We start from the raw sequence: 115,343 nt of genomic DNA, 5'->3' as shown, positions 1-115,343 counted from the left end.
AATATCCCCTTTATTTTGTCCGCTACCATCCAGCTTATCAGCCAAGCGTGTGAATTCACCACCAAGCTCTCTGAGTTGCTGTAAGTTATTCTTGTCGCCGTTAAAAGCAAACTCTGACAACATATCAACGGCATTTTCTAGTAAGCCTATACGATGATCTGCCGAAGGACCTTGGTTATCAAAAACAAACATTTGTTTAAGTCCTGATTCTTCAGGAAGGTTAATAATGTCGGTTGATAATGTTTGGATCTCATCATTTATAACGAAGCTCAACTTGCCATTGTAATGGTGGCTGTCGTTAATACCTATCGGTAGCTCTGTGGCGATAATATCCGAAATAGTATGGCGCTCAAGTTGCTCTGGTGAGCGTTTAAATAACTTACCAGCGGCACTATTAACATAGCGAATACGACCTTCACTTTGTACACAGATAATTGCTTCACTGGTCGTGTCAAGAAGCCCTAGCAAGCGGCTTTGTGCTTCTATTAGGCTGATTTCTACTTGCTCTCGACGATAAATTTCTTGCTGTAAGCTTTGGTTCTTTTGCTTTTCATGTTCAGTCTTACTGGCTTGCAGGTAAGCTTGAATACGAGCAATTAACTCTTCTTTATTAAAAGGTTTAGTTAAGTAGTCATTAGCCCCACACTCAAAGCCTTTGATGCGGTCTTGAATTTGCCCTAATGCAGACAACATCATTATTGGTAATTCAAAAATCGAGTATTGCTTTCTTAATAGGGTGCAGACTTCGTAGCCACTCATCTCCGGCATCATAATATCGAGTAAGATCAGATCTGGACGTTGTTGTTGGACAATATCTAATGCCTGATGACCGCTCTCTGCTGTTTTTACTCGATAGCCAGCAAGTCGGAGAAAATTATTTAAAATCTGAAGGTTTACGGGTTCATCATCAACCACAAGAATAAGATCACCTTCAGGGTTTTCAGGTAAATTGGTGCTTTCACAACTTCTGGAATCTAATGCCGGTACTTGGAAGTGCTGAAGTATAGAGTCATTAGATATCGCATTGATCTGCTCTTTGGTTGCAAGGTTTAAGGTAAAGCTAAAGGTAGTGCCAATCATAGGCTGACTACTTACATATAAGCGCCCGCCCATTAATTCAATAAGTTGACGACTAATTGATAAACCTAGACCTGCGCCTTGTCGGTAGTTGGTCGAATTTGAGTTTGCTTGAATGAGGGGCTCAAAAATATGCTCTAGCTGCTCACTTGGAATACCTTGCCCCGTATCGACGACTTGTACACGTAATTGCTGTTCTAATACTGTGGCAGAGATAATGATCTTACCTTCAGATGTGTACTTAATCGCGTTACCGACAAGGTTATAAAGTACCTGTTCTAAACGTTGCTCATCGGCATCAACGAGTGGCAAATCTGCAGGAATTTGATTAATGATCCTTACCGGTTTGTTACCAAGCAAGTGACTAGAAAGCTCCAGTACTAATCTCACCGCGGCTGACAGATCAATCGCATGGCGATGGATATCTAAATCGCCATAACGCATTTTGTGATAATCCAGCAAATCATCGACAAGGTTAGTTAAACGTTGTCCACTATTGATGATCATTTCTAACTGACGACGTTGAGAATCTTTTACGGGTCCATTCGCTCCAGCAAGTAAAGATTCTGCAATGCCCACCATGCCATGAAGTGGGGTGCGTAATTCATGAGATGTGGTTGCAAGGAATTCATCTTTAAGTTTATCTGCTGTCTGTAGCTCATTGTTTTTCTGCTTGATAATCTTAAGGCTTTGTTCTAATTCGTCATTTTGAGTTTTAATTAAACCTATTTTTTCGCGAATAGAGCGCTGCATACGTGAAAAGCTTATCGCCAGGCGACCAATTTCATCACTACGTTCAGTGCCTTCGATGACTTGGTCTAAATCGCCACCAGAGGCTTTTTCTGCCGCCCAAGTTAACCGCAGTAAGGGGGCGGTAATTGAATTAGACAATAAGTGAGAGGCAAAGATCACCAAAATAATCGCGCTGATCATTGCCACACCAAATATTTTTTCTAATTCAGTAATACGAGCAAAGGCTTCTTTTTCTGGTAGTTCAACGACTAGTGCCCATTTATTGTTAAGGATATCGAGTGGTGAAAAGGCACTCAATACTGAAATGTTATCGTAGTTTTTAAAGCTACCCACGCCTGATTTGCCAGCCAGTGCTTCCCTGATACTTTCACTTTTTAACGTTGTGGGAACCCCTGTTTCTGCCGCGAAACGCAGTTTGTGATCTTGACCAATCAATAAAGTTTGAACGTAGTTCGCATTATTACCAAGGTCTTGAATAAGCTCAGAAATCGCTTTATTACTTAACTCCATAAAGACGTAACTGTGCAAATAGCCTTGCTGAATGATTGGGGCGGCGAACCATGCGGTTGTGTCGTCTGTGTTTGCAGATTGACTAAAATCGGTAAAAGTAACCGGTACTTGATCAGGTTTAGCCTGACTTTGTTTGGTTTTTGCAGTAATCGCTTCAAAGGTTTGTTTTAAAGCTGGCGATGCTAGGGCGTTGGTAAGTAAATTGACGCCAAACAACTGGTGATTGTGAACTGAGTAAACCACGTTGCCTGAACGATCAACTAACATGATATCTTTGAAGTCAGAGCGTTTTAAATACTCTTTATAAACAGCGTTGTAGCGCTTATACATCAAACGATAGCGCTCATGTCCTACATAAGTCGTTTTATTATGGGACTCATTTTTTTGGGTAAGGGTTTGCGAGAAATAATGAGCATGTCCTTGAGATGCAAGTTGCTGCTCTATGTCTCCGAGTTGATGGTAAGCACCGACTAAGCCATAAAAACGACCGCCACTGTTATTCGATAATTCAGAGCGAGCGAAACTCTTCACCTCAGATTCTTTCGCTGCGAAAAAGCTATAAAGCTGCTTTTGCTTATTATCACGTAAAGAAGCTAAGTGATTGATACTTTGTTCAGCAAGATCTTTGGTATGAGAGTTTAGAAAATATAGGGCAGATAAAACCAAAGGTGTGATGCTAAGCACAATAAAGGCCAACATTAGCGTATGTTGGAGACGTTTAAATCGTTTGGTATTCTGCATTCCGGTGCCTGAATAAAATGATTATCGTTCGATTTGGATTGAGGAACAGTGACTAACGTTAAATTATAAAACGTTTTAAAAGTAACGTTTTTGACAATTTTTCCGTTCGTTAGAAATCACTAAGTCCATATATATTAATATAATACTGCTTATACTGACTTATTTGAAGTGATCAAGTACAGCGATAATGAAGCGTGTTGTAAAACACAGAATTAACGGTTTTGACGGAGTTTTGATTATAAAAAAGGGACAACAATGTCCCTCTTTAGATAAATGTTCCGTTAAAATAAATTAACGGTTATTTAGTTGCGGCGTAAATATTAAATTTATTTGTTTTTGCCGTAATGTTGCACTCACCAAGGCTTGCTTCAATTAAAGGCGGATATTGTAAGAAGCTGTTGGCGACAATGACGAGCTGACCGTTATGGCTAAGGTATTGTGGTGCATCATTAATAAATAGCTCAGTTGCAGCATAAAATGTTTTTAACCCAGCATGGAACGGTGGGTTGCTGATCAAGAACTGGTAAGGGCCCGTTAACGCCTTATAAACATCGGTAGCGGTGAACTTACTCGCTTCAAGGTTATTGACCTTAAATGTTTCTTTTGCCGATTCAATGGCTAACGCACTGATATCACACAGCTCTAAATCAATAGTGGGGTATTTAGCTTTCATCACAGCGCCAATCACACCAGCACCACAGCCAAAATCTAATACTTTGCCGTGTAATTTAGGCAGATTGTTAAGCAGTAATTCTGAGCCTTTATCAAACTCCCCATGGCTAAATACGCCAGGTAAAGAGCGAACAGTAAGTTGTACGCCAGCAATATCGATAGGATAACTACGGAACCAATCTGATAAATTAAAGGCTTTTGGCGTGTTATCACAACGTCCCCAGTAAAAACTGCAGCGACGTGCCGAATCATATTTGTTCAGTGGGCCATATTCTGCAAAGAGTTTTTCTGCACTGCGAACCCCTGAGCGGTTTTCACCAACGATACAAATTTCAACGCCAGTACCGAACTTATTCAGTAGCATGGTTAACAAGTAATCAGCTTCTGCTTTTGCTTTAGGCCAGTAAAGCAGGATCATATCGATATCTAATGTTTCTGTTAATTCAGCACCGAAGTAACTACTTACATTATTAAAACGTTTGATATCTGAGTAGAAGCCATAGTTTGTGGTAAATACCGATACCGTTTGAGCGGTTTGACATAGCTCTGATGCGAAGGTATCACTTAATTCGCCAGCGATAAGGACTTTACGGTTTTCAAAAAACTCAGATTGACGAGCAACAACCTGGCTCGCGGCGCAATAAGACATGTAACTGGCCTCAATGTAGACATCATAAATTTGGGAGCGAATTGTTCCATAATTATGTGCCGTTGAAAAGAAATCAGCAGTAGAGAGGAAGATTGAATAGAAGAAAAATGCCGCCCTAGAATAGAGGCGGCATTGTAATGATAGGTTAGTGAGAATCTTGTTGTTCTAAGAAGTCTTTAAATTCAACTTCATACATTTTAAATAACACGAGTGTTACACCAAAAATGATGGGACCGTAAATCATACCGATCAAACCAAATAATTGGATCCCCCCAATGATTGAGAAGAAGATCAGTAGGGTATTCATGCTTGAACTGCCTTGCATCAGCAATGGACGGACAACATTATCGATTGAACCTACGACAAGCACTCCCCAGCCCGCTAAGAATAATGCCCATTCCCATTGACCGACTAACAGTAAGTATAGAGATGCAGGTAGCCAGATAAGTGCGGTACCTACGACTGGGATTAATGAAGCAAAAGCCATCATTGAGCCCCAGAACAGCCCTGGGAATCCGCATAGCCACATTGCAAAACCACCGGCTAAGCCTTGCGCGACAGCGGTTAGGAATGATCCAAGTACGGCAGATTTTGCGACTTGTTCAACTTCTTCCATAATTGCATCTTCTTGACTGCGAGACAGTGGGATCACATGGCGGATCGCGGCAATCATCTTGTCGTTATCACGTAGCAGGAAGAATAGGACAAATAGCATCATCATAAAGTTTACTAATATGCTAGTGGCGTCTCCAAGAATACGTGCACTAATGTTGATTGCTTGAGAGCCGACTTGAGATGCTGTGGTTGCAATTTTCTGAATGATGACCTGAGGATCAAAATCATGGAACGGTGAGTATTTATCTATATAGAACAGTACTTTTTGAGCGTAAGGGTGAGCAAATAGTTCTTTCGGACCGCCGGATGTGATCCATTGATAACTTTCTTTAGAAACGGTTGTACCTTGATGAACAATGGATGAAAACACCACAAGCAGCGGGATCACAATAATGACGGTAAGCACAAAGCAAGATAACATTGCAGCAGTATTTGCACGGGTTGGCATTAACGCTAATAAACGTTTATGTAGTGGTGCAAAGAGTAATGAAATAATAAAGGCGAGAACAATCGGCCCTAAATAAGGTTCAATGAGTTTGTAACTGGCAAATGCAGCAACAAATAAAGCAATAATAAGGAGCCAATGGCGTGGCTCGATTTTAAATGGCTGTGACACGGTATGTTTCCTTTAATTAATAAGCGTCTTCATTACTGCTGTTATTGATAAAGATTATCATTATAATCATTGTCGCTATAACTTATCGATTATACCCTTTATCGCGGAGATGGCTTATGGGATGTTGTAATTGTGGCTGTGATGACAAAAAAAAGCGCAGACCACCGATTGCACTAATTATTTTAGTCATCATGGTACTGCTTGCGTTATATTTTTGGCAATAACCTTAGCCTTGAGCGGTGGCTATAGTTAAATACAATTTCTGTGTTTTAGATACTAAAATAATGTCATAAAAAAAGGTCACTCATTGTGACCTTTTTTATTTTTATTTATTTCAGCTTTCTGAATTATTCAGGGCTGTTTTCATGAGCAAGCGTTGCAAAAGCAAAATCAGCCGCTTCAAGTGTTGCATCAATGATTTGATCTGTGTGTGCTAGTGAGGTGAAGCATGCTTCATATGCAGACGGTGCAAGATATACCCCTTTTTCTAGCATTAAATTAAAGAAACGCTTGAAACGCTCGACATCGCACTTGGTTACATCTTCGTAGCACGTTACAGTTTCTTGCTCAGTAAAGAAGAAGCCAAACATCGCACCTACTTGATTAATGGCCAGTGGAACACCATGCTTATCTGCTAATGCTTTAAAGCCATCAGCAAGACGTTTAGTGGTATGAGCAAGGCGTTTTTCATTACCGTCTTCAGTTAACACGCTTAAACAGGCATGGCCTGCTGCCATTGCAACAGGGTTGCCTGATAGCGTACCCGCTTGGTAGACAGGACCTGTTGGTGCAACAAATTCCATCACTTCACGACGGCCACCGAATGCGCCGACTGGCATACCGCCGCCGATGATTTTACCTAGTGTTGTAAGGTCTGGTTTAATGTTGTAATAGCCTTGAGCACCACCTTCTGATACGCGGAAGCCTGTCATTACTTCATCTAGAATTAATAGCGCGCCAAATTCATCACAGATGTCGCGTAGCCCTTCAAGGAAGCCAGGTACAGGTGGAATGCAGTTCATGTTACCCGCAACAGGCTCAACGATAATACAAGCAATCTCTTCTGGGTGAGCTGCAAACGCTTCACGGACAGAATCTAGATCGTTATAGGTTGCTGTTAGGGTATGTTTTGCAAAATCTGCAGGTACACCTGGTGAGCTTGGTTGACCTAGGGTTAATGCGCCAGAGCCTGCTTTAACGAGTAGACAATCGGCGTGACCGTGGTAACAACCTTCAAATTTTAAGATCTTATCGCGACCAGTAAACCCGCGTGCCAGACGAATAGCGCTCATGGTTGCTTCAGTACCTGAGCTTACCATGCGTACCATTTCCATCGATGGTACTAGTTTTGATACCAGATCAGCCATGGTGATTTCCATTGCCGTTGGCGCACCAAAACTTAAACCTTGTTGCGCTGCATCGATCACCGCATCACGAATCGCTGCATGGTTATGGCCTAAGATCATTGGACCCCAAGAGCCAACGAAATCGATGTATGCATTACCATCAGCATCAAAAATATAAGCGCCATCGGCACGCTCAATAAAGAGTGGTGTGCCACCAACACCAGCGAACGCTCTCACTGGAGAGTTAACACCACCTGGAATTTTTTGTTTTGCTTTGGCAAATAAATCAGCCGATTTGCTCGTTTTGCTCATTATGAGGTCCTATATAAAATAATCAGGCGTAGATCCAATCCAGATCGTTTTCTGTCCTAGAGATTGTAGGCCAGAGAAGTGTGTAGATTGTTATTAGTCCATTGTACCTAAAAGGATGCAATTTAGGGAGGGCGATTTATGGTGGTTATTTGCGTGTATTGAACAATTAATTACAGCAATACTGCAGTATAAGTCACAGTTGCAAAGCTATTTTTCAACATTAGCAGTATAATAAACGCCCATCTTAGATTACTCTTCTAAAATCAATAGTTTCATTTATCCTCCCTGCATCCTATATGCAATCTTTTGACAATACGGCCGAAAAATGACTGATAAAACGCACGGGATCCACATGCCTCCTCATCTTCAACCTCGCGTTTTTGTAAGGCAACTGCTTACTCGTGATAAAACGCCAGTCTCTGTTCTATTTTTATCAGCTCTTGTCGGCATTTTAGCGGGCTTAGTCGGAACCTTGTTTGAAATTGGTGTCAACTGGGTAACGGATCAGCGTACAGAGTGGTTACGTGATGAAATAACCAGTGTACTTCCTTTGTGGCTCGCAGCATTTATTGTCAGTGCTTTTCTTGCCTTTGTTGGTTATTACCTTGTTAGTCGTTTTGCCCCTGAAGCTGGTGGTTCTGGTATTCCTGAAATTGAAGGTGCGATGGAAGAAATGCGTCCTGTTCGCTGGTGGCGCGTGATCCCAGTTAAATTTTTCGGTGGTTTAGGTGCGTTAGGCTCGGGTATGGTACTGGGTCGTGAAGGTCCTACGGTACAAATGGGCGGTAATATTGGACGAATGATCTCTGATATTTTCCGTTTAAAAGATAAAGAAGGTCGACACTCTTTACTTGCAGCAGGTGCCGCTGGTGGTTTAGCAGCAGCATTTAATGCCCCGATGGCGGGGATCATGTTTGTACTTGAAGAGATGCGTCCGCAGTTTCGTTACAGTTTAATTTCGGTGAAATGCGTAATGATCTCTGCGGTGATGTCAAATATCGTATTTCGTCTTTTACGTGGCCAAGAAGCGGTTATATCTATGCCGCAATATGATGCTCCTGCACTGAAATCATTATGGTTATTCTTAGTGTTAGGGATGCTATTTGGTGGTTTCGGTGTCCTATTTAATCGGATGATTATTTTTGCGTTAGATAGTTTTGTTAAAATTCACCGTAATGAGCGTAAGCGTTACCTTATCACTGGTGCTTTAATTGGTGGCTGCTTCGGTTTACTTCTATTGTATTTCCCAGAATTAACCGGTGGCGGTATTTTCCTTATCCCTCACGCGACTAACGGTGATTACGGCCTTGGTATGTTAATGCTGTTGTTCTTTGCTCGTATTGCAACAACATTACTGTGTTTTGGCTCCGGTGCACCGGGCGGTATTTTTGCCCCAATGTTGGCGTTAGGGACATTGTTTGGCACTTTCTATGGCATGATCACACAAGGCATTTATCCTGATTTAGGCATTGATCCAGGACTATTTGCAATCGCTGGTATGGGGGCGCTTTTTGCTGCAACGGTGCGCGCACCAATTACGGGGATTTTGCTGGTTATTGAAATGACCAACAACTATCACCTTATTTTACCATTGATTGTTACCACTCTCGGTGCGACTATGCTTGCTCAGATGTTAGGCGGACAACCGATTTATTCGCAGTTGCTACACCGAACAATTAAAAAAGAGCGTTTACGCCATGATTCTCCAACAAGTGAGCCTAATACTTGAACAACATAGTCAGGTATTGGATAATCAGCGTAATTAACGGAAGTGTGTGAGAGGTTTTGTAATGAGCGATGCTAATTTGCCGCTAACTTTTTCTGATGTTGCAGCGAATAAAGTAAAAACACTGATCGCTGAAGAAGAAAACCCGAATCTAAAGCTACGTGTTTACATCACTGGTGGTGGTTGTAGTGGCTTTCAATATGGTTTTACTTTTGATGAAAAAGTAAATGATGGTGATATGACCATTGAAAATGGCGGTGTAACGCTAGTGGTTGATCCTATGAGTCTCCAGTACCTAATGGGTGGTACAGTTGACTACACTGAAGGTCTAGAAGGTTCGCGTTTCTTTGTTAACAACCCAAATGCAACAACGACTTGTGGTTGTGGCGCATCATTTAGTGTTTAAAATGTTAACTCGATAATCATTGAGTTAAATAAAAGCCGACAAATATTGATTGTCGGCTTTTTTGTATATAAACAATGGCTTAGTTTAATAATATGTCATTATTAACGACCAGTTTGCCCAATTGCTGAATATGATCAAGTTGTTGTTTAGCTTGCTTTTTAAACGTTACTTGCTCGTTGCCTGATAATGAATTGGCTTGCGGTAAATCTACCGTACGAGGGTTTTTATGCTGACCATTAACCAAGAATTCATAGTGTAGGTGTGGGCCTGTGACGCGACCAGTACCGCCTAAAGTACCGACAGTATCTCCCTGTTTTACTCGTTGCCCTTTTTTGACCATACGCTTAGTTAAATGCAGGTATTTGGTGACATATTTAGCGCTATGTTTGATAAAAACGTAGTTACCATTGTATTTGTTATACGCTGATTCTAATACAACCCCATCACCTGCCGCCCAAATAGGTGTGCCAACAGGAGCAACATAATCAGTGCCTCGGTGCGGCTTTACTTTTCCTGTAACGGGGTGGAGACGACGCGGATTAAAATTTGAACTTACATAGCGGAAGTTGACAGGAGAGCGCAAGAACGCTTTACGCATGGCTAGCCCGTCTTTATCGTAATATTTACCGTCGTTATTGCGAACTGCGGTAAAAGTTTGCCCCATATTGGTAAAGGTTGCGGCTAAAATCTCACCGCGATCGACTGGATAACCATCTAAATAGTGCTGTTCAAATAACACTTCAAATTTATCACCCGCTCTAATATCGAGAGCAAAATCAATATCCCAACCAAATAGCGCGGCAATTTCCATGATCTGATTGGCCGTTAATCCTGCTTTATCTGCGGCACTCCAAAAACTGGTTTTAATGGTGGCATGAGAGAAATTGATATGCGTTTCAATTTCCTTTTTATCCATCTCACTGCTAAAGGTGCTGCCATCGTGGCGCACAATCAAGGTTTCTAAATGATTACGAGGTTGGCGAAGCTCAACTAATTTTCCTTCTTTATTAAAGCCAAATTGAAGGATATTACCTGGACGAAGTCTTTCCAATTGTTTGGTATTGGCATCGGTATTGATAAGGGAATGTAGTATTTTTCCATCTAAGCCGATGTTATCAAAAGCGATAGCTAAACTTTCACCACTTTCAATAACGTGCTTTTTCCATATAAGCTCATCTGTTTTATCTTTACCTGAAAGAGGTGTCGCTGAAGCGGTTGCAATATCAATAGGGTAAGGTTTGCCAATTTTAAATTTACGCTCAACATGAGAAGCGGTTTCTTGCTGGGAACTCGGTATCATTGCAAGCCCCAGCATAGCTATGCTGATCAATATGATAAAAAAGAGGTTCTTCCGTGGAAATCGAGGTGATGAAGTTCCTTTCATACTAAATTTTTCACATATATTCCGAAAAAATAAACGGCCTTCAGTCTAACTGGTTTCAAAAAAGCCTGCTATTCAAGTAAGATAGTCGGCTTATTATTTTTGCCAATTTTGTGGGAGCGAACAAGAATGGCCAGCATTGAACAAGCACTTATTGAGATAAAACGTGGGGTTGAAGAACTTATCCCAGAAGCAGAGCTAATAGCAAAGCTAAAAGAAAACCGTCCATTACGTATAAAATTAGGTGCTGATCCTACGGCGCCAGACATCCATCTTGGACACACGGTTATTCTCAATAAGTTGCGTACTTTTCAGGAATTAGGCCATGAAGTCACTTTCTTGATTGGTGATTTTACTGGTATGGTCGGTGATCCTACCGGTAAGAACACGACACGTCCGCCACTAACGCGTGAAGATGTATTACGCAATGCGGAAACATATAAAGAGCAGGTATTTAAGATCCTTGATCCTGCCAAAACCACGATTGCGTTTAACTCGACATGGTTATCAGAGTTAGGTGCAGAAGGAATGATCCGTTTAGCGTCTAATCAAACCGTTGCTCGTATGCTAGAGCGTGACGATTTTAAAAAGCGTTACGGCGAGAATCGTCCAATCGCGATCCATGAATTTATGTATCCATTACTTCAAGGTTACGATTCAGTCGCAATGGAAACAGATGTAGAACTAGGCGGTACTGATCAGAAGTTCAACTTGCTAATGGGTCGTGAGTTACAGAAATCGCATGGTCAAAAACCACAGGTTGTACTGACGATGCCATTGCTGGTGGGTTTAGATGGCGTGAAGAAAATGTCTAAATCTGCGCATAACTACATTGGTGTTGCCGATGCGCCAAGCGATATGTTTGGTAAGATCATGTCTATCTCTGACGATCTGATGTGGAGCTACTTTGAATTGCTTTCATTCCGTCCAATGGATGAAATTGCTCAGTTTAAAGCCGATGTTGATGCCGGTAAAAACCCACGTGATGTGAAGTTCTTACTAGCAAAAGAGATCATTGCACGTTTCCATTCAGAAGAAGCGGCAGAAGCGGCATTGCAAGAATTCATCAGTCGTTTCCAAAAAGGTAACCTACCTGATGAAATGCCTGAGTTTGAATTCGAAGCCGGTCTTCCTATTGCGAATTTATTAAAAGAAGCAGCACTGGTTAACTCAACGTCTGATGCAATGCGTATGATCCGTCAAGGCGCTGTGAAGCAAGATGGTGAGAAAGTAGAAGACACGAAACTGGTACTGGCTGCTGGCAATTATGTTTTCCAAGTCGGTAAACGTAAATTTGCTCGTGTGATGATTAAATAATCACATTGCTCTCGCAGCGTTATTCAAATATGAAAGGATGCATTTGCGTCCTTTTTTTATATCTGTCAAATAGTCTTAATTAATAATAACTTGGCTTTAAATCTTAATGTTTAATGGTTTATGAAAGCTTACTTTCTAGCTTTGATCATTATGCCGACGACGAGAGACAAGCTACTATAAAAGATTACTCTTCATTTTTATATCGACTGGCTATGGAATCGATTCAACATATTATTACTGATCTCACCCCGCTGCTGCAGCAATACGGGTACTATATTTTAGCATTGGCAATTGCTGTTGAAGGTATGGGGATCCCAGCGCCTGGTCAGTCGTTATTGATCGTCGCGAGTTTATTGGCATCGTCAGGTAAAATGTCGTTACCTATGGTGCTATCTGTTGCTTGGGCAAGTAGCTTTATTGGTAACAGTATTGGCTACTTTATTGGACGCCAATTTGGTCATATCTTAACGAAGAAAGAATGGATTAAACCGCGAACGCTGACCAAGTTACATCAGTTTATTGACCGCTATGGCATGCTAGGGCTTGTGATCAGTCGTTTTGTTGAAGGCATTAAACAGTTCATGTGCATTGGCTGTGGTATTGCGCAAATGCCAGTGCAACTTTTCTTATTAGGTAACTTCTTAGCGGTCACGATCTGGCTATTGGTATTTGGCGTGGCTCCTGCTTATTTACATGACGAATTAGGGCCTATTTTAGCCTTCTATCATAAATATCAGATGCAATGTTGGTCTGTCGTCGTTGTACTTGCTGGTATACTTGGATGGTGGCTTATCCGTCGATTCAAACGCCGTAAAACCTCGATTGAAGAGTAAGATAGCCTTGTTTGTTTCGGATTAAAAAACCGCCAGTGTTGGCGGTTTTTTTGTTAATTACGCAGTGCAAAAATAGGCAGAGACAGGTTCCACTTAATGGCTGCGAGTCTTATGGTGAGTGTGGTAAAGATACCGATCACTGCAGCAACAGAAGGCAGTACGCCTAAAGATAAGCCTATGGTGTGTACCATACCACCTAGAATACAGGCTGTTGCATAAACCTCTGTACGTAATACCATTGGTATTTCTCGTCCGAGTACATCTCGGATCACGCCGCCACCACAGCCTGTTATCACACCCATGATCACAGCGACCATTGGCGATGCGCCATAACGTAATGATTTTTCGACACCGATAGCCACAAAGACTGCTAATCCAATCGCATCAGCGACAGGAAGAAAATACCATGGCATCCGTTTAGGGCGTTGAGTTGCGAGCATCGTGATAATACAGGTAATAAAAATCACCCATAAGTAATTGGTATCTTTGATCCAAAACACAGGGGTAGCACCTAATGCCATATCACGAATAGTGCCGCCACCAATAGCTGTTACGCTAGCTAGCACGACAACGCCAAAAGGATCCATGCGTAATCGTCCTGCCATGAGTACTCCCGAGGCTGCAAAGATTGCAGTACCAAACATATCGAGAATATAGATGAGCATGTTTATCCCTATTTAATAGAAAAGGGGGAAAGTAGGCAGGCGATTGTACTGCCTAAATGGCTAGGTACAACTATAAAATCCATCTTTAGTGAGGTTATTCACAGCAAAGGTGAGGTGTTTCTTGCATTATCCAGTCGTTGACACACTTGCTTTACGGCTTTAAGAGTGCGAAGCGTGGGGCGGTTTAACCAATCGCTATTGAGTTGATAAAGCTGATGATTATCAACCGCAGGGAGTTTACCTTGCCACTTTAACCATGGGCTATTTTCTTTTGACGTTGCATGACGTGAACCGAAAATGACGCTGGGTTGGCGAACAACAACTTGCTCTTGATTGACTTGTGGGTATGCCGCGGTGCTGGTGGCAAAAATATTTTCTCCACCGCAAATATCAAAGACAGGACTCGGCCAGTTGCCATCTGAAATCGTCAACATAGGGCTATCACTTAATTGATAAAAGTAACGTACTGGAGGCGCGTGTTGATAGCGTGCTTTAATTTTGGCGAGTTGTGTTCTAAATGTTGCAGCTGCATTAATCGATTGACTTGGATCATCAGCAAATTTACCTAGTTTGATAATCGTATCTGCAATATCGGTTAATTGCGTTGGATTTGAATAAAAGATATTAATCCCAAGTTGTTGTAAGCGAGCCATTTCACGACTAGGGTTCCCTCCTTTCCACGCCAAAATTAAATCAGGCTTTAAAGTAAGAATTCGTTCCATTTTAATGCCGCGATAATTGGCAACACGTTCTAATTTTTTCGCCTGATCTGGGTAGTCACTGTAATCACTGGCGGCAATTAGTTTATCCCCCAAACCCGCACTATAAGCCAGCTCTGTCATGTGTGGCGATAAGCTAATAATGCGTTGAACAGACTGTGATTGTTCTGCAAAGGTTGAGGTGAATGGGAATAGAACCGCAATGAGAAGTAGGAAGCGCATTAAGCTAGTCCGTGAAAAGTAATCAGTAAGCCGCTTTCGATAATGATCCAACACCATAAACGACTTGTCATTAATTGCTGAATTTGTGCAAGGTGTAACGATGCGGGGGCAATTTTCCCTCCGATACGCGGTCGTTCCATTTTCACTTGGTTGTACATCGCGGGGCCGCCAAGGGATAAAGACAGTTTGTGTCCGGTTGCGGCTAATAACCAACCCGGCCCTGGTAGCGGCCAATTTTCACCTTGCTGCATTAAACCATGAAAAGCATTTTTGGCATTTTGGCCAAGGGTAATTAATAGCGCAAACAGGCGAAGCGGCACAATATCTAAAATAAGTGCGATGCGAATCGCAGGTAAACCAAAAAAGCGGAACTGTTCACGGCTTGGTGACCAAGATCGCGCAAGGCTAATCGCTAAACGATACATAATCGCCGCAATACCACCACCAATGGCATACCAGAATAAGACGCCAATGACATTACGGCCGTAACCAAGTAATAGGGTTTCAGCACCCGCTTTACCTAGTCCAAGTAATGATAAATTTTCAGTATTACGATTAACGTGATCGGCTAATAACTCACGGCATCTGCCTTTGTGTTCAAGGTTATAGGCTTGGTTAAATTGTTTGCCTAATTTAGCCGATGTTTGCCAGTCTATTGCCATCCACAATAGGGTCATTTGGAAAATCGTTTGATACCAAACCAGTTGGCTAAAAGCGAACAATAAGATCAGTACCGTGCCTGACATTAAAAACCAAGCAAGTGAGCCTGCGAGAATACGTTGAGAGGGATTTTCTTTCGGGTGATTAACACGCTCTGCAATGAGCAGTGCGAGACGTTGCCAAATAACAATGGGGTGAAGCGGGTAAGGAATGGGTAAAACCCAATGCAATAATAACGCTCCCCACAAAGCGAGTAGGGAGCTATTAGTTGTGAGTAACGCAACAAGTGATTCCATCATCCGTGACAGCTATTCTCGTTTTAGGCTAGATGCGAAGCAAGGCCACTTAAATTAGTTACTACAATGAGGTTACTTAAGTAACTCAACCATTTTCTCAACCATGATTGATGAGCTTTTTGCTGCAAGTGGCAGGAACTCATCAAAGCTCATTGGCGATTCTTTATCTGCAACATCAGAAATGGCACGAACCACAACAAAGGGGACTTTGAATTGGTGACAAGCTTGAGCAATAGCCGCAGCTTCCATTTCAACAGCAACGACTGATGGGAAGTGAGTGCGAATGAAGTTTTGTTTTTCAGCGCTACATACAAATGCATCGCCAGTACAGATCAGACCGCGAACAGCGTGTGGCTTTTTAGGTAAAGCAGATAGTGCTTGCTCTGCTACATCCATCAGTTTTTCGTCAGAGAGGAAAGCGGCTGGCTGCTGTGCCATTTGACCGATCTCATAACCAAATGCTGTCACGTCTGCGTCGTGGTAGCGAACTTCCGTTGAGATCACAACATCACCAACATTAAGGCTTGATTCAAAACCGCCAGCAGAGCCTGTATTGATCACAACATCAGGTTGGAACGTTTCAAGTAATACGGCTGTGCCTACTGCTGCTGCAACTTTACCAATACCAGATTGTAACAAGACAACATCCGCACCATTTAGCGTACCTGTGTAGAGAGTACAACCTGCTTTGTTGTGTGTTTCGCAGTTTTCTAGTTGTGCTTTTAGGATCGCAACTTCTTGCTCCATTGCGCCAATAATGCCGATTTTCATTGATTCGTTCTCTTGTTGTTCAAGCGGTGCACCGAGGGTGCTGTTGTGTTGATTAGTGTACCATGAGCGATAGAATTTATACCAAAAGTTATCGAGCGCTAATTTTTGAACAATAAAAAAAAGCGGAAGGTTGCCCATCCGCTTTAGTTTGTTTAATTAACGTCTTTAGACGTTGAGATAATCCAGTATGCCATCAGCGGCTTTACGGCCTTCATCAATGGCGGTTACCACTAAATCTGAACCACGAACCGCATCACCACCGGCAAAGATTTTCGGGTTTGTGGTTTGATAGGCAAAGTGTGCATCGAATGAGGTTTTGATCCGTCCCCATTGATCCAGTTCAACATCATATGGTGTCAGCCATGGCATCGCATGAGGTTGGAAACCAAACGCCATGATCACAGCATCGGCACCTAATACGTGCTCACTACCTGAGACTGGCTCAGGGCGACGACGTCCAGCGCTGTCTGGTTCACCTAGCGCTGTTTTCACAACTTTAACGCCAGTTACTTTGCCTGAATCATCCACTTCAATACCTAATGGCTGAAGGTTAAACATAAAGTTTACGCCTTCCTCGCGGGCATTTTTCACCTCACGTTTTGAACCCGGCATATTGGCTTCATCACGACGATAAGCACACACCACATCTTTTGCACCTTGGCGGATAGAAGTACGGACACAGTCCATCGCGGTATCACCACCACCGAGTACGACCACGCGTTGATCTTTCATATCTAAGAATGTCGATGGACTTTCTAGTTCCATTACCTTATAGGTATTAGAAATCAAAAATGGCAATGCGTCATAGACGCCTGTTGCGTCTTCATTTTCCAATCCTGCACGCATGTTTTTATACGTGCCGACACCTAAGAACACCGCATCGTAGTCAGCCAGTAGCGATTCCATCGTGACGTCTTTACCGATTTCAGTATTGAGCTGAAACTCAACCCCCATTTCAGTAAAGATTTTACGACGGTTAACCATTACATCTTTTTCAAGCTTGAATGATGGGATACCAAAGGTCAGCAAGCCACCAATTTCAGGGTAGCGGTCAAATACCACGGGTTTTACGCCGTTACGCACAAGAATATCAGCACAAGATAATCCGGCAGGGCCTGCACCGATGATCGCAACTTTTTTATCTGTCCACTCGACCCCTGACATGTCAGGTTTCCAGCCCATCTCAAAGGCTTTATCGGTAATGTATTTTTCAACATTACCAATTGTCACCGCACCAAAGTCTTCGTTTAAGGTACAAGAACCTTCACATAGCCTGTCTTGAGGACAAACACGGCCACATACTTCCGGTAAGGTATTCGTCTGGTGAGATAGCTCAACGGCTTCAATAATACGTCCCTCATTAGCCAGTTTTAGCCATTGAGGAATGTAGTTATGAACAGGACATTTCCATTCACAATAAGGGTTACCACAATCTAAACAACGATCCGCCTGCGCACCTGCCTGCTGTTTGGTAAACGGTTCGTAGATTTCAACGAACTCGATTTTACGTACATTTAGCGGTTTCTTTGGTGGGTCGATACGTTCGACGTCAATAAATTGGTAAACATTCTGGCTCATTCGGTTTCCCTCCCTTATTGCGCCTGAAGACGTAGTTCAGAAGCTGAACGACTTTGGTGACCCAGCAGGGTATTAATGTCTGCTGACTTAGGCTTCGCAAGATAGAATTTCGGGATCCATTGATCAAAGTTCGCCAAAATTTCTTGTGCTCGACTTGAACCTGTTTCTTGTAAGTGACGGTCGATTAAACCACGTAAATGTTCTTGGTGGATCTGTAGCTCGTCAAGAGGTAATGCTTCAACTAGCTCTGGATTCACGCGTCCTGCGAAATCGCCATCTTCATCAAGAATATAAGCAAAACCGCCCGTCATACCTGCGCCAAAGTTAACGCCTGTTTTACCTAAAATAGCTACGATACCGCCAGTCATATATTCACATGCGTTATCACCAGCACCTTCTACAACGGTAATGGTGCCAGAGTTACGCACAGCAAAACGCTCACCCGCTTTACCTGCAGCAAATAACTTACCGCCCGTTGCGCCATACAAACAAGTATTACCAATGATGGTCGCTTCACTTGATTTAAATGCAGAACCTTGTGGTGGACGAATAGTAATAATACCGCCCGTCATGCCTTTACCCACATAGTCGTTTGCATCACCTGTTAATTTCAGGTTTAGACCGCCTGCATTCCACACCCCGAAAGACTGACCCGCAGTACCGGTTAAGTGCAGTGTTACTGGACTTGCTGACATACCTTGGTTGCCATAACGCTGGGCGATTTCACCAGATAGACGTGCGCCAATAGAGCGGTCGGTGTTACAGATATCAAAGTAGAAATCACCACCGCTACGACTTTCAATCGCAGGTAAGATTTGATCGACTAAAGTCTGGCTTAGCTCTGCGTTATCAAATGGTGTGTTAGGCTCGCTGCAGTAGAGTGTTTTACCTTCTTTTGGTGTTGGAGCAACCAAAATTGGGCTTAAATCAAGCTTGGCTTGTTTTGCTGTAAAGCCTTCCAATGTTTCAAGAAGATCGGTACGACCAATTAGGTCTGTGAGCTTTTCTACGCCTAATTGCGCTAATAGTTCACGTACTTCTTGGCCAACACCGATGAAGTAATTCATAACTTGTTCAGGCAAGCCTTTAAAGAAGTCACGACGCAGTTTTTCATCTTGGGTAGCGACACCTGTCGCACAGTTATTAAGGTGACAAATACGCAGGTATTTACAACCTAGAGCAACCATTGGTGCGGTACCAAAACCGAAGCTTTCCGCACCTAAAATGGCTGCTTTTACAACATCAAGGCCGGTTTTCAAACCACCATCGACTTGCAGACGGATTTTGTGACGTAAGCCATTACTCACAAGTGCTTGCTGAGTTTCAGCAAGACCAAGCTCCCATGGGCTACCGGCATATTTCACCGATGTTAGTGGACTTGCACCGGTCCCGCCGTCATAACCTGAAATGGTGATCAAATCAGCATAGGCTTTAGCCACACCCGTTGCGATGGTGCCAACCCCAGGCTCAGATACCAGTTTGACCGATACCATGGCACTTGGGTTAACTTGTTTTAAATCGAAGATCAGCTGAGCTAAATCTTCAATCGAATAAATATCATGGTGAGGTGGTGGTGAGATCAGGGTAACACCCGGTACCGCATAACGCAGTTTCGCGATTTCGGTTGTCACTTTATGGCCGGGTAGTTGACCACCTTCCCCAGGTTTCGCTCCTTGTGCTACTTTGATCTGAATAACATCCGCATTCACAAGGTAGTGTGGAGTCACGCCAAATCGACCTGAAGCCACCTGTTTAATCCGTGAGTTACGTTCGTTACCAAAACGACGAGGATCTTCACCGCCTTCACCGGAGTTTGAACAACCGCCTAAACGGTTCATTGCGATAGCTAATGCTTCGTGCGCTTCTGGGCTTAATGCACCAATCGACATTGCGGCTGAGTCAAAACGCTTATAAAGCTCAGTCGCAGCTTCAACCTGTTCAACCGGAATCGATGTTGTGCCATCTTTTAGCTTAAACAAGTCACGAATAGCAGCGACAGGGCGCTCATTCACTTCTTTAGCAAAGGCTAAGTAATCTTGATAATCGCCTGATTTCACCGCTTTTTGTAGTGTGCCGACAACATCAGGGTTATAAGCATGGAATTCACCACCGTGAACGTATTTCAGTAAACCTCCATGTTCAATCGGTTTACGTTTCAACCATGCTTTACGCGATAAGTTAAAGAGATCTTGTTGGAAGTCACTAAAGTCAGCGCCTGCAATACGGCTCGAAACACCTTTAAAGCAAAGCTCAACGACTTCATCACTTAAACCGACAGCTTCAAATAGCATTGAGCAGCGGTATGAAGCAATGGTCGAGATCCCCATCTTCGACATGATCTTAAATAGACCTTTATTCATGCCGTTTTGGTAATTACTCATCACTTCACGGTAAGACTTATTAATTGCCCCCGCATCGATCAACTTACCTAGTGATTCATAAGCAAGGTAAGGGTAGATAGCGGTAGCACCAAAGCCGAGAAGGACGGCAAATTGGTGAGGATCGCGAGCGGTTGCTGTTTCAACCACGATGTTAGTGTCACAACGTAGGTTATTATCAACCAAACGTTTTTGCACCGCACCCACAGCCATTGCAGCAGGAATTGGCAATTTATCTTTATTGATCCCGCGATCTGATAAAACAACCAGTACAGCACCATCTTTTACGACACGTTCAGCTTCATCGCATAGATCTATTAGTGCTTGTTTGAGATCTTTTTCATTTGGATTGTAGTTAATATCAATAATGCTGTTGGCATAATATTGATCATCTAACTCAAGTAATTGAACAAGATCAGAATACACTAACACTGGCGATCCAAACGCCACACGTTGTGCATGGCTATCGGTTTCACAGAACACGTTAATTTCGCGACCAATACAGGTAGCGAGTGACATGACATGCTTTTCACGCAGTGGATCGATAGGTGGGTTAGTGACCTGTGCAAACATTTGACGGAAGTAATCGGTGATCGGTCGTTCTTTTGATGACAATACCGCCATTGGCGCATCATCACCCATCGAGCCAGTGGCTTCTTGGCCATTTTCACCTACAACACGCAGTACCTGATCTAACTCTTCACTGCTTACCCCAAATTGCTTGTGATAAACCGACAGTTCGTCATCAGTGAGCGATCGGCAACCTACTTGCTCATCCCCTAATTGTTCAAAGGGGGTTAAGCGTTTAACGTGACTATCCATCCATGCTTTATAAGGATGGCGTCCCATTAGCTCGTTATCGATATCTGATGAATGCCAAATTTTGCCAAACTTTGTATCAATAACTAATAATTCACCGGGACCAACACGCCCTTTTTCAGCGACCTCATCTGGGGTGTAATCCCAAATGCCGACTTCAGACGCTAGGGTGATCAATTTATCTTTGGTGATCACATAACGGGCTGGACGAAGGCCGTTTCGGTCAAGGTTACAAGCAGCATAACGTCCATCAGACATTACGATACCAGCAGGGCCATCCCATGGTTCCATGTGCATCGAGTTAAAATCGTAAAAAGCACGCAGTGCTGGATCCATATCAGGGTGGTTTTGCCAAGCTGGTGGAACAAGCATGCGCATGGCACGGAATAGATCCATACCACCAGATAAAAATAGCTCTAGCATGTTATCAAGGCTAGAGGAATCAGAGCCTGTTTCGTTAACAAATGGTGCAGCTGTTTTTAAATCTGGCAGCAATGGGGAGCTAAATTTATAGCCTCGTGCTCGTGCCCATTGGCGGTTACCTGTGATGGTATTGATTTCACCATTATGGGCTAGATAGCGGAAAGGCTGAGCCAACGGCCAGCGTGGCTGAGTATTGGTTGAGAAACGCTGGTGGAATAGACAAATCGACGATTCTAATCGAATGTCACCTAAATCTAAGTAGAATTTAGGTAGATCCGATGGCATGAATAAGCCTTTGTAGACAATCACTTGAGTTGAAAGGCTACAAATGTAGAAATCACTATCTTCGGTAATACGCTTTTCAATGCGACGACGAGCAATGTAGAGGCGGCGATCAATATCGCGAGGCTTCCAACCTGCAGGGGCATTGATAAAGACTTGCTCAATATTAGGTAGGGATTCTTGAGCAATAGGCCCGAGAACGGCAGGATTTACAGGCACTTCACGCCAACCTACTACCGATAATGTTTCTGTTGCCAGCTCTTCATTAATAATAGTTCGAGCTTGCTCGGCAAGTACCGGATCTTGGCTTAAGAAAATTTGTCCCACGGCAAATTCACGGGATAGGTTCCAGCCTTTTTCATCAGCAATAATACGGTAGAAATTATCTGGTTTTTTAATCAATAGACCACAGCCATCACCTGTTTTACCGTCAGCGGCGATACCACCACGGTGAGTCATGCGATCTAGTGCGGATATAGCGGTACGAACAAGTTTGTGGCTGGTTTGGCCTTCGATATGGGCAATCAGACCAAACCCACAGTTATCTTTTTCCAGTGATGGGTTATACAGTGACATTGCAACTCTCCCTTGCACCTGTTTGTCATAAACAGGTTTACTGCATCAATATGATAATCATCCTGATCATCAGTATGCTTCCTGCGATTCATCAAAGTACCCATAATTTACAAAAAGGTCAAATAGACATAACAACTAGCGCTAAATATTATGATGTATCTTAAAATAGTAATAACATCTTAAAGTTCAATTAAATATAGTGAGTAGCAAGTGTTTATCCTGATTGGAAGGGCGTAATTAAAGTCTTAATATTAATAATTAAGTATAGGTTTTCAGGGATGTGTGGGGAAATGTTGAGGCTAACATTGAATATTGAGAGTTATAACAGTAAAAAAGCCAGCTCATTTGAGCTGGCTTTGCATTAAATATTAACTTTACGTAGAAGTTAAGAAAGCATTAATGAATCAGCTTTTGCTTCAAGGTTTGTATTACCCATAAGGTAAGCGTCAACTGCACGAGCAGACTCTCGACCTTCGTTAATACAACGTACAACCAATGATTGGCCTGTACGCATATCACCTGCTGCAAATACACCTGCTTGGTTAGTTGCGAAATCTTCAGTTGCAACATTACCACGCTCATCTAATGCGATATCAAGTTGAGCAAGAACGCCTGTTGGTTCTGGGTGTAAGAAGCCCATCGCTAAGAAAGCAAGATCACAGGCAATCACACGCTCTGAACCTTCAACTTCATCAAACCCTGGGCGCTCGCCTGGTTTTGCTTCTTGCCAAACAATATCAGCAATACGTAAGCCTTTCACATTACCGTTATCGTCAGAGATAAACTCTTTGGTTAAGATGTTCCAGTAACGATCACAACCTTCTTCATGTGACGTTGATGTTTTCATGATCATTGGGTATGACGGCCATGGCTGATTAGCTGGACGCTTTTCAGGTGGAACAGGCATGATCTCAACTTGAGTAATACTTGCAGCGCCGTGACGGTTTGATGTACCCACACAGTCAGAACCTGTATCACCGCCACCAATAACCACAACATGTTTACCTTTGGCGTGGATTTCTTCGGTTTTTAAATCCATATCGTTGGCACGACGGTTATTTTGCGCAAGAAATTCCATCGCAAAATGTACGCCATTTAGTTCACGACCTGGGATTGGCAGGTTACGAGGAACGGTTGAGCCGCCTGTAAGTAATACGACATCAAAGTCTTGGCGTAATTGCTTAGCATTGATATCGACACCAATGTGCGCATTAACTTCAAATTTAACGCCAGCTTCTGCCATTAGGTTGATCTTACGATCTATGATATCCATACCTAGCTTAAAGTCAGGAATACCAAAGCGAAGTAGACCACCGACTTTTTCATCACGCTCAAACACTGTCACGGTGTGACCTGCGCTGTTTAGCTGCTCTGCTGCTGATAAGCCCGCAGGGCCTGAACCGATAATTGCAATGGTTTTACCGGTTCGAGAACGTGGTGTTTTAGGCTTGGCATAACCTTCACGATAAGCTGTTTCAACAATCGTTTTCTCGATATTACAAATCGTGATGGGATCTTGGTTGATACCTAACACACAGCCACTTTCACAAGGGGCAGGACACACACGACCAGTAAATTCTGGGAAATTATTCGTTGAACTTAGGATGTTCCACGCTTCTTCCCAGCTATCGCGGTAAACCGCATCATTAAATTCAGGAATAATATTCCCAATTGGACAAGAGTTATGGCAGAACGGTACACCACAATCCATGCAGCGTGATGACTGTTCATTGATCTTGTCACCAAATTCATCGTTTAAAACGAATTCTTTGTTATCTTGAATACGAACACTCGGGTCCAATTTTTTTGGCAATTCACGGCCAAATTCTAAAAATCCAGTTGGCTTACCCATTGATTGCCTCCAACGCTTCCTTGTCTTGAGCTTCAGCTTTACGCTTTAGTAATACGGCTTTGTAATCCCTTGGCATAACTTTCACCATCTTCTTCAAGTTAGCTTCGAAGTTAGATAGGAAAAGCTCTGCAACCGTACTACCAGTCAATGCTACGTGCTTCGTTAGCATATTTAGTAATAATTCTTGGTCTTCTTTTTCGATTGGATCTAAATCGACTAACTCTGGGTTTAATTTGGTTTCAAAGTCATCGAACTGATCCCAAACATAAGCAACACCACCACTCATACCAGCAGCAAAGTTACGACCTGTTTGACCCAGGATAACGGCAACACCACCTGTCATGTACTCACAACCGTGGTCACCGACACCTTCAACCACAACTTGTGCGCCTGAGTTACGAACACAGAAACGCTCGCCAGCAAGACCGCGAATGTAAGATTCACCAGAGGTTGCGCCGTAGAAACAAACGTTACCCACAACGATGTTATCTTCAGCAACGATGTCAGATTTCGCATCAGGGTAAAGTACTAGCGTACCGCCTGATAGGCCTTTACCCCAGTAATCGTTCGCATCGCCTTCAACTTCAAATTTCACGCCTTTAGCAAGGAATGCCCCGAAGCTTTGACCTGCTGAACCAAAGAACTTCACGTTCATCGGCTGTGGTAAGCCGCTGTCTTTGTATACTTTCGAAATCTCATTCGACAGCATAGTACCTGCACTTCGATCGGTATTGATGATAGGCAACTCAGCGTTGACTGCTTTACCTTCCGTCAGTGCTGGCTGTGCAAGTTCAATCAATTGACGGTCTAGTACGTTATCCAAACCATGATCTTGGGGACGTTGGTTGTAAATACCATCTTCAGCACGTGGCTTTTCAACGTAAAGTACAGGGCTAAGATCGAGGTTTTTGTATTTCCAGTGACTGACATTATCACGGACTTTCAGCTTGTGAGATTGCCCTACCATTTCTTCAATAGCGCGGAAGCCAAGCTCTGCCATTACTTCACGTAAACCTTCAGCCATGTATTGGAAGAAAGTCACAACGTCTTCTACGCGACCATCAAAGCGTTCACGTAATGTTTTGTTCTGTGTTGCGATACCAACAGGACAAGTATTCTTGTGACACTTACGCATCATGATACAGCCTTCAACAACCAGTGCAGCTGTTGCTACGCCCCATTCTTCAGCACCCAGAAGAGTGGCGATAGCAAGGTCACGAGGTGTTTTCATCTGACCATCAGACTGAACAACGATACGGTTACGTAAACCATTCTTCAGTAGCGTCTGGTGCGTTTCTGCCAGACCTAATTCCCACGGTAGACCTGTGTGGCGAATAGATGACATTGGTGATGCGCCTGTACCGCCATCAAAACCTGCAATAAGAACAACATCGGCTTTGGCTTTAGCAACGCCTGATGCAATCGTACCTACACCTGCTTCTGATACCAGTTTAACGTTGACACGACCTGCGCGGTTAGCATTTTTCAAATCGTAGATCAGCTGGGCTAAATCTTCGATTGAGTAAATATCATGGTGAGGCGGTGGAGAAATTAAGCCAACCCCTGGTGTTGAGTGGCGTGTTGCGCCAATCCAGTCATCGACTTTATCACCTGGAAGCTGACCACCTTCACCGGGTTTCGCACCTTGAGCCATTTTGATTTGCAGCTCATCAGCGTTAGTTAGGTAGTAAGAGGTGACACCAAAACGACCTGATGCCACCTGCTTGATAGCAGAACGTTCCCAATCACCGTTATCTTTCTTCTCAAAGCGAATTGGATCTTCACCACCTTCACCTGAGTTAGATTTTGCACCGATGCGGTTCATCGCAACAGCCAGTGTTGAGTGCGCTTCGTAAGAAATCGAACCAAAGCTCATTGCACCTGTCGCAAAGCGCTTGAGGATATTCTCAATTGGCTCAACTTCCTCAAGTGGGATAGAGCCTGCTGGGTTTTTGATGAAATCAAGTTGGCTACGCAGTGTTGCAGCGTTATCACCTTGATCATCAACCGCTTTCGCGTATTGCTTAAATTGCGCGTAATCTTTTTCACGGGTTGATTGTTGCAGTAGTGAAATGGTTTCAGGGTTGAACAAGTGTTTCTCACCACGTTGCTTCCACTGATATACACCACCTACATCGAGTACCTGTACTGGGATTTCACGAGTAGGGTAACCAACACGATGACGGACTAAGACTTCTTGCGCGATATCATCAATCGTTAGACCTTGAATACGCGTTACAGTACCGGTGAAGTACTTATCAACCACAGATTTACTGATACCAAGCGCTTCAAAAATTTGTGCGCCGTGGTATGACTGTAGCGTTGAAATACCCATCTTCGAGAAGATCTTCAATAGACCACCGTTAACCCCTTTACGGTAGTTATCAAATAAGGTGTCTGTTGGTACTTCTGGATCAAGCTTACGCTTACGTTGAAGATCTACTAGCGTTTCAGTCACAAGATATGGGTTAACTGCATTAGCACCGTAACCAATTAGGGTTGCGAAGTGGTGTGTTTCGCGAGCATCGCCAGTTTCAACCACGATGTCACATTTCGCGCGAAGACCTTTACGGATCAGGTGGTGGTGAACCGCGCCAACAGCCAGCATTGCAGGAATAGCCGCATGGTTAGAATTAACCGCACGGTCAGTTAGAATAATGATTGAATAACCATCAACGACTGCATCTTCTGAATACTGACAAATACGTTTAAGTGCACGCTCTAGTTTGCCATCTTCGCCACTTGCATTAAATACAATATCCAATGTTTTCGATTGTAGATGTTCATTATCAATCTCACGGATTTTCTCAAGTTCAGCATTAGAAAGAACAGGGGATTCAAGTTCAACTTTTTGGCAATGCGCCGGTGTTTCAGCTAGCAGGTTTTGATCCTTACCGAGGTAAGTATTCAATGACATAACCATACGCTCACGAATTGGATCGATTGGCGGGTTAGTCACCTGTGCAAATAGCTGTTTAAAGTAGTTTGATAAGTGCTGGGATTGATGAGAAAGCACGGCTAGCGGCCAGTCTGCACCCATAGCGCTTAATGGCTCATAACCTGTTTTTGCCAGTGGAACAATAATGTCATTCACTTCTTCTGAGCTCACACCAAACGCTTGTTGATGATGCAGTAAGCGCTCAGGTGTTGGCTGATGATGCATATTATCAGCTTCAGGAAGCGTCTTTAGGCTTAATAGATTGTCTTTAACCCATTGCTCATACGGTTGTGCTGTCGCAATGCTGTCTTTTACTTCTTCATCAGAAATAATACGACCTTGCTCTAGATCAGCAACGAAGATACGACCCGGTTGTAGACGACCACGGAATTGGACGTTTTCAGGCTCAATTTCAACCACGCCTGATTCAGATGCCATCACAAGGAAGTCATCTTTAGTCACAGTATAACGTGATGGACGTAGGCCGTTACGGTCCAGTGTTGCACCTACTTGAACACCATCGGTGAAACAAACAGAGGCTGGGCCATCCCATGGTTCCATGATATTGGCGTGGTACTGGTAGAAAGCACGACGCTTAGGATCCATGTTTTTGTTTTCTTGCCACGCTTCAGGGATAAGCATCATTAAAGCGTGTGGCAAACTACGACCAGAAAGCACAAGTAACTCTAGTGCCATATCGAAGTTAGATGAATCTGAGCTACCTTCCTGACAAATCGGCAGTAGCATATCGATTTCTTGCTGACTAAATAAATCAGACTCAAGAATCGCTTCACGGGCTTTCATCCAGTTCAAGTTACCACGAACGGTATTGATTTCACCGTTGTGAGCAATGTAACGGAAAGGTTGTGCTAAGCGCCAACGTGGGAAGGTGTTGGTTGAGAAACGAGAGTGAACTAATGCAAGTGCGGTCACCATCGTTGGATTTTGTAGATCAAGGAAGTACTGAGGTACTTGCTCTGTAGTTAATTGGCCTTTGTAAACCAAAGTTTTGTATGACAGAGAGTTGATATAGAAGTCATCGCCAATGTTCGAAACACTTTCCAGACAAACACGTACAGTATAGTTACGTAAAACATAAAGTTTACGCTCTAGTACGGCTGGATCTAAGTTTGCGCCACCAGTGATGAAGACATGCTCAAATTGTGGTTCTGTGCTCAATGGATCTTCACCGATCATTGAGTTGTCAACTGGAAGTACACGGTAGCCGATCACTTCAAGATCAAGGCGTTTAGCGTTACGCTCTAAGATCTCACGACATTGCTGGCGTTTATGCTCATCTTTTGGAAATAGCACAACACCGACGCCATATTTATCGAAGGCGGGTAATTTAATACCGAGTGTCAGTGTTTCTTCTAATAAGAACTCGTGGGGCTTTTGCAGCAAAATGCCTGCACCATCACCACTGCATGGATCACAACCTTGACCGCCACGGTGCTCCATACGCGCTAGCATATCGAGAGCCTGAGTAACAATCTGGTGAGACTTACGGTTTTTTAGGTGGGCGACAAAGCCGATACCACAGGCATCGTGCTCCATTTCAGGCACATAAAGTCCCTGATCGTTCAGCTCTTGATCTGTCATAGATACATCCTTCCAGTTGCATCAAGCCATATTCCTAAGGCTTGGTTATCCCTAATTTATTGTCACAATCCTGCGGTATTGAAATGAACTATCCTGTTCTACCCAACATGATTGAGTGTCTGCACAAAGATAAAATCGTCCTGTATTGGCAAACTTAATTTTGTTGTTTCGTTTTGCTATGAACGAACACACTGTATTTCTTGAGAAAGGGCGACACAAATCACTTTACAGTAGGGTGATGGCATCGCTTTTATTGTTCAGAAATTGCACACAAGTGTAACTATCCTACAATTTTGATACATTAATTACCAATAAAAATTAACATTTAGCTATCATAATATTGCTGTTTTGTTGCATTGTTAAACATGAAAAAGGCTTTTTAACGACGATAATTATTCGCAATTGCGTTTAAATGCAAAAAACGTTTGGTGATCGATTGTTTACAAAAAGGCAACAATACGTAGTTAGGGAAACTTTTTTGTATTTTATTTACGATTAAGTGTCTTTTTTGTTGAGTAAAGGAAAGGGCTTTGTTTGTTTTAGCACAAATTTATTACTTGTAATTGATGCTATCTTGCGACTCTTTTTAATATTGCTCGCTATTCATCGCGGTGTTTACAGCTATTTATTTGCAATCAGGTAAAGTAATGCAACTGCACGAACTCGTTAATACATTTGGTCAAGACTTACAGCGCCGTTATGGTGAAAAAGTCCATAAGTTAACTTTGCATGGCGGTTTTAGCTGTCCTAATCGTGATGGAACGATTGGTCGGGGAGGGTGCACATTTTGTAATGTGGCCTCTTTTGCAGATGAAAAGACTCAGTTTTTACCTATTAAACAGCAATTAGCAGAGCGTGCCGATGAAATTCATCGTGCAAAACGTTATTTAGCCTATTTTCAGGCTTACACAAGTACTTATGCTGAAGTTCAAACGCTAAAGAAAATGTATGAAGAGGCGTTAAAAACGACGGATATTGTGGGGTTATGTGTCGGTACTCGACCTGACTGTGTGCCTGATGCGGTATTAGAGTTACTGTCTGATTATGTACAACAAGGCTATGAGATTTGGCTCGAGTTAGGTTTACAAACGGCAAATGAAAAGACATTAAAGCGGATTAACCGAGGTCATGATTTTGCATGTTATGCCGCTATCACTCAACGTGCACGGGCATTAGGGATCAAGGTTTGCACTCATTTAATTGTTGGGCTGCCAGGTGACACCAAACAAGATAACCTTGATACGATCAGTAAAGTGGTGGCGGTAGGCGTGGATGGGATAAAATTGCATCCACTACACATAGTTGAAGGCAGTAAAATGGGGCAAGCATATAAAGCCGAACGTTTAGACCCTATTAGCCTTGAAGAGTACACCAACATTGCGAGCGAAATGATCCGATTAACTCCTGCTGATGTGATTTATCATCGGGTTTCAGCCGCGGCACGTAGGCCAACCTTACTGGCACCAATGTGGTGTGAAAACCGCTGGTTAGCGATGACTGAAATTGGACGTAACTTAGATAATTATGGTGGGCAAGGGAGTCTAATTAATGATGCTTTTGTATATCAACGCCCACAATTAAAATAGAATACAAAACAAAGCCTACGTGATGTGGGCTTTTTTGTATGTGAAGGTTATAGTTTCAGCTTTTTATTCTGGCGCAATTGATATCAGCGCTTATGATTAACAAGCTTACACGTCGCTTTGACGGCATCTTTCTTCTTTTGGTATTCAGTGATGAAACAAGTCAAAATGTTAGCTCAGTTTTATGTCGATCTTCTGGTTAAATTAGGGATCGTTCGTTTTAGCCTACTCCTTGCATTAGCATTGGTTGCATTAGCCGTTGTTGTTCAAGTTAGTGTGACGTTAGTACTACATGGCACCGTGAATGATATTGATATCGTGCGATCGGTGACATTTGGTTTATTAATAACGCCTTGGGCTGTTTATTTTCTCTCTGTTGTGGTCGATCAGTTAGAAGACTCACGTCAACGCTTATCGAAGTTAGTCACTAAACTAGAAGAGATGCGCTCGCGAGACATGGAGTTAAATAAACAGCTTCAAAACAATATTGCACAGTTAAATTTAGAAATAGAAGAAAGGGAAAAAGCGGAAGAAGCACGTGAAGAAGCGATGCATGATCTCGAAAATGAGGTTTATCAGCGAGAAAATGCCCAAGTAGCGGTGGCAGAGCAAAGTGCATTATTAAAGTCTTTCTTAGATGCGTCGCCTGATTTGATTTACTACCGTAATGAAAAAAACCAATTCTCAGGTTGTAATCGTGCAATGTCAGAGTTAGTGGGTAAAACAGAAAAAGAACTAGTGGGGTTAACACCCTGGGATGTTTACCCTGAAGAAGTCGCTAAAAGAATTATTAAAACAGACGAAGAGTTGTTTAACGAAAATAGTGCTATGACAGATGAGCAGTGGTTAGTTTATCCAAATGGTAAACGTGCGCTATTTGAACTTCGTAAAGTGCCATTCTATAACCGCAATGGACGTCGTCTTGGTCTAATGGGCTTTGGTCGTGATATTACCGAACGTAAAAAATATGAAGATGCGTTAGAAAAAGCCAGTAGCGACAAAACCTCATTTATTTCAACTATTAGCCATGAATTACGCACCCCACTCAATGGTATTGTTGGCTTAAGTCGTATGTTACTCGATACAGATCTTACTGATGAACAGCGTGGTTACTTACGTACCGTACATGTTAGTGCGATCACCTTAGGAAATATATTTAATGATATTATTGATTTAGATAAATCCGATCGCCGTCGTTTAGAGTTGATGCCAAAACCATTGGATTTCAACGAGTTCATTGATGAAATGGGGAATATTTCTCAGTTAATGGCTGAGCAGAAAGGATTGCGTTTTGACCTAGAGTGCTTAACTGAACTGCCAAAAAATATTGAAGTCGACAGTACGCGATTGCGTCAAGTGTTGTGGAATCTTATCGGTAATGCGACCAAGTTTACTAAACAAGGTGGCGTGATTTTATCGGTTAGCAGTGAAATTCATGAGCACGATGCTGATGTTATCTTTGAAGTTGAAGATAGCGGTGTTGGTATTCCTAAATCTGAAATCGATAATATTTTTGCCATGTATTATCAAGTGAAACAAGGTGACGATAATATTCATGCTGTAGGAACAGGGATTGGACTTGCCGTATCTCGCCAGCTCGTTCAGCTAATGGGGGGAGATATCACTGTTCATTCTGAAGTGGGTGAAGGTAGTACCTTTACGGTAAAAATTCGCGTTCCGCTAGTAGAAGATGTTATTGAAGAAGAAATCGTGACTGAAGTAAAACCAGAGCTTACTGGTTTAAGTATCTTCATGGTGGAAGATATTGAGTTAAATATCACGGTCGCTAAATCCTTGCTTGAAAGTTTAGGTCATGAAGTCACTGTTGCAATGCGAGGTGATGAAGCCTTAGCGATGTTTAAACCAGAAGATTATGATTTGGTCTTGTTAGATATTCAATTACCAGACATGACAGGCTTTGATATTGCGCAGAAACTACGAGAAAAATACCAGGATTTGCCAGCATTGGTTGCTCTAACGGCTAATGTTATCAGTGATAAAAGCGAATACCTTGAAAAAGGGATGGATGAAGCGATTAGTAAGCCATTAAGCGTGAAAGCTATCACTAGCGTGATTGAAAACCTCGTTCTAAGTTGTAGTTATGAGGAAGATGAAATTAACGATTTAACCGATACTAACAGTGATGGAACAGGGCCTAGCGATAAAATGATCGACAAGTTGCTCGACTTGGAGATGTTGACCTCTTACGTTGATATTGTAGGGACTAAACCTGTTTATGCGAGCATCGAAATGTTTGAAAAAATGATGCCAGATTACATTGCGATTTTAGATTCGAATATGGTCGCGAAAGATCAAGATGGGATTAAGTTTGAAGCGCATAAAATTAAAGGTGCAGCAGGTTCTATCGGTTTAAAACACATTCAGCAAGTCGCACAAAAAGCACAGTCTCCTGAACTTCCTGCTTGGTGGGAAAACATTAATGACTGGGTTGATGAAATTAAAAATGGTTACCAAAACGATATTGATGTGCTGAAAACATGGTTAAAACAGTACGAGAAATAGAGTGATGGTATTGCATTTAAAATAAAAAAGGCTCCTTAGGAGCCTTTTTATTATGGTCTGAACTTCACGAATTACTCTTCGCCAAGATCACCACAGAAACGGTAACCTTCACCGTGAATTGTTGCAATGATCTCTGGTGTATCAGCAACAGATTCGAAGTGTTTACGGATACGACGAATAGTTACATCGACGGTACGGTCATGTGGCTTAAGCTCACGACCTGTCATCTTCTTAAGAAGATCTGCACGAGTTTGGATCTTGCCTGGGTTTTCACAGAAGTGAAGTAGGGCGCGGAATTCAGAACGTGGAAGCTTGAATTGATCACCGCTTGGGCTTACTAGTGAGCGACTGTTGATTTCAAGAGACCAACCGTTGAACTCGTAACGCTCAACCAATTTCTTATCTTCAGTAGGAAGACCTTGGTTCATAGCACGAGTCAATAAGTTACGTGCACGGATAGTAAGTTCACGAGGGTTGAAAGGTTTAGTGATGTAATCATCAGCACCAATTTCAAGACCTAGGATCTTATCAACTTCGTTGTCACGACCTGTTAAGAACATTAGTGCCATATCGCCTTGCTCACGAAGTTCACGAGCAAGTAGAAGACCATTTTTACCTGGTAGATTAATATCCATGATCACTAGGTGAACAGGATTGTCAGAAAGCATTTGGTGCATTTCTGCGCCATCGTTAGCTTCAAAAACTGTGTAACCTTCCGCTTCAAAAATACTTTTTAGGGTGTTACGTGTTACGTGCTCGTCTTCTACGATAAGAATGTGAGGGGTTTGCATTGGCAGTACCTAATATCAAAAAACAAATCTGCATGAACAGAGTAAGTTAAATTCTATAAAAAAAATTCACATATAGGCAAAGTATTAACAAGAATACTTATTTGTTACGAAATCGCTGCCTATGTTGGTACACCATCCTTTTCCCGATAATTAAAACTATCGGAATACCTCATATATTGAGGTGTTGGCTACACTCTCCCTAATTGATGCAGCGATTGTATTCACTTAACAGCTCTCTAACAATGTTGTGCGTTTGTTTAGTATAGCTATTTATATGTTTGTTGATTTATATCAAACAGAATGAGCAAAGATAGATTATTCACTCTTAGTTTTAACAATATCGTCGAAGCTATAGTGGGTTGATTACTTCCAAGTTAAATATTCATGAAAAACATACCGATTGTGTGTTTTTCAGGCTATAACTTACATTAACTACAACATGTTATTTACGTTATGTTTTTAATTGTAACATTGACGTCGTTATGTTGCATGTTTTATATGTGATGAATCTAAACCTGATTCTATATTAGATTGACGCTAAAAGTTGTTAATACGTCTTCTACATAGCTATTTTGTTTATAACGTTACCTTGTTTCAAGTCGTGTTGATTTCTGCGTTTAACCATTAAGGGGTAGGTAACATTGTTAATTTACTTTTTGATGTTAGACAAGATGAGTATTGATGACGTTAACTGATACTAAGAAGAGTGAATGATGAAAGATTTACTACCGGATTTATGCGATCACTATGAACAAGATATCCATTTTTTGCCAATAGGATGTCATGATTATGGTGGGAAAAACATTTTTTACGGCCAATGTGTCACGCTCCGATGTTTTGAAGATAATAGCTTAGTACGTGACATATTATCTCAAGACGGCACTGGTAAAGTGTTATTTATTGACGGTCATGGTAGTTGTCGACGAGCGTTACTTGGTGATCAATTAGCATTGTTGGCGATTAAGAATCATTGGCAAGGGATCATTGTTAATGGTGCGGTTCGTGATATAGCAACATTAGCGACATTAAATTTAGGTGTAAAAGCATTAGGGGGATGTCCGATTAAGACAGTGAAGCGTCAAATGGGAGAGCTCAATGTGACATTAAATCTCAGTGAAAACCTAGTTTACCCTGGTGATTATATTTATGCCGATTTAAATGGAATTATCTTGTCTAAGCACGCGTTGGATTTATCTGTCTTAAGTGACTAATAGCTAACTTTTACTTAGAAGCTAAATCCTAATCCAAACTCAATGACTTGTTCGAGTTCTTCATAATCAACAGTCGCTCTAAGGTTTAGTTGATCTGATACATCATATTGACTACTGACCTCTATCCCTAACTTTGTATTCTCTTTAGTCGTTGCCGTATTTATTTCACTTTGTAGGCTGACTTTGGGCGTGAGATTATATTTAACACCTGATGCAATACCTCTAGACCCTCGCTGGGTTACTGTACCTGATGTTAATTGGGTACTTAAATAAAGTTGAGTATTTTTGGTAATGGTATAAGCATATCCGCTGTCAATTTGCCAAACATCAAATGCTTGTTGATGACGTGATTGTGACGAAAGAAACCACCCTGATGATTGTTCTTTATTGCGATTATAAGTGGGTTCGAAGTCATCGAATTCAGAGGCAAATACAGGCTGAATCCCTAATAATATAATCATCCCTAATAATAATCTCGTCATACCATTATCTCTAATTATTATTTTATGTTACTAACTTTAGGGTATTGGTAGATAAAATGCATTTCAGATTTAAGAAATAGACACCCTGTTTTACATTATATGAGCCAGTACGCTTATTTTATGTAACTAGTGTTTTAATTATTACAATGTGATGATGTTTTTTGTTGATTGTTAATGCTGATGAAATCGATATTCAGATGGATAAGGGAACACATCGGGATAATTTTCCTCCGTAATATTCTGTTGTAGCTTTTGCCAATAGCTCGCTTCAAACAAATCACTATGTAGCTCGTCAAATAATGCGCGTACTTTGGGGTTTATTAATAAAAAGGTACGAAACTCTTCAGGAAAGACATCATTGATTCCTACGCTATACCAAGGCTCTGCCGCCAGTTCATCTTCTGGGTATCGAGGTGGTGGAATTTTACGAAAATTCATCTCTGTCATGTAGGTGATTTCGTCATAATCGTAAAACACTACACGCTTATGTCGAGTCACACCAAAGTTTTTAAATAGCATATCACCTGGAAAAATGTTGGCTGCGGCTAACTGCTTTATAGCGTTGCCGTATTCATTAATAGCAAAGCGTAGATCACCATCGTCTGCTTTTTCTATATAGAGGTTAAACGGCACCATGCGTCGCTCCATATATAAATGTTCAATCATAATCGTATCATCAGTTAGCGTAATGATAGAGGGAGCGATAGACTGTAGCTCTTGGATTAATGCTTCGCTAAAACGCTCTCGAGGAAAACAGAAATTACGATACTCCTGGGTATCCGCCATTCGACCAACACGATCATGTCCTTTTACTAGCTGATACTTTTCTTTGACAGTGTTGTGGCTTATATCTTTTTGAGGTGCAAATTTGTCTTTAATGATCTTAAAGACAAAATCATAAGATGGCAGAGTAAATACCGACATCACCATGCCTTTTATGCCGGGCGCTACGACAAATTTGTCATCAGTTGTCGCCAAATGGGCTAAGAATTCACGGTAAAGCTCTGTTTTTCCATGTTTTTGGCAGCCAATCGCAGTATAAAGTTCAGCAAGGGTTTTATTGGGAATTAACTGTGAAAGGAAACGAACTAATGCAGCTGGCGCAGGGGCATAAACCATAAAATATGAGCGTGCAAAACCAAAAATAATACTGACATCGTTAGCGTCACAAATACACGCATCAAGATAAATTTCATGACTACTGTCGTTTAAAATCGGAACGACAAAGGGACAGAAATCGCCATTAGAGAATGTGAGTTTTCCGATTAAATAGGCGGCTTTATTTCGATAAAAAGGCTCACGAATAAGCTCAAGCGTTGTATCTTGATCGAACTTATTACCCAGATCCCGTTGTAAGTGTTTAAGTAATAGTTGGATATCTCTCGATTTATCTTGCCAAGTTAACGTAAAGGGCGTGTCATCAAGTATTCTTTCAAACATCGCACTCAGTGTTGTTTTAACACGATAGTGGCGCGTTAGTGATGTTGGGTAAGGGGGAACACGATCTTCTTGTGAAGTATGAACAAACAATTTATCGCGATTAATATTTCGGTGTTTGAATATACGGCAATATACCGAATTGAAGAAGCTCTCAGCAATATCGTAACGAGGATAGTCTAAGAGTAAATCTTGGTAGGCCATTTTCACAGCCATTAAAAAATCATGATTGGCGTAACGTTCACCTAGCATAATTTGAATTTGGTTTGTGACTAATTCAACATGATGATCATAAAAGCTGATCCTCTTCTTTAAAGCATTATGAACAAGTCCCCAATGCTGTTTTTCAAAACGTTCTTGTGCTTCAGCTGTTACATCGAGAAAGCGGCCGTACATGGCATCAAAGCCTTGTAAGATGGTATGGGCAATTAATGATTCCATGGCAGCGCTCATTTGGTACTCCTCCCGATGCAATATATTCACGCCTAACTATGCAACGTAGTCCGCATGACTGCAAATAGAATAGTCGCTTTTGTTAATTAAAATGGCTGATAATTGATTCATTTTGCTGTCTATTGTGTTGTGCAATTGTAAAGATATTATTGACTCTAATGTATGATTGCTGTAAACGTAAGCTATTAGCAAAAAAGAATTTGTAGACCAATGAAGAATGTATTCAGCTCTCACGCCATTACACGCATTATTATTACCATTAACATCTTCGGTGTTGGTGCGGGCTGATATACGCAAGGATTAACAATAAGCCCGCAACTCATATTGAGCTGCGGGTTTTTTTTTAACGATTTTAAATTCACATATTTGAGTATATCTAGATGCGATAACTAGATAGATCAGGATAGTCACTCGGGAGTAGGGAATGCGAGTATTTAAATTTGGCGGTTCATCATTAGCCGATGCAGAGCGATTTTTAAGAGCAGCAGATATTATTGCGAGTAATGCTCAGCAAGGTGACGTTTCTGTTGTGCTATCAGCACCAGGGAAGGTAACAAATAAATTAGTTTCAGTGATTGATAACACCGTGAAAACGGGTGAATCATCGCTACAGTTGGCCGATCTCGAACAGGTATTTACTGAATTGTTCAGTGGCTTAAAAGCCTTAGAGCCTCAGTTTGATAAAGCCGCTTTAGATGCAAAACTGGCGAGCTCTCTAGGACAACTAAAAGAGTATGTTCATGGTATTAAACTATTAGGTTTATGTCCTGATAATGTGTATGCGACGATCATCAGTAAAGGTGAACGTCTTTCTATTGCAGCGATGAAAGCTTTACTTGAAGCGAAAGGTCAGCCTGCAAGCCTTATCGATCCGGTTAAATATCTCTATGCTGAAGGTGATTACCTTGAGGCGCATGTCGATATTGAAATTTCAACGCAGAATTTCCGTCGTGATCCATTACCTGCCGGGCATGTTTGTATTATGCCGGGTTTTACCGCAGGTAACAGCAAAGGTGAGCTAGTAACACTGGGTCGTAATGGTTCTGATTATTCTGCTGCAGTGCTTGCTGCATGTCTACGTGCGGATTGTTGTGAAATTTGGACAGATGTTGATGGTGTCTATAGCTGTGATCCTCGTTTAGTCCCTGATGCACGCCTACTGAAATCTTTAAGTTATCAAGAAGCGATGGAATTATCTTATTTCGGTGCTTCTGTTCTTCACCCTAAAACTATCGCCCCTATCGCCCAATTTCAAATTCCATGCTTGATTAAAAATAGCTTTAGCCCACAAGCGCCAGGGACACTAATTGGTCAAGATACTGGTGAAGATCAATTAGCCATAAAAGGGATCACAACTCTAAAAGATCTTACGATGGTGAACGTGTCTGGCCCGGGTATGAAAGGGATGGTCGGTATGGCTGCTCGCGTATTTGGTGCGATGTCATCTGCTGGCGTATCGATTGTATTGATCACTCAATCATCATCTGAATACAGTATTAGTTTCTGTATTGAAACGGCAGATCATGTTCAAGCTGAAAAAGCGTTAAACGAAAGCTTTGAACTGGAATTAAAAGAAGGTCTGCTTGAGCCCGTTGAATTTTCAGATAACGTATCGATCGTAACTTTAGTTGGCGATGGTATGCGTACATCTCACGGCGTCGCATCGCGTTTCTTTACTTCTTTAGCGGAAGTGGATGTCAATATTGTTGCGATTGCGCAAGGATCATCTGAGCGTGCTATTTCAGCGGTTATTCCACAAAATAAAGTCCCAGAAGCTGTTAAAGCGTGTCATGAGAACTTGTTTAATAGCCAGCATTTCCTAGATGTTTTTGTGATTGGTGTTGGCGGTGTTGGTGGTGAGTTGATCGATCAGATCCAGCGTCAACAAAGTAAACTTGCCGATGACGGTATCGTGATTCGCGTCTGCGGAATGGCGAACAGCAAAGGGTTACTCCTGAGCCGTGATGGCTTTGACCTAGATAACTGGCGTGATCAAATGGGAGCGGTGAATGAGCCACTCAATCTTGCTCGTATGATCCAGCTAGTTCAGCGTAATCACATTATCAACCCTGTGATCATTGATTGTACGTCAGATCAAACCATTGCTGAGCAATATACTGATTACCTTGCTGCTGGCTTCCATGTTATTACACCGAATAAGAAAGCAAACACGGCTAGCATGGCTTATTACCAACAATTACGCCAAGCGGCACGTTTAAGCCGTCGTAAGTTTATGTATGACACTACGGTGGGTGCAGGTTTACCTGTTATTGAAAACTTGCAGAACCTATTAGCCGCAGGTGATGAACTACAGCGCTTCTCTGGCATTTTATCTGGCTCAATGTCATATATCTTCGGTAAATTGGATGAAGGCATGAGCTTTAGCGAAGCAACAACCGTTGCGCGTAATAATGGCTTTACTGAGCCCGATCCTCGTGATGATTTATCAGGTATGGATGTGGCACGTAAGCTGTTGATCCTTGCTCGTGAGTCTGGTTTGGAGCTAGAGCTTTCAGACGTGGATGTTGAACAAGCACTACCACCAGGTTTTGATGCTTCTGGCTCTGTAGATGACTTCATGGCGCGTTTATCACAAGCGGATGCATATTTTACTCAATTAGCTCAAGAAGCGGCAAAAGAGGACAAAGTACTGCGTTATGTTGGTGAAATCGATAACGGCCATTGCTCGGTGAAAATTGTTGCGGTGAACCCTGATGATCCAATGTTTAAAATTAAAGATGGTGAGAATGCCTTAGCTTTCTACAGCCGTTACTACCAACCGATCCCACTGGTATTACGTGGTTACGGTGCGGGTACGGAAGTAACTGCCGCGGGTGTCTTTGCCGATTTAATGCGTACATTAGGCTGGAAACGAGGAGTATAAGATGAGTGTTGTTGTTTATGCTCCGGCATCGATTGGTAATGTGAGTGTTGGTTTTGATGTTTTAGGCGCGGCAGTATCGCCAATTGATGGCACCTTATTGGGCGATCGAGTAAAAGTGGCTGCGGGTCAAACACCTTTTAGTTTGCAATGCGTTGGTGCCTTTGTTGATAAACTGCCGCAGCAGACAGAAGAGAATATTGTCTATCGTTGCTGGCAAGTATTTGCACGAGAGCTGGATAAAAAAGGGGTCACGTTACTCTCAGTTGATGTGACATTAGAAAAAAACATGCCGATTGGATCTGGCTTAGGTTCAAGTGCTTGTTCGATTGTTGCCGCATTAGATGCACTTAACCGTTTCCATGATCAACCGCTTAATGAAACAGAGCTATTAGCGCTCATGGGGGAAATGGAAGGCGAGATCTCAGGGAGTCTTCACTATGATAACGTCGCACCTTGCTTTCTTGGTGGATTGCAGTTCATGGTGGAAGAGCTTGGGATCATAAGCCAGAAAGTCCCTTGTTTTGATGATTGGTATTGGGTGATGGCTTACCCTGGGATTAAAGTTCCAACGGCTGAAGCGCGTGCAATTTTACCGGCACAATATCGTCGCCAAGATGTGATCACTCATGGTCGTCATTTAGGTGGTTTTATTCATGCCTGTCACTCAAACCAACCGCTGTTAGCTGCGAAGATGATCAAAGATGTCGTGGCTGAACCTTACCGTGAAAAGCTGTTACCTGGCTTTGCGCAAGCACGTCAGCATGCGTTAGATGCAGGGGCGATTGCGAGTGGTATTTCAGGCTCTGGACCAACCATGTTTAGTGTTTGCACCGATTTAGAGGTCGCTAAACGACTTGCACGTTGGCTCGAAGAACATTATGTTCAAAATGATGAAGGATTTGTTCATGTTTGTCGATTAGACAGCTTGGGCGCAAAAGTAACAGGAAGTGAGCTATAACAATGAAATTGTATAATCTAAAAGAACATCAAGAGCAGGTTTCATTTGGTCAGGCTGTACGTCAAGGATTAGGACGTAACCAAGGTCTATTCTTTCCATCAGAACTCCCTCAATTTAGCGATATTGATGCATTGCTAGAGATGGATTTTGTCACACGTAGTAGCAAGATCCTTTCCGCGTTTATCGGTGATGAGCTAAGTGAAGAAACTGTTAGCCAAATGGTTGATAGTGCATTTCAGTTCCCAGCACCTATCAATAAAGTAAAAGACGGCGTGTATGCGCTAGAGTTGTTCCATGGCCCAACATTAGCATTCAAAGATTTTGGTGGTCGTTTTATGGCGCAATCACTAGCAGCAGTAACGGCTGATAGTGAAAGTGATATCACGATTTTAACCGCGACATCAGGCGATACAGGTGCCGCTGTTGCGCATGCTTTTTATGGCATGGATAACATCAAGGTTGTGATTTTGTACCCGAAGGGCAAGATTAGCCCATTACAAGAAAAGATGTTCTGTACTTTAGGTAAGAACATTACAACAGTTGCGGTAAATGGCACATTTGATGATTGCCAAGCATTAGTGAAACAAGCATTTGATGACGCTGAGTTGCGCAAAGAAGTGGGTTTAAACTCTGCTAATTCCATCAATATTAGCCGATTAATGGCGCAGATCTGTTACTACTTTGAAGCTGTTGCTCAACTGCCTAAAGCGGAACGTGAGCAATTAGTTATTTCAGTACCAAGTGGTAATTTTGGTAATTTAACGGCAGGCTTATTAGCTAAATCGTTAGGTTTACCTGTTAAACGCTTTATTGCGGCAACGAATGAAAATGACACTGTTCCACGTTATTTACAAACGGGTGAGTGGTCTCCAAAAGTCACTGTTCCAACTATTTCAAATGCGATGGATGTTAGCCAACCGAATAACTGGCCACGTATTGAAGAGCTTTGTCAGCTAAAAGGTTGGGGGTTAAATGAATTAGGTTATGGTGCTGTTACGGATGAGCAAACAGCTGAAACCTTAAAGCAAATGAATGAAGAAGGCTATTTATGTGAGCCTCATGGCGCGATTGCTTATCGTATTCTTAACGAGCAATTAAATGATGGCGAAACAGGTTTGTTCCTTTGTACTGCGCATCCAGCGAAATTTAAAGAAGTGGTGGATGAGATCTTAGATAAAGATATTCCATTACCTGCACCTTTAGCGAAGCATAATGCGATGGAATTATTATCTTTAGAACGTGATAATGATTTTGAAGCCGTGAAGGCGGTATTACGTTCAGTACAGTAATAACGAATAGTATTTAGCGCTAAAAAGGAGCCGAGGCTCCTTTTTTTATTACTCTGTTATTACAGATAATAAAAAACGGCACATTGATCGTGCCGTTTTTTTATTGTTACGTACTTAATAAGGCAAGCTAGCAGGAAATTATAGGCTGCTAGTGAAAGTACGTGCGATAACGTCTTGTTGCTGTTCACGAGTTAGTGAGTTGAAACGTACAGCGTAACCAGAAACACGGATTGTTAGCTGTGGGTATTTTTCTGGGTGCTTAGCAGCATCTTCTAATGTTTCACGCTTAAGAACGTTTACGTTTAGGTGCTGACCGCCTTCGATTTTTGCTGGTGCTTCGATAGCTAGCTCACGGTATTCGATGTCACCTAGATCTGATTGAGCAATAACTTGGTCAGCTTCAAAACCAGATAGTGCACATACACAACGAGCTTCGTTTGTTTCGCTGTCTAGGATCCAAATAGTGTTTAGTAGATCGTCGTTTGCAGCTTTAGTAATTTGAATACCAGTAATCATAACTTATCTCCGAGAAAGTGGTGTTAATTTAATCTTTTTGCTGAGTCTTTAATGCTATAACTCAGCACGGCTACTTGTGTATTGATCTAGATCAAATTACAACAAAAAACCTTAAATAAAGTAGGGCTGTTTTATTGAGCTAAGTCAATCTAACGCCATTTTAAGGGTTAATCAACAACAAATTTTAATCGATAAAAAATAGTTTAGTTCAATAATGTTGTATTTTTACAACATTATTGAAGTGTGATTGTAATTATAATGTTTGTTAAATGTTTCTCTTTGGCTTGAAATGCCAAATGACATGAATAAGGTGAAAATTGTTATGAAACTGATTGGTGCTCATGTTTCTGCTGCTGGTGGTGTATTTAATGCGCCAGTAAATGCTGACAAAATTGGTGCGAATGCTTTTGCCCTGTTTACTAAAAACCAGCGTCAGTGGGTGGCTAAGCCGTTAGAGGCCGATGTGATAGCTGCATTTAAAGCGCGTTGTTCTCAATTAGAATTTAATGCCAATGCTATTTTGCCACATGACTCTTATTTGATTAATTTAGGTGCACCAGAGGCTGAAAAGTTGGAAAAATCGCGTGCTGCTTTTATTGATGAAATGTCGCGTTGTAAACAGCTTGGATTGCACCTTTTGAACTTCCATCCGGGGAGTCATTTAAAAAAAATTTCTGAAAAAGAGTGTTTAAAATTGATTGCTGAGTCCATAAATCTTGCGCATAAAGAAGTCAGTGATGTGGTTGCAGTGATCGAAAATACCGCGGGACAAGGTTCAAATTTAGGTTGGCGGTTTGAACATTTGGCAGAAATTATTGATCAAGTTGAAGATAAAACACGGGTAGGTGTCTGTATTGATACCTGTCATACCTTTGCGGCGGGATATGATTTACGCACTGAAACTGCAACTGATCGAACTTTTGCTGAATTTGATGACGTTGTTGGAATGCAATATCTCCGAGGTATGCACTTAAATGATTCCAAAGGTGATTTAGGGAGTCATTTAGATCGCCACCATAGTCTAGGTGAAGGAGCGATCGGTTGGGATTGTTTTCGTTATATCATGCAAGATGATCGTTTTAATCATATGCCTCTTATTTTAGAAACGATTAATCCTGATATTTGGCATCAAGAGATTGCGACATTGCGGGATTTTGCCGCTCAAAAATAAGTGGCTATAAATGAAGGCGTCGATTATTTATCTCGCTTGTGATCTGATTTTGATATTCTTACTGAGTAAATTCTATTGATGAGGAAGTATTTATGACCGCTAGCTGGTCTACATTTATCGAGCAACAACGAGCACAAGCGTATTTTTCTGGGATTGAACAGGCGGTTGACGCTGCTCGTGCATCAGGAAAAGTGGTATTTCCTCCTCAACAAGATATCTTTAATGCATTCACTTCTACGCCATTAGAGAACACCAAGGTCGTGATTTTAGGACAAGATCCTTACCATGGGCCAAAGCAAGCTCATGGATTAAGTTTCTCTGTACTTCCAGGAGTTAAAACGCCACCGTCATTGGCGAATATGTATAAAGAATTAGCCACTGACATTGAAGGCTTTGTAGTACCTGAACATGGTTATTTACAGCCGTGGGCAGAGCAAGGTGTTTTATTGCTTAATACCGTCCTAACAGTAGAGCAAGGGAGCGCGCATTCTCACGCTAAGATTGGTTGGGAAACATTTACCGATCGTGCGATTGAGTACATTAATGATAATACAGAGGGAGTGATCTTTTTACTGTGGGGCGCCCATGCTCAGAAAAAAGGTAAAAAGATAGATACCGAGCGTCATCATGTTTTACATTCAGCGCATCCTTCACCGTTATCTGCATACCGGGGGTTCTTTGGTTGTCAGCATTTTTCTAAAACCAATCAGTTACTCGCTGAAATGGGGAAATCAGTGATTAATTGGCAGCTATAAGTGAATTTATTTCTAAAAACAAAACGCCAGCAAAATGCTGGCGTTTTGTTTTTTTAGTCTGGAACTGTCTGTTAAAAGTCGAATTCATCGGCATTGTAACTACCGCACATATCCATATCTTGAAGTTCACGACGAAGTCGTTGACGATCTTTTAAGGCTTCGATTTCACGCCATTTACGTTTTTCAGGTTTTGCTCGAGAGCGACGAGAGACGGTTTCTGTGGTGAACATATCATCAAATGCAAAGCTATCCATAAAGCACCTCTTCCTATGATCTAGCTAAATATAAGCTACAAGGTCATTAATTATCACACTATGGGGTAGAGTAAAATTGAACTGTTTCTCATTTGTTGCTTAAAGATGAAATTTTTATGTGCTAAAAGTCAAATATATCCTTTTTATGACCGAAAATGTAAGAAAACAACTCGCGATTAGGCTTTATTTATGTTTGGATTTAGTGGGAAGTTTTTAGATATTTACTTAAAAAATATACCCTTAGTGTATTTCATGTGATAATGAATGAAATTTTTTGATATATCCCCTCATAATAGACTTACAAAAATAAGAGAGGGAATATCCATGTGTAATCACTCTGTTTGGTTACTAAATTGTAATGATTTAGTTTGCGCTGCTTGGGTGGATACCACATCCATTGCCATTATTTATTCGATACGTACGGTGTTGTAGAAGGAACCCACTTGTCTAGCCAAATTACCTTTTTAAATGACTTACTCTGGGGCTCGGTATTAATTTATTTACTGATAGGAGTCGGTATTTACTTTACCTACCGTTTGAGCTTTATCCAGTTCCGTCATTTTGGACATATGTTTAAGGTGATGAAAAACAGTCGCAAATCAGACAGTGCCGGAATTTCTTCCTTCCAAGCATTATGTACGAGCTTAGCGGCTAGAGTCGGCACAGGTAATATGGCGGGAGTCGCCGTGGCCTTAACTTTGGGTGGCCCCGGCGCGATTTTTTGGATGTGGCTGATTGCTATGCTTGGTATGGCGACTGCTTTTGCAGAAAGTGCATTAGCTCAGCTTTATAAAACCCGCGATAATGATGGTAATTATCGTGGTGGTCCTGCGTATTATATGGAAAAAGGATTAGGCATGCGCTGGATGGGCGTTATGTTCTCGGTCTTTTTGATCATTGCTTTTGGCTTAGTGTTTAACTCGGTTCAAGCTAACTCGATAAGTCAGGCGGCTCATGTCGCTTTTGGCTGGTCACCGATATATGTTGGTATTGGGCTTGTGATCATGACTGGAGTGATCATCTTTGGTGGTTTGCGTACGATTGCAAGAACCGCGGAAATTTTAGTTCCTGCAATGGCATTATGTTATCTGGTGCTTGCCCTTTATATTATGGCGATCAACATAGAAAAACTGCCTGATATTATCATGATGATTTTTCGCAGTGCTTTCGGTCTAGAAGAAGCGGCATCGGGAGCACTGGGATATACCATCGCGCAAGGAATGATTAATGGGTTAAAGCGTGGCTTATTTTCGAATGAAGCTGGCATGGGATCGGCACCGAATGCGGCAGCCTCTGCAACACCTTATCCGCCCCATCCTGCCTCGCAGGGATATGTGCAAATGCTGGGGGTATTTATGGATACAATGGTGATCTGTTCATCCACTGTCGCGATTATTTTGATGTCTGGCGAATATGTTCCCCATAGTGAAGTGACAGGGATTGAGTTAACTCAGCGTGCCTTGAGCTCGCAAGTCGGCGATTGGGGCTCTGTGTTTATTGCCGTTGCAATTTTCTTCTTTGCGTTTACATCGCTCGTTGCTAATTATTCCTATGCTGAAACCAACCTTATTTTTCTTGAGCATAACCATAAAATTGGCTTGAATATTTTTCGTGTTGTGGTGCTCTTTATGGTGATGTTTGGGGCGTTAGCTGATCTGCCAACGGTATGGGCAATGGCCGATGTCTCAATGGGAATGATGGCACTGATTAACTTAGTCGCGATTGTTTTACTGTCAGGCACTGTGGTGAAGTTGGCTACTGATTACAATAAACAGTTATCGCTGGGTAAGGTGCCGACGTTTGATAGTAATGATTACCCAGAGCTTCATGCCCAGTTAGAAGAAGGCATTTGGGATAAGAGTAAATCATAGTGAACGCCTATTACTGAAATAACCAAAGCCACTTAGTTTCTAAGTGGCTTTTTTGTTGTTTAGTGATAATCTTTTCAAGTCAGACTTTAAAGGAAAAAGCCTTATGTTAATTGTGGTTTCCCCCGCTAAAACCCTTGATTATGAATCGCCATTGGTAACATCAACCTATACTTTGCCAGAGCTAACGGATCACTCTGCTGAACTGATTGATGTATGTCGTGAATTAACGCCAATGGATATTGCGAGCTTAATGAAAGTGAGCGATAAAATTGCAGGTTTGAATGCAGCTCGTTTTGCTGAGTGGCAGCCACAATTTACGCAAGACAATGCTCGTCAGGCAATATTGGCTTTTAAAGGTGATGTGTATACTGGTCTTGCGGCTGAAACCATGACAGAACAACAGTTTGCTTATGCTCAACAGCATTTACGTATGCTTTCGGGTTTATATGGTTTATTGCGTCCATTAGATTTGATGCAACCTTACCGCTTAGAGATGGGGACGAAATTAGCGAACCCTCGCGGTACTAATCTGTATCAATTTTGGGGTGATATCATTACCGATAAATTGAACCAAGCATTAGTAGAGCAGGGCGATGATATTCTGATCAACCTTGCATCTAACGAATATTTTAAATCGGTGAAACCGAAGAAGTTGAATGCTCAACTTATCACACCTGTTTTTAAAGATTGTAAGAACGGTAATTATAAAGTGATCAGCTTTTACGCCAAAAAAGCCCGTGGCATGATGGCGCGTTACATTCTTGATAATCAAATCACATCGATTGAAGCTTTAAAAGAATTTGATACCGCGGGTTATTATTTTGTTGAAGCAGAATCAACAGCGAAAGAATTCGTATTTAAGCGTGAAGAACAATAGTAATAAATAATTATTTTTAAATGAAAAAGGCCAACTCGTGAAAGTTGGCCTTGTTGTTTTATCTATGTGGTAAAAGATAAATTACGATTTAGCTTGGCCTTTTTTTGCCGCTTGTTTGATTTTCTTTTTCGCTTTCGCTTCTTTTACTTTTTTACTCACTTTTTTCTTTTTCTTGGCAGTGCTTGCTTTTTTGGTCTGTGGACGTAGGCCATGAATAAAGCGTTCTGGCACTTCTTCTTTCATGTAGCGGCTGATACGTTCGATCATGCTTTGATCATGTGCTTCAACCAAGGAGATTGCCGTTCCTTTCTTACCCGCTCGCGCTGTACGACCAATACGGTGTACATAAACTTCAGCTGTACGAGGTAGATCAAAGTTGATCACATGGCTAACATCAGGTAAATCAATACCACGTGCAGCAACGTCTGTCGCAATTAATACGTTCACAACACCATCACGAAAACGAGTGATCATGTTTGTACGTGCAGCCTGTGCCATTTCACCTTGGATCCAGTTACAAGGGATGCCCATGGCTTCTAGTTGACCACGAAGTACAGCTAGGCGCTCACGTGTTTTGACAAAGATGATCGTGCGTTCAGCTTGCTCTTTAATGATGTTTTCTAACAGAGCAAGCTTGTGATCCATATTGTCACAACGAAGGTACATTTGGTGGATCTTTTTACGTTCGCGGCGAGAAGGATCTGCATTTACTTCAACAGGCTCATTCAAAATTGTTTCTGAAAACTCACGTACACCTTTACCTTCTAAGGTAGCGGAGAACAATAAGCTTTGACGACGCCAGCGACACTCATGGTTAAGACGCTCAACAATTTTACCAAAGCCCATGTCTAACATGCGATCGGCTTCATCAAGGATCAAACACTCGATAGCACGACAGTCAAATTTCTCAGCTTCAATGTACTCCATAAGACGACCTGGTGTTGCTACCACGATATCCTGAGTTTTACCCAGCATTTCGGCATGTTCGTCATATGAGATACCACCTGTGATGGTAAATACTTTTAGTGTTGTATATTTTGCTAATGCTCTTGCTTGATCGGCAACTTGAATGGCAAGTTCACGTGTTGGCGTTAAGATCAGAATACGTGCAGGTCCCGGTCTTTTGCGTGGGAAATCTTGCAAGTGTTGGATCATCGGTAGAAGAAAGGCTGCTGTTTTTCCGGTCCCTGTTGGCGCAGAAGCCATTACATCTTTACCGTCAAGGGCATGAGGGATAGCCTGCGCTTGAACCACTGTTGGGCGGCTATAGCCGATTTCTTCAATCGCTCGTAACAGCTCGCTATCTAACTCTAATTCGGAAAAGTCTCTCACCAGTTATCTCTCCCAAGACAAATGCTATGTGTCATTATCGTATGCCAATTACAAAGAATAACAACAAGGGTATTAATATTTAAGGGGCGGCATTATAGCCACTCTTGGCGTAAGTGACACCGATTAAAACATAAAAACTTTAATCATTGATGATTATTACAACGTTTACAGGGGATATAAATGTCGTATTCGGTTACATTTTTAGATAGAAATCTTTCGTTAATGCTTTGAATTCAATTGAATAATCACCATTGTTATGAATGCAAAGGTGAGATGAATAACAGGTTTGTTTCTTTTTACTCAATTGTAGAAGTAATCGAATCGGTGCTTTTTTCTCGGTGCTTTGGACATCACAACGTTCAATACAATGTAAATGATATTCAGCAGCGGCTTCAATTAAACGCTGTCCTTCGTAACTTGGCAAGATAATACTGGCGATCCCTTCTTCTGTAAGAAGCCATTGAAGCGTTTTAAGTAGCTGTTGATGGCTAAATGTATCGGTATGTCGAGCAGTAGCACGGTGTGATTGCTCTGCTTGCTGACCAAAATTGAAATAAGGGGGGTTACACACAATCGCATTAATACTATTAGGGGGCTGTGTATGTCGCCATTCTGTGACATCTTGTTCAATACACTGTAAGCGTCGATGCCAAGGTGAATTTGTGAAATTTTGGCGTGCTGCCGCTGCGGCTTGTGGATCGATTTCGATAGCTTCGATAGTAATAGGTAAAGCTAACGTGCTTGTCCGCTGTGCAGCCATGAGTGCTAATAAACCACTGCCTGTACCAATATCCACCACTCTACCTTGTCGAGGCATAGCTGCCCATGCTCCTAGCAATACACCATCGGTGCTGATAGGCATTCCGCAGCCTAAATCATTGACGTGAAATTGTTTAAAGCTAAAGCCGCGTGACATGGCTATTTTCCCTTTTCTTGTGTTTTGAGCTAAGTAGTTTGAGCTAAATATGGAATAAACGATTAACCGTAATGGTTATAACACTAATCATCACAACGGCTTGGTTATTGCGCTTTTATTGTTTTGACATAGTTAACTACTATGTTTGCTTTTTGTTTATATTTTAATCTTTTGTGTTTAGTTGGTTTTATATTCTATTCTTGTTGTCTTTATTGGTTTTATATTTTGGTTTTAATGCTTTGTTTATGTATTATATGGTGTTTATTTCTACACTATTGCCAAGAATGCTGTTTTTATCCATTATGTTTTCGTTGGTTATATATGTTTAATTTTGTAATCAACGTGGATAATTATAAAAACACAACACGTAACCCATAAGAAGAGTGGAAGGTGCAGTTTGAAAAAGACACTCAAAGTAACAGACATTATAGCGTTAGGTTTTATGACTTTCGCTTTCTTTCTTGGTGCTGGGAATATTATTTTTCCACCATTAGCAGGTCAACTTGCCGGTGAAAATATGCTTTCGGCCATGTTTGGCTTTTTAGTTACAGCCGTTGGTCTACCTTTAATTGGCATTATTGCCGTTGCAATGGCAGGTGGTGGCTGGCAGGGGTTAACCCGTGATTTACCCTCAAAAATAGCAACGTTAATGGCGGTGCTGATTTTTATTATTATTGGTCCTGCTTTTGCTGCGCCGCGAACAGGTTTAGTCGCTTATGAAATGGCAGTAAAACCATTTATGGCGGCAGATGCTGGTCAAGCAAGCTTAACGACTTTTTCTGTGATCTTTTTTGCAGTCGCCCTCTTTTTTGCTTGGTCTCGTGGCCAGCTGATCGACATGATTGGTAAGTTCTTAACACCTGCACTGTTTATCGTATTGGCTATACTGGCTATTGCAGTATTTGTAAATCCACAAGGTTCGATTGTTGCAGCGCAAGGTGAGTATGTAACACAGGCGTTTACGAAAGGTTTCCTTGAAGGCTATAACACCATGGATACTTTCGCGGCCTTGATGTTTGGTATGCTGATTGTGGATGTGATCCGCAGTAAAGGTGTTAGTGATGAAAAAACAACCTGTACCTACCTGATCTACGCCGGTCTTATTGCAGCAGCAGGCTTAGCCTTTGTATATATCTCATTATTTTACTTAGGCGCGACCAGTACAGCGATTGCACCTAATGCGGCTAATGGTGGCGTTATCTTAACTGGCTATGTGATGGCGTTATTTGGTGCGCCGGGTCAGGTGATCCTATCTGCAATTGTATTACTTGCCTGTTTAACGACAGCGATCGGTTTGATCAGTGCATGTGCAGATTACTTCAGCTCTTTGACGTCACTGTCTTACAAAAAGTGGGCGGTGATTTTGGCGGTAATTTGTGCGGTGGTAGCCAATGTGGGTTTGAACCAGTTGATTGCGTTATCTGTACCTGTGTTATTTGCTTTGTATCCAGTCGCGATTGCACTGGTCGCATTAACCTTAGTACGTAAATGGTTACCGAATCCACGTTTAGCATACCGTGTTGTGTTGTTGGTTTCTTTTATCTTTAGCATGATTGATGTGGCGAAATACTTGAAGTTTGATGTATCAATGTTCAGTGATTTACCACTATTTAATTATGGTATGGCTTGGGTATTACCGACTTTGATTGCGCTTGCGATCACGCGCTTTGTCGGTGGCAAAGCGATGGGGCCACAAGATAAGTTAGCGTAAATTCACTGTTGAGATAGACATAGAAAAGGGATGCCATGTGCATCCCTTTTTGTTGATATATGCAATGTGATTGCTCACAAGGTTTCGGCGTACTCAAGCATAATTTGCTCACACCACTGGGTGATACGTTGATCGGAATGTTCGTATTGTGAGTCTTCATCCAGCGCAAGACCGACAAAGAATTGTTTATCGTCAGTAAGGGCTTTTGATGCTTCAAATTGGTAGCTATCATCATTGGGCCAGTAGCCAATAAATTGAACGCCTGCTTCTAATAGCTTGTCATGCAGCATTCCCATCGCATCAAGGAACCACTCGGTGTAACCTTCTTGATCGCCTAAGCCAAACAATGCAATGGTTTTATTGGTTAAACGTAATCCATCAAGCTGCTGCCACACGGCTTCCCAATCTTCTTGCAGTTCACCAAAGTCCCAGGTTGAAATACCTAAAATAAGCATATCAAACTGGTTCATCTCATTGATGTCTGCTTCTTTAATATTACGCAGTTCAATCAGCTCGGGACCAATACAATCACGGATCTTTTCTGCTGCCATTTCGGTATAGCAGGTGGTTGAGCCATAAAACAAACCGATTTTCATGCTGAGTATCCTAGTATTTTTATTTATTGTTTGAGTGTACCTGTAATGACCTTACAAGCTCAATAAAGTGAATAAAAGCATCCGATATTTTTTCACTTATTGTCTGTTGTAATAAGCCTCGTTACTTTTGCTTTAAAATATCCTATGATGAATGAAAGTACTGTGTTTTTATCCATGTGTTGAAGCTTTGCTAACACAGATTTTGGAGTGAAAAATGGAAAACGATGACGTTATTATCGAACGTTTTCTGGATGCGATGTGGATGGAGCGAGGATTATCTGAAAATACCTTGTCGTCTTACCGCAATGATTTAACCAAGCTATTACGCTGGTTAAAACAAGAATCACGTAATGTCATCAGTGTTTCAGTTGATGATTTACAGCGTTATCAACAATGGTTATTTGATAAAGATTATAAGCAAACCTCACGTGCACGTATGGTTTCTGCTATTCGCCGTTTATTTCAATATTTACATCGTGAAAAGATGCGTGATGACGATCCGAGTGCGATGCTAGTGACACCTAAATTACCCAAACGCTTACCCAAAGATTTAAGTGAAGCACAAGTGGATGCGTTATTAGAAGCACCCGATGTTAATGATCCGATTGAACTGCGCGATAAAGCGATGCTTGAATTGTTGTATGCAACAGGCTTGCGTGTAACTGAGCTTGTGACATTAACTATGGAAAATATTAGCTTGCGCCAAGGTGTCGTTCGCATTACTGGTAAAGGTGATAAAGAGCGATTAGTCCCGATGGGAGAAAATGCTGTCGATTGGATTGAACAATTTATTGATACGGGGCGTCCGCAACTACTGGGAGAAAAAAGCTCTGATGTGTTATTTCCGAGTCGTCGAGCAAGACAAATGACCCGTCAAACGTTTTGGCATCGGATTAAACACTATGCTGTTTTAGCGGGAATTGATGCAGAAACATTATCACCTCACGTGATGCGTCACGCCTTTGCAACGCACTTATTAAATTACGGTGCTGATCTTCGTGTGGTACAAATGTTGCTTGGACATAGTGACCTATCAACCACACAAATTTATACCCATGTTGCAACGGAAAGGTTAAAACAATTACACCAAACTCACCATCCTCGCGCATAATTGTGAGAGAGTGTTAGGTAAATTCGTGAATACTATTTGCGTTCCGTTAGAGTTGACTTATTCTTGCCTAGCAAATGAGAGTAGAAAGTTTGAAACTATTTTACGATGAATTAGGTCTCATAAAGATTGAGAGTATCATCATTAATTAAGGATAAATTAAATGCACTTTATCAGCCGAACAATTGTGGCAACAGCGGTTGCTTTAACGGCTTTTTCAGCGGCAGCGAAGCCAGATGAAGCGGCGATTAGTCAGCAACTTGCGAAAGTCGGCTTAACCCCTTCATCGATTGAAGCGTCTCCGATTTCAGGATTAAATGAAATTATGACAGAGCGTGGCATTGTTTATGCTTCTGATGATGGTAAGTATTTTGTCGTTGGTCACTTATACGAAAATAATGGTGCGCAGCCTGTTAACTTAACAGAGCAAAAAATGGCAAAAATGAACAAGGATAAAATTGCAGCGATGGAAAAAGACATGATTGTCTATCCTGCAAAGAACGAAAAATATGTCGTTACCGTGTTCACCGATACAAGCTGTGGCTATTGTCGTAAATTACATAATGATATCAAAGGTTATAATGATGAAGGCATTACTGTTCGTTATTTAGCCTTCCCTCGTGGTGGTGAGCGTTCTGGCAACTTTAATCAAATGAGTGCGATCTGGGGTGCTAAAGATCGTGCAAAAGCGATGGATGATGCGAAGAGTGGCAATTTTGATACAAGTAAGATCACACCTCGTCCAGATTTAGTGCGTGCACAATACGAGCTTGGTGTTGCAATGGGTGTGAACGGTACGCCTGCTATTATTCTCGCTGATGGTACGATGATCCCTGGTTATCAGCCGCCTGCAGCATTACGTCAGCTACTTGATAGCCAACCAAAAAGCTAATTTAGCGTCGTAGATGATGGAATAATAGAAAGCCTGAGCATTATGTTCAGGCTTTTTTGTTATAGGCTATTTCGTTACTATGAAAAGATAATAATACTGATAAGAAGCCTGATTATGATTGAAATTAAACGTCGCCCTTTAGCAGATACTGAGGGGTTCTCAGATCAAATCCCTCCGATCTTACAACGTATTTATGCTAGCCGTGGGATCAAAAATGATGCTGAGTTGGAGCGTAGTGCCAAGGGGCTACTTAATTACAATCAGCTTCATGGTATGACTAGCGCAGTTCAGTTGTTAGTGGATGCGCTTTTGCAAAACACACGAATTATCATTGTTGGTGATTTTGATGCTGATGGCGCAACAAGTTCAGCATTATCTGTGCTAGCGCTTCGTATGCTCGGCTGTAAAAATGTTGATTATTTAGTACCTAACCGTTTCGACGATGGATATGGCCTGAGCCCTGAAGTGGTTGAACAAGCCATTGAACGTGGCGCAGAGCTGATTATGACCGTGGATAACGGAGTTTCTTCGATTGCTGGCGTTGCGGTAGCGAAAGAAAAAGGCTTGACCGTATTAGTTACCGATCACCATTTGCCAGGCGATTGTTTACCGATCGCTGATGCGATTGTTAATCCAAATCTTAATGAGTGTGGGTTTCCATCTAAAGCGCTGTGTGGTGTCGGGGTGGCTTTCTACCTCATGCTGGCACTGCGCGCTGAATTACGTCAGAGAGGTTGGTTTGAGCAACAAGGTATCGCCATGCCTAATCTGGCTGAATTACTCGATTTAGTCGCACTGGGAACTGTTGCTGATGTCGTTGCACTTGATGGCAATAATCGTATTTTAGTGCATCAAGGCTTACAACGTATTCGTGCGGGTAAGTGTCGACCTGGTATTCAAGCGCTAATTGAGGTTGCCAATCGCGATCCGGCGCGTTTAGTGACCAGTGACTTAGGGTTTGCCTTAGGGCCTCGCATTAATGCCGCAGGACGATTAGATGATATGTCGTTTGGGGTTGAACTCCTGTTGTGTGAAAACATTCAATCAGCGCGTCGTATGGCATCAGAGCTAGATGGCTTAAATCAGACACGAAAAGAAATAGAGCTGGGCATGAAAGATGAGGCCTTAGCGATTTGTGAGCGTTTGAAGTTTAATCAGCAAGATATGCCTTATGGTTTAGTGCTCTTCCAGCGCGATTGGCACCAAGGTGTGATTGGTATTTTAGCCTCACGTATTAAAGATAAATATCATCGTCCTGTGATTGCTTTTGCCGATGCGGGGAACGGTGAAATTAAAGGCTCATGTCGCTCAATTCCTGGATTACATATGCGTGATGCGCTAGATCTGGTCGATACCCAAAATCCTGGGATGATTTTGAAATTTGGTGGTCACGCGATGGCGGCAGGACTTACTATCCCTGAAGATAAATTAGATGCTTTTAGTAAAGCTTTTGATGCGGTGGTACGCAATGTACTCGATGAAGAAGCGCTAAAAGGGGTATTGATGACAGATGGTGAGTTAGGCTGTCATGAATTAAACCTAGATGTCGCTGAAATTCTTCGTGCTGGTGGTCCTTGGGGACAACAATTTCCTGAGCCAGCCTTTGATGGTACTTTCCGATTATTGCATCAAAAGTTAGTGGGCGGGAAACACCTTAAGATGATGGTAGAGCCGCTAAGTGGCGGTAGCGTAATTGATGCGATTGCTTTTAATGTCGATGTGAAACGTTGGCCTGATGCATCGGTTCAACAAGTTGAATTGGTTTACCGTTTAGATGTTAATGAATACCGAGGCAACCGCAGTGTGCAATTGATGATTGAACATTTGAACGCGAAATAAGTATTATTTTCATTTTTTGATAACGAATATCTTAGTGGCGAGGTTTTCAAGGCTGATTAAGCCTAGAATCTCGCCATTTTATTATTAATTTTCTTATAACCTTTCTCTCCCTCTGTATATTCTATCTACAATTCGATAGAATCTTTCGGTTATGTCCATTTCGACAATGAAGAGTGGCAATGTTCGAGATTAATCCTATTAAAAACCGACTTGAGGATGTGTCAGCACGTACTGATACCCTTAGGGGGTACCTTTGACTACGATGCTAAGAAAGAGCGTCTAGAAGAGGTAAACGCAGAATTAGAGCAACCAGATGTATGGAATGAACCTGATCGCGCACAAGCGTTAGGTAAAGAGCGTGCATCACTGGAAGCGGTAGTTGAAACCATTGACCTACTAGATCAAGGCGTTGAAGACGTTGAAGGTTTATTAGAGCTGGCGGTGGAAGAAAACGATCAAGAAACATTTGATGAGATTGAACCTGAGTTAGCTGAGCTTGAAGCTAAGTTAGCTAAGTTGGAATTTCGTCGTATGTTTGCAGGCGATCACGATGCGTCTGATTGTTACCTTGACCTTCAAGCAGGTTCAGGTGGTACAGAAGCACAAGATTGGACTTCAATGATGCTACGCATGTATTTGCGTTGGGCTGATGCCAAAGGTTTTAAAACCGAAATCATTGAAATCTCTGATGGTGATGTTGCCGGTCTGAAATCGGTTACCGTTCGAATCAGTGGCGAGTATGCTTATGGCTGGTTACGTACTGAAACAGGTGTTCACCGTTTAGTGCGTAAGTCACCGTTTGATTCAGGTGGTCGTCGTCATACTTCTTTTGCTTCAGCATTCGTTTATCCTGAAATTGATGACAATATCGTGATTGATATTAACCCATCAGATCTACGTATTGACGTATACCGTGCATCAGGCGCGGGTGGTCAGCACGTTAACACCACGGAATCTGCGGTACGTATTACCCACCTTCCAACTAACATTGTGGTGCAGTGTCAGAACGATCGCTCTCAGCATAAAAACAAAGATCAGGCAATGAAGCAGTTAAAAGCGAAATTGTTTGAATATGAAATGCAGAAGCAAAATGCTGAAAAGCAAGCCAGTGAAGATACCAAATCCGACATTGGTTGGGGTAGTCAAATTCGTTCATACGTATTAGATGACTCCCGCATTAAAGATTTACGTACTGGGGTGGAAAATCGTAACACCCAGGCAGTACTGGACGGTGATTTAGACCGTTTTATAGAAGCAAGCCTGAAATCAGGTCTTTAACCGAATTCCGGTAAAAATTTAAGGGTTACCCCATGACTGATCAATTACAAGATGAGAATAAGCTGATTGCTGAGCGTCGCGCTAAATTAGATATGATCCGCGAAAACTGCAAAGCAAATGGCCACCCCAATGATTTCCGTCGCGATAGCTTAGCGGCAGATCTCAATGCAAAATACGGTGAAATGACCAAAGAAGAGCTTGAAGAAGCGGGTCATGTATTTGCAATCGCGGGTCGTATTATGGCTAAGCGTGGTCCTTTCTTGGCTATTCAAGATGTATCTGGTCGTATTCAAGCTTACGCATCAAAAGATGTGCAGAAAGAGCTAAAAGAGAAGTATTCAGGCTTAGATATCGGTGACATTATCGGTATTAAAGGTGCTCTTCATAAGTCAGGTAAAGGTGATCTTTACGTGAATATGGATGAGTACGAGCTGCTAACAAAAGCACTGCGTCCTTTACCTGAAAAATTCCATGGCTTAACTGACCAAGAAATGCGTTACCGTCAGCGTTACGTTGATCTTATCGTTAACGATGATTCACGTCATGCTTTTGTGGTTCGTTCAAAAGTGGTATCTGCGATCCGTAGCTTCATGGTAACGAAAGGCTTCATGGAAGTTGAAACACCAATGATGCATGTGATCCCAGGTGGTGCAACAGCACGCCCATTTATCACACACCATAACGCACTCGATATCGATATGTACCTACGCGTTGCACCAGAGCTTTACCTTAAGCGTCTAGTGGTTGGTGGTTTTGAGCGTGTATTCGAAATCAACCGTAACTTCCGTAACGAAGGTCTATCTCCTCGTCATAACCCTGAATTCACCATGATGGAATTCTACATGGCGTACGCAGATTACAACGATCTGATGGATCTGACAGAAGAAATGCTAAGCAGCATTGCGATTGACGTTCTTGGTTCTTCTAAAATGCCATACGGTGAGTTTGAAGTTGAATTTGCAGGTCCATACACACGTATGAGCATGCTAGATGCTATCAAGCAGTACAACCCAGAGCACGCAGAAATCCAAGCATTAACTTACGAAGGCGTTGCTGATCGTGAGCTAATGGTGAAGATTGCTAAATCTGTACACGTTGATGTTGAAGATTTCTGGACTTGTGGTCAGTTGCTAGAAGAGATCTTCGGTGAAACCGCTGAACCTCAACTAATGCAACCAACTTTCATTACTGAGTACCCAGCAGATATTTCTCCACTTGCTCGTCGTAACGATGAAAATCCATTCATTACAGATCGTTTTGAATTCTTCATCGGTGGTCGTGAAGTAGCGAATGGTTTCTCTGAGCTTAACGATGCACAAGATCAAGATCAACGCTTCAAAGCGCAGGTTGATGCTAAAGATGCGGGTGATGATGAAGCAATGTACTACGATGCAGATTACATTACAGCGCTAGAGCACGGCTTACCACCGACAGCGGGTCAAGGTATTGGTATCGATCGCCTAGTGATGTTATTTACTAATACACACACAATCCGTGACGTGATCCTATTCCCAGCAATGCGTCCTCAAAGCAACTAGTTCTAAGCTCTGATATAAAAAACCACCGCTAAGCGGTGGTTTTTTTTGCTAAAAACAAAACTGAATAACCATTTCCTTATATTTAATGGTGCTATTTTTTAATTTGTTGCATTAAAAATGAATGTGATTTTTAGAATAATTCATTAAGATTGTGATGTATTTCGATAAAATGTAACTTTTAAGATAAAAAATAGATGCATACTTTGAATTTAATAGTAAACATGTTGCTCACTGGTGTGGCGTACATATAGTATTGTTAAGTATTTGGTGCGGTTACTATTAATACACATTAAAACAACAGTCGTGCTACGTAATAACGTTATCAAGGGCGATTAGGGATGGATAAACGAAATAAGATCGGGGCAGCGAATTCAATTGTTGTCTTTGGCGGAGTAAATCAAAAGTGGCTTCCATCAATGGAGGCGGCTGGGTGGTCATGTCACCGTTGTTATGATTTACGCGCAGCAGAATCTTTATTGTTAGAAATGGGCCCCTGTGTAGGTGTTGTAGATCTAAGTAATGATGATTTCAGTTTGCATAGCTTAGCCGCACTTGTGAATCGTAATAAGCAAGTACGCTGGATAGCGATTGTGCGTGATGAACAATTAAATAATGAAGCAATAAGTCAATTAATTGTGAATTTTTGCTTAGATTATTTTTCTACTCCTGTTCCTTGTGAGCGACTAAAGCAAACCATTGGTCACCAAAGTGGAATGCTAGCATTAGAACGTCAAGTTTGGCCTCAGTTAGGCCAGTTTGGGCAACAAGGCTTGCAAGGCAATACGCCAGTGATGAAGAAACTTCGTGATCAAGTTAAGCGTGTTGCATTAAGTGATGTACCTGTTTTAATCAGTGGTGAAATTGGTACTGGAAAATTAGTAGTAGCAGAAGCCTTACATCAAGCTTCGGTTCGAGCCAAAAAGCCGCTAGTACGTGTTAATTGTGAAAATTTACAAGCCGGGTGGATAAATGAGGTTGGACAAAATTCTTATCTCGATTATGCCAATAACGGTGTGTTAGTACTTAATGAGTTTACTTTACTTGCAGATGATCGAAAAAAAGAAGTACTGAAAATACTCAGTGATGGTGTCTATTATCATCCTGATGGCAGTATTTTAACGTTAGATATCCGTTTTATAGCCACCAGTAGTCACAATTTTGAAGATCTATCAGAGTTAGATACATTAACCCGTGATCTGTATTTTAGATTAAATGTGGTGTCACTAACGGTACCTGCTTTACGTGAAAGAGGCGGGGATATTGTATTACTAGCAGAGTTTTTACTCTTAAAATATGCTAGGCAATATAATAGTGTTGTTAAGACGTTTTCTGAACAAGCCAAAGCGATGTTGCTTCAATATCAATGGCCTGGCAATGTCCGTGAATTAATTAGTCAAATCAAGCGTTCTGTATTACTGGTTGAAACTAAGTGTATAGAAGCGGAGCATTTAGACATTCCCCGAGTGACTGAAGATAAGCAAAGTTTAAAGAAAATTCGTGAAGAATCGGAACGAACGGCATTATTAACAGTATTAGAAAATAACAAAGGTCAAATCTCTGCAGCAGCGAGAGAATTAGGTGTATCTCGCGCCACTATGTATCGATTGCTGAATAAACATGACTTGATCCCACCTCCTCGTTGTTTCCGCCAAGGTTAATATCATTTAACGTTGATTGATTAATACAACAGCGACTGCAAGGTGGCTGTTTTTTTAGATCTAAATATCATTCTCTCTACCAATACTACATAAATGTTTCTGCTGATATTTCATGAAAATATTGGTTTTAAATTAGTCTATAGCGAATAAAAGTAGAGTCTTATAGCATAAAAACATGCAGTTACATTGATGGCATAAATTTACTTGTTATATGTTAATGATTCGTTAGTATTGGTTTTAAGCATATCTTTCCAATTTGAAAATGTCCGATCCTTTAGCAAAGAACAGCGACATGGTTAGAGTGTGAATCTTAATTTAAAGCCAAGGAGAATGTCATTATGCGCCAGTCTGTGTATATCCGATTTGCTATTTTTTTAATCCAACAAGATGTGAAACGAGAAGAGGCGTTATGGCGACATCAGCAACGTCGAGTCAGTGTCTATTTACCTGTTCTTTCCCCTCACTTAATGCGCGATGTGGGGGTTGAAAGTGATGGACGTATTGCATTGAGTCATCTTGTTCATGCCGAGCGTAAAGTTCGTCATCTCAGACGAACATTAAGATTTAGACACAACACGTAAGGAGTAAGGCCAGCAAGTATTTTTACTTGCTGGCCAACCGTTACGTAATACTCAAACACTAAGGGCAAGGGTTTGAGTATTGAATACCAACTCGCTCTAAATCTGTCATAACTTCTTCAGAAAGCATGAGATCAATACTGTTTATATTGTTTTCTAACTGCTCTAGTGTAGTGGCACCGATGATATTTGCCGCAACAAAAGGACGTTGGTTAACAAACGCGAGTGCCATTTGGACGGGATCAAGTCCGTGCTTATTAGCGACATCAATATAAGCTTGTGTGGCTTGAATACCTTGCTGATTAAAATAGCGTGAAAAGCGAGGAAACTCAGTGCATCGCGCCCCTTTAGGCTTGGCATTATTTAAATATTTACCGCTTAATGCGCCAAAAGCTAACGGGGAATAGGCGAGTAGCTCTACACCTTCATGATGGCTAATTTCAGAAAGTCCGACTTCAAAACTACGGTTAAGTAAATTGTAGGGATTTTGAATGGATACGATTCTTGGTAAATTGTGTTTTTCTGCGAGCTGAAGATAAGACATGACTCCCCAAGGGGTTTCATTGGAGACGCCGATATATCTGATTTTTCCTGCTGTGACTAACTCACTTAATGCCTCTAGTGTTTCAATTAACGTAACACCACAATGATCTTCTTCATAATGGTAGTTTAACTTACCAAAACAATTGGTTTGCCGTTGAGGCCAGTGCAGCTGGTAGAGATCGATATAATCGGTTTTTAAGCGAATTAAACTATCATTCACCGCATCATGAATATGACGTCGATTAAGCGACATATTGTCACGAATATAAGGCACATTACGGGGGCCTGCCACTTTTGTTGCAATCACAACTCTATCTCGTAATTGTGTTTTTTCTAGCCAATTACCAATATAACTTTCTGTTAAACCTTGGGTATTAGCATTCGGCGGGACGGGATACATTTCCGCAGTATCAATGAAGTTGACGCCATGCTCAAAGGCGAAATCTAATTGGCTATGGGCTTCATCCTGATTATTTTGTTCACCAAAGGTCATGGTACCGAGGCAGATCTTACTGATCTCTAAACTAGAATGCGGGATTGTATGGTATTTCATTCGCTGTCCTTGCCATTAATGTCTTTTATTTGACTATAGCTTGAAGTGTTTGGACTGAGAAGTGCATTAAATATGAAATGAATATTATATTACGAACTTGATAGGAGGAGAAAACTGACACATAGTTAATGTTAGATCTTTTATTTTTTTAGTGTAGATAAACAATGAAGCTATCTCAATTAAAGCCGTGGCTTAAAGCATCACCGAATAAGATCCCACATTGTGTATTAACCTGTTATGCGGGATATTCTGATTATCTGATGGAAATTGAATATAAGCATCAGTTACAGCCACTTAAAGATGAGCAAGATAACTTACTGCATTTTAAGACGATTGAGCAGGCGCAGGTATTATTGAAATCTATTGGGATCAGTAATATGACGTTACGTTTAACTGATCCCTATGATGAATTCTTACCGGAAGGGCTCACGCCTGCTTGTGAAGAAGATATGGTGTTGCATTTTTAGTCCCGCGGTTTAACGCAGCACATAGCTTAAATAAAGTATCGAGCTAAAATTTCTGCCGTGAAGTGTGTTTTTAAATAAAAACCACGAGGTAAGGTTTTGATAGGCTGTCCATTTGCGCCGTAAGCTTCTGTGAGTACTTTGCTATTTGCCGCTTTGGGTCGTAATTGCAGTACCTCGCCATGGCGTGCTGTGATGTGTTCGACTTGGCCGAGTACGATCATATCCATTAACTCTTCCCAGTCTTGTTTTAACTGCGCATCTTCGTCTATCGATGGACTCCATATTAACGGTGATCCAACATGGCGTTCTGCTAAGGGAATATCACGTTCACCTTCGACAGGGATCCATAATACCCGTGAGAGCTTATGACGAATATGACTGGTTTCCCATCGTAATCCTTGTACTCCAATTAAAGGGGCGACACAGACAAATGTGGTTTCTAATGGTTTGCCATTATAGCCAATAGGGATCGTTTTAAGTTCAATCCCAAGATCGATAAAGTCAGGAACGGGCTTACTTCCCGCTGTTGCACCTAAATGCCACTCCAACAGCTGCCCAACCCATCCTTTATCTCTTTTTAGATCTGCAGGTGGAATAATGCCAGCAAGATCGGCTAGTTCTCCAAGCGTTAACCCTGCTAGTTGTTGGGCTCGATAGAGGAGTTCGTGTTCAGTGAGAGGGGGGGATGGTTGCTCAGGCTTTGGCATAGTGCTACGCGATGATCATGATCTAAAATAAGAAGAGTCAAGATCATAACATAGCTTTTTCCTGTTTGAATGGATAAATCTAGAGAAAAGGATCATTTTAAAAGATATCCACAGATTATTTTTATTAAATATTTATTTTGATGCTAACTGTTTAAATAGACAGGCTTAAGTTGGTGTTTTATTCATCTTGATTATCTTGTGTTCGATCATTTTTATTGTATGGTGTGGATAAAGTCAGAATTGATTGATCTTTAACCGATCGTTTTTTTGAGATGTGAATATTCTATTTTTTAAAATTTATTATGTATCTTTATTGATTTTAATATTTTGATTTTTATGTGTTTTTCGTTTTATCTTTTGACGTTTCATTGCTATTTATCAAATGATAATGACATATAAAACCGAGGTTTTTTTATCTTCTGCACAAATCTATCCACAGAAAGAGTGAATAAATGTGGGGAATGTCTCATTTAGATGTTTATAACCTCTAGTAGAGAGAGGAGTTATCCCTAATTTGAGGTTTAGTTAGGAAAATATCACGATCTGATCGAATCTTTGTTTACCGATCACGTCTACTATGAAAAAATCACTATTAATAGATATTTATACTTGAGGTCGTCCAGTGATTGATGGCGATGGATACCGCCCTAATGTAGGGATCGTTATCTGCAATAGCCATGGCCAGGTATTTTGGGCTCGACGATATGGACAACATTCTTGGCAGTTTCCGCAAGGTGGTATTGATGATGGTGAAACACCAGAGCAAGCCATGTTCCGTGAATTGTACGAAGAAGTAGGATTAACCAAAAAAGATGTCAGGATAATTGCGTCAAGCCGTCATTGGCTACGTTATAAATTACCTAAACGTTTAGTGCGGTGGGATTCGAAACCTGTTTGTATCGGGCAGAAACAGAAATGGTTTTTGTTGAGCTTGGAGTGCGATGAGTCCAAGGTCAATATGCAGCGAGGTGCTACTCCTGAATTTGATGGGTGGCGATGGGTAAGTTATTGGTATCCAGTCCGACAGGTCGTTTCGTTTAAGCGTGATGTTTACCGTCGCGCACTGAAAGAATTTGCACCTGTAGCCATGCCTTTTAAAGAATGGAAAGAGCGAAAATTCAAGCGTAATAATAAAAAGTAAATAAGGTAATACAGTAATATAGAGGTTATTGGCAATATAGAAGGATAATAAGGCTCGTTATGCTGACACAGCTTAGAGATATAGTTGACAAGGTTGTCAGCGCCCAGACCTTGATTGAAGCGCTAGATCAATTAGTGATGAGCACTTGTCAGGTCATGAAAACAGACTGTTGTTCGGTCTATATTGCTAATCATGAGCGTCAGCTTTATACATTGATGGCAACGCAAGGGCTGCATAAATCGCAGCGGCGTGTAAGTTTACGCTTTAATCAAGGTCTAGTTGGCCTTGTAGGGCGTAGTGCTGAGCTTGTTAATGTTGCTGATGCTCGTGTACACCCCCATTTCAAACATCTCCCGGGGATCGGAGAAGAATCCTTTCGATCTTTTTTTGGGACTCCTATCATTCATCAGCGCCAAGTTCTTGGTGTTCTTGTTATACAGCAACGAGAAAAGCGGGAATTTAATGAAAGTGAAGAATCTTTCTTAGTTACCCTTGCCGCTCAATTATCAGGTATTTTGGCTCACGCGAAAGCACAAGGAATGTGGTTTGAGCAAGGGAATAAATTACACCTTACTGGATCTGCGGCTTCTGCTGGTGTTGCTGTTGCTAAAGCATGGTGGGACGATACCCAACCGCTATTAGAGCATGTTGCTCCCACGTCTTGCCTTGATGTGAATTTTGAGCAAGAACGTTTAGCTATTGCGATAGAAGCGGCCAGTACAGAGTTTCGACGTTTACGCAAACGTTTTGATAGTGAACTGCAAAAAGAAACCCTCGCCATTTTTGATTTATTCAGTCATTTACTCAATGATCCTATGCTGCGCAAAGATCTGAAAGCCCGGGTTGCTTGTGGTGATCAGGCTGAATGGGCTGTGCGTCAAGTGGTCGAATCTTATTCCGCTCGTTTTGCGAATATGAAAGATCAATACCTTAAAGAGCGTGCACAAGATATTCGCGAGTTAGGCCAGCGCTTATTGTTCTTTTTACGTGATGAAGAAGTCGATGAGTTGCAGTGGGATGAACCTGTGGTGCTATTAACTCGAGAGTTAACCGCAGCAATGCTTGCAACAGTCCCTTTAGGAAAGTTAGCTGCGGTTGTTGCTCAAGAAGGTGCCGCTAACTCACATGCTGCTATTTTGTCTAGAGCACTCGGTATCCCTGCTATTATGGGGGTCGACTTTGTTCCTCATATGGTACATAACAATTTAGTTATTGTTGATGGTTATCGTGGTGACTTTCTTGTTAACCCTAATCGTCATGTATTAATTGAGTATCGTCGTTTATTGCGGGAAGAGCATGAACTAGCCAAAACCGTTGAAGGTGATCAGGATAAAGAAGCCTATACCAAAGATAATCAACGGATCATGGTGCACTTAAATGCGGGTTTAAGTGCCGATACCAGTATTGCGATTAATAAAGGGGTCGACGGGGTCGGCTTATATCGCACTGAAGTGCCTTTTTTACTGCAACGTAGCTTCCCTTCAGAGGATGAACAAATTAATCAATATCGTTCTATTTTGCAGACTTATCCCGAGCAAACCGTTGTGATGCGAACGCTCGATATTGGAGGCGATAAGCCGTTACCGTATTTAACGATAGAAGAAGACAATCCCTTTTTGGGTTGGCGTGGGATCCGTTTTACCTTAGATCATCCCGAGATTTTTTTAATTCAAGTTAGAGCGATGTTACGTGCCAGTATTGGCTTGAATAATATGGACATTTTGCTCCCTATGATCTCAGGGATAGCTGAGCTTGATGAAGCCAAAATATTAATTGAGCGCGCCTATCAGGAAGTGTCAGCGCAATATGATGGTGAATTAAGAAAACCTCGCTTAGGTATCATGATTGAAGTACCGTCAATGCTTTATCAACTCCATGCGTTAGCCGATAAAGTTGATTTTATTTCAGTGGGTAGTAATGATTTAACTCAATATTTGCTTGCCGTGGATCGTAATAACTCTCGGGTCGCCAGTGTTTATGATGCGCTTCATCCTGCTGTTTTAAATGCGTTAAAACATATTATCGATAGTGCAGAGCGGTACCAAATTCCAGTTTGCGTTTGTGGTGAATTAGCAGGAGATCCGATAGGTGCAATTTTATTAGTCGGAATGGGGTATCGATCATTGAGTATGAATACCCGTAATGTAGCCAAAATAAAATATATATTACGTCATGTGTCAGCACTTGATATGACGCAATTGGCGGATGATGTTCTCGCGGTACATTTATCTTGTGAAGTAAGAGAGAGAACAACGTTATTTGTCGAGCAGCATGGTTTAGGTGGGTTTATCCGCGCAGGTAAGTAGAACACTCTTTTATATTGGTTACGTATTATGTATGAAACAACACTTTGGCTATTTAGCATGTGTTTGCTATTGGGATCTGTCGTCGGATTATTGGCTGGTTTATTAGGCATTGGCGGAGGCTTATTGGTTGTACCTGCTCTAGTTTGGTTATTACCGAAAGCCGGCATTGCATCGCATCTTGTGATGCATATTGCGTTAGCGACCTCACTTGCCAGTATTGTTATGACGTCAATGGCCTCAGCCCGTAATCACTTTAAGCTTGGAAATATTGATTTTTCAGTGGTGAAAATATTAGCGCCAGGGATCATTGTTGGTGGATTGGGAGGGAGTGTTGTTGCTGAGATCATCCCTTCACATTACTTACCTAAAATTTTTGCTGTCATCGTATTATGCTTAGCAATTCAGATGTTGCTCTCAATGAAAGTGATAAACAAGAAGCCTCTGCCAAACTCACTCGCATGTATAGCAAGTGGTGGCATCATTGGTTTGATCTCAAGTCTTGCTGGCATTGGTGGAGGATCATTAACAGTACCGTATTTAAGTTATTATGGTATTGAGATGCGACGTGCCATCGGTACCTCTTCGCTCGTTGGTTTCTTAATTGCTGTTTCTGGAATGATTGGCTTTATTTACGCAGGTGTTGGCAGTGAAGCGTTACCAGCGTTTAGTGCAGGTTATGTATATCTACCAGCTCTATTCGGTATTGCTGCAACATCGATGATCGCAACTCGTTACGGCGCGGCGTTAGTGAGTCGACTACCGACCCCGACACTGAAAAAGCTATTTGCGGTGTTATTGTTATTGATCAGTATAAAAATGTTTTTAAGTTAACAGTAAGGCCAACAGGCTTCTGATAGAATAACGATTACTAATTTTCGCGCCTAGCTTTTGCTGGGCGTATTCAATTTACGAGTAGGACTATGAAACAATATTTAGCCTTATGCCAACGCATTGTTGATGACGGTGTATGGATTGAAAATGAACGTACAGGTAAGCGTTGTTTAACGGTTATCAATGCTGATCTGACTTATGATGTTGCTAATAATCAGTTTCCGTTGATCACTACTCGTAAAAGTTTCTGGAAAGCAGCAATTGCAGAGCTTCTCGGCTACTTACGTGGCTATGATAATGCCGCGCAATTTCGTGCGATTGGTTGTAACACTTGGAATGCTAATGCCAATGATAACCAAGCATGGCTGAACAATCCTCATCGTAAAGGTGAAGATGACATGGGGCGTGTTTATGGTGTTCAAGGTCGTCGTTGGCAAAAATCAGACGGTACGCCAATTGATCAATTAAAGATGATTGTCGATGATTTAACCAAAGGTATTGATAATCGCGGTGAAATATTAACGTTTTATAACCCAGGTGAGTTTGATATGGGGTGTCTGCGTCCTTGTATGCATACACATACATTTTCACTACTGGGTGATACGTTATATTTAACGAGCTATCAACGCTCATGTGATGTACCGCTAGGGTTAAACTTCAACCAAGTACAAGTGTTTACCTTGCTAGCGTTAATGGCGCAAATAACAGGTAATAAAGCGGGTCAGGCTTACCACAAAATTATCAACGCACATATCTACGAAGATCAACTAGAGCTTATGCGTGATGTGCAATTAAAGCGTACTCCATTTTCTTCACCACAACTTAAAATCAACCCGAAGATCAAATCATTAGAAGATTTAGAAACATGGGTAACGCTAGATGATTTTGACGTGGTGGGTTATGAGCATCACGATCCGATTCAATACCCATTCTCTGTTTGAACTCATAAAAACATATATGAAAAAGTAAATATAATCAAAGTGATAAGAAATAAATAAAAAGCCCAGCATAAGCTGGGCTTTTTTGTTGCGCAGTATTAATTAAGCGGTTAATGCTAAAATTGTACCTGGGATAGCAATGAATATTAAGACAAGGTAACCTGCGACAGCTACTTTGTTTTTGGTTGCTAAGTCACTTAAGAAGAATGCGCACTTTAACGGAATTTCACGTAAGAATGGAACACCGTAAATCAGTACTGTTGCCATTACATTGAAACATAAGTGTACCAGTGCAATCTGTAATGCAAATACTGCGTTATCACCTGATACTGCTGTTGCTGCTAATAGTGCAGTAATACATGTACCGATGTTTGCACCAAGCGTGAATGGGTATACATCACGTACTTTTAGTACACCTGTACCTACTAGCGGTACCATCAAACTTGTTGTTGTTGATGACGATTGCACTAAAATCGTTACTGCTGTACCTGACGCAATACCATGCAGTGGGCCTCGACCAATTGCACTTTTTAGAATATCACGAGCACGACCAACCATTAGGCTACGCATTAGCTTACCCATAACCGTAATCGCGAAGAAGATTAATGCGATACCAATGAAACTAAGCGCGACACCACCCATAGAACCAAATGCTTCTAGAGGACCTTTTACTAGCTCTACTGCAGGTTTAGTTAATGGCTTCATAAAGTCCATTCCCTTCATGCTCATATCGCCAGCATTTAAGAATGGAGACACTAACCAACTAGACATTTTATCTAGCAGACCAAACATCATCTCTAGTGGCAAGAAAATTGCTACAGCTAGTAGGTTGAAGAAATCATGGACGGTTGCACTGGCAAAAGCACGACGGAATTCATCCTTACAACGCGCATGTCCTAAGCTCACTAACGTATTAGTTAGTGTAGTACCAATATTTGCACCCATTACCATTGGGATTGCTGTTTCAACAGGCAAACCACCGGCAACAAGACCAACAATGATTGACGTTACCGTACTTGATGACTGAATTAATGCTGTTGCGATTAAGCCAATCATGAGTCCTGCTACAGGGTGAGAGGCAAATTCGAATAAGGTTTTAGCTTGTTCGCCAACAGACCATTTAAAACCGCTGCTGATCATGGATACAGCAACAAGTAAAAGATAAAGCATGAACGCTAGGTTGGCCCAGCGGACCCAACGCATAGAGCTGAACTTAGATACAGCAGTAGTGGCTTGGGTTGTCATAATCATTTCTCCATGACAATAGTATGTCGTTTTGGTGTCATTTGGTTGAAATCTGTGTGGATAGTAGATGGCTTTTATTTCAGAAATATTACACTGATTGTCACAAACATAATTTGTCGCTTTTTTGTGATGGCAAGCGATTAACTGGCACTATTTTATTTTTGTTTTTATATAATTAACTATCTGTTATATATAGATTATTAAGAGGCTTTTGGTGAAAAAGGAAATTTAAGTTTTTTTTTTATATGGTATATCGAAAGGTTGTCTTTTTTTACGATAAGTCGTAAAAATCGGTCAATTATGACAGTTTGCCTATATTTAATAGGGAAGCACATGACAGGGAAATGCGCGCTAATGTCAAAGGTTCGTTAATACAGCACGGTTATTATATTGTTATAGCTCTAATTATTCGGTATTTCCGAGTTATTGTATCTAAACAAACGATTTCACAAGTGCTGATAATGACGTTTACACTGCATTTAATTGATTAATTCATATTGTTTTATAGGAGTGACGGTCGATGACCGATGCTATTCGTAAGTTTCTTAAATTAGAATCAGCTGGTGGAATTGTGCTGATTATTGCTGCGCTTATTGCGATGATCATTGCTAATTCACCGCTAGCATCAGTGTATACCGATACATTGCACAGTTATGTTGCTGGCTTATCTGTTTCTCATTGGATCAATGATGGTTTAATGGCTGTTTTCTTTTTGCTTATTGGCTTAGAAGTAAAGCGTGAGCTAATTGAAGGAGCACTAAATACTAAAGAGAAAGCGATTTTCCCTGCTATTGCGGCAGTGGGCGGTATGGTTGCACCTGCATTAATTTATGTTGCGTTTAACTATAATGATCCAATGGCTATTAAAGGTTGGGCAATCCCTGCTGCGACAGATATCGCATTTGCATTAGGTGTGATGGCACTACTGGGTAATCGTGTACCGGTAAGCTTGAAAGTATTCTTGCTTGCACTTGCGATTATTGATGATTTAGGGGTGATTATCATTATCGCGCTGTTCTATAGCTCTGATCTATCAACGGTTGCTCTTGCGGTTGCTTTTGTTGCTACTGCGACCTTGTTCATCATGAATGCGAAGAATGTTACTAAGCTTTCTTGGTACTTAATTGTCGGTGCTATTTTGTGGTTCAGTGTATTGCAATCAGGCGTTCACGCTACGTTAGCTGGTGTTATCCTTGGTTTTACTATTCCACTAACGGGCAAAGATGGTCGTTCAGATAAACACTCACCATTGAAGCATTTAGAGCATGTACTACACCCGTATGTTGCTTTCTTGATTCTGCCTATCTTTGCTTTCGCTAATGCAGGGATCTCATTAGATGGCGTGTCTTTAGAAAGTTTGTCAGCAATGTTACCTGCAGGTATCGCAGCAGGTCTGTTTATTGGTAAACCATTAGGTATCTTTACTGCATGTATTATCGCTGTGAAATGTGGTTTTGCGAAATTACCTGATGATATTAACTTTAAGCATATTTTTGCGGTATCGGTACTGTGTGGTATCGGCTTTACGATGTCGATTTTCATCTCATCATTAGCATTTGTTGGGGCAGGTGAAAGTTTTGCAACTTACTCACGATTAGGAATATTGTTAGGCTCAACAGTAGCGGCAGTTGTGGGTTACGTGTTACTGAGTCGCTCTCTTCCAAAGGAAGCACAAAAAGTAGAGGCGTAATATGTATAAATACCTATTAGCTATACTGTTTTCAACTTTCGCAACCTCAAGTGTTGCAGCTATGAACTATCAACAATGTACAACGGCTGATAGAACTGAGGTTTGTCAGGCTTATTTGCAAGGTTTAAATGATGGGAAAGAAGAGGTAAAAAAAGTAATCACCTCTAAATCATCTTTCCAAGATCGAGCACTTGAGCAGCGAAGCGGTGAGCTATATCGCAATCTTGAACGATTTAATCGTCAACCTGCGAGTTAATAGGTTTCTATTACGCGTTTATTAGAAATAATAAGATAAAGATTGAAGACCCCAGTGGCACTGCGTAAGCTTTGTCGTTGGGGTTTTTTTATGAGTTGGTAAGGGTATGTCTCACTTAAATTATAATCACTTATATTATTTTTGGATGGTGTGTAAACAGGGCTCAGTGACCAAAGCTGCGGATGCTTTATTTCTAGCGCCACAAACGGTAACAGGGCAGATCCGTGCTTTAGAAGATCGTTTAAAAGGGCGATTAACTAAACGTGTAGGACGCCAGATTGAACCAACTGAATTAGGACAAATGGTGTTTAAGTATGCCGATAAAATGTTTGATTTAAGTTATCAAATGCTGGATCGGATCAACTATACCCAGCGAGATAATCAGCTTTTTGAAGTGGGTGTTGCTGATGCGTTGTCTAAACGGTTAGTTAGCCAAGTGTTATTAGAAGGCATGCCTGATGATCAGCGAATTCATTTTAGCTGTTTTGAATCAACCCATGAGATGTTGTTAGAACAATTATCCCAGCATAAGCTCGATATGATCCTTTCTGATTGCCCCGTAGATTCAACCCAAAGTCCTGGTTTATACAGCAAGAAATTAGGGGAGTCTGGAATGAGCTTTTTCTGCTCAGATAAACTATCAGAATCGACGTTTCCCGCATGTATTGAAGATTATAAATTGTTAGTGCCAAGCCGCCGCTCTGCGATGGGGAGAAAACTGCACCAATGGTTTGATCAACAAGGGATCACACCTAATATTTTAGGTGAATTTGATGATTCAGCTCTGATGAAAGCGTTTTCATCTTATCAACAATCTATGTTTATTGCTCCCTCTAATTATGCTGATGAGTTAAAGGAATCGTGCCAAGTGCATGAGGTTAAACGAGTGAGTGATATTTCAGAAGAGTATTATGTGATTTTTGCGGAACGGATGATTATGCATCCATCGGTCACGCGTATCTGTGAGGCGGATTTTAGTCGGTTATTTGTTTAAGTAGCCTCATACCCATTGATGAGGCTACTAAAGTTGCAGGCTGATGGATAGCGCGCTTATGAGGGGCTTATTTATCAGCTATCAGAAAGCGTGTCTGTTTCTTCTTTGGTGTTTTTATCATTTTTTCCTTTGGGTGTAGAGATCCCCGCTGTTAGATTGTAGCGCATCGCTTCTTCGAAGGACCAATCAACAAGTGTCAAGTCTTCACGCTTAACCAAGGTTGTCACTCCAGCAATTTGATAGCTTAGTGGGAATAATACAGGAACCCAATCCCCCTCAGGGAGCGCATTAGCGAGCGGTTCTGGCATGTCGTCAGACATAATAAAGCCGATTACATAACTATCATTGGCTTGATGCACTAAAACCGTCTGCTGCCCTTTATTTTTATTATCGCTGCTGATGAGTGAGGCAATGTCATTGATGCTGCTGTATACCGTTTTAAAGAACGGAAAACGCATTAATTGTCGAATAATGAAATCATACAGCCAAGCAATAGGGCTAACAGAGAAAAGAAGACCAGCAATAAATAATAAAGTCAGGATCAATAAAAATCCTGCGCCTTTGAATAACTCAGTTATATGGAATAAACCAAATAAAAAGTTACCGACTTTGTCTAATGACTCAAATAATGACCAAAATAGCCATATGCTCAAGACTAAAGGTAGGACGTTGAGCAAACCTCGTAACAACGTTTTTTTCATGTTTTGCTCTTAATGAAGATAAGAATGAGAAGACAGTGTGCCACAAAAATAGCAGCTGAGAGTCAGAGGAATATAAATTTCAGGTATAAAAAAACCGACTCGAGGTCGGTTTTTTTAAATCTAAACTCAAAAATTAAAAATTAAAGAGCTTTGATTTTAGCAGCTAGACGAGCTTTATGACGTGCAGCTTTGTTTTTGTGGATCAGGCCTTTAGTAGCCATGCGATCCATAACAGGTTGCATTTCAGCGAAAGCTTGTGTTGCAGCTTCTTTATTACCAGCTTCAATAGCGATAATTACTTTCTTGAAGAAAGTGCGCATCATAGAACGACGGCTAGCGTTGTGCTGGCGACGTTTTTCTGAAGTTAGTGCACGTTTCTTAGCAGATTTGATATTTGCCAAGGGTGTAACTCCCAAATCTTGGTACGGTGACAATTTAAGGCCGAGGACTATGCCTTGGTTCTTTGTAATTGTCAAATGATTTGTGCGAATAACCGCCAGACCAATCAAGTTGGCACTTGCGGATTAACACGGTTAATATGGCGGCAGATTTTACCAGTATTTGGAATCAGAAGTCACCTTTCTGAGTCATCTTTTATGAGGTTTTTTTGTGAGTAAGCGTCTTTTACGCTCTGGAATGATAGTTAGCGCCATGACTTTGGTCTCTCGCGTACTCGGTTTAGTCCGAGATGTGGTGGTTGCTAACCTTATGGGAGCAGGGGCTGCGGCCGATGTTTTTTTCTTTGCAAATAAAATTCCCAACTTTTTACGTCGCCTTTTTGCCGAAGGGGCTTTTTCGCAAGCATTTGTACCTGTATTGACTGAATATCATGCGGCAGGCGATGTTGATCGAACACGAGAGTTGATTGCAAAAGCGGCAGGAACGCTAGGCGGCATTGTAACGATAGTGACATTGTTTGGGGTGTTAGGCTCCGGCGCTGTGACGGCGTTATTCGGATTTGGTTGGTTCTGGGATTGGCTACATGGCGGGGCTGATGCGGAAAAATTTGAACTAGCGAGTTTACTGCTAAAAATTACTTTCCCGTATTTGTGGTTTATTACTTTTGTTGCATTATCTGGCGCGATATTAAATACGTTAGGTAAATTTGCGATATCGTCATTTACCCCTGTTTTTTTAAACATCTCTATTATTGGTTGTGCGTGGTTTGTTTCTCCACATCTGGCTCAACCAGAGATTGGTTTAGCTATCGGTGTTTTCGTTGGTGGCTTAGTGCAGTTTAGCTTCCAATTGCCATTTTTGTATCGCGAAGGATATTTAGTTCGCCCTAAATGGGGTTGGAATGATCCGGGTGTGACAAAAATTCGCAAACTGATGTTGCCAGCGCTGTTTGGTGTTTCTGTTACCCAAATTAACTTATTGCTTGATACCTTCATTGCTAGTTTCTTAATGACGGGCTCAATCAGTTGGTTGTATTACTCTGATCGTTTATTAGAATTTCCTCTGGGTTTATTTGGTATTGCAATAGCGACGGTAATATTACCCGCGCTTTCACGTAAACACGTTGATAAATCGCCAGAACAATTTGCTCAGACAATGGACTGGGGCGTAAGAATGGTGCTACTGCTTGGTATTCCAGCCATGCTGGGGATGGTCACACTGGCTAAACCAATGTTGATGGTAATGTTTATGCGTGGGGAATTTAGCGTTTATGATGTAAACCAAACCGCAGCATCGCTATGGGTTGTATCTGCCGGTTTATTAAATTACATGCTAATAAAAATCTTCGCGCCAGGTTATTACGCACGACAAGATACAAAAACACCGGTGAAAATTGGCATTATTGCGATGGTGAGCAATATGGTGTTTAACGGTATATTTGCACCATTTTATGGTTATGTTGGTTTATCTATCGCTAGTGTATTATCGGCATTTTTAAATGCTGCATTACTATACCGTGGGCTGCATGTTGGCAATATTTATCGCATTAGCCGTCAAACGTTATTTTTTGTTCTGCGACTTGCTGTGGCTGGTGTTTTAATGGTGGCAAGCTTGTTATGGTTAAGCCCTACAATTGAACAGTGGTTGGGTTTTCATTTGCTCGAACGTGTCGGCTGGTTGTTTGGTTTAATTGCAATAGGCATTGGTGTTTATCTAATAATTGCGATGATTTTAGGCATTCGCCCACGACATCTGCGTACAGATAGCTGATTGAAAGCGTTGAGTAGTATATAATCCGCCAGCTTTATTGTAGAAAGAGAACATTTTTCGCAGCAATAGCGGCGGAGTTATTAGCTTAAAGGCGGATTTTAATTGGTTGCATCTTTTTGCGTGTAAACATTGATGAGTGGTAAGTAACAGAGCACATGGAATTAATTCGAGGTATACATAATATTCAACCCCAGCATCATGGCTGTGTGTTGACTATCGGCAACTTTGATGGTGTTCATTTAGGGCATCAAGCATTGCTACGTCAAGTGGTAGCTAAAGCCCATGCGATGCAACTTTCCGCAACGGTAATGACATTTGAGCCTCAGCCGTTAGAATTGTTCGCAGGAGATAAAGCGCCAGCACGCTTAACCCGTTTTAGAGATAAATATTTACAGCTAAAAAAGGTCGGTATCGATCGTTTATTGTGCGTAAATTTTAATCATCATTTTGCTACCATGAGTGCTGAAGATTTCGTTGAGTGCTTGTTGGTTAAGCAATTGGGTGTTAAGTTTCTTGTTATTGGCGATGATTTTCGCTTTGGACAAGGTCGTAGTGGCAGTTTTGATATGTTAGTTGCCGCTGGTCTAAAACATGGCTTTGAGGTGGTAAGTACCCAAAGCTTTTGTGTTTCGGAGCAGCGTGTAAGCAGCACTGCCATTCGTCAAGCACTGGCAAATAACGAACTTGAACAAGCGGAGATGATGCTTGGTCGGCCTTACAGTATTCGCGGACGTGTCTCACACGGACGCAAGCTCGGTCGAACTATTAATTTCCCTACCGCCAATATACCTTTAAAGCGACGTGTAGCGCCGGTAGCTGGTGTTTATGCTGTTGAAGTGTATGGTGCAGATAGTCGCCCTGTGATGGGGGTGGCTAATGTTGGTCATCGACCAACCGTAAAAGGTGTACGCCAACAACTTGAAGTACACTTATTTGATTTTAATGCTGATCTCTACGGACATCAGCTAGAAGTCGTGTTACGCCATAAATTGCGTGACGAAAAGAAATTTGAATCCTTCGATGCGCTTAAACGCCAAATCGAGCGAGATGCTCAAACAGCACGGGTGTGGCTGTCTGAGCGTAATAATGTCCAACTTCGCCCAAGTAACGGAATCTAGAATCAATGAGCGACTATAAAGATACCCTGAACCTGCCTGAAACAGGGTTTCCGATGCGAGGCAACCTAGCTCAGCGTGAGCCTGCAATGCTTAAGCGTTGGTATGATGAAGATCTTTACGGTGAAATCCGTAAAGCAAAGAAAGGTAAAAAATCTTTCGTATTACACGATGGCCCTCCATACGCTAACGGTGATATTCACATTGGTCACGCACTAAACAAGATTCTTAAAGACATTATTATTAAGTCAAAGACTCTGTCTGGTTTTGACTCACCGTATATCCCTGGTTGGGACTGTCACGGTCTACCTATCGAATTGATGGTAGAGAAAAAAGTGGGTAAGCCGGGTCAAAAAGTGACAGCAGCTGAATTCCGTGAAAAGTGTCGTGAATATGCTGCAGGTCAAGTTAATGGTCAAAAAGAAAGTTTCATTCGTTTAGGTGTACTAGGTGAATGGGACAAGCCTTACCGCACAATGGACTTCGATACCGAAGCCAACATTATTCGTGCATTAGGTAAAATTGCAGATAACGATCACTTGTTGAAGGGTTTTAAACCTGTTCACTGGTGTACTGACTGTGGTTCAGCACTGGCTGAAGCTGAAGTTGAATACCAAGATAAAGTATCGCTATCTATCGATGTGAAATTTAAAGCGGTAGATGAAGCGGCTGTATTAGCTAAATTTGGTTGTGTGGCTGATCAAGGTCAAGGCGATGTATCGATTGTTATTTGGACAACAACGCCTTGGACAATGCCTGCTAACCGCGCAGTAGCTGTAAGTGCTGATCTTGAGTACGCATTAGTACAAACACCAGTTACAGAAGCACATCCTCAGCCGCAACGTTTAATCGTAGCGGCAGAGCTTGTAAAAGATGTAATGGGTCGTGTTGGTTTTGAAGAATCAGAAATCCTGGGTTTCTGTAAAGGTGAAGAGCTTGAGCTACTTCGCTTTAACCACCCATTCTACAGCTTTGATGTGCCAGTAATTTTAGGTGATCACGTAACGACTGAATCAGGTACAGGTTGTGTACATACCGCTCCTGGTCACGGTCAAGAAGACTTCGTGGTAGGTCAAAAATACAATCTTGAAATTGCAAACCCTGTGGGCAGTAATGGTGTTTACCTACCAGATACTGAGATCTTTGCTGGTCAACACGTATTTAAAGCAAATGAAGCTGTTGTTGAAGTACTACGTGAGCACGGCTCACTATTGAATTTCTCAAAAATCACACACAGCTACCCACACTGCTGGCGTCATAAAACGCCAATTATCTTCCGTGCTACGCCGCAATGGTTCATTTCTATGGACAAAGCAGGTCTACGAACGAAAGCATTGGGCGAAATCAAAAATGTTCAATGGATGCCTGAGTGGGGTCAAAGCCGTATTGAAGGTATGATCGAAGGTCGTCCTGAGTGGTGTATCTCGCGCCAGCGTACGTGGGGCGTGCCAATTGCACTATTCATCCATAAAGAAACGCAAGAACTTCACCCTCAAACCTCTGAGCTAATTGAAAAAGTAGCACAGCTTGTTGAGCAAAAAGGCATTCAAGCTTGGTGGGATCTAGAACTGACTGATGTAATGAGCGCAGAAGATGCCGCAAATTACGAAAAAGTACTCGATACACTAGATGTATGGTTTGACTCAGGTGTTACGCATTTCTCAGTGGTTGATAGCCGTCCAGAATTTAATGGTCATTCAGCGGATCTTTACCTTGAAGGTTCAGACCAACACCGCGGTTGGTTCCAGTCTTCATTGATTTCATCGGTAGCGATGAAAGATAAAGCACCGTACAAGCAAGTGTTAACTCACGGCTTCGTGGTTGATGGTCAAGGCCGTAAGATGTCTAAATCTATCGGTAATGTCGTTGCACCAAAAGATGTCACGAATAAGCTTGGTGCTGATATTTTACGTCTATGGGTTGCTTCGACTGATTACACTGGCGAAGTGGCTGTATCTGATGAGATCTTAAAGCGCTCTGCCGATGCTTACCGTCGTATTCGTAACACGGCACGTTTCTTCTTAGCTAATTTAAGCGGTTTCAACCCTGAAACTGACTGTGTTCCAGCTGAAGAAATGGTAGCTCTTGATCGTTGGGCTGTTGGCCGTGCAATGGCAGCTCAAGAAGAAATTATCAAAGATTACGAAGATTACAACCTACACGCAGTAACACAACGCTTAATGCAGTTCTGTTCTATTGAGATGGGTTCATTCTACTTAGATGTAATCAAAGATCGTCAATACACAGCAAAACGTGGAAGCCATGCTCAACGTAGCTGTCAGACTGCGCTTTACTACATTGTAGAGGCATTAGTTCGTTGGATGGCACCTATCATGTCATTCACAGCAGATGAAATTTGGAACGAAATGCCAGGTCAGCGTGACAAGTTCGTGTTTACTGGTGAGTGGTTCGATGGTCTATTTGGTCTTGCTGATAACGAAGAGCTAAGCAATGAATTCTGGGCTGAAATCCAACAAGTTCGTGGCGCGGTGAACAAGTTACTTGAAACGGCGCGTAGTGAAAAAGTGATCGGTGGCTCACTACAGGCTGAGGTTATTCTTTCTGCTAATGCTAAATTGGCTGAGAAGCTGAATAAGTTAGAAGACGAACTACGTTTTGTTCTATTAACATCTAAAGCTCAAGTTGTTGTTGCTGATAGTAAGCCTGAAAATGCGCAAGAAACCGATATTGAAGGTTTATTCGTAACGGTTAAAGCATCTGAAGCAGCGAAGTGTGAGCGTTGTTGGCACCATGTTGCTGATGTTGGCACAATTGCAGGTCATGAAGAAATTTGTGGTCGCTGTGCAACTAACATCGATGGCGAAGGCGAAAAGAGAAAGTTTGCATAATGACAAGTACAGCACTGAAGCAATCGCTAACAGTTAAACAATCTGGCATCCGTTGGCTATGGTTAGCGGTTCTGGTATTTATCATCGATAATGGTACCAAACTGTTAGTGATGGACACGATGGGCTATGGCTGGCCAAACCGGATCGAAGTACTGCCGTTTTTTAATTTACTTTATGTGCACAATACCGGTGCAGCGTTTAGTTTTTTAAGTGACGCAAGTGGTTGGCAGCGTTGGTTATTTGCAGCTATTGCCTTTGGTGTTTGTGGCTTATTAATGTACTGGATGCGTCGTACACCTGCGACAAATAAAATCGCTAATATTGCTTATGCATTAATTATTGGTGGCGCATTAGGTAACTTATTTGATCGTATCTATCATGGTTTTGTGGTTGATTTTCTAGACCTTTACTATGGTAGCTACCATTGGCCTGCATTTAATATTGCTGATAGTGCAATATGTGTCGGTGCGGCTTTGTTGATACTTGATGGTTTTAAATCAGACAAGCAAGCTAAGTCGTAATTAGTTACCTTTAACTGGTATTAATAACACGTCAATATTAAACGCAGTTCATTTTATGAGCTGCGTTTTTTTATCTGTGCATATTGACGTCTTATTCTTGATTTAACAAATCAAGTGGTACAAATGTAAAACCTTAGTGCCTGTCCGTTGATACGCACGATGGTTTATTGTTAAATGGGAACATTAAAATAAAATGAGCGACTTGTTGTTAGATCAATAAGCGATCATACAAAAGGATGTGCTATGTCGGTGATTAAAGATAACAGCGAAGTGCTGATGCATTTTGCCATTAAACTTGATGATGGATCGGTTGCTGAATCTACTTATGCCGCAGGTAAACCTGCAATGTTTCGCATGGGAGATGGCAGTTTAACTGACAATTTTGAAAAGTGTTTATTAGGGTTAACTATTGGTGAAAAAGGTACATTTGAACTATCGCCAGAAGATGCATTTGGTTTACCTAACCCCGATAATATCCACCATCTTGATTTAGCTAAATTTGGTGCTGATGCTCCTGCTGAAGTGGGCAACATTATCGCCTTTGCAGGTCCCGATGGACATGATATTCCCGGAATAATTACAGCCGTTGTGGGTGACTCTGTTACTGTTGATTTCAATCATCCACTTGCAGGGCAAGCTGTCACCTTTGAGGTGGAGGTTGTCTCCATTGAAAGTTAAGAGCAATTGTTGATGAAAATCTTACTCGCAAATCCACGAGGTTTTTGTGCTGGTGTTGATCGTGCGATCAGCATTGTCGAGCGTGCGTTGGAAATGTACCAACCGCCTATTTATGTTCGCCACGAAGTCGTACATAACCGTTTTGTTGTTGAAGGGCTAAAGCAGCGAGGGGCGATTTTTGTTGAAGAGCTTAGCGAAGTGCCTGATGACAATATCGTTATATTTTCAGCTCACGGTGTCTCTCAAGCGGTGCGTAATGAATCTAAGCAACGTCAATTAACCGTGTTTGATGCAACGTGTCCATTGGTGACAAAGGTACATATGGAAGTGGCTCGTGCTAGTCGAAAAGCGATGGAAGTGGTGCTGATTGGACACGCAGGACATCCCGAAGTCGAAGGTACAATGGGGCAATATGCTAATCAAGATGGTGGTATGTACCTTGTTGAAAAACCGGAGGATGTCGATAAGCTGACCTCCATCGTTAAAGATCCAACTAATCTTCACTATGTTAGCCAGACGACATTATCTGTGGATGAAACGGCAGATGTCATTGATCGCTTGCGCCAAGTGTTTCCAAAAATCCAAGGGCCACGTAAAGATGATATTTGTTACGCGACTCAGAACCGCCAAGATGCTGTGCGTGAAATGGCTGAAATGGTTGATGTAATGATTGTGGTTGGCTCAAAAAATTCTTCCAACTCTAACCGTTTACGTGAGTTAGCTGAAAAGCTTGGAACACCGGGTTATTTAACCGATTGTGTTGAAGATATACAAGCTAGCTGGTTTGAAAATAAAACCAAGGTTGGAGTGACTGCGGGGGCTTCAGCGCCAGAAGAACTCGTTAATCAAATTATCGAGCAGATCAAAAAGTTAACAGGCTCTGAAGTGGAAGAGCTTTCAGGTCGTGAAGAAAACATGTTCTTTGAAGTACCTAAAGAGTTACAAGTAAAGAATATCTAATAGCATATTGATTTGTACAGAATAAGCCTCAGTGAAAGCTGGGGCTTTTTTATCGTCTGTAAAACCGCTACAGTATTGAGATAATTATATATTCATCAAGGGAGAAGCACGCAATGGTAAGAATTGCGATAGCCGGAGCTGCTGGCCGAATGGGGCGTCAGCTATTAAAAGCAACACAACTATCAGAAAAAGCAGAATTAGGTGCCGCGACTGAGCGTGCAGGTTCTACATTAGTAGGTGCTGATGCTGGTGAGTTAGCAGGAACGGGTGTTGCCAATGTGATCATTGTTGATGATCTTAACCAGGCTCTTGATGATTTTGATGTGTTAATTGACTTTACTGCACCTGTCGCAACATTGGCGAATATTGAGTTTTGTCAGCAACATAATAAAAAAATTGTAATTGGTACAACCGGCTTTACAGAGCAAGAGCGAGAGTTAATTGATCTTGCTGCTCGTGATATTTCTATCGTGATGGCGCCTAACTATAGTGTAGGGGTTAATCTGGTTTTCAAATTGTTAGAAAAAGCTGCCAAAGTGATGGGCGATTACTGCGATATTGAAATTATCGAAGCGCACCATCGTCATAAAGTGGATGCACCATCAGGAACAGCAATTGGGATGGGAGAAGCGATTGCGGGCGCGATGGGCAATAAATTAAGTGATGTTGCAGTTTATGCTCGAGAGGGGATCACGGGTGAGCGTACTCGTGATGAGATTGGTTTTGCTACGATTCGTGCTGGTGACATAGTAGGTGAACACACCGCCATGTTTGCAGATATCGGTGAGCGTGTGGAGATCACTCATAAAGCGACAGACAGAATGACATTTGCCAATGGTGCGGTGAGAGCGGCGGTATGGCTCAATGATAAATCGCCTGGTTTTTATACTATGGAAGATGTCTTAGGGCTTGATTCATTATAATCGAGACAAAAACCTGCTAATAAGCAGGTTTTTTTATATCTGAATAAAGTGAGAATAAATATTGTAAATACAAATAGAGATGAATTTATTCGTGTTATATCAGTATATTTTTGAGGTGGTTAAATATCGCACTGAGCTGGGTTTATTTACTGTGTAAAATAGATGGTTGGTCGTGTTTTTTTTGTTAGATGGTTATTTGTGTTTGCTTAGTTATCATTTTTGGCTTTTTTGATGGGTGTTTGTATTTGTTAATGGTTTGGTTTTGATTGCAAACGGTTGCGTTCTCATTTGATTTGATGTTGATACTAAAAAATACGACTAAACATGTTATTTTAGCATTTTGGATACTTAATTGTGTTGAGATAGTTATTTGTTGAATTTATTTCTGCTCTTATGTTGACAGATTGCTAACAGATCAATAGAATTTGCGCAATTTGTCAAAAATCAGTAAGACGTGGTTTTTGATATGAAAAGGAATGGGTAATTGCAAGTTTATCTGTTTTAATTGCATTTTTATTTAATTGGAGGTTGTCTTGAGCAAATCTGCGCTATTAGTCCTTGAAGATGGGACTGTGTTCCGCGGCGTGTCCATTGGAGCAGATGGTTCGGCCGTTGGTGAAGTCGTTTTTAATACTTCGATGACGGGGTATCAGGAAATTCTCACTGACCCTTCCTACTCACAACAGATCGTTACCCTTACTTATCCCCACATTGGCAATACCGGTACTAATACCGAAGACGAAGAATCCACGGCAATTCATGCACAAGGTTTGGTTATTCGTGATCTTCCTCTTATCGCTTCAAACTTCCGCTCTGAACAATCTCTTTCTGACTATCTAAAATCACAAAACATCGTTGGTATCGCTGATATCGATACTCGCAAGCTAACCCGTATTCTTCGTGAAAAAGGTGCGCAGAACGGTTGTATCGTTGCAGGTAACAATATCGATGAAGGTTTTGCACTTGAACAAGCGAAAGCGTTTCCTGGTCTGAAAGGCATGGATTTAGCGAAAGAAGTGACAACAAGCGAAACTTACAGCTGGAAGCAAGGTTCTTGGACATTAGAGAATGGTTTACCAGAAGCACAAGAAGATAAAGAACTGCCTTACCATGTAGTCGCTTATGATTTTGGTGCTAAACGTAATATTTTACGTATGTTGGTTGACCGTGGTTGTCGCTTAACAGTTGTGCCTGCACAAACGTCAGCAGAAGACGTGCTTGCGTTAAATCCAGATGGCGTATTCTTATCAAATGGTCCTGGTGACCCAGAGCCATGTACTTACGCGATTGAAGCAACCAAAACATTCCTCGATAAAAATATTCCAATCTTTGGTATTTGTTTAGGTCACCAAATTCTTGCCTTAGCAAGTGGTGCAAAAACAGTAAAAATGAAGTTTGGCCACCATGGTGCTAACCACCCTGTTAAAGATTTAGATCGTGATGTTGTGATGATCACCAGCCAGAACCACGGTTTTGCTGCTGACGAAGCAACGTTACCTGAAAATTTACGTGCGACACACAAATCCCTGTTTGATGGCTCGCTACAAGGTATTCATCGTACCGACAAGCCTGCATTCAGTTTCCAAGGCCACCCAGAAGCGAGCCCTGGTCCACATGATGCAGCACCATTATTTGATCACTTTATCGAATTAATTAAGAAACACAGCGCCTAAGCCGGGAGTAGTAAGAAATGCCAAAACGTACTGATATAAAAAGTGTACTAATTCTAGGTGCTGGACCGATCGTTATCGGTCAGGCCTGTGAGTTCGATTACTCTGGTGCACAAGCTTGTAAAGCACTTCGTGAAGAGGGTTACCGCGTTATTCTGGTAAACTCTAACCCTGCGACTATCATGACTGATCCTGAAATGGCTGATGCAACTTACATAGAGCCAATTCACTGGGAAGTGGTACGTAATATCATTGCTAAAGAGCGCCCTGATGCGGTACTACCAACCATGGGTGGTCAAACCGCACTTAACTGTGCGTTAGATCTTGAAAAATATGGCGTATTAGAAGAATTCAATGTTGAAATGATCGGTGCAACAGCGGATGCAATTGATAAAGCTGAAAACCGTTCTCGTTTTGACAAAGCAATGAAAGCCATCGGCCTTGAGTGTCCTCGTGCTGATACTGCAACAACGATGGAAGAAGCTTACAAAGTTCTCGAAATGGTTGGCTTCCCTTGTATTATTCGCCCGTCATTTACTATGGGTGGTACAGGTGGCGGTATTGCATACAACAAAGAAGAATTTGAAGAAATTTGTTCGCGCGGTATCGACCTATCACCAACCAATGAATTATTGATTGATGAATCACTGATTGGTTGGAAAGAATATGAGATGGAAGTGGTTCGTGATAAGAACGACAACTGTATCATTGTGTGTGCAATTGAAAACTTCGACCCAATGGGTATTCACACCGGTGACTCAATCACAGTCGCACCTGCGCAAACACTAACAGATAAAGAATACCAATTAATGCGTAATGCATCGCTTGCAGTACTGCGCGAAATTGGTGTTGAAACCGGTGGTTCAAACGTCCAGTTTGGTATTAACCCGAAAGATGGCCGTATGGTTATCATCGAGATGAACCCACGTGTATCTCGTTCATCGGCATTAGCATCAAAAGCAACAGGTTTCCCGATTGCAAAAATCGCGGCAAAACTGGCGATTGGTTTCACCCTTGATGAACTGATGAATGACATCACAGGCGGCGCAACACCGGCATCATTTGAACCAACTATTGATTACGTAGTAACGAAAATTCCTCGCTTTAACTTCGAGAAATTTGCTGGCGCTAACGATCGCTTAACGACACAAATGAAGTCGGTAGGTGAGGTTATGGCGATTGGCCGTAACCAACAAGAATCATTACATAAAGCACTACGTGGCCTAGAAGTTGGCGCGAACGGCTTTGATGAAATGGTTGATCTTGATGATCCAAATGCGATGAGCAAGATCCGACATGAACTGAAAGAAGCAGGTGCTGAGCGTATTTGGTACATCGGTGATGCTTTCCGTGCGGGTATGTCGGTTGACGGTATCTTCAATCTAACTAACATTGACCGTTGGTTCTTGGTTCAAATTGAAGAAATCATCAAACTTGAAGAGCAAGTGAAAGCTGGCGGTTTTGCAGGTCTTAATGCTGACGTATTACGTAAGCTTAAGCGCAAAGGTTTTGCAGATGCACGTCTTGCTAAATTATTGGGTGTTAGCGAAGGCGAAATTCGTAAACTACGTGATCAGTTTGACATTCATCCTGTCTACAAGCGTGTAGATACGTGTGCCGCTGAATTCTCATCAGATACTGCTTACATGTACTCATCATACGATGAAGAGTGTGAAGCAAATCCAACGGACAAAGACAAAATCATGGTACTGGGCGGTGGTCCAAACCGTATCGGTCAAGGTATCGAGTTTGACTACTGTTGTGTTCATGCATCACTGGCGCTACGTGAAGATGGTTATGAAACTATCATGGTTAACTGTAACCCAGAGACTGTATCAACTGACTATGACACATCAGATCGTCTGTACTTCGAACCTGTAACACTTGAAGATGTACTGGCTATCGCACGTGTTGAAAAGCCAAAAGGTGTGATTGTTCAGTATGGCGGTCAAACACCACTGAAACTCGCTCGTGCACTAGAAGCGGCAGGTGTGCCAATTATCGGTACAAGTCCAGATGCGATTGACCGCGCAGAAGATCGTGAGCGTTTCCAACAAGCCGTTGACCGTTTAGGTTTACTGCAACCAGAAAATGCAACGGTAACAACGATGGAGCAAGCGATTGAGAAGTCGCGTGACATTGGTTACCCATTAGTGGTACGTCCATCGTATGTACTTGGCGGTCGAGCAATGGAAATTGTTTACGACGAGCAAGATCTACGTCGCTACTTCAATGAAGCGGTAAGTGTTTCAAATGAATCACCTGTACTACTCGATCGTTTCTTAGATGATGCGGTGGAAGTAGACGTTGATGCAATTTGCGACGGTGAGCAAGTGGTGATTGGCGGTATCATGGAGCATATCGAGCAAGCGGGTGTTCACTCAGGTGATTCTGCATGTTCACTGCCTGCTTATACCCTAAGTCAAGAAATCCAAGATGTGATGCGTGAGCAGGTGAAGAACCTAGCGTTTGAATTAGGTGTTCGTGGATTAATGAATACCCAGTTCGCCGTAAAAGATAACGAAGTGTACCTTATCGAGGTTAACCCTCGTGCTGCACGTACCGTACCGTTCGTATCTAAAGCGACAGGTGCACCGCTGGCGAAAATTGCAGCGCGTGTAATGGCTGGTCAATCACTTGAATCACAAGGTTTTACCAAGGAAATTATTCCACCGTATTATTCAGTGAAAGAAGTCGTCCTACCGTTTAACAAGTTCCCAGGTGTTGATCCACTGTTAGGCCCTGAAATGCGCTCAACAGGTGAAGTTATGGGTATCGGTAATACGTTTGCAGAAGCATTCGCTAAAGCTGAATTAGGTTGTGGTAAAGAATACCCTGAAGGTGGTCGTGCGCTATTATCTGTTCGTGAAGGTGATAAGCAACGTGTGGTTGATTTAGCTTCTAAGCTAATTAAGCTTGGCTACCAATTAGATGCAACACACGGTACAGCAGTTATTCTTGGTGAAGCGGGTATTAACCCACGTCTAGTGAACAAAGTTCATGAAGGTCGTCCTCATATTCTTGACCGTATCAAGAATAATGAATACACCTACATTGTAAATACTGCATCGGGTCGTCAAGCGATTGAAGATTCAAAAGTACTTCGTCGTGGTGCGCTAGCTGAAAAAGTTAACTACACTACAACTCTAAATGCGGGATTTGCAACATGTATGGCGCATACTGCGGATGACCGCAATACAGTGTCTTCAATTCAAGAGCTTCACGCACGTATTAAATAAGTATTACTCACTACGAAATAAAAAGCCGAACGTTAACGTTCGGCTTTTTTTATTGTTAAATACATAATCACATATAACTCATTGAAATTTTATATCATTAGTTTAATCAGTTGCTGTTCAGATTTATTAACGTAAGATACTGGCGTCGCAGCAAGCGATACATTCTTCTTGGAGATTTTAATGAACAATACCGACCATCCCCCGAGTATGAAGCTGGAAAATTAGCTTAGGTAACGGTATTAAATAGTATATTCCGTGCTGCTAGGCTCGGAGTCATGTCTCGTAACCCACTTTTTTGAAATTATTCATTTTCGACATCTCTCCTGTAATTTTCCTCTTTATTTACTTATCAATAATATGAGCTTTAAATCTATGTTTACCACAACAGCGCGACTGTATTGTTATGTGGTGCGCTAGGGTTTATTGCAAATGTTAATGTGGTGGTCGTTACCTTCTCTTTCTAGAGAGACAGCTAATCGGGAGATTCGCCATGGCGGTAATGAATTATGCAGCTTTTTCAGCAACAACCCATATTGCGCAAAAAGAGGCGTTAGCAGTACGTAATGCATTTTTAAAATATGATCTAGTTGAACAAGCGCAATTATTGGCAAAAATGCCAGTCGTAGAGGCTTTAGCTATGTTACAGGAATGCCCATTGCGGCATGTGCAAATTTTATTAGATCGTTTAGATGAATTAGAAGAGGACATACGAGCCCGCCAACTAGCCAGTGGTTTAGGGTTAATTTGCTCTGAGGTTGAACCGAGCGGGCATTATTTAGAAAATAGTGTCTTAAACCATGTTAAGGAACGCATAGGTTGGATTGTAGGGCTGGCTTTAATGGGAATTGTCTCGGGCTTAATTATCTCTCACTATGAAGATACCCTGAGTCAATTAGTCCTACTTGCGATTTATATGCCGGTGATTGCAGCTGCGGGGGGGAATGCTGGCTCGCAGGCGGCAACACTGGTTGTGCGAGCATTGGCAATGGAAGAAATACGCTCAAAAGATTGGTTATTGGTGCTTTGGAAAGAATTTAGAGTTGCGATTATTATCGCGCTGAGCCTTGCAGTCGTGATCATTGGACGGGTGATTTTTTTTAGTGGGGATGTTGTGTTACCTGCAGGAATGACACTAGACTCGATAGCATTTGCGATTGGGATAGCCATTGCTATTCAGGTGATTATTTCGACTAGTGTTGGTGGGGTTTTACCGATGCTAGCGAGATCATTAAATCTCGATCCTGCGGTATTAGTCAGCCCTGTCTTAGCTTCAATGGTCGATATCACGGGGATGGTGATTTACTTCAAGACAGTCAATTGGATGCTAGGCTTCGGTTAGTAAGATTGTTTGTATTAAAAAAGCCGCTATTGCTCGAATATTTCTAGTTGAAAGTATTTAATAGCGGCTTTTATCTCTCAGGTCTCTTATTTAGTCGTTTTTATACAGTGAGCTATAAAGTTGCTTTTCAAATTGGTAAATAGGCGGTAATGCTGCTTTTTTACCGTCATGCATATGTGGATAGTAATTCGTCACTAGCTGTACAAAGAGTAGTGGTTTACCGTTGTGGGTCTTAATCACACCTGCAAGGTTATAAGTTCCGAATAAAGAGCCACTTTTAGCAATAACCTTACCTTTTAACGGAGCATCACGAAGACTGCGACGGTACTGTAACGTGCCACTTTTACCTGATACGGGTAAATCGTTCATTAAACCTAATTTAGGGTGGTTATAAATGTAAGTGACTACTTTCATTAAATCACTTGCTGTTAAACGGTTGTTACGCGATAAGCCTGAACCATCCACCATCACGGTATCAGAAAGATCGATACCAGCTTTATCTTTTAGTATCGCCTTAATTGCTTCAATGCCATTGGTGTAACTACCGGCTTGGTGGTAATACTTGGCACCAATGGTTTTGGCAATGTTATCGGCAAATAAGTTATCAGAGCGCTTCAGCATAATATCAAGCAGCGTTGATAATGGGGCTGAGCGATGTGTTGCAATGATTTTACCGCTGACTTTATCGTTACGAAGTACCTTACCGTTTAACTTTATCCCTGCGCGCTTAAGCTCTTGTTGAATAACTGCAGTTGAATACAAGGTTGTGTTTTGTACTGCAAATTTAAGCGGTAGAGGCTGTTTACGAGGTTGGATACAGCCACTAATTTGATACATATTACGATCATTCGATGTCATTGAAAGCTGACAGTGCTGCTCTTTTTGCTGTGCTTTTGACACCACAATCGCAGAGGTTTTTACTTGAATTGGCTGGTGGCTAGGCACATTTACGCGTGTAACGTCACCCAAAGATTTATTGCTGTATAGCGCACCTTGAACACAGTTGTGCTCTAAGCTGATACTACTTGATGGCGCACTATAGCAAGAGCCTAAAATATCCCAAGGCCAACCAATAGCACGTTCATAGCCAGTAAAATGTCCACCGTTTAAGTACAGGTTACCTTTAATCGTAGCTATGCCTTGCTGTTTTAGTTGGCGAAGTAAATTGGCAATATCGCTGCGTTTAAGTGTTGGATCGCCATTAAATTTCAAAATGACATCATTACCTTTCGTTTCAAGGTAAGTATCAAAGCGGAAGTTATTACCGAGATATAGCTTTGCGGCAAGGGCGGTGATCGTTTTTTGGGTACTTGCAGGGGCTTGTAATTCATCTGCGCGTTTATCGTATATAACTTTGTTGGTGGCTGGGTTTACAATAAGAAGCGCGACATCGCTCCCTTTGGGCAGGTGTTCGATAGCTTGCTGAGGTAAGAACGCAGCAAAAGAAGAAAAGGTCGTTGCCATTAAAGCGGAGCAAAGCAATTTTTTAAACATGTGAAGGCATAATTTTGGTTAAGAGATAGGCCTTAATCATAACGTTTATATGAGAGAGGGTAAAAAAAGAGAGGAAATAAAGAATAAAACTGACACAAAAGTAATAAAAAACGCCGACCGAAGCCGACGTTTCACTATATGTTGCTTTTAATCACAAGGATTAGAAGTCGTAACGAGCACCTAGAACGAATTGGTCAGATGCTGCAACTTTACCTACTTCGTTCTTATTAAGCATGTTGAATGTGTAAGAAGCGTAAGTACGGAAGTTGCTGTTGAAGTAGTAAGTAGCATCAACTGCAGCTGCATTTGCTAGCTCATCGTATACATTGTGAGCGTTTTCATCTTTCATGAAGCCGTAAGTAGTCGTGAATACAGTTTTACCCATAGTGTACGCTGCTGCGAATTCGTAGCCTTGAGTATCTGTTACATCGCCAGTTACTAAGTTAGTACCGTCGCGACGACCGGACTTGTATAGACCACCGAAGTATAGATCGCCCATTGTGTAAGATGCTACTGCGAAAGTTTGCTCTGAACGTGCTTTGTGAGTATTCGCGTTACCAAGTTGGTCACGTTGCTCGCCGTAACCAGCACCTAGTGCAAGACCTGTATCAGCTACTTTGTATACAGCACCTGTTGAGAAACCGTGTACGTCTGTTTTGTTACCAGCTGTATCATAATCAGCGCCAGCGAAAACGTAGTTAGCTTTGAACGTTAGATCACCAAATGTACCAGCGTATGCTAGGTTGTTAGTTGTACGGTCAGCTACTGCTAGCTTAGTACCACCAACAACAGAGCCAGCGTATGCCATGATATCAGTGAAATCAGTTAGCATACCTAGAGAGCCGTCAGCCTTACCGTAAACAATTTGACCGTATTGGTCGCTGTTTACACCAGCATACATGTAACGGTTTTCGTCATCAGAATTGTCGTCTTTGAACTCACGCTCGTAGAAACCAATACCTTGAACGCCATCTGCGATTTGTGTTTTCGCATCAATGTTTACACGTACACGTGAAATATCAGTTACTTCATTTTGTGTTTTTTGTAGTGTTGGTGCTACTGCATTATTTTCAGCTTGCTCAGAAAGAAGAGCACGAGCTTCTACACGACCGCCGATAGCAAGAGAAGATGTATCATCTGAATAAACTTGTGCTGCTGATGCTGCGCCAGATAGAGTTGCTGCTGTTACTGCTAAAGCAATAAGGTGCTTGTTCATTACCGAATCCTTTTTTAAATTTTTATGTGTTGCATTTCTATGCCAAATGCATGCTGTTCTTTTTACTTGTGTCTACTGATTTATGTTAGTAAAAAAAACTGAAAAATACCTCATTAGTATGTCTTTTTTGTTTTTTTTAGTTTTTATTGTTAATTTAATCAGTGTGTTATGTCTATCGATAAAAGTTCTAAATTAATTTTATTTTTTAGTTGTATTTAGGTAATCAATGGAAAATGCCTGAGTGAATATTTGTATAAATATTGTTGAAGTGTGAGATTATAACTTTTCTCAATGAAAAAAAGGTGGTAGCGAGAGGCTTATTTCTTTGGTGAATGTTTTAACTATTGATTTGTTACTATGAATTATTGATATAGTATTTTTAGCATATTCATTGTTTTTGACTGTTATTAAAACGAAAAACAGATTAATGACGTAACGAGGATGATCTCTTGTCCATCTTTGTTTAATATGATAAACATCGTGACATATACACTGTTAGCTCAATCACGATTGGGCTAGCTTTTTTATTTCCTGAAATTGGCGTGCGCTATCAGGTTATTGAGGTAATTTATTTATGGAAAAAGTGCCAATGACTGTACGTGGCGAACAAAAGCTACGTAGTGAACTTGAAGTATTGTTGAAGCGTCGCCCTCTTATTTCTCAGGCGATCGCAGAAGCACGTGAGCTTGGCGACTTAAAAGAAAATGCGGAATACCATGCGGCTCGTGAAGAGCAAGGTATTTGTGAAGCGCAAATTCGTGATATTGAATACAAACTATCTGTTGCTCAAATTATTGATGTAACTACTATGCCAAATACAGGCAAAGTGATTTTTGGTACTACAATCACTTTGCTAGATTTAGATACCGAGAGTGAAGTGACATACTGTATCGTGGGTGATGATGAAGCGAATATTAAGGAAAACTTAATTTCAGTGAATTCACCAATTGCACGTGGTTTGATCGGTAAGATGGAAGGTGATGAGGTTGCGATTACCACGCCTGGCGGTCAAAAAGAGTTTGAAATTGTAGAAGTGAAATACATCTAATAATTTTACTGATGATTATATTCATCAGAAAATATAATCACTAAAATAGGTGATATCGATTAGTAATTAATGCATTTTTTTGTATTAATAATAGATACAAAAAAGGCCGCTAGGCGGCCTTTTTTATTTACGAGGAAGCTCGATTTTACGATCTTCACTCTGGCGGTAAAGAACTAACGTTTTACCGATAACCTGCACTTTTTCAGCTTTAGTTTCGCGAACGATAGCGTCGACGATTAAAACTTTAGTTTCACGATCTTCAGTAGCAACCTTAACTTTGATCAATTCATGATGGTTAAGTGCAATTTCAATTTCAGCCAATACAGCTTCTGTTAGGCCGTTTGCACCCATAAGTACAACTGGTTTTAGATTGTGAGCAAGACCTTTTAGGAATTGCTTTTGTTTGGTGCTTAGATTCATGATGACTCTATTTTTTTGGTTATTAGGGTTGAAAACGTGACATTCTACCGCCATCTAGACTAGAAGACTAATTTGTTTGCATTATGACAGCATGAAAATTTGTAGTGTTTGAGTTGTACTGCACATTTTGATTGTACATTTTAATGAATTAGATGCGATAAAGCCTTTGGCAGACGTATACTTAACAAGTATCTCAACTCATTAGGTTAGGCATGAGTAGAAAAAAACAATCCGGCAGTTCTGGCCGCTGGCTAAAAGAGCATTTCGACGATAAATATGTTCAGGAAGCACAAAAACGTGGTTATCGTTCACGTGCTTTCTTTAAAATTGAAGAAATTCAGAACAAAGATAAGTTATTAAAACCGGGCATGACAGTGGTTGACCTTGGTGCTGCACCAGGTGGTTGGTCACAATATGCGGCAGAAATTGTAGGTAGTGAAGGACAAGTCATTGCTTGTGATATTTTGCCAATGGATTCCCTTCCAGGTGTTAGTTTCCTGCAAGGTGATTTCCGAGAAGAGGCTGTGTTAGATGCACTATTGGACCGCATTCAACCAGATATGGTTGACGTGGTGATGTCTGATATGGCACCTAATATGAGTGGTAATCTTGCATCCGACCAACCGAGAGCGATGTATCTTGTTGAGCTTGCATTAGATATGTGTCGACAAGTACTTGCGCCGAATGGCAGTTTTACGGTAAAAGTTTTCCAAGGCGAAGGCTTTGACCAATATCTAGCTGAAATTCGTAGTATGTTCAAAGTGGTTAAAATTCGTAAACCAGATTCCTCGCGAGATCGCTCGCGTGAAGTCTATATTGTGGCTACAGGTTACAAACTGTAGTAATCTACATTCATCTTTTAGTTATCGCGAGGTTAACACCTTGAGTGACATGGCAAAAAACTTGATTTTATGGTTAGTCATTGCCGTTGTTCTTATGTCTGTATTCCAAAGCTTTGGAACCAACAGTAGTAAAGCAAGTGGTCAAGTAGACTATACGACATTTGTCCGTCAAATCGGTCAGGATCAGATAAAGGAAGTGCGATTCAATGATCGTGAAATCACTGTAACCAAACGTGATAATGCGAGCTATGTAACATACTTACCTGTCGCTAATGATCCTAAGCTGTTAGACGATCTAATTAACGCTAACGTAGCTGTTTCTGGTACACCACCTGAAGAGCCTAGCCTATTGGCTTCAATCTTCATTTCGTGGTTCCCAATGCTTCTATTAATTGGTGTTTGGATATTCTTTATGCGTCAGATGCAGGGCGGTGGTGGCAAAGGTGCCATGTCGTTCGGTAAATCTAAAGCGCGTATGATGAGCGAAGACCAAATCAAAACAACGTTCGCCGATGTGGCTGGTTGTGATGAAGCGAAAGAAGACGTTAAAGAACTGGTTGATTACTTACGTGATCCAAGCCGTTTCCAAAAGCTAGGTGGTAAAATCCCAACAGGTGTGTTGATGGTTGGTCCTCCTGGTACAGGTAAAACGTTACTTGCAAAAGCGATTGCAGGTGAGGCGAAAGTACCGTTCTTTACTATTTCTGGTTCTGACTTTGTTGAAATGTTTGTTGGTGTTGGTGCATCTCGTGTGCGTGACATGTTCGAACAAGCAAAAAAGGCTGCGCCTTGTATCATCTTTATCGATGAAATCGATGCGGTAGGTCGTCAACGTGGTGCTGGTGTAGGTGGTGGTCACGATGAGCGTGAACAAACACTGAACCAGATGCTAGTTGAGATGGATGGCTTCGAAGGCAATGAGGGTATTATCGTTATTGCTGCAACGAACCGTCCTGACGTACTAGACCCTGCATTACTGCGTCCTGGTCGTTTTGACCGTCAAGTAGTGGTAGGTCTTCCTGATGTACGCGGTCGTGAGCAGATCCTTAAAGTTCACATGCGTAAAGTGCCACTAGATGGTGATGTAAATCCATCATTGATTGCTCGTGGTACACCAGGTTTCTCTGGTGCTGATTTAGCAAACCTTGTTAACGAAGCGGCATTATTTGCTGCCCGTGGTAACAAGCGTACTGTTTCGATGGTTGAGTTCGAATTAGCGAAAGATAAGATCATGATGGGCGCAGAGCGTAAATCAATGGTTATGTCTGAAGATCAAAAAGAATCAACTGCGTATCACGAAGCAGGTCACGCAATTATTGGTCGTTTAGTACCGGATCATGATCCTGTATATAAAGTATCGATTATTCCACGTGGTCGTGCGCTAGGTGTAACGATGTACTTACCCGAGCAAGATCGTGTAAGTCACTCTCGTGAGTTCTTGGAGTCAATGATTTCAAGTCTTTACGGTGGTCGTTTAGCTGAAGAATTGATTTACGGCGTAGATAAAGTATCAACAGGTGCATCAAATGACATTGAACGCGCAACTGATATTGCACGTAAGATGGTGACTCAGTGGGGCTTCTCTGAGAAGTTAGGTCCATTACTTTATGCTGAAGATGAAGGGGAAGTCTTCCTTGGTCGTTCAGTTACACAAAGTAAGCATATGTCTGATGACACTGCAAAACTGATTGATACTGAAGTTCGCACCTTAATTGATCGTAACTATCAACGTGCTCGTCAAATTCTAGTTGATAATATGGATATCATGCATGCAATGAAAGATGCATTGATGAAATATGAAACTATTGACGCAGGTCAGATTGATGACTTGATGGAACGTAAAGCAGAAATCCGTGCACCGAAAGGTTGGTCGGATAATGACGATACAATGAAACCATCAGGTAAAGAAGCACCTGAAACTGAATTAGCACCTGATGAGCCAATTGGCGATGGTATTGATGCGTTGACGAAAGAAGACGATACCGATACAAAACCTCAGGCTTAATTTAGCGTTGAATAAAAACCCTGGCCTTGGTCAGGGTTTTTTTTATCTTAATAAAATGGAATAGCAGATGCAGTTAACCAGTCGTAATAAAAATTTAGAACTATCTACCCCACAGGTCATGGGAATTTTAAATGTTACGCCAGATTCATTTTCTGATGGTGGAAAGTTTAATCGTATTGATTATGCGCTCAATCATGTGGAAAGCATGCTGCAAGCTGGCACATCCATTATTGATATCGGTGGTGAATCAACGCGACCTGGTGCTAAAGAGGTGGCACTTAGTGAAGAGTTAGATCGCGTGGTACCGATCATTGAAGCTATTCGTCAACGTTTTGATTGTTGGATTTCAATTGATACCAGTAAAGCTCAGGTCATGAAAGAGGCGGTAAATGCAGGGGCAGATCTGATTAATGATGTACGTGCGTTGCAAGAGCCTAATGCATTAGAGGTTGCCGCAAAAGCCAATGTGCCGATTTGCTTGATGCATATGCAAGGCCAGCCTCGTACAATGCAGCACCAACCGAATTATAATCATCTTATTCAGGATGTTTCTGATTTTCTGAGTGAGCGAATTTCAGCGTGTGAAAATGTTGGAATTTCACGTCAGCAGTTGATCCTAGATCCTGGTTTTGGGTTTGGTAAAACGCTTGAACATAATTATCAAATGTTAGCGAAATTTGAACAATTTCACCAATTCGGATTACCTGTATTAGCGGGGATGTCTCGTAAATCAATGATATTCAATTTATTAGGTAAGCCACCTGCTGAATGTCTCGCGGGAAGTTTAGCTTGTGCTACCATTGCAGCAATGAAAGGTGCGCATATTATTCGAGTTCATGATGCTAGAGAAACAGCTGAAGTCATGAAAATTTATAATATGGTACTGCAACAATCGAAATAAAAGTGAATTGTGATGTGTCATTAATTTGTTCGTCACTGAAGTATTCAATATAGCTAGGAGCAAAACATGTCTGAACGTAAGTTCTTTGGTACTGATGGTATTCGTGGTTTAGTCGGTGAAGCACCCATTACACCAGACTTTGTAATGAAGTTAGGGTGGGCTGCTGGCCGCGTATTATCACAAACGGGGACAAAAAAAGTCTTAATTGGTAAAGATACCCGTATCTCTGGCTATATGTTGGAGTCAGCTTTAGAAGCAGGCTTAGCTGCAGCTGGTTTAAAGGCCGCATTCACTGGACCAATGCCAACACCAGCAGTTGCTTATCTCACTCGTACGTTCCGAGCAGAAGCTGGTATTGTTATTTCCGCTTCTCACAATCCTTATTATGATAATGGTATTAAATTCTTTTCAGCTCAAGGTACTAAATTACCGGATGATATTGAACTTGCAATTGAAGCTGAAATGGAAAAACCATTAACCTGTGTTGAATCAGCATTGCTTGGTAAAGCTTATCGTATCGATGATGCAGCTGGACGCTACATTGAATTTTGTAAAGGGACTTTTCCAACACATTTAAGCCTTGAAGGTTTTAAGGTTGTTGTTGATTGTGCTCATGGTGCAACTTATCACATTGCACCCAAAGTATTTTCAGAGTTAGGGGCCGAAGTGATTGCTATCGGTTGTGAGCCTAATGGTGTGAACATTAACGATAAAGTAGGAGCAACGGATGTTGCTGCGCTTCAGGCTAAGGTACTTGAAGAAAAAGCGGACTTTGGTATCGCATTGGATGGTGATGGCGATCGTGTGATCATGGTTGATGAGTTAGGTAATAAAGTTGATGGTGACCAAATAGCCTACATTATTGCTCGTGATGCATTACGTCGTGGCGAACTAAAAGGGGGCGTTGTTGGTACATTAATGACAAATATGGGCATGGAAGTTGCTCTTAAGAATTTAGGCATTCCATTTGTTCGCGCCAAAGTAGGCGATCGTTATGTAATGGAAGAGCTGCAGAAGCAAGATTGGTTGATTGGTGCAGAGAACTCTGGTCATGTCATTTTGCTTGATAAAGTGACAACCGGCGATGGTATTGTTGCAGGTCTTCAAGTAATGGCATCAATCGTTGCAAGTAAGATGAGCTTAAAAGAACTTTGTGATGGTATGGTTATGTTCCCTCAAGTACTTGAGAATGTACGTTTCAAAGGGACTTCTGATCCATTAAAGTCTGATGAAGTTATTACTGCAACTAAATTAGTTGAAGAAAAGTTAGGTGATAATGGTCGCGTATTGTTACGTAAGTCAGGCACTGAGCCATTAATTCGTGTTATGGTTGAAGGGCAAGATGCGGCTGATGTTCAGCAATATGCTCTTGATATTGCAAAAGCAGTAAAAGAAAACTGTTAATTTGCATTTTGCGATAAATTTCAATTACGAATTTTATCGCACAAACAAGAAGGCAGGGTAGCGTGATACTCTGCCTATATTTTTATGTCGACTTCGTTTTGGCTAAATGTTGTGCAAGTGGTGTGGTGTAAAGCATTTTTCATCAAATATTACTTGTCACTACGATAGGGTTTCGCTAGTATTCAGTCGCTCCTTGGAAGATGGAGTGCGCTGGCCCTGCCTAGAGCAAAGCTGGCATAGCAATTTAACCATAGGTGGAAGCCATGTACGAAATTCTACTTGTGATTTATCTTGTCGCCGCGCTTGGTGTAATTGGCCTAGTTTTGGTTCAGCAAGGTAAAGGCGCAGATATGGGAGCCTCATTTGGGGCTGGAGCATCAGGCACATTGTTTGGCTCTAGCGGTTCCGGTAACTTTTTAACCCGAATGACAACAGTTTTGGCTGCAATTTTCTTTGTTATCAGCCTTGTTCTTGGCAACATGAGTGCAAAACAAGCAACAGAGGAAAGTAGTTGGGATAACCTAACTGCACCAGCGACAACACAACCTGTTGTTGAAAAAACAAAAACTGAGAAGGCGCCATCAACTGATGAGATCCCTCAGTAATTAAAGATTTAGCCGAGATGGTGAAATTGGTAGACACGCTAGCATGAGGTGCTAGTGCCGCAAGGTGTAGGGGTTCAAGTCCCCTTCTCGGCACCATTATACTGGTTACTTGAAAAAGTAACGCCCGAACGATATAATCGTTAGAATTCGGACGCGGGGTGGAGCAGCTTGGTAGCTCGTCGGGCTCATAACCCGAAGGTCGTTGGTTCAAATCCAGCCCCCGCAACCACTTTCCTGAAAATAAACTATTCTTAAATACGAATGTTTGTTTTCTTACTGAGGCAGATTTATAGAGTCTCGGTAATCAGGGTCCAGTAATAAAAAACCCCGTAATTCGGGGTTTTTTATTATCTGAAACATGACCATTCAGGTATCTACTGGGCTTTATGCCCTTTTTTTGTTTCCAGGGGGGTTGTTTTGACAGCTTTAGAGACACAATTAACCGAAATGCTTGAACCATCAGTATTAGCTTTAGGCTATGAACTGGTAGGTTTAGAGTTCATTCGTGCTGGTGAGCACTCCACACTTCGCGTATTTATTGACCATGAAAATGGTATCAATGTTGATGATTGCGCAGAAGTTAGTCGCCAAATAAGTGCCGTAATGGATGTTGAAGATCCAATTACTGTTGCTTATAACTTGGAAGTATCTTCCCCTGGATTGGAAAGACCACTATTCAAAGCAGCACATTATCAACAGTTTGTTGGCCACGAAGCTAACATAGTGTTAAAAATGGCGATGGGTAACCGTCGTAAGTGGAAAGGTGACATTGTCGCAGTTGAAGGCGAATTGATCACACTTAAAGTAGATGGCAATGAAGAGTCCTTTGCACTGAGCAATATCTCTAAGGCCAACCTGGTTCCAAAATTCTAACCGCTAAATTGGGGCATTAGAAATGAACAAAGAAATCTTGGCTGTCGTAGAAGCGGTATCCAACGAAAAAGCTGTTCCTCGTGAGCGTATTTTTGAAGCATTAGAAATCGCACTTGCAACGGCAACGAAAAAGAAACATGAAGCAGAAATTGATGTACGTGTTGCAATTGATCGTAAAACTGGTGAGTTTGAAACTTTCCGTCGCTGGAAAGCGGTAGAAGAAGTGACTCAGCCAACGCTTGAGATTACTCTTGAAGCGGCACAGTTTGAAGATCCAACAATTGTTGCTGGCGATTACGTTGAAGATGATATTGAATCGGTAACGTTTGACCGTATTACGACACAAACTGCAAAACAAGTTATCGTACAAAAAGTACGTGAAGCTGAGCGCGCTCAAATTGTTGAGCAATTTATCGATAATGAAGGTGAGTTAATCACTGGTATCGTTAAAAAAGTAAACCGTGATGCGGTTATTATCGATCTTGGTAATAATGCTGAAGCTGTTATCCAGCGTGATGATCAGCTTCCACGTGAAAACTTCCGTCCGGGTGACCGTGTACGTGGTCTGCTATACAAAGTTGCGCCAGAAGCGCGTGGCTTCCAGTTATTCATGACACGTTCTAAGCCAGAAATGCTTTCTGAGCTATTCCGTATTGAAGTGCCAGAAATGGGCGAAGAGCTTATTGAACTAATGGGTGCTGCTCGCGATCCTGGTTCACGTGCAAAAATTGCAGTAAAAACTAACGATAAACGTATTGACCCAGTGGGTGCGTGTGTTGGTATGCGTGGTGCACGTGTTCAAGCGGTTTCTGGTGAGCTTGGCGGCGAGCGTATTGATATCGTGCTTTGGGATGAGAATCCAGCGCAATACGTGATCAATGCGATGGCTCCGGCTGAAGTTGATTCAATCATTGTTGATGAAGATAACCATACGATGGATATCGCAGTGCAGAAAGATAATTTAGCACAAGCGATTGGTCGTAGTGGTCAGAACGTGCGTCTGGCTTCTCAACTTACTGGTTGGGAACTAAACGTAATGACGGTTGAAGATCTTCAGAAGAAGCACCAAGAAGAAGCGAAAGAGTCAATTGAAGTGTTTACTAAGCACCTAGATATTGATGAAGAATTCGCAACGGTATTGGTTGAAGAAGGTTTCACTACATTAGAAGAAATTGCTTACGTTCCAGTAAGTGAGCTAATGGATGTTGATGGTCTTGATGAAGAGACTATCGATCAACTACGTAGTCGTGCAAAAGCTGCATTAACGACACTTGCGCTTGCTAAAGAAGAATCGCTTGACGGTGCTGAGCCAGCTGAAGACCTATTAGGTCTTGAAGGCCTTGAGCGCGAGTTAGCATTTAAACTAGCAGCAAAAGGTATTTGTACGCTTGAGGATCTTGCTGATCAGGGAACTGATGACTTGACCGATATCGAAGGCGTGGACGATGCAAAAGCGGGTGAGCTAATTATGGCTGCACGTAATATTTGCTGGTTCAGCGACGAAGCGTAATCAATATAAAGCAAGGGAGGAGCATTATGTCAGAGGTTACCGTTAAAACATTGGCGGAAGAAATTGGTACGCCAATTGACCGTTTACTTCAACAGCTCTCAGAGGCAGGTATTGCTAAGAAAGCTGATGAAAATGTAAGCCAAACCGAAAAGCAGGCGTTACTTAACCATCTCCAAAAAGAGCATGGAGGTAACAGCAATACTGACGGCGCTCCAAATCGTCTTACTTTGCAACGTAAGACACGCAGTACGCTGAGCGTGTCTGGTAGCGGCGGCAAGAACAAAAATGTTCAAGTTGAAGTGCGTAAAAAGCGCACTTACGTAAAACGTTCAGCTTTGGAAGAGGAACAACGCGCAGCGGAAGAAGCTGTGAAGCGTGAAGCCGAAGAAGCCGCAAAACGTGAAGCGGAAGCTATTGCCAAAAAAGCAGCGGAAGAAGCTGCAAAACGTGAAGCTGAAGTAGCAGCTAAGCGTGCCAAAGAAGAGCAGAGTAAAGCAGAAGAATCTGCAAAACGAGAAGCGGAAGAAAAAGCAAAGCGAGACGCAGAGGAAAAGGCGAATCGTACCAAACAGGAAAAGCGTAAAGCTGAAGAGAAAGCTTTACGCGCTGTTGCTGACAAACAGGCTAAACTAGATGCTGAGGCACTACAGCGTCGTCTGGAAGAGGAAGCCAAGCGAAAAGCCGAAGAAGAAAGTCAGCGCCAGCTAGAAGAGGCTCGCAAGATGGCAGAACAGAATGAAAAGAACGGGGTAAAACCTGATCAAAACGTAAGTATGGAAAAATCTGATTACCATACAACGACATCAACTTACGCACGTGCTGCGGAAGATGAACAAGACCGCAAAGAAGAAACTTCTCGCCGTCGTAAGAAGAAAAAGCCAGCTGCTAAGCAAGATGAGCGCGGTGGCCGTGGTGGCCGTAACCAACGTGGTCGCGGTAAACCTCAAATGAACAAGCCAAGCTCAATGCAACATGGCTTCGACAAAACAGCGCAAGTTGCTAAGCAAGACGTTGTTATTGGCGAAACAATAGTTGTTTCTGAACTTGCTAACAAGATGTCTGTAAAAGGCGTTGAAGTTATCAAGGTGATGATGAAGATGGGCGCTATGGCGACTATCAACCAAGTTATCGACCAAGAAACAGCAGCACTTGTTGCTGAAGAAATGGGTCACAAAGTTATTCTACGTAAAGAAAACGAGCTTGAAGAGTCAGTGCTTTCTGATCGTAACGCAGATGACCTAGCAAAAGTTTCTCGCGCGCCTGTTGTAACTATCATGGGGCACGTTGACCACGGTAAAACATCAACACTTGATTACATCCGTAAAGCGCACGTTGCTTCTGGCGAAGCCGGTGGTATTACTCAGCACATCGGTGCATACCACGTTGAAACTGACAACGGTATGATCACTTTCCTTGATACTCCTGGACACGCAGCGTTTACAGCTATGCGTGCTCGTGGTGCTCAAGCGACAGATATCGTTGTATTAGTGGTTGCAGCTGACGATGGTGTGATGCCTCAAACAATCGAAGCAATCCAGCACGCGAAAGCGGCAGGTGTTCCTTTGATCGTTGCGGTAAACAAGATCGATAAAGAAGATGCTAACCCAGATAACGTTAAAAACGAGCTTGCTCAATACGACGTTATTCCTGAGGAGTGGGGCGGTGAGAACATGTTTGTTCACATCTCTGCGAAACAGGGTACAAACATCGAAGGCTTACTAGAAGCTATTCTACTTCAGTCTGAAGTACTTGAACTAACAGCAGCCTCTGAAGGCATGGCTAAAGGTGTGGTTGTAGAATCACGTCTTGATAAAGGCCGTGGTCCTGTAGCGACTGTTCTTGTTCAAGAAGGTACGCTTCATAAGGGCGATATCGTTCTTTGTGGCTTAGAGTACGGTCGTGTTCGTGCGATGCGTAACGAACTAGGTCAAGAAATCGAAGAAGCGGGTCCATCTATCCCTGTAGAGATCTTAGGTCTTTCAGGCGTACCAGCATCTGGTGACGAAGCGACTGTTGTACGTGACGAGCGTAAAGCACGTGAAGTTGCACTTTACCGTCAAGGTAAATTCCGTGATGTTAAACTAGCTCGCCAGCAGAAAGCGAAACTAGAGAACATGTTCTCTAACATGACAGCTGGTGAAGTTGCAGAGCTTAACGTTGTGCTTAAGGCTGACGTTCAAGGTTCTGTAGAAGCTATCGCAGATTCTCTACGTAAACTTTCTACTGATGAAGTTAAAGTGAATATCGTAGGTTCTGGTGTTGGTGGTATTACTGAAACTGACGCAGTACTTGCAGCAGCTTCTAACGCTATCGTGCTTGGTTTCAACGTTCGTGCTGATGCGTCTGCGCGTCGTACTATCGAAAATGAAAACCTAGACTTACGTTACTACTCAATCATTTACCAGCTAATTGACGAAGTTAAAGCGGCAATGGGCGGTATGCTTGCTCCTGAATTCAAGCAAGAGATCATTGGTCTTGCTGAAGTTCGTGACGTATTTAAGTCACCTAAGATTGGCGCAATCGCTGGTTGTTTGGTAACTGAAGGTACTATCAAGCGTAACAACCCTATCCGTGTTCTACGTGATAACGTAGTAATCTACGAAGGTGAGCTTGAGTCACTACGTCGCTTTAAAGATGACGTTAACGAAGTTAAGAACGGCTACGAATGTGGTATCGGCGTTAAGAACTACAATGATGTTCGCGTTGGTGATCAGATCGAAGTTTACGAAATTGTTGAAATTCAGCGTACTCTTGATTAATTATCAACGTCGCTAACTGATTCAACAACATGATTATGGGGAGCTTCGGCTCCCCATTCTTTCAAGAGCCCTATTCTTAGAGAGAGCAACAAAATGGCAAAAGAATTTAGCCGTACCCAACGTGTAGCACAGCAGCTACAAAAAGAATTAGCTGTAATTCTACAGCGTGAAATCAAAGATCCAGCGATCGCAATGACAACGATTTCAAGCGTTGATGTATCACGTGATATGAATTACGCCAAAATCTATGTGACGTTTTTCCCAATCGGTGAGCAAACCGCTGAAGGTAGCCTAGAAGCATTACGTGAAATGGCGCCTTACATTCGTTCACTCTTAGGTAAAGAGATCCGTTTACGTGTAACACCTGAGCTGAACTTTATTTTTGATCAGTCTCTAACAGAAGGTATGCGTATTTCAAACCTAGTATCGAAAGCGGTACGTGACGATGAAGATCGTCGTGGTGATGAAGACGAAGAGAAAGGCGAGGAATAAGCATGGCACGTCGTCGTAAAGGTCGCCCAATTAATGGTGTCATTTTAGTTGATAAGCCTACGGGAATTAGTTCAAACGATACCTTACAGAAAGTAAAACGTATCTTTTTTGCTCAAAAGGCGGGCCATACTGGTGCGCTTGATCCTTTGGCGACGGGTATGCTGCCCATCTGTTTTGGTGAAGCAACAAAGTTCTCTCAGTTCTTGTTAGATTCAGATAAACGCTATCGTGTGATCGCAAAACTGGGCGAACGTACTGATACTTCTGATTCTGATGGCGAAGTAGTTGAAACACGTGATGTGAACGTTAATCGTGAGCAACTCGAAGCGTGTATTGATAAGTTCCGTGGTACAACAGATCAGATCCCATCAATGTATTCTGCGCTGAAGTACAAAGGGCGTAAATTATACGAATATGCACGTGAAGGCGTCGAGGTTCCTCGTGAATCACGAAAAATTACTGTTTATTCTGTTGATTTACTGCGTTTTGATAATAATGAAGTTGAAATGGAACTTCATGTATCAAAAGGTACTTATATTCGTACTATCGTTGATGATCTGGGCGAAATGTTAGGTTGTGGTGCTCACGTTATCATGTTGCGTCGTACAGGGGTTTCTAACTTCCCGTATGAGCGAATGGTTACTATTGAGCAGTTACAAGCGATGCTTGATGATGCAAAAGCCAATGAGATAGAACCTGGCTCTGTGCTGGATGCGTTATTGCTACCAACCGACACCGCAGTACAAGATTTGCCTGAAGTGAATATCAGTGCTGAGGTTGCGGTGCATGTGCTTAATGGTAATCCGGTAGAAGCTGACAATGTTCCTGCAAAAGGGACCTTAGTACGTATTTCTGTCGGCTCTGAGCGTGAGTTTATTGGTGTGGGGACTATCGATCTTAAAGGTATGCTAGCGCCAAAACGTGTCATGGCGAATGAACATCAGCAAGATTAATTGACAACGGTAGAACCACTCACTGCTTTGCTTTTAAAGAATGCAATGAAGACTTCTATTTATTGTTTATTATTGTCGTGGTTACTAATTATTCGCTTGTAGTTATCTATATCGATCAGTATAATCCGCGGCTTGGGTGCCGGCTGAATCAGAGATTGGCGGCACAAATTAAAACATCTTTGTATTAGGAATGAGTTATGTCTCTGAATGCAGAAACTAAAGCAGCAATCGTTGCAGAATACGCACAATGTGAAAATGATACTGGTTCTCCTGAAGTTCAGGTTGCACTTTTAACAGCGCAAATCAACCACCTTCAAGGTCACTTTGCTAACCACAAACACGACCACCACAGCCGTCGCGGTCTGCTACGTATGGTTTCTCGTCGTCGTAAGCTTCTAGATTACCTAAAAGGTAAGAACCTAGATCGTTACCAAGACCTAATCAAGCGTCTAGGCCTACGTCGCTAAGATTGCTTTTAGAAAGGAGCCTTATGGCTCCTTTCTTTTTGTTTTAAAAGATAATACATACCGCAGTTTATATTTTTCCTTCTGTTATTTTCCTCAATTTCGTCTACTATCTGTACCGAAGTTAATCTTATGTTTGTTGTATGCATGCTAAGGCAGGAATATGATAGATAAAAAGAGAAGCTGTAGTTAATCCCATTTTTATGTATCACGAGTCGTTTTCGTCGACCTTTAGGTCGCGGCTAATAAAATACCTCATCATGATGAGATATTTCCTTAGTCGCGATACGTGAAATTACATGAAAGTGAATATCATCACATGACGCTGTTGTTTGTCTTAGTTATAATTAGCAAGCAAATAGAAAGCGGAATATATTTAAGGAAATTCACGTGAATCCTATCGTAAAGACTTTCCAGTACGGTAACCACACGGTTACTCTAGAGACTGGTGTTATGGCACGTCAAGCGACGGCTGCAGTAATGGTTAGCATGGACGACACTTCTGTGTTCGTTTCTGTTGTTGGTAAGAAAACAGCAGTAGAAGGCCAAGACTTCTTCCCACTAACAGTGAACTACCAAGAGCGTACTTACGCTGCAGGTAAAATCCCTGGTGGTTTCTTCAAGCGCGAAGGTCGCCCTTCTGAAGGCGAAACTCTGACTGCACGTCTAATTGACCGTCCAATCCGCCCACTATTCCCTGACGATTTCAAAAACGAAGTTCAAGTTATCGCTACTGTGGTTTCTGTTAACCCTGCAGTAAGCCCTGACATCGTAACTATGATCGGTACATCTGCAGCACTTGCTATTTCTGGTATTCCATTTAATGGTCCTATCGGTGCGGCACGTGTTGGTTACATCAACGATCAATTCGTACTTAACCCAAGCAATGTTGAGCTAGAAGAAAGCCGTCTAGATCTTGTTGTAGCTGGTACAAAAGATGCTGTACTAATGGTTGAGTCAGAAGCTGACCGTCTATCTGAAGAGCAAATGCTACAAGCGGTTGTATTTGGTCACGACCAACAACAAGTTGCTATCAATGCAATCAACGAGTTTGCTGCTGAAGTGGCTACACCAGCTTGGGATTGGGTTGCTCCTCAAGAGAACACAGCACTTAAAAATAAGATCGCAGAGCTTGCTGAAGCTAAGCTTGTTGATGCTTACCAAATCACTGAGAAAATGGCGCGTTACGACCGCATTCATGAGATTGCTGGTGAAGTTAACGATGCAATTCTTGCTGAAGATGCAGAAGCAAATACAAAAGAAATCCACACTATCTTCCACGATCTAGAGAAGACAGTTGTACGTGGTCGCATCATTGCGGGCAACCCACGTATTGATGGTCGTGAAAAAGACATGGTTCGTGCGTTAGACGTACGTACTGGTGTCCTTCCACGTACTCACGGTTCTTCACTATTTACTCGTGGTGAAACTCAGGCACTTGTTACTGCAACATTGGGTACACAACGTGACGCACAGATCATTGATGGTCTAACTGGTGAGACGAAAGATCACTTCCTACTACACTACAACTTCCCTCCATACTGTGTAGGTGAGACGGGTTTTGTAGGTTCGCCTAAGCGTCGTGAAATTGGTCACGGTAAACTGGCTAAGCGTGGTATTGCTGCTGTAATGCCATCTGTAGACGAATTCCCATACACAGTACGTGTAGTATCAGAAATCACTGAATCTAACGGTTCATCTTCAATGGCTTCTGTATGTGGTACGTCTCTTGCTCTTATGGACGCTGGTGTGCCAATTAAAGCGTCTGTTGCGGGTATCGCAATGGGTCTTGTTAAAGAAGGCGACGATTTCGTTGTTCTTTCTGACATCCTTGGTGACGAAGATCACCTAGGTGATATGGACTTTAAAGTAGCAGGTACTGATGACGGTATTACTGCACTTCAAATGGATATCAAGATCGAAGGTATCACTAAAGAGATCATGCAGATTGCTCTTAACCAAGCTAAAGGCGCGCGTAAGCACATCCTTAGCGTAATGGATAACGCAATCAATACTCCACGTGAAGATATCTCTCAGTTCGCTCCTCGTATCCATACGATGAAGATCAACCCTGAGAAGATCAAAGATGTTATCGGTAAAGGTGGTGCTGTTATTCGTGCACTTACTGAAGAAACGGGTACTACAATCGAGATCGAAGATGATGGCACAGTGAAGATCGCTGCGACTGAAGGTACTGCTGCGAAAGAAGCAATCCGTCGTATCGAAGAAATCACAGCTGACGTTGAAGTAGGTCGTATCTACACAGGTAAAGTAATGCGTATCGTTGATTTCGGTGCGTTTGTATCTGTGATTGGTACTAAAGAAGGTCTAGTACACATTTCTCAAATCTCACAAGATCGTGTAGAGAAAGTGTCTGACTACCTACAAATGGGTCAAGAAGTTCAAGTTAAAGTGCTAGAAATCGACCGTCAAGGCCGTATCCGTCTAAGCATGAAAGAAGCAGTTGAAACACCTGCTGCTGAAGCGCCAGCTCAAAACGAACAGCCTCAAGGCTAAGTTTTTTGCTAAAAGCATGATATAAAGGGGCTATCTAGCCCCTTTTTGTTATCTAAAAAACATCATGCCGTGTTCTATGGTGTAGAGTAATACAATAGGATCGTGATTATTAAGCCTTAGGGAGAAGCGCTTTGATAGCAACTCGCTTTACATTTGCCGTTATGACTGTAGCGATGATGCTAACAGGCTGTTCGGCGATGCCAACCAAGTGGACTCATCCACCGATGGCTATTCCATTTCAGCCAACTTTACAGCAGCAAATTCAATTAGCTCGCATTGATCAAATTTTGCAGCGAGACGATATTCCACAGGCAACATTAGCGAAAATATATTACGAGCGTGGGCTAGTTAATGACAGCTTAGGGTTACGTGATTTAGCGCGATTAGATTTTAATAAATCCCTCAATTTAGAGCCGAATCAACCCGATTTATATAATGTGTTAGGGGTCTATTTTACCCAAATGGCACATTTTGATGCGGCTTATGAAGCGTTTGATTCTACCTTAGAGTTAGCGCCTAACCATCTTTATGCTCAACGTAATCGCGGTATTGCCCTGTACTACGGTGAGCGCTATGAATTAGCGAATCAAGATCTTTTGCCTCATTACGAACAGGATCATAATGATCCGTATCGCGTGATCTGGCTATACCTTAATGATGTTGAATTAAGCCCTGAGAAGGCGCAAGCTCAATTAAAACAACGCTATGATGCCAGTGATAAAAAAGCGTGGGGATGGCAGTTGGTACGTCTGTTTTTAGGGCAAATTACAGAGCGAGAATTACTCAGTGATATTGCACAGCAGAGCGAAAATAACGATCAACTTGCTGAACATTTAACAGAAGCGTATTTTTATCTCGGTAAGTTACATCAGAACAATCAGGATTATTCTACTGCGGTAATGCTCTATAAATTGGCGTTAGCGGGGAATGTGTATGAGTTTATTGAACACCGGTTGTCGCTCCTGGAGCTCAGTCGGTTATACTCTGCGTATCAAGATCAATCCCCTGATACACGAAATGAAGAAACCGTCCCTGTCGTCCCTGGGGGATAAAAAGAAAAGCCGCATTAGCGGCTTTTTTTATTTAAGTAATTACTCGCTGATGTTCAATCCAGCTAAGCTATGCCAATAACCATTACATTGATGGCTATCCTCTAGTTGATGACGAGTTGCACTTTGTTCATTAGCTCGGAAATCATCAACCAAAGATAATGTATCAAGACCCAGTGGGCTTAAACGCACGACATCAACGATATCAGCCATACCTTTAAGATCGTTTATTAGGTTATAGCAGTAGCCTGATTGAGTCTGAATACCATTTAGGGTAAAGACTTTTTGGTTTTCTTGGCTATTGACCGTGATCCCTTGTGGATACTTGATACAGCAGGTTTCACAGTCATCTTTGGCGCGATTTTCTGCGCGAGCGGTAAAGCAACGGGCAGAATACGCTAACGGTAGATAGCCATAGCTAAACACTTCCGTTTCAAATTGATTGCGAATGCCCAGTTTTTCACATTCAATTAAGGTGTTATTTAACCATTCACGTGATAACTCAACCGGCATACACCAACGGGTCATGCCTTGTTTTAAAAACAGGTTTAATGTTTGGGCGTTATAACAGTTAACCGCAGGACCAACGACAAAAGGAATTTTTGCTTCAGAGGCTAATTGAATCGCAGAGACGTCGTTAGCTTCAATGATAAAATCACCATTATCGATGTACTTTTTCATGATATTCACTTCGCTTGGCGCTTCGAGTAGCGCCATTGTCGATAGCACGACTTGTTTTCCACTATCGGCAATATCTTTCGCGATCTCTAACCATTGTGCAGGCTTTAGCTCACGGCGTTTTGAACATACACTTTCGCCTAAATAAATGATATCAACATTGCTGTTTTTTGCTTGTTGGTAAAACGCTTCAACATCATTTTTAGGCCAGAAGTAAAGTAATGGGCCAAGAGAATATTTCATGGTTTGGCTCCTATTGCCATTTACGGTGATAAGCACCGAGTGTGGTTTGTTTACCTTCTGATACATTACCAAGACATGCATTCCAAGCAGGATTTACTTGGTAGCCTTCTGGATTAGCTAAATAGTGATCAATCGCTGCACGCCATGTGCGGGTGACCTGTTCAACATAAGCAGGGCTACGCTGACGACCTTCAATTTTTACTGAGGCGATATTGGCCTTAAATAGCTCAGGAAGAATCTCTAGGGTATTGAGGCTCGTTGGCTCTTCAAGGGCGTGATAGCGTTTGTTCTCACCGTCAATGTTGATATCAAAGCGACCTTTACACAGTGTAGGGTAGCCAGCGTTTTCACCATGGCCATAGCGGTCAATCAGTACTTCGTTTAAGCGAGACTCTAAGCCTTGTGGCGTTTCTTGCCAACGGACAAATTTGGCTGGTGAACAAGCGCCTACAGTATTAGGGGATTCACCGGTCATGTAAGACGATAAGTAGCAACGCCCTTCAGACATAATACATAGGCTACCAAAAGCAAAGACTTCTAGCTCCATATCTGTATTACGTGCCAGTTGTTTTACTTGATGAATCGATAAAACCCGAGGCAGTACAACACGCTTTATATTGAAATTTTGTTTATAAAAATCAATCGCGGCAGTGTTAGTTGCTGAAGCTTGTACTGATAGGTGAAGTTCTAAGTCAGGATACGTTGTAGCGGCGTACTCTAGCACTGCAATATCCGCGACAATCAGCGCATCAACCCCCATAGCGGCTGCATTATCTACCGCTTTTGTCCAGCGGTTGAAACCATCGGGATGGGCAAAGGTGTTGAGTGCAATATGTAATTTACGGTCGTGATCTTTTACGTACTGTACGGCTTTTTCGAGTTTACGGCCTGTAAAGTTTAAACCTGCAAAATGGCGGGCGTTAGTATCATCCTTGAAACCGATATAAACGGCATCTGCACCATTATCAATTGCGGTTTTTAAGGCTGGAAGGTTACCAGCGGGGCAGAGAAGCTCCATTATTTTTTATCATCCAGTCTTTGAATAAAATTATGACCTTTGATACTAAAATTCTTTATCTTATGGCGCTTTGATTTTAGGCAGGTTTTCGTTGTTTTTATTAATAAAAAGGAGCGTTATTGCTCCTTTTTTTTGTGGTGTTTTTGACTCATTTGTTTTGCAGTAAAATGGCTTCTAATTCATGCTTTGGCATGGGACGATAGAAGTGGAAACCTTGGATATAATCACAATTTAAATTAGATAGCAGTGTGGCTTGTTGACGGGTTTCAATCCCTTCGGCGACCACACTCATTTTTAGTGATTTACCTAAGTTGATGATGTTTTCAATTAAGGTTACCTGTTTAGGAATGGTGTCGATATCTTGAATAAACGCGCGATCCACTTTAAGTTCATCTAACGGAAAACGCGCAAGATATGAGAGTGACGAATACCCAGTACCAAAGTCATCAATCGACAGTGCAAAGCCAAGTTGCTTAATGGCATTGAGCATTTGGATGGTATGTTCACCATCACTCATTACCGCACTTTCTGTCAGCTCAAAGGTAATATCGGCAGGGTTGACATCTGTTGATAAACGTAATTTATCAACAAAGTTTATTAAGCCTGAATTACCAAACTGTTGCGGCGATAAGTTAATCGCGACTCGTCCTGTTAGCAATTTACGTTTTTTCCACAGGCTGACGGTGGTGAAGACCTCACGCATGACTGCGCAGCCGAGTTGTTCAATTAAGCCAGAGCTTTCTGCGACCGGAATAAATTGGGCAGGGCTAATATAGCCTTCGACAGGGTGTTTCCAACGTACTAACGCTTCTGCGCCGTCAATCGCAAAGTCACGGGCATTAACTTTTGGTTGATACCAAACTTCGAGGCCATTATTTTGCAGCGCTTTTTGTAGCTCTATTTCCAGCCATAAACGCATTCGTGCTTCTTTGCTCATCGCATCATTGAATTCAACTAAGCGATTTCGACCTCGATGTTTTGCTTCATACATGGCGGTATCGGCATTTTGTAGCATCATGCGTGCATCATTACCATGCCCCGGGGAGGTGACCATTCCAATTGAGCAGGCTAAGTGCTTTCTAAAGTGACGCAGCTCAAACGGTTGATTAACCAGCGCTATGATTTGCTCTGAGATAATCTCGCCAGTGCGTTCATGCTCAGGGTTTGGTAATAGGATCGCAAACTCATCACCGCTTAAATAGCCCAAAATTGCGGTTTCAGGTAGTAATCGACGTAAGCGTTGTGCAATTTCTTGCAGCACTTTATCGCCAATGTGGTGACCGAGTGAATCATTGATATTTTTAAAGTTATCAATATCAATATAGAGCATCACGACAGGCGTTTCTGCTTTCATCAGTTGGTCTAATTGACGAGTAAAGCCGTGACGATTGAGCAAACCAGTTAATGGATCCATTTGTACTAGTTGTTCAATTTGTCCTTGTTGGCGCTTATTGTCTTTTTCTTGAATGGTTTCGAGTTTCACCAGTAACGCTTCAGTCCCCATTTGTTTCACAGGAGAGATGGTCAGCTTTAAAGGCTTAGTCTGTTCGTTATGAATAATCGGGAAGTAGGTGATAGTTTCTTTATTGTCATTATTTTTTAAGCGATGACTGGTGCAAGGTTGTTTCTGATTATCGTGTAGTAGTTGATCCAGTGGGCGACCAAGTAGTTCTTTTTTTGAATGACAACCAAGTTGGATCGCGGCTTGTTCATTCGCATTAATAATAATGTTATTTTCAACTAAACAAATGCCTTCAGTGATCAAGTTATTCAATTGTGTTAACTGGTGTTCTGTCTCTTCTAATGAATGGATCAGGATCTGGCGTTCAGAGGTATCAATGGAATGTAGAATAATATGTTGTACGGTGCCGTTGCTATCTAATAATGGAGCAAGACTAAAGTGTAAACTTGATTCATGTCGGCTATCGTTAAGCACGACTTCTGCCTCAATACTTTCGCCATTAAATGCACGTTCATAGTAAGGTTTAAGGGAGTGATAATAATGTTGACCGAAGACATTGGTGTCGTTATTGCCGAGTAATTCTTCTCGCTCAAGACCACTAACTTCACTAAAGCGATTATTTACCGAGTGATAGTTATGTTGGCGATCAAGGATGGCAAAAAAGAAGGGGCTATTATCCGTCAGCAAAGGAAACCAATAATCTAGTTGCTCTGTTGGCATGTCGTCACCATTCTCCATGATTTGTGCGGATATGTGCATTGCTGAATAGTAGGCAATCGTATTTTCATTTATCTATGTACTCTAACTCGAATATGTACAACATAGCGAAAATTATTATCAACTTTGCTGAAACAGAAGCATTTTTTTTGACTCAAGGCATAAAACGAAATAGCGTTCTTGCCATACAATCGAAGACTAAGTGCGATTTTAAACAGGAATAAATCATAGTGATTGCTCAACTTCGAAAACAACTCGTTCAACATGGTCCTTCATTACTGCGTGTACCGGCCAAACTGACACCTTTTTCGCTTCAGAAAAAAGTGATGTTGGATGGCTTAGCTATGGTTTTCAAAGAGGCACTAGAGGATGGTGATTTTGAGTTTTTAGAAGATCGTTGGCTTAAAGTTGAAGTGCGTGATTTAGGCTTACAGTGGTTTATAAGTTACGAAAATGAAAAGTTAGTTGTAGCGGAATCTTGTGAACAAGAAGATGTGAGTTTCAGTGGTGAGTGTAATGATTTAGTACTTATTGCTGCACGGAAAGAAGATCCTGATACACTGTTCTTCCAACGTCGTCTTCGAATTGAAGGGGATACTGAGTTAGGGCTAGAAGTTAAAAACTTGATGGATAGTATCGATCTTGATTCTTTACCTGCTCCTGTGAAATTTATTTTGCAGCAATCTGCCGATTTCATTCATCAAGGTATGCATGATCGCAGTGCTGCCCAAGAGGCCTTAAATGCTCATTAGATCCGAAGCTCCCGCTGATATCTTAACGATTGATACGCTATTAAAAGCCGTATTTCCCACTGATGCTGAAGCTAAACTTGTTATGGCGTTACGCGAAAATGGAAATCGAACCCTATCGCTGGTGGCGTGTAATGATGAAGGTGAAGTGGTGGGTTATGCCTTTTTTAGCCCTGTAACGGTTGATGGTGTTGACACCAATTGGCAAGGCCTAGCGCCTTTAGCGGTTCGTGATGATTACCAAAATCAGGGAATTGGTTTGACGTTGCTTGAAGAAGCAAAAAGTGTACTCGCTGATTTTGATTATCCCGTTATAGTGGCGGTGGGAAATTCTGAATATTATGAAAAAGCGGGTTTTACAAAAGCCGTTGATCATCAACTTACTGCTACTTTGCCTGATACAGAAAATACGTTTATGGTTTATGAAGTTTTTCCTGAATCCGTTGCACAATATCAAGGTAAAGTTGAATACTGTAACGAATTCAACGCACAATAAATACATCGTACGTATTTATTGATTAATGCTTTAATGTCTGACAATGAAAGCACAGCGATACTACGCTGTGCTTTTTATATTGAAAAATCATTAGTATTGAGAAGTAAGATATCTAATTTCTACATATAGCTAATTACTACATCGTGATAGTTTGTTATTTATATAAATATAATTAGGACTGTCACCGATGATCCCTCGCAGCATCACATCGCCAAAAAAATTCATTATTGGTCAAGATTTACTTTCTCAACTTGATGTTTTTATAAAAGACTTTGGCAATAATGCCTTATTGATTTGTGATGATTTCATTTTAGATCGTGTTCAACAAGAAGCGTTGCCTTGTTTAGAACTCGCGGG

General features: G+C 41.7%; 89 protein-coding genes and 2 tRNA genes (2 of these 91 cut by a window edge). 59 read left to right on the top strand and 32 right to left on the bottom strand.

Features of this window, described 5'->3' with window-relative positions; translation table 11 throughout:
• The 4 genes from C9J40_RS10400 to hemL form a co-directional block, all read right to left on the bottom strand.
• Positions 1-3,081: the 5' portion of a response regulator gene (locus C9J40_RS10400; RefSeq protein WP_233220312.1), read on the bottom strand. Its footprint begins 306 nt before the window's first position; only the first 3,081 of its 3,387 coding nucleotides appear in the window; it begins with the start codon at positions 3,079-3,081; its stop codon lies beyond the left edge, outside the window.
• A gap of 298 nt (positions 3,082-3,379) precedes the next feature.
• Positions 3,380-4,402: a 16S rRNA (guanine(1207)-N(2))-methyltransferase RsmC gene (rsmC, locus tag C9J40_RS10395; RefSeq protein WP_107208594.1), complete on the bottom strand. Its 1,023-nt coding sequence runs from the start codon at positions 4,400-4,402 to the stop codon at positions 3,380-3,382.
• Between the two features lie 145 nt (positions 4,403-4,547).
• Positions 4,548-5,633, bottom strand: a complete 1,086-nt coding sequence (locus C9J40_RS10390; protein WP_107246749.1) for an AI-2E family transporter — start codon at positions 5,631-5,633, stop codon at positions 4,548-4,550.
• A gap of 347 nt (positions 5,634-5,980) precedes the next feature.
• Positions 5,981-7,291, bottom strand: a complete 1,311-nt coding sequence (gene hemL / locus C9J40_RS10385; protein WP_107246747.1) for a glutamate-1-semialdehyde 2,1-aminomutase — start codon at positions 7,289-7,291, stop codon at positions 5,981-5,983.
• Positions 7,292-7,616: 325 nt separating this feature from the next.
• Between hemL and clcA the strand changes: the two genes are divergently transcribed.
• Together clcA and erpA are read left to right on the top strand one after the other, a co-directional pair.
• Complete coding sequence (gene clcA, locus C9J40_RS10380; protein ID WP_107208591.1) at positions 7,617-9,020, top strand: H(+)/Cl(-) exchange transporter ClcA; 1,404 nt, start codon at positions 7,617-7,619, stop codon at positions 9,018-9,020.
• 61 nt (positions 9,021-9,081) lie between these two features.
• Entirely contained in the window at positions 9,082-9,423 is a 342-nt protein-coding gene (gene erpA / locus C9J40_RS10375; RefSeq protein WP_107208590.1) for an iron-sulfur cluster insertion protein ErpA, read from the top strand.
• A gap of 79 nt (positions 9,424-9,502) precedes the next feature.
• Here the strand turns inward: erpA and C9J40_RS10370 are convergent, their stop codons facing one another.
• On the bottom strand, positions 9,503-10,723 hold the full coding sequence (locus tag C9J40_RS10370) for a peptidoglycan DD-metalloendopeptidase family protein (protein WP_233217685.1): 1,221 nt from the start codon (positions 10,721-10,723) through the stop codon (positions 9,503-9,505).
• A gap of 210 nt (positions 10,724-10,933) precedes the next feature.
• Between C9J40_RS10370 and tyrS the strand changes: the two genes are divergently transcribed.
• A complete protein-coding gene (gene tyrS, locus C9J40_RS10365; protein ID WP_107208588.1) occupies positions 10,934-12,121 on the top strand; it encodes a tyrosine--tRNA ligase in 1,188 nt (395 codons plus the stop codon).
• 212 nt (positions 12,122-12,333) lie between these two features.
• A complete protein-coding gene (locus C9J40_RS10360) occupies positions 12,334-12,954 on the top strand; it encodes a DedA family protein (protein WP_107246746.1) in 621 nt (206 codons plus the stop codon).
• A 53-nt stretch (positions 12,955-13,007) separates the two neighbouring features.
• Here C9J40_RS10360 and C9J40_RS10355 read toward each other — a convergent pair whose 3' ends face one another.
• From C9J40_RS10355 to gltB (C9J40_RS10320), 8 genes are all read right to left on the bottom strand, one after another.
• Positions 13,008-13,619, bottom strand: a complete 612-nt coding sequence (locus C9J40_RS10355; RefSeq protein ID WP_045083709.1) for a trimeric intracellular cation channel family protein — start codon at positions 13,617-13,619, stop codon at positions 13,008-13,010.
• Positions 13,620-13,717: 98 nt separating this feature from the next.
• Positions 13,718-14,560 (bottom strand): vitamin B12 ABC transporter substrate-binding protein BtuF, encoded by an 843-nt coding sequence (btuF, locus tag C9J40_RS10350; protein ID WP_107246744.1) that lies wholly within the window; start codon positions 14,558-14,560, stop codon positions 13,718-13,720.
• On the bottom strand, positions 14,560-15,516 hold the full coding sequence (locus C9J40_RS10345) for a cobalamin biosynthesis family protein (protein ID WP_107246742.1): 957 nt from the start codon (positions 15,514-15,516) through the stop codon (positions 14,560-14,562). The genes btuF and C9J40_RS10345 overlap by 1 nt, the downstream gene beginning before the upstream one ends.
• A 72-nt stretch (positions 15,517-15,588) precedes the next feature.
• Positions 15,589-16,287 (bottom strand): 5'-methylthioadenosine/S-adenosylhomocysteine nucleosidase, encoded by a 699-nt coding sequence (gene mtnN, locus C9J40_RS10340; RefSeq protein ID WP_107246758.1) that lies wholly within the window; start codon positions 16,285-16,287, stop codon positions 15,589-15,591.
• Between the two features lie 165 nt (positions 16,288-16,452).
• Positions 16,453-17,865, bottom strand: coding sequence for an FAD-dependent oxidoreductase (locus tag C9J40_RS10335; protein ID WP_107246741.1), 1,413 nt, complete (start codon positions 17,863-17,865; stop codon positions 16,453-16,455).
• Positions 17,866-17,879: 14 nt separating this feature from the next.
• Complete coding sequence (gltB, locus tag C9J40_RS10330) at positions 17,880-22,343, bottom strand: glutamate synthase large subunit (RefSeq protein ID WP_107208583.1); 4,464 nt, start codon at positions 22,341-22,343, stop codon at positions 17,880-17,882.
• A 385-nt stretch (positions 22,344-22,728) separates the two neighbouring features.
• Positions 22,729-24,195 carry a glutamate synthase subunit beta gene (locus tag C9J40_RS10325; protein ID WP_045083715.1) on the bottom strand — a complete coding sequence of 489 codons (1,467 nt, stop codon included), beginning with the start codon at positions 24,193-24,195 and terminating at the stop codon, positions 22,729-22,731.
• Complete coding sequence (gltB, locus tag C9J40_RS10320; protein WP_107246739.1) at positions 24,188-28,735, bottom strand: glutamate synthase large subunit; 4,548 nt, start codon at positions 28,733-28,735, stop codon at positions 24,188-24,190. Before gltB (C9J40_RS10320) ends, C9J40_RS10325 begins: the two co-directional genes overlap by 8 nt.
• Before the next feature lie 647 nt (positions 28,736-29,382).
• On the opposite strand from gltB (C9J40_RS10320), the gene C9J40_RS10315 reads away from it, so the two are divergent.
• Positions 29,383-30,321 carry a TIGR01212 family radical SAM protein gene (locus C9J40_RS10315; RefSeq protein WP_107246737.1) on the top strand — a complete coding sequence of 313 codons (939 nt, stop codon included), beginning with the start codon at positions 29,383-29,385 and terminating at the stop codon, positions 30,319-30,321.
• A gap of 150 nt (positions 30,322-30,471) precedes the next feature.
• Positions 30,472-32,841 carry an aerobic respiration two-component sensor histidine kinase ArcB gene (arcB, locus tag C9J40_RS10310; RefSeq protein ID WP_107246736.1) on the top strand — a complete coding sequence of 790 codons (2,370 nt, stop codon included), beginning with the start codon at positions 30,472-30,474 and terminating at the stop codon, positions 32,839-32,841.
• Between the two features lie 71 nt (positions 32,842-32,912).
• Here arcB and arcA read toward each other — a convergent pair whose 3' ends face one another.
• Entirely contained in the window at positions 32,913-33,632 is a 720-nt protein-coding gene (arcA, locus tag C9J40_RS10305) for a two-component system response regulator ArcA (protein WP_107208579.1), read from the bottom strand.
• 713 nt (positions 33,633-34,345) lie between these two features.
• Between arcA and C9J40_RS10300 the strand changes: the two genes are divergently transcribed.
• Positions 34,346-34,843: a putative 4-hydroxy-4-methyl-2-oxoglutarate aldolase gene (locus C9J40_RS10300; protein WP_107207324.1), complete on the top strand. Its 498-nt coding sequence runs from the start codon at positions 34,346-34,348 to the stop codon at positions 34,841-34,843.
• Positions 34,844-34,857: 14 nt separating this feature from the next.
• Here C9J40_RS10300 and C9J40_RS10295 read toward each other — a convergent pair whose 3' ends face one another.
• Together C9J40_RS10295 and aceK are read right to left on the bottom strand one after the other, a co-directional pair.
• Positions 34,858-35,325, bottom strand: coding sequence for a hypothetical protein (locus C9J40_RS10295; protein WP_107246734.1), 468 nt, complete (start codon positions 35,323-35,325; stop codon positions 34,858-34,860).
• A gap of 171 nt (positions 35,326-35,496) precedes the next feature.
• The gene (gene aceK / locus C9J40_RS10290) at positions 35,497-37,215 is read right to left on the bottom strand and encodes a bifunctional isocitrate dehydrogenase kinase/phosphatase (RefSeq protein ID WP_107207240.1); all 1,719 of its coding nucleotides are present in this window, start codon (positions 37,213-37,215) and stop codon (positions 35,497-35,499) included.
• A gap of 424 nt (positions 37,216-37,639) precedes the next feature.
• Between aceK and thrA the strand changes: the two genes are divergently transcribed.
• From thrA to thrC, 3 genes are read left to right on the top strand one after another with little or no spacing between them, the layout of a single operon-like run.
• On the top strand, positions 37,640-40,099 hold the full coding sequence (gene thrA / locus C9J40_RS10285) for a bifunctional aspartate kinase/homoserine dehydrogenase I (RefSeq protein WP_107207241.1): 2,460 nt from the start codon (positions 37,640-37,642) through the stop codon (positions 40,097-40,099).
• 1 nt (position 40,100) lies between these two features.
• The gene (thrB, locus tag C9J40_RS10280) at positions 40,101-41,057 is read left to right on the top strand and encodes a homoserine kinase (RefSeq protein WP_107246732.1); all 957 of its coding nucleotides are present in this window, start codon (positions 40,101-40,103) and stop codon (positions 41,055-41,057) included.
• Positions 41,058-41,059: 2 nt separating this feature from the next.
• Positions 41,060-42,346, top strand: a complete 1,287-nt coding sequence (thrC, locus tag C9J40_RS10275) for a threonine synthase (protein WP_107207243.1) — start codon at positions 41,060-41,062, stop codon at positions 42,344-42,346.
• Between the two features lie 138 nt (positions 42,347-42,484).
• On the opposite strand, the gene grcA is transcribed toward thrC, so the two are convergent.
• The gene (grcA, locus tag C9J40_RS10270) at positions 42,485-42,862 is read right to left on the bottom strand and encodes an autonomous glycyl radical cofactor GrcA (RefSeq protein WP_107207244.1); all 378 of its coding nucleotides are present in this window, start codon (positions 42,860-42,862) and stop codon (positions 42,485-42,487) included.
• A 316-nt stretch (positions 42,863-43,178) separates the two neighbouring features.
• Here grcA and nfo point away from each other — a divergent pair, with 316 nt between their 5' ends.
• Positions 43,179-44,033 carry a deoxyribonuclease IV gene (gene nfo, locus C9J40_RS10265; protein WP_199187070.1) on the top strand — a complete coding sequence of 285 codons (855 nt, stop codon included), beginning with the start codon at positions 43,179-43,181 and terminating at the stop codon, positions 44,031-44,033.
• Positions 44,034-44,125: 92 nt separating this feature from the next.
• Positions 44,126-44,788: a uracil-DNA glycosylase gene (ung, locus tag C9J40_RS10260; protein WP_107207245.1), complete on the top strand. Its 663-nt coding sequence runs from the start codon at positions 44,126-44,128 to the stop codon at positions 44,786-44,788.
• A gap of 71 nt (positions 44,789-44,859) precedes the next feature.
• On the opposite strand, the gene C9J40_RS10255 is transcribed toward ung, so the two are convergent.
• Complete coding sequence (locus tag C9J40_RS10255) at positions 44,860-45,042, bottom strand: DUF3545 family protein (RefSeq protein WP_005369686.1); 183 nt, start codon at positions 45,040-45,042, stop codon at positions 44,860-44,862.
• A gap of 443 nt (positions 45,043-45,485) precedes the next feature.
• On the opposite strand from C9J40_RS10255, the gene C9J40_RS10250 reads away from it, so the two are divergent.
• Positions 45,486-46,913: a sodium:alanine symporter family protein gene (locus tag C9J40_RS10250; protein ID WP_107207246.1), complete on the top strand. Its 1,428-nt coding sequence runs from the start codon at positions 45,486-45,488 to the stop codon at positions 46,911-46,913.
• Between the two features lie 103 nt (positions 46,914-47,016).
• Positions 47,017-47,790, top strand: coding sequence for a peroxide stress protein YaaA (gene yaaA / locus C9J40_RS10245; RefSeq protein WP_107207247.1), 774 nt, complete (start codon positions 47,017-47,019; stop codon positions 47,788-47,790).
• A gap of 81 nt (positions 47,791-47,871) precedes the next feature.
• Here yaaA and srmB read toward each other — a convergent pair whose 3' ends face one another.
• Both srmB and C9J40_RS10235 read right to left on the bottom strand, forming a co-directional pair.
• The gene (srmB, locus tag C9J40_RS10240; RefSeq protein WP_107207248.1) at positions 47,872-49,122 is read right to left on the bottom strand and encodes an ATP-dependent RNA helicase SrmB; all 1,251 of its coding nucleotides are present in this window, start codon (positions 49,120-49,122) and stop codon (positions 47,872-47,874) included.
• 193 nt (positions 49,123-49,315) lie between these two features.
• Entirely contained in the window at positions 49,316-50,038 is a 723-nt protein-coding gene (locus tag C9J40_RS10235) for a tRNA1(Val) (adenine(37)-N6)-methyltransferase (RefSeq protein WP_107246731.1), read from the bottom strand.
• 397 nt (positions 50,039-50,435) lie between these two features.
• Between C9J40_RS10235 and brnQ the strand changes: the two genes are divergently transcribed.
• The gene (gene brnQ / locus C9J40_RS10230) at positions 50,436-51,749 is read left to right on the top strand and encodes a branched-chain amino acid transport system II carrier protein (protein WP_107207250.1); all 1,314 of its coding nucleotides are present in this window, start codon (positions 50,436-50,438) and stop codon (positions 51,747-51,749) included.
• A 74-nt stretch (positions 51,750-51,823) separates the two neighbouring features.
• Here brnQ and fldB read toward each other — a convergent pair whose 3' ends face one another.
• Positions 51,824-52,345, bottom strand: a complete 522-nt coding sequence (gene fldB / locus C9J40_RS10225; RefSeq protein WP_107207251.1) for a flavodoxin FldB — start codon at positions 52,343-52,345, stop codon at positions 51,824-51,826.
• 214 nt (positions 52,346-52,559) lie between these two features.
• On the opposite strand from fldB, the gene xerD reads away from it, so the two are divergent.
• The 7 genes from xerD (at position 52,560) to C9J40_RS10190 (ending at position 61,239) form a co-directional block, all read left to right on the top strand.
• Positions 52,560-53,456, top strand: coding sequence for a site-specific tyrosine recombinase XerD (gene xerD / locus C9J40_RS10220; RefSeq protein WP_107207252.1), 897 nt, complete (start codon positions 52,560-52,562; stop codon positions 53,454-53,456).
• Positions 53,457-53,616: 160 nt separating this feature from the next.
• Positions 53,617-54,345, top strand: a complete 729-nt coding sequence (dsbC, locus tag C9J40_RS10215; protein ID WP_107207253.1) for a bifunctional protein-disulfide isomerase/oxidoreductase DsbC — start codon at positions 53,617-53,619, stop codon at positions 54,343-54,345.
• 114 nt (positions 54,346-54,459) lie between these two features.
• Positions 54,460-56,184, top strand: coding sequence for a single-stranded-DNA-specific exonuclease RecJ (recJ, locus tag C9J40_RS10210; RefSeq protein WP_107246729.1), 1,725 nt, complete (start codon positions 54,460-54,462; stop codon positions 56,182-56,184).
• A 179-nt stretch (positions 56,185-56,363) separates the two neighbouring features.
• Positions 56,364-57,462, top strand: a protein-coding gene (gene prfB, locus C9J40_RS10205; RefSeq protein WP_105059510.1) for a peptide chain release factor 2 whose coding sequence is annotated in 2 segments (ribosomal slippage) — positions 56,364-56,438 and positions 56,440-57,462 — 1,098 coding nt in all. Because the reading frame shifts where the segments join, the coding sequence is not laid out codon by codon here.
• Positions 57,463-57,494: 32 nt separating this feature from the next.
• Positions 57,495-59,000, top strand: coding sequence for a lysine--tRNA ligase (lysS, locus tag C9J40_RS10200; RefSeq protein WP_005369658.1), 1,506 nt, complete (start codon positions 57,495-57,497; stop codon positions 58,998-59,000).
• Between the two features lie 338 nt (positions 59,001-59,338).
• Positions 59,339-60,658 (top strand): sigma-54 dependent transcriptional regulator, encoded by a 1,320-nt coding sequence (locus tag C9J40_RS10195; RefSeq protein WP_107207255.1) that lies wholly within the window; start codon positions 59,339-59,341, stop codon positions 60,656-60,658.
• Positions 60,659-60,996: 338 nt separating this feature from the next.
• On the top strand, positions 60,997-61,239 hold the full coding sequence (locus C9J40_RS10190) for a hypothetical protein (RefSeq protein ID WP_107207256.1): 243 nt from the start codon (positions 60,997-60,999) through the stop codon (positions 61,237-61,239).
• A gap of 58 nt (positions 61,240-61,297) precedes the next feature.
• Here the strand turns inward: C9J40_RS10190 and C9J40_RS10185 are convergent, their stop codons facing one another.
• Positions 61,298-62,332, bottom strand: a complete 1,035-nt coding sequence (locus tag C9J40_RS10185; protein ID WP_107207257.1) for an NADP(H)-dependent aldo-keto reductase — start codon at positions 62,330-62,332, stop codon at positions 61,298-61,300.
• A 164-nt stretch (positions 62,333-62,496) separates the two neighbouring features.
• Here C9J40_RS10185 and C9J40_RS10180 point away from each other — a divergent pair, with 164 nt between their 5' ends.
• Entirely contained in the window at positions 62,497-62,799 is a 303-nt protein-coding gene (locus C9J40_RS10180) for a DUF6482 family protein (protein ID WP_107246727.1), read from the top strand.
• Positions 62,800-62,825: 26 nt separating this feature from the next.
• Here the strand turns inward: C9J40_RS10180 and mutH are convergent, their stop codons facing one another.
• Positions 62,826-63,506: a DNA mismatch repair endonuclease MutH gene (mutH, locus tag C9J40_RS10175; protein WP_107207259.1), complete on the bottom strand. Its 681-nt coding sequence runs from the start codon at positions 63,504-63,506 to the stop codon at positions 62,826-62,828.
• Positions 63,507-64,128: 622 nt separating this feature from the next.
• Between mutH and rppH the strand changes: the two genes are divergently transcribed.
• From rppH to C9J40_RS10155, 4 genes are all read left to right on the top strand, one after another.
• Entirely contained in the window at positions 64,129-64,647 is a 519-nt protein-coding gene (gene rppH / locus C9J40_RS10170; RefSeq protein WP_005369648.1) for an RNA pyrophosphohydrolase, read from the top strand.
• 59 nt (positions 64,648-64,706) lie between these two features.
• Positions 64,707-66,953, top strand: a complete 2,247-nt coding sequence (gene ptsP / locus C9J40_RS10165; RefSeq protein WP_107207260.1) for a phosphoenolpyruvate--protein phosphotransferase — start codon at positions 64,707-64,709, stop codon at positions 66,951-66,953.
• Positions 66,954-66,980: 27 nt separating this feature from the next.
• Complete coding sequence (locus C9J40_RS10160) at positions 66,981-67,784, top strand: sulfite exporter TauE/SafE family protein (protein ID WP_107207261.1); 804 nt, start codon at positions 66,981-66,983, stop codon at positions 67,782-67,784.
• 89 nt (positions 67,785-67,873) lie between these two features.
• A complete protein-coding gene (locus C9J40_RS10155; protein ID WP_107207262.1) occupies positions 67,874-68,725 on the top strand; it encodes a thymidylate synthase in 852 nt (283 codons plus the stop codon).
• Positions 68,726-68,824: 99 nt separating this feature from the next.
• Here C9J40_RS10155 and C9J40_RS10150 read toward each other — a convergent pair whose 3' ends face one another.
• A complete protein-coding gene (locus C9J40_RS10150; RefSeq protein WP_107207263.1) occupies positions 68,825-69,967 on the bottom strand; it encodes a Na/Pi symporter in 1,143 nt (380 codons plus the stop codon).
• Between the two features lie 520 nt (positions 69,968-70,487).
• Here C9J40_RS10150 and nhaA point away from each other — a divergent pair.
• The 3 genes from nhaA (at position 70,488) to nhaR (ending at position 72,907) form a co-directional block, all read left to right on the top strand.
• Positions 70,488-71,657, top strand: a complete 1,170-nt coding sequence (gene nhaA, locus C9J40_RS10145) for a Na+/H+ antiporter NhaA (RefSeq protein ID WP_107207264.1) — start codon at positions 70,488-70,490, stop codon at positions 71,655-71,657.
• Between the two features lies 1 nt (position 71,658).
• Positions 71,659-71,913, top strand: coding sequence for a hypothetical protein (locus C9J40_RS10140; protein WP_107207265.1), 255 nt, complete (start codon positions 71,659-71,661; stop codon positions 71,911-71,913).
• A gap of 106 nt (positions 71,914-72,019) precedes the next feature.
• Positions 72,020-72,907 (top strand): transcriptional activator NhaR, encoded by an 888-nt coding sequence (nhaR, locus tag C9J40_RS10135; protein WP_107207266.1) that lies wholly within the window; start codon positions 72,020-72,022, stop codon positions 72,905-72,907.
• 74 nt (positions 72,908-72,981) lie between these two features.
• On the opposite strand, the gene C9J40_RS10130 is transcribed toward nhaR, so the two are convergent.
• Both C9J40_RS10130 and rpsT read right to left on the bottom strand, forming a co-directional pair.
• The gene (locus C9J40_RS10130) at positions 72,982-73,608 is read right to left on the bottom strand and encodes a DUF502 domain-containing protein (RefSeq protein ID WP_107207267.1); all 627 of its coding nucleotides are present in this window, start codon (positions 73,606-73,608) and stop codon (positions 72,982-72,984) included.
• 140 nt (positions 73,609-73,748) lie between these two features.
• Entirely contained in the window at positions 73,749-74,009 is a 261-nt protein-coding gene (gene rpsT, locus C9J40_RS10125) for a 30S ribosomal protein S20 (RefSeq protein ID WP_087845855.1), read from the bottom strand.
• A gap of 208 nt (positions 74,010-74,217) precedes the next feature.
• Here rpsT and murJ point away from each other — a divergent pair, with 208 nt between their 5' ends.
• The 10 genes from murJ to C9J40_RS10075 all read left to right on the top strand — a co-directional run bounded on the left by murJ (position 74,218) and on the right by C9J40_RS10075 (position 89,071).
• Positions 74,218-75,777, top strand: coding sequence for a murein biosynthesis integral membrane protein MurJ (gene murJ / locus C9J40_RS10120; protein ID WP_107207268.1), 1,560 nt, complete (start codon positions 74,218-74,220; stop codon positions 75,775-75,777).
• A 155-nt stretch (positions 75,778-75,932) separates the two neighbouring features.
• Entirely contained in the window at positions 75,933-76,895 is a 963-nt protein-coding gene (gene ribF / locus C9J40_RS10115; protein ID WP_105059524.1) for a bifunctional riboflavin kinase/FAD synthetase, read from the top strand.
• Positions 76,896-76,900: 5 nt separating this feature from the next.
• Positions 76,901-79,741: an isoleucine--tRNA ligase gene (gene ileS, locus C9J40_RS10110; RefSeq protein ID WP_107207269.1), complete on the top strand. Its 2,841-nt coding sequence runs from the start codon at positions 76,901-76,903 to the stop codon at positions 79,739-79,741.
• A complete protein-coding gene (lspA, locus tag C9J40_RS10105) occupies positions 79,741-80,262 on the top strand; it encodes a signal peptidase II (protein WP_107207270.1) in 522 nt (173 codons plus the stop codon). Before ileS ends, lspA begins: the two co-directional genes overlap by 1 nt.
• A 243-nt stretch (positions 80,263-80,505) precedes the next feature.
• Positions 80,506-80,940 (top strand): FKBP-type peptidyl-prolyl cis-trans isomerase, encoded by a 435-nt coding sequence (gene fkpB / locus C9J40_RS10100; RefSeq protein ID WP_045083744.1) that lies wholly within the window; start codon positions 80,506-80,508, stop codon positions 80,938-80,940.
• Positions 80,941-80,952: 12 nt separating this feature from the next.
• Entirely contained in the window at positions 80,953-81,900 is a 948-nt protein-coding gene (gene ispH, locus C9J40_RS10095; protein WP_107207271.1) for a 4-hydroxy-3-methylbut-2-enyl diphosphate reductase, read from the top strand.
• A 113-nt stretch (positions 81,901-82,013) separates the two neighbouring features.
• On the top strand, positions 82,014-82,823 hold the full coding sequence (dapB, locus tag C9J40_RS10090) for a 4-hydroxy-tetrahydrodipicolinate reductase (protein ID WP_107207272.1): 810 nt from the start codon (positions 82,014-82,016) through the stop codon (positions 82,821-82,823).
• A 533-nt stretch (positions 82,824-83,356) separates the two neighbouring features.
• Positions 83,357-84,496 (top strand): glutamine-hydrolyzing carbamoyl-phosphate synthase small subunit, encoded by a 1,140-nt coding sequence (carA, locus tag C9J40_RS10085; protein ID WP_006646195.1) that lies wholly within the window; start codon positions 83,357-83,359, stop codon positions 84,494-84,496.
• Between the two features lie 17 nt (positions 84,497-84,513).
• Positions 84,514-87,732 carry a carbamoyl-phosphate synthase large subunit gene (gene carB, locus C9J40_RS10080; RefSeq protein WP_107207273.1) on the top strand — a complete coding sequence of 1,073 codons (3,219 nt, stop codon included), beginning with the start codon at positions 84,514-84,516 and terminating at the stop codon, positions 87,730-87,732.
• 490 nt (positions 87,733-88,222) lie between these two features.
• Complete coding sequence (locus C9J40_RS10075; protein WP_107207274.1) at positions 88,223-89,071, top strand: magnesium transporter; 849 nt, start codon at positions 88,223-88,225, stop codon at positions 89,069-89,071.
• 90 nt (positions 89,072-89,161) lie between these two features.
• On the opposite strand, the gene dacB is transcribed toward C9J40_RS10075, so the two are convergent.
• Positions 89,162-90,565 (bottom strand): serine-type D-Ala-D-Ala carboxypeptidase, encoded by a 1,404-nt coding sequence (gene dacB, locus C9J40_RS10070; protein ID WP_107207275.1) that lies wholly within the window; start codon positions 90,563-90,565, stop codon positions 89,162-89,164.
• A 160-nt stretch (positions 90,566-90,725) separates the two neighbouring features.
• Positions 90,726-91,781 carry a porin gene (locus C9J40_RS10065; RefSeq protein WP_107207276.1) on the bottom strand — a complete coding sequence of 352 codons (1,056 nt, stop codon included), beginning with the start codon at positions 91,779-91,781 and terminating at the stop codon, positions 90,726-90,728.
• Between the two features lie 574 nt (positions 91,782-92,355).
• On the opposite strand from C9J40_RS10065, the gene greA reads away from it, so the two are divergent.
• Positions 92,356-92,829 (top strand): transcription elongation factor GreA, encoded by a 474-nt coding sequence (gene greA, locus C9J40_RS10060; protein ID WP_107207277.1) that lies wholly within the window; start codon positions 92,356-92,358, stop codon positions 92,827-92,829.
• A gap of 123 nt (positions 92,830-92,952) precedes the next feature.
• Here the strand turns inward: greA and yhbY are convergent, their stop codons facing one another.
• Positions 92,953-93,249 (bottom strand): ribosome assembly RNA-binding protein YhbY, encoded by a 297-nt coding sequence (gene yhbY, locus C9J40_RS10055; protein ID WP_045128373.1) that lies wholly within the window; start codon positions 93,247-93,249, stop codon positions 92,953-92,955.
• 212 nt (positions 93,250-93,461) lie between these two features.
• Between yhbY and rlmE the strand changes: the two genes are divergently transcribed.
• The 15 genes from rlmE to nlpI all read left to right on the top strand — a co-directional run bounded on the left by rlmE (position 93,462) and on the right by nlpI (position 109,626).
• Positions 93,462-94,091, top strand: coding sequence for a 23S rRNA (uridine(2552)-2'-O)-methyltransferase RlmE (gene rlmE, locus C9J40_RS10050; protein ID WP_005369560.1), 630 nt, complete (start codon positions 93,462-93,464; stop codon positions 94,089-94,091).
• Between the two features lie 49 nt (positions 94,092-94,140).
• The gene (ftsH, locus tag C9J40_RS10045; protein ID WP_107207278.1) at positions 94,141-96,096 is read left to right on the top strand and encodes an ATP-dependent zinc metalloprotease FtsH; all 1,956 of its coding nucleotides are present in this window, start codon (positions 94,141-94,143) and stop codon (positions 96,094-96,096) included.
• Positions 96,097-96,163: 67 nt separating this feature from the next.
• A complete protein-coding gene (gene folP, locus C9J40_RS10040) occupies positions 96,164-96,997 on the top strand; it encodes a dihydropteroate synthase (protein WP_107207279.1) in 834 nt (277 codons plus the stop codon).
• Positions 96,998-97,063: 66 nt separating this feature from the next.
• Entirely contained in the window at positions 97,064-98,401 is a 1,338-nt protein-coding gene (glmM, locus tag C9J40_RS10035) for a phosphoglucosamine mutase (protein ID WP_107207280.1), read from the top strand.
• Positions 98,402-98,664: 263 nt separating this feature from the next.
• On the top strand, positions 98,665-99,006 hold the full coding sequence (gene secG / locus C9J40_RS10030) for a preprotein translocase subunit SecG (RefSeq protein ID WP_107207281.1): 342 nt from the start codon (positions 98,665-98,667) through the stop codon (positions 99,004-99,006).
• A gap of 11 nt (positions 99,007-99,017) precedes the next feature.
• A tRNA-Leu gene (locus C9J40_RS10025) sits at positions 99,018-99,102 on the top strand.
• Between the two features lie 56 nt (positions 99,103-99,158).
• Positions 99,159-99,235, top strand: a tRNA-Met gene (locus C9J40_RS10020).
• 188 nt (positions 99,236-99,423) lie between these two features.
• The gene (gene rimP / locus C9J40_RS10015) at positions 99,424-99,879 is read left to right on the top strand and encodes a ribosome maturation factor RimP (protein ID WP_005369547.1); all 456 of its coding nucleotides are present in this window, start codon (positions 99,424-99,426) and stop codon (positions 99,877-99,879) included.
• A gap of 22 nt (positions 99,880-99,901) precedes the next feature.
• Positions 99,902-101,389, top strand: a complete 1,488-nt coding sequence (gene nusA / locus C9J40_RS10010) for a transcription termination factor NusA (protein ID WP_107207283.1) — start codon at positions 99,902-99,904, stop codon at positions 101,387-101,389.
• 26 nt (positions 101,390-101,415) lie between these two features.
• Positions 101,416-104,148 carry a translation initiation factor IF-2 gene (gene infB, locus C9J40_RS10005; RefSeq protein WP_107207284.1) on the top strand — a complete coding sequence of 911 codons (2,733 nt, stop codon included), beginning with the start codon at positions 101,416-101,418 and terminating at the stop codon, positions 104,146-104,148.
• A 93-nt stretch (positions 104,149-104,241) separates the two neighbouring features.
• Positions 104,242-104,640: a 30S ribosome-binding factor RbfA gene (rbfA, locus tag C9J40_RS10000; RefSeq protein WP_105059538.1), complete on the top strand. Its 399-nt coding sequence runs from the start codon at positions 104,242-104,244 to the stop codon at positions 104,638-104,640.
• A 2-nt stretch (positions 104,641-104,642) separates the two neighbouring features.
• Entirely contained in the window at positions 104,643-105,593 is a 951-nt protein-coding gene (gene truB, locus C9J40_RS09995; protein ID WP_107207285.1) for a tRNA pseudouridine(55) synthase TruB, read from the top strand.
• A 197-nt stretch (positions 105,594-105,790) separates the two neighbouring features.
• Positions 105,791-106,060, top strand: a complete 270-nt coding sequence (gene rpsO / locus C9J40_RS09990) for a 30S ribosomal protein S15 (RefSeq protein WP_005369538.1) — start codon at positions 105,791-105,793, stop codon at positions 106,058-106,060.
• A 387-nt stretch (positions 106,061-106,447) separates the two neighbouring features.
• Entirely contained in the window at positions 106,448-108,574 is a 2,127-nt protein-coding gene (pnp, locus tag C9J40_RS09985) for a polyribonucleotide nucleotidyltransferase (protein WP_369917577.1), read from the top strand.
• A gap of 131 nt (positions 108,575-108,705) precedes the next feature.
• Positions 108,706-109,626, top strand: coding sequence for a lipoprotein NlpI (gene nlpI, locus C9J40_RS09980; RefSeq protein ID WP_107207286.1), 921 nt, complete (start codon positions 108,706-108,708; stop codon positions 109,624-109,626).
• A 39-nt stretch (positions 109,627-109,665) separates the two neighbouring features.
• Here nlpI and C9J40_RS09975 read toward each other — a convergent pair whose 3' ends face one another.
• The 3 genes from C9J40_RS09975 to C9J40_RS09965 form a co-directional block, all read right to left on the bottom strand.
• Positions 109,666-110,544: a U32 family peptidase gene (locus C9J40_RS09975; RefSeq protein WP_107207287.1), complete on the bottom strand. Its 879-nt coding sequence runs from the start codon at positions 110,542-110,544 to the stop codon at positions 109,666-109,668.
• Positions 110,545-110,554: 10 nt separating this feature from the next.
• A complete protein-coding gene (locus tag C9J40_RS09970) occupies positions 110,555-111,562 on the bottom strand; it encodes a peptidase U32 family protein (protein WP_107207288.1) in 1,008 nt (335 codons plus the stop codon).
• Positions 111,563-111,710: 148 nt separating this feature from the next.
• Positions 111,711-113,744, bottom strand: a complete 2,034-nt coding sequence (locus C9J40_RS09965; RefSeq protein ID WP_199187067.1) for an EAL domain-containing protein — start codon at positions 113,742-113,744, stop codon at positions 111,711-111,713.
• Between the two features lie 227 nt (positions 113,745-113,971).
• Between C9J40_RS09965 and C9J40_RS09960 the strand changes: the two genes are divergently transcribed.
• The 3 genes from C9J40_RS09960 to C9J40_RS09950 form a co-directional block, all read left to right on the top strand.
• A complete protein-coding gene (locus C9J40_RS09960) occupies positions 113,972-114,493 on the top strand; it encodes an SCP2 domain-containing protein (RefSeq protein WP_107207290.1) in 522 nt (173 codons plus the stop codon).
• A complete protein-coding gene (locus C9J40_RS09955) occupies positions 114,483-114,986 on the top strand; it encodes a GNAT family N-acetyltransferase (RefSeq protein ID WP_107207291.1) in 504 nt (167 codons plus the stop codon). Before C9J40_RS09960 ends, C9J40_RS09955 begins: the two co-directional genes overlap by 11 nt.
• 187 nt (positions 114,987-115,173) lie before the next feature.
• Positions 115,174-115,343: the beginning of a glycerol dehydrogenase gene (locus tag C9J40_RS09950; RefSeq protein WP_107207292.1), read on the top strand. 928 nt of this gene lie beyond the right edge of the window; 170 of the gene's 1,098 nt are visible here — the first part of the coding sequence; its start codon is at positions 115,174-115,176; its stop codon lies beyond the right edge, outside the window.

This window comes from Photobacterium sp. GB-72, from assembly GCF_003026095.1.
Lineage (GTDB): Bacteria > Pseudomonadota > Gammaproteobacteria > Enterobacterales > Vibrionaceae > Photobacterium.
This window is presented reverse-complemented; position numbering and strand designations above follow the sequence as displayed.

Coding starts and splice junctions, on each gene's coding strand:
- ileS (WP_107207269.1), top strand. CDS start 76,901: ATGAGCGACTATAAAGATACCCTGAACCTGCCTGAAACAGGGTTTCCG.
- rpsO (WP_005369538.1), top strand. CDS start 105,791: ATGTCTCTGAATGCAGAAACTAAAGCAGCAATCGTTGCAGAATACGCA.
- C9J40_RS10295 (WP_107246734.1), bottom strand. CDS start 35,325: ATGACGAGATTATTATTAGGGATGATTATATTATTAGGGATTCAGCCT.
- C9J40_RS10185 (WP_107207257.1), bottom strand. CDS start 62,332: ATGAAATACCATACAATCCCGCATTCTAGTTTAGAGATCAGTAAGATC.
- nusA (WP_107207283.1), top strand. CDS start 99,902: ATGAACAAAGAAATCTTGGCTGTCGTAGAAGCGGTATCCAACGAAAAA.
- recJ (WP_107246729.1), top strand. CDS start 54,460: ATGATTGAAATTAAACGTCGCCCTTTAGCAGATACTGAGGGGTTCTCA.
- yaaA (WP_107207247.1), top strand. CDS start 47,017: ATGTTAATTGTGGTTTCCCCCGCTAAAACCCTTGATTATGAATCGCCA.
- thrC (WP_107207243.1), top strand. CDS start 41,060: ATGAAATTGTATAATCTAAAAGAACATCAAGAGCAGGTTTCATTTGGT.
- xerD (WP_107207252.1), top strand. CDS start 52,560: ATGGAAAACGATGACGTTATTATCGAACGTTTTCTGGATGCGATGTGG.
- ribF (WP_105059524.1), top strand. CDS start 75,933: ATGGAATTAATTCGAGGTATACATAATATTCAACCCCAGCATCATGGC.
- C9J40_RS10195 (WP_107207255.1), top strand. CDS start 59,339: ATGGATAAACGAAATAAGATCGGGGCAGCGAATTCAATTGTTGTCTTT.
- C9J40_RS09970 (WP_107207288.1), bottom strand. CDS start 111,562: ATGGAGCTTCTCTGCCCCGCTGGTAACCTTCCAGCCTTAAAAACCGCA.
- glmM (WP_107207280.1), top strand. CDS start 97,064: ATGTCTGAACGTAAGTTCTTTGGTACTGATGGTATTCGTGGTTTAGTC.
- C9J40_RS10325 (WP_045083715.1), bottom strand. CDS start 24,195: ATGGGTAAGCCAACTGGATTTTTAGAATTTGGCCGTGAATTGCCAAAA.
- C9J40_RS10335 (WP_107246741.1), bottom strand. CDS start 17,865: ATGAGCCAGAATGTTTACCAATTTATTGACGTCGAACGTATCGACCCA.
- C9J40_RS10235 (WP_107246731.1), bottom strand. CDS start 50,038: ATGTCACGCGGCTTTAGCTTTAAACAATTTCACGTCAATGATTTAGGC.
- nhaA (WP_107207264.1), top strand. CDS start 70,488: ATGACCGATGCTATTCGTAAGTTTCTTAAATTAGAATCAGCTGGTGGA.
- arcA (WP_107208579.1), bottom strand. CDS start 33,632: ATGCAAACCCCTCACATTCTTATCGTAGAAGACGAGCACGTAACACGT.
- C9J40_RS10130 (WP_107207267.1), bottom strand. CDS start 73,608: ATGAAAAAAACGTTGTTACGAGGTTTGCTCAACGTCCTACCTTTAGTC.
- tyrS (WP_107208588.1), top strand. CDS start 10,934: ATGGCCAGCATTGAACAAGCACTTATTGAGATAAAACGTGGGGTTGAA.
- truB (WP_107207285.1), top strand. CDS start 104,643: ATGGCACGTCGTCGTAAAGGTCGCCCAATTAATGGTGTCATTTTAGTT.
- rsmC (WP_107208594.1), bottom strand. CDS start 4,402: ATGTCTTATTGCGCCGCGAGCCAGGTTGTTGCTCGTCAATCTGAGTTT.
- C9J40_RS09965 (WP_199187067.1), bottom strand. CDS start 113,744: ATGCCAACAGAGCAACTAGATTATTGGTTTCCTTTGCTGACGGATAAT.
- C9J40_RS10370 (WP_233217685.1), bottom strand. CDS start 10,723: ATGATACCGAGTTCCCAGCAAGAAACCGCTTCTCATGTTGAGCGTAAA.
- rbfA (WP_105059538.1), top strand. CDS start 104,242: ATGGCAAAAGAATTTAGCCGTACCCAACGTGTAGCACAGCAGCTACAA.
- fkpB (WP_045083744.1), top strand. CDS start 80,506: ATGTCGGTGATTAAAGATAACAGCGAAGTGCTGATGCATTTTGCCATT.
- arcB (WP_107246736.1), top strand. CDS start 30,472: ATGAAACAAGTCAAAATGTTAGCTCAGTTTTATGTCGATCTTCTGGTT.
- greA (WP_107207277.1), top strand. CDS start 92,356: ATGGAAAAAGTGCCAATGACTGTACGTGGCGAACAAAAGCTACGTAGT.
- thrB (WP_107246732.1), top strand. CDS start 40,101: ATGAGTGTTGTTGTTTATGCTCCGGCATCGATTGGTAATGTGAGTGTT.
- ispH (WP_107207271.1), top strand. CDS start 80,953: ATGAAAATCTTACTCGCAAATCCACGAGGTTTTTGTGCTGGTGTTGAT.
- C9J40_RS10300 (WP_107207324.1), top strand. CDS start 34,346: ATGAAAGATTTACTACCGGATTTATGCGATCACTATGAACAAGATATC.
- dapB (WP_107207272.1), top strand. CDS start 82,014: ATGGTAAGAATTGCGATAGCCGGAGCTGCTGGCCGAATGGGGCGTCAG.
- C9J40_RS10360 (WP_107246746.1), top strand. CDS start 12,334: ATGGAATCGATTCAACATATTATTACTGATCTCACCCCGCTGCTGCAG.
- nhaR (WP_107207266.1), top strand. CDS start 72,020: ATGTCTCACTTAAATTATAATCACTTATATTATTTTTGGATGGTGTGT.
- erpA (WP_107208590.1), top strand. CDS start 9,082: ATGAGCGATGCTAATTTGCCGCTAACTTTTTCTGATGTTGCAGCGAAT.
- thrA (WP_107207241.1), top strand. CDS start 37,640: ATGCGAGTATTTAAATTTGGCGGTTCATCATTAGCCGATGCAGAGCGA.
- mtnN (WP_107246758.1), bottom strand. CDS start 16,287: ATGAAAATCGGCATTATTGGCGCAATGGAGCAAGAAGTTGCGATCCTA.
- fldB (WP_107207251.1), bottom strand. CDS start 52,345: ATGAAAATCGGTTTGTTTTATGGCTCAACCACCTGCTATACCGAAATG.
- C9J40_RS10140 (WP_107207265.1), top strand. CDS start 71,659: ATGTATAAATACCTATTAGCTATACTGTTTTCAACTTTCGCAACCTCA.
- C9J40_RS10150 (WP_107207263.1), bottom strand. CDS start 69,967: ATGACAACCCAAGCCACTACTGCTGTATCTAAGTTCAGCTCTATGCGT.
- ung (WP_107207245.1), top strand. CDS start 44,126: ATGACCGCTAGCTGGTCTACATTTATCGAGCAACAACGAGCACAAGCG.
- btuF (WP_107246744.1), bottom strand. CDS start 14,560: ATGCGCTTCCTACTTCTCATTGCGGTTCTATTCCCATTCACCTCAACC.
- C9J40_RS10255 (WP_005369686.1), bottom strand. CDS start 45,042: ATGGATAGCTTTGCATTTGATGATATGTTCACCACAGAAACCGTCTCT.
- C9J40_RS10075 (WP_107207274.1), top strand. CDS start 88,223: ATGGCGGTAATGAATTATGCAGCTTTTTCAGCAACAACCCATATTGCG.
- C9J40_RS10345 (WP_107246742.1), bottom strand. CDS start 15,516: ATGGAATCACTTGTTGCGTTACTCACAACTAATAGCTCCCTACTCGCT.
- C9J40_RS10065 (WP_107207276.1), bottom strand. CDS start 91,781: ATGAACAAGCACCTTATTGCTTTAGCAGTAACAGCAGCAACTCTATCT.
- lspA (WP_107207270.1), top strand. CDS start 79,741: ATGACAAGTACAGCACTGAAGCAATCGCTAACAGTTAAACAATCTGGC.
- C9J40_RS09975 (WP_107207287.1), bottom strand. CDS start 110,544: ATGAAATATTCTCTTGGCCCATTACTTTACTTCTGGCCTAAAAATGAT.
- gltB (WP_107208583.1), bottom strand. CDS start 22,343: ATGTCACTGTATAACCCATCACTGGAAAAAGATAACTGTGGGTTTGGT.
- C9J40_RS10160 (WP_107207261.1), top strand. CDS start 66,981: ATGTATGAAACAACACTTTGGCTATTTAGCATGTGTTTGCTATTGGGA.
- folP (WP_107207279.1), top strand. CDS start 96,164: ATGCAGTTAACCAGTCGTAATAAAAATTTAGAACTATCTACCCCACAG.
- carB (WP_107207273.1), top strand. CDS start 84,514: ATGCCAAAACGTACTGATATAAAAAGTGTACTAATTCTAGGTGCTGGA.
- C9J40_RS10190 (WP_107207256.1), top strand. CDS start 60,997: ATGCGCCAGTCTGTGTATATCCGATTTGCTATTTTTTTAATCCAACAA.
- hemL (WP_107246747.1), bottom strand. CDS start 7,291: ATGAGCAAAACGAGCAAATCGGCTGATTTATTTGCCAAAGCAAAACAA.
- aceK (WP_107207240.1), bottom strand. CDS start 37,215: ATGAGCGCTGCCATGGAATCATTAATTGCCCATACCATCTTACAAGGC.
- ftsH (WP_107207278.1), top strand. CDS start 94,141: ATGGCAAAAAACTTGATTTTATGGTTAGTCATTGCCGTTGTTCTTATG.
- dsbC (WP_107207253.1), top strand. CDS start 53,617: ATGCACTTTATCAGCCGAACAATTGTGGCAACAGCGGTTGCTTTAACG.
- infB (WP_107207284.1), top strand. CDS start 101,416: ATGTCAGAGGTTACCGTTAAAACATTGGCGGAAGAAATTGGTACGCCA.
- lysS (WP_005369658.1), top strand. CDS start 57,495: ATGACTGATCAATTACAAGATGAGAATAAGCTGATTGCTGAGCGTCGC.
- ptsP (WP_107207260.1), top strand. CDS start 64,707: ATGCTGACACAGCTTAGAGATATAGTTGACAAGGTTGTCAGCGCCCAG.
- C9J40_RS09955 (WP_107207291.1), top strand. CDS start 114,483: ATGCTCATTAGATCCGAAGCTCCCGCTGATATCTTAACGATTGATACG.
- gltB (WP_107246739.1), bottom strand. CDS start 28,735: ATGACAGATCAAGAGCTGAACGATCAGGGACTTTATGTGCCTGAAATG.
- secG (WP_107207281.1), top strand. CDS start 98,665: ATGTACGAAATTCTACTTGTGATTTATCTTGTCGCCGCGCTTGGTGTA.
- C9J40_RS10155 (WP_107207262.1), top strand. CDS start 67,874: ATGAAACAATATTTAGCCTTATGCCAACGCATTGTTGATGACGGTGTA.
- C9J40_RS10315 (WP_107246737.1), top strand. CDS start 29,383: ATGCAACTGCACGAACTCGTTAATACATTTGGTCAAGACTTACAGCGC.
- C9J40_RS10355 (WP_045083709.1), bottom strand. CDS start 13,619: ATGCTCATCTATATTCTCGATATGTTTGGTACTGCAATCTTTGCAGCC.
- clcA (WP_107208591.1), top strand. CDS start 7,617: ATGACTGATAAAACGCACGGGATCCACATGCCTCCTCATCTTCAACCT.
- dacB (WP_107207275.1), bottom strand. CDS start 90,565: ATGTTTAAAAAATTGCTTTGCTCCGCTTTAATGGCAACGACCTTTTCT.
- yhbY (WP_045128373.1), bottom strand. CDS start 93,249: ATGAATCTAAGCACCAAACAAAAGCAATTCCTAAAAGGTCTTGCTCAC.
- grcA (WP_107207244.1), bottom strand. CDS start 42,862: ATGATTACTGGTATTCAAATTACTAAAGCTGCAAACGACGATCTACTA.
- rlmE (WP_005369560.1), top strand. CDS start 93,462: ATGAGTAGAAAAAAACAATCCGGCAGTTCTGGCCGCTGGCTAAAAGAG.
- mutH (WP_107207259.1), bottom strand. CDS start 63,506: ATGCCAAAGCCTGAGCAACCATCCCCCCCTCTCACTGAACACGAACTC.
- C9J40_RS10180 (WP_107246727.1), top strand. CDS start 62,497: ATGAAGCTATCTCAATTAAAGCCGTGGCTTAAAGCATCACCGAATAAG.